The following is a 112,019-nucleotide window of genomic DNA, read 5'->3' as shown; positions in this document are numbered from 1 at the left end:
ACGTCGACCACCACGTCGGCGCCGGCGAGGGCCTCGGCGAGACCCTCACCGGTGATCGTGTCGACGCCCGTGTTCGGTGCCGCCGCCACGGCCTCGTGGCCGTGCTCGCCGAGCTTCGACACGACCTTCGACCCGATCAGGCCGGTGCCGCCGATGACCACGATCTTCATGACCTACCTCCTGTACGCGATGACGTCCGGGTACCCGCTATGACAGGACAGCCGGCGGGGCTGTGACAGCTCGTTGGGGAAAAAAGTCGGGCCGGTCGAACCACACGAGACACAGGAGGACCGCCGCGCTTCTCCTAGCTCACCGCCTCGGCTCCCGCGAGCCCGACGGTGTACTCCCAGAGCCGGGCGGCCTCCGCCTCGTCCCGGGCCGGTTTGTAGACGGCCAGCTCGGTCGGGGCGCCCTTGAACTCGCCGAAACCGTCCGGGCCGTAGAGCCGGCCGCCCTGCGCCTGCGGGCTCGTCGCCGCGTACACGACGGGAAGTGTGCCCTGCTCCACGCCGTGCACCAGCAGGCCCAGGCGGTTGAGCCGGCGCATGATCGCCTCGTGCGGCGCGGGGCGCTTTCGGCCCAGGTTCGGGCCGGCCTGGTAGAGGCCGGTCAGCGTCGTGCCGGGGTGCGCGGCGTTGCTGACGATGCCCCAACCGCCCGCCCGGCTGCGCCGGTCGAGTTCCAGCGCGAACATCAGATTCGCCAACTTCGACTGGTTGTACGCGCGTACAGGCGAATATTTCCGGTCGCTCTGCAGGTCAGCCCAGTTGAGCTTCGCGTGGCGGGCCGCGGCGCTGGTCACGGTCGTCACCCGGGCGTCGCCGGCGCGCAGCAGCGGCAGCAGCCCGAAGGTGAGCGCGGCGTGCCCGACGTAGTTGGTGCCGAACTGCAGCTCCAGGCCGTCCTGCGTGGTGTGCCGGGTGGCGGGCGCCAGCACGCCCGCGTTGTTGACGAGGATCCCGATCGGCCGGCCGTCCGCGTTGAGCTGGTCCGTCAGCGCGGTGACCGACGCCAGCGACGCCAGGTCCAGCGTGCGCACGGCGACCTGGGCGCCGGGAACCTCGTTTTTTATGCGGTCGAGCGCCGCCAGGCCTTTCGCGGCGTCGCGGACGCCGAGCAGCACCTCCGCGCCGCCGGCGGCCAGGTGGGTCGCCACGCCCAGGCCGATGCCGCCGCTCGCGCCGGTCACCAGCGCGTACGTATTCTCGTTCTTCATTACAGCTCTCCTCAGCGGCGATGCCAGCCGTGCAGCTTGGCCGGGCTGAGCACGATCCAGAGGAAGGCGATCCCGGTGTCGGCCGCCTTGACGGCGACCACCGCGACCGCTCTTCCCTCCTGGCGCAGTGCCAGCCCCGCGCGGCCGTTGACGGACTCGATCGTCAGCTCGTCGTGGTTACCGAACAGCTCCACGAGCAGGCCGGCGACGGCGGGCGCACCGACCCTTGTGGGTCTGGTGTCGCACACCGCCACCACGCCGGCGTCCAGGGCGGCGTGCAGCTCGGCGACGTCGCCCCGGCGGCAGGCCCCGACGAGCCTGCGGACGAGGTCGTCCTGCCGGTCGAGCATGCTCGCTGTCACGTCCTCGGTCTGCTGGTGGTTCGCAGCTATGACCGGGTGGCGGGCCGGTTTGTGACGCCTTGGGTCAGCCGACCGCGGCGTTCTTGTCGGGGTTGACCAGCCACAGCACCTGGTCGATGCCGTCGGTCGAGGCGCTGACCGTGAGCAGGCCGTACACGGTGCCGTCGTGCTGCCGGAGCAGCGCGGAGGTCTGCCCGTTCGTGGTCGCCCACTCGACCCGGACGCCGCCCCAGAACCAGGACATCGCGTGCAGGAACGTCGCCACGCGGGCCGCGCCGGTGACCACCCGGCGGGCGACCTGCTTGCGGCCGTTGCCGTCGGACCAACTGGTCACGTCGGGCGCGAAGAGCTTCTCCAGCGCGGCCATGTCGCCGGTGCGGGCGGCCGCGATGAACGAGGTGAGCAGCTCCCGCTGGGCGTCGGCGCTGACCGGGGTGCGTTTGTCGCTGGTGACCGCCTTGCGGGCCCGGCTGACGAGCTGGCGCACCGCTGGCTCGGTCGAGTGCAGGATGTCGGCGATCTGCCCGTACGGGTAGTCGAAGGCCTCCCGGAGCACATAGGCGGCGCGCTCGTTCGGGGTGAGCTTCTCCATCAGCATCAGCGCCGCGAACTCCAGGGCCTCGCCGCGCTCGGCGCCGAGGTAGGGGTCGTTGCTGGTGTCGACGGGCTCGGGCAGCCACGGCCCGACGTAGGTCTCGCGCCTCACCCGGGCCGACTGGAGCGCGTTGATCGCCAGGCGGGTCGTGGTCGTCGCGAGGAAGGCGCCCGGGTTCTCGACCTTGGTGCGGTCAGTGGTCTGCCAGCGCAGCCACACCTCCTGCACCAGGTCCTCGGCCTCGGCGGCACTGCTGAGCATGCGGTACGCGATGCCGAAGAGGCGGGGGCGGACGCTCGTGAAAACCGTGGCGGCCTCGTCGAGGTCGTCCGTGCGAACCGGCTCCACCATCGCTCCCCCGTCCGCTCGTGCCGCCGACAGGCCCATCCTTCGCCGAACGGCGCCGGAATACCAACGACCAGTGATGTTGGCGACCACCGGTTCGCTGTCACAGATCCGGCGCCTGTCCTGTCTCGGCTGGGTGAGGCCCGCTCCCCCCGCGGGCCTCACCCCCCTCTCTTGACGAAAGGCGGTGCGTCCGGTGCGGACCACGCGGCTGGAAGCGTTCAGTGACGGCGTTCTCGCGATCATCATCACGATCATGGTGTTGGAGCTGGCCGTGCCGGAGGGTCACGACCTTTCCGCGCTGCTGCACACCGCCGGCGTCGGGCTGCTGAGCTACCTGCTCAGCTTCGCGTTCGTCGGGATCTACTGGAACAACCACCACCACATGTTCCACCTGGTGAAGCGGGTCAACGGCGGTGTGTTGTGGGCGAACCTGGCGCTGCTGTTCTGCCTGTCGCTGTTTCCGTTCACGACGGCGTGGATGGACGAGACGCGGTTCGCGCGTACACCTGTCGTGGTGTATGGGCTCAACCTGTTGGCCGCGTCGTTCGCCTATCTCGTGCTGCAGTTGGTGATCATCCGTCAGGAGGGGCCCTCGTCGCCGTTGCGCGCCGCGATCGGTGCCGACGTCAAGGGGAAGGTCTCCACCGCGCTCTACCTGGTGGGTGTCCTTTGTGCTCTGTCGATCGGGTCCGTCGTGGCGCTGGGCTGTTTCGTGGCCGCGGCGGTGCTCTGGATCGTGCCCGACCGGCGGATCGACCGGGCCGTCCAACAGCTTGACGGGGCGCCGCACGCTTCGCCCTAGTGGTAACGTCCAGCGCCGTAGCGGGCTGGGGGGAGCGCTGTGGGCACATCCGTCGAGACGCAGACCCTGCGGGGTGCGGCACGGGCCTATGTGGAGTTCGGCCGGCAGTTGCACGACGACGTCTCCACCGCGTTGCCGAAGTGCTCGATCCCGGGCACCGCGATCCCGACTCCTGACTCCGGCTTCGCGGCGACGTACGGTGCCGCGTACACGGCCGCCGATCTCGGTGTCCGGGCGTGCGCCGACGTGTTCACGGCGGTGGGCAACGCGCTGACCCGGGTGGCCAACCACTACGAGGACCAGGAGTCCGAGAACGCGAAGATGTTCGGCGGGCGGCCGATCCCGGCACCGGCGTTCCCGGCGCCGCGGGAGATGTCGACCTCCGCGAGTGCGGGTGAGACCACGCGGTTCCTGGTCGCCGAGGGCGCGATCATCGCCACCCTGGAGGTGGCGACCATCCGCCTGATGATCGCGGCGTCCGCGATCCCGGCGCTCTTCGTGCACTTCGCCGGCATCGCCGCCCTGGCGTTGCTCAAGGACCCGATCCCCTACTTCAACGCCGCCGCCGGCTGGGGCGAGCTGGAGAAAAACCTGGCGCTGGCCGGCGCGCAGGTCCTGCCGCTGGCGGAGCGGGTGGTCAACGAGGCGAAGTGGGAGGGCGACGGCGCCGACGCGTTCCTCAACTTCGTCTCCAACCAGTTCGACCCGGCCGTCAACCAGCTCCTGTCGCTGGTGAGCGAGCTCAAGAACCAGTGCGTCACCATGGGCGTGGTGATGTCGGCGGCGGACCTGAGCTACCTGATCGGCACGGCGCTGATCACGACGGGCCTGATCGCCGCGGCGGCCAACCCGGAGCCGGCGACGCGCACGGCGCTGGGTTGGGGTTTCGCGACGCAGTACGTGCTGGAGGTGAGCGGCCTGATCGTCGAGGTCGCCGGCACCGCGGCGGCGGTGGCGTTGACCAACGGGGGCATCACCACGGAGACGGCGAAGCTCAACGGCTACTTCGGCACGGAGAGCAAGGAACTGACCGTCAACTCGGCGGCGCTGACACCGCAGCGGATGACCGAGATCCAGACCTGGGAGCAGGGCGGATGGACCAACAAGAAGGTCCCGGAGCCGGTGGCATGAGCGATCTCGCGGGCGCGCGCCGACAGGCGCTGACGCGGGTCTTCACGCTGCTGGGTGCTTCGTTCGTCCTGTCGTGCGTGTCCGCCTACCTGCTGGTCGGCCCGTCCGTCGCAGCCGGCTGGGTCGTGGGGTTGCTGGCGTTGGCGCTGGCCGTCGTCGGGGTGGTGGGCTTCCATCGGTTCCCGGGCCCGTCGCCGTCGCACCGTTCGCGCTATGGGCCGGGCGAGCTGGGCAGCACGCGGGCCCTGGCGTGGTCCCTGGCGCTGCTCGCCCAACTGCCGTGGGTGATCGCGCTGACCGTCCTGATGGACCGGCCGTGATGCACGATTTCATCGAGCGGTTCCTGGAGACGAGCGAGCAGCACTACCGCAGCGATGTCGGCCCGGAGCGGTTGCGGGCGGCGGCCGTCGAGTTCCAGGCGGGCCTGCAGGAGCTGATGAACCGCACGGTGACGGCGACGGACGCGTCGGGTTACGTCGAGGCGACGGTGTCGCTGGGCGGCAAGCTCGTGCGCACGTACGTCTCGCCGCACGCGCTGCGCGACCTGACGGCCGTCGACCTGGCGGCGGTCTGCGTGGAGGCGATCGCCGCCGCCCGCGCGTCGGCCGCGGAGACGTTCCAGGCTTCGGTCGGGGATTTCCCGTCGCGCTTCGCCGACCTGGACCCCGCCGACCTGATCCGCCGGAGCAAGGTATGACTGTCCCTGATCCCTTCGCCCTGGCGGAGGCGGTCCGCGGCCTGGCCGCCGACCCGACGGCCCTGCAGGACCACCTCGGCACGGTCGTGTCGGGTGTGGCGGCGGAGTCCTTCACCGGGTCAGCCCTGTCCGGGGGCGTGGTGGCCACGGTGGACGGGCTGGGTGCGCTGCGCGGCATCGAGATCACCGAGACGGCCAGGCGCCGCACTGACAACCTGACCCTGGGCGACGCGATCACGGAAGCGGTAGCGGCCGCGGAACGCACGGCCCGCACGACGCTGGTGTCCCGGGCGGCGGCGGTCGCCTTGAACCACCGCTACGGCGCGGTCCTCACCGAGGAGCAACTCCGCCGCTTCATCCCGGAGTAGCCCGTCGGCACCCATCGCCTGACGATCGCCGGCGGGTCTGTGACCAAGCGATACACGTCGTGGCAGCGCGGCGAGCATCTGCGGGAGTGGGCGGCGTTGCGGCACATCCATCGTCACGCACCCGATCTCGTGCCCCGACCGCTCTCGGCGAAGTTGGCCGCGCGGCCGCCCACGGTCACCATGGCGCTGGTTCCTGGTGAGCCGCTCGCCGGGTCGCCGACGCCGGAGCAGATGACCGCCGTGGTAGCGGCCGTGCGGACGCTGTGGCGGGTGCCGCCCGTCTGCAGTGGGATCGGCCCGTGGTCGGACGACCTCGAGTTCGGGCGCCGGCTGACCACCGGCCCGCGCCCCGCCGGCGGCATCGCGGCCGAGGCCTTCGATGCGGCACTGGCCTGGTGGAACGGCCCGGACCCGGCGCTGCTGGCCGGCCCGCCGACCGTGACCGTCCTGGGTCACCGGGACCCCAACGCGGCCAACTACCTGTGGGACGGCCGCCGGGTGCGGATCGTCGACTTCGAGGACTGCGCGGTGTCCGACCCGGCCACCGAGGTCGCGATCATGGCCGAACACCTGTCCTGGCGGGGCGTCGACGCTCTGTGTGCTCTCTTCGACGTCGATCAACCACGCCTGCTCGCGGCCCGGCGGCTATGGGCCATGTTCTGGTTGTCGCTGCTGCTCCCCGGCGGACCCGCCATCGCCCGCAACCCGCCGGGGACGACGGAGACGCAAGCCGCGCGCTTGCTGGATCTCCTGGACCACTGACCGACTGTCGCTGCCGCCCGCACCCACCGAAGACGACGAAGACGTAATCCGCTCGCTCACTAGGTCCGCCAGGCCGTTGTTGCCGCACTCCAGCTGACCCGACCACCGCCCGCAAGCCACCGGAGACGGCGGACGCGCCCGGGTTGCTACGTCTCCTCGACCTCTGAGGTGCCGGGCTCGGGGTCGAGGTAGAACCAGACGACCGCCTCCGGGAGTTCCGCGGCGACGCGGATGGCCAGGCGGCGGCCTTCCGCGTTGAGGGCCGAGTCTTCGGACGCCGTGACCGGCCGGCTGTCGTTCGGGTCGGCGATGTTGACCATCGACTCGTACCACTGGCGCCACGCGGCGAGGCGGCCCACGAGGGTCCGGGTCAGGCCCAGCTCGGCCGGGTCTTGCGGCTCGAAGACCTCGTCGCCCTCGGCGCGGACCCACAGCGGGTCGCAGCCGTAGTCGTCCATCACCTTGATCTGCATCGCAACCTCACGGAGTGAGCAGGGCGCGCATGCGGGTGGCCTGGGTCTGCCACTGCCAGTCGCGTTCGACCCAGGCGCGGCCCGCGCGGCCCATGCGCTCGGCCAGCGCCGGGTCTGCCAGCAGCGTCGCCACGCGGTCGGCGATCTGGTCGATGTCGCGGCCGTCGACCACGTAGCCCGTCTCGCCCTCGCGGACCGCGTCCGGGGCGCCGCCCGAGTCGCCCGCGACGACCGGGAGGCCCGTCGCCGACGCCTCCAGGTAGACGATGCCCAGGCCCTCGACGTCCAGGCCGCGGCCGCGGGTGCGGCACGGCATCGCGAAGACGTCGCCCGCCGCGTAGTGGGCCGGCAGCTCCTCCCACGGGACGCCGCGCGTGAAGACGACGTGGTCGGCGACACCGACCGACGCCGCCAGGCGGCGTAGTCGCTCGTAGTTGGGGCCGCCGCTGACCAGCAGCAGCAGGGCGTCGGGCACCGCGGCCCGGATCGCGGGCATGGCGCGGATCAGGGCGTCCTGGCCCTTGCGCGGGACCAGGCGCGACACGCAGACCACGACCGGGCGGTCGCCGATGCCGTAGCGCTCCCGGACCGCGCCGCCGTCGACGCCCGGGTGGAACGCGTCGACGTCGACACCCGGGGCGAGCCGACGCAGGTCGGTCAGGCCGTGCAGGGCCCGCTCCAGGCGGGTGCGCTGGTAGTCGGTCAGGTAGGTCACCACGTCGGCGCCGCGGGCGATGCGGCGCAGCAGCGCGCGGGCGCCGGGCAGCGCCGCCCAGCCGACCTCGTGCCCGTGGGTCAGGGCGACCACCCGCGAGACGCCCGCCCGGCGGCGCAGGCCCTCGGCGAGCAGGCCCAGCGGCGCGGCCGCGCCGAACCAGACCGTGTCGCACTCGTGCGCCCGGGCCAGCTCGGCGGCCCGGCGGGCGACCTTCGGCGTCGGCAACAGGATCCCGGTCGACTCGCGGACCACCTCGAAGGGCTGGTCGGCGTCGAACTTCTCGGCGCCCCGCCAGGTCGACGCGTAGACCACCACCGAGCCCGCCGGCTGCCGCACAGCCAACTGGTGCACGAACTTCTGGATGCCGCCCGGCCGCGGCGGGAAGTCGTTGGTGACGAGCAGCGTGCGGCTCATCGGCCTGCCCTTTCGCCGCGGGCGTAGGCGCGGGCGGCGGCCATGCGCTCCACGGTGGACGGGTGTGACGCGCCGTAGAGGTATTCCCACCGTGGCGGGTCGGGATCGCCGAGGTTGACGGAAGAGAGCCGGGCCTGCATCGCCTCGAACGTACCGGGGTCGTTGGTCAGCGCCAGCGCATGGGCGTCGGCCCGCGCCTCGGTGTGTCGCGACAGCAGCGCCTGGGCCGGCGACGACACCACACCGGCCACCGCCACCACGGCGACCAGCAGCGCGAACGCCCGCGGCTCGGCGATCGACGTCACGCCCGCCGTGCGGAGCAGGCCCGTCCAGCCACCGAGCAGGAACAGCGTGACCACCGCGAGCGCCGCGCCCAGCGCGCCGATCAGCGTGCCGGTGAACACGTCGCGGTCCTTCGCGTGGCCCAGCTCGTGCGCCACCACGCTGACCACCTCGGCCGGCGGCGCCTCGCGCAGCAGCGTGTCGTAGACCACGATGCGCCGGGTCGGGCCGAGGCCGGACACGTAGGCGTTGACCTGCCGGGTGCGCCGGGACGCGTCGGCGACCAGCACGTCACGCACCGGGACCCCGTCGTCGCGGGCGAGCTGGACCAGCTCGGTGCGCAGCGGGCCGTCGGCCATCGGGGTGAACTTGTTGAAGACCGGCTCGACCAGCACGGGCAGCACGAACGAGAGCAGCACGACCAGCGCCGCGGCGCCGGCCGCACCCCACGCCCACCACCAGCGGGGCGCGAAGTGGGTGATCGTGTAGAAGCCGAGCAGCGCGACCACGCCGATCACGGCCGAGACCGCCCAGCCCTTGAGCAGGTCGACCGTCCAGCCGCCCCAACCCTGGGTGGACAGCCCGTAGCGGGACACGATCGAGTGCCGCCAGGCGGCGAACGGCCGGGTGACCAGGTCGGCGACCAGGACGACCGCGAGGCCGCCGAGGACCGCCTGCGCGACCCAGTTGCCGCCGAACGGCCGGCCGATCGCCTCGATCAACCGTGCACCCAGCGGGCTCAGGCCCAGGGCGAGGGCGACCACCAGGCCGACGAGCATGCTGCCGTAGCCGGCGGGCCGCAGCGCCGCACGGAACGCCTTGCCCGCGGTGACCTGGTCAGCCGGCAGCGAGCGCAGCGCCGCCAACTGGTCGGCCCTGGGTGCCGGCGGGCGGTGCCAGGGCACGAGCACGAGCACGGCCACCGCCAGCGAGACCGCGAGCACGCCGAACGCGACCACAGCCCACGTGCGTGGCGTCATCCGGCCCACCTCCCGCTGACAATCGGATCATCTTAAGGGTCAGGCGACCCGGAAGCCGGAGTGCGACCGTCGCACCATCCGCAGGGCGGCTGGCTGCGCGCTGACCACCTCGACCTCGAAGCCGGCCCGCGCGAACACCTCGATCGCGCGTAGCTCGTCGGCGTCGAGGCTCTCGATCTCGGAAGGAGTGTCGAGCAACGCCGTCACCAGGCACCCCCGGCACGCCGCACCTCGCACCGTGCAGCTGGAGCAGTCGATGAGCATCACAGGCTCCTGTCTAGGAAGACACCGTCCGTGATGCTGACGCTAGCGAGCGGGTCCGACAAAACTTGTGGATCAGCTCCGCGACAGCCGTCTGACCAGGGCATCCGCGCCCAGCGGGTAGGCGCCGTGGCGGCGTACCCCGTCGGCGACCTCACGGTCCGAACTCACGACGACCACCGGGCGCCCGGCCGGCTCGGCCCGGACCAAGCGGCGGATCAGCTCGTCGGCGGTCTCGCCCTTGCGGGAGAACAGCACCCGGACCCCGCGGGGCGCCGGCGGCAGCCCGTGCACGCGCTCCGCGCCGTCGAAGACCACGGTCACCTCGTCACCGGTCTGCGCCGCGATGCCGCCCAAGCCGGTGATCAGCCGCTTGCGCTGCTGTTCGAGCGACATGTCGCCGTACCCCCGCTTGGTGACGTTGTATCCGTCGACCACCAGGTGGGCGCGTGGCAGGGCGAGCAGCTGGTCGAGGCGGGCCGGGTCGTCGGTGTCGAGGGCGCGCGCGCTGGACGCGGCACCGGGCTCCTCGCCGTGCGCCTCGGCGACGTAGTCGGCCGGGCGCCGGTCGGTGGGCTCGAGGGCCAGCTCACGGCGCAGGCCGACCGCCGCCTGCCCGATCGTCTCCAGCAGCAGCCACAGCCGGGCGTCGTCGACCGAGCGGGCCTCCTTGGCGCTCTGCCGCGCGCTGCCGGCGACGGTCTCGGCCTCGGCCAGCCGGGCGCGCACCCGGCGCAGCTCGGCGTCGTGGTCGGCCGCGGCGCGGGTGGCCCGGCCCTTCTCGGTGGCCAGCATCTCGGTCGCCTTGCGCTCACGGCCCAGCAGGTCACGCAGCTGCCGCGACTGCAACCGCAGCTCCTCGCGGAGCTGGCCGAGCTCGGCGCTGACCCGGGCCAGCTCGTCGCGGAGCTTGTCGGCCTCGCTGCGGGCCACGGCCCGGTCGTGCTCGGCCCGGGCGGTGCGCTGCTCGGCGTCGCGGACAAGCCCGGCGATAGCGGCGCTGTCGGCCTCGGCCCGCACGGCCTCGCCGGCGGCCTCGACCAGCTCACGCCAGCCGGCGGGCCGGGCCAGGTAGGCCAGCGCGGCCACCTCGACCGGGTCGGCCGCGGCCGGGCAGATGCCGTCGACCACGGCGGCGCCCAGGTCACCGACCTCGGCGATGACCCGGCTGGATATCCGCTGGCGGAACAGCGAGTCGCCGGCGAGCTGCGCGGCGATGGCGGGGCCGCCGAGCCGGGCCCGGCGGTTGGGCGCGAACTTGGCCACCCGGCGCAACGGCACCGGCTGCTCGTCGAACGGCAGACCGGGCAGGGCGGAGGCGGCGAGGGCGACGACGCGCTGCCGAACCGGCTCCGGGAGCAGGGGCTCGGCCTCCGGCTCCGGACCGGCTGACGACGGCGTGACCGCTTCCTCGGGAAGGCGGCCGTCGCGCGGTTCGGGCTCGGACATGGAGCAAGTCTCCCACCGTCGGCCACTCCGGCGCCCATTGATGTAGTCGATCTTTTTGCGACGCGTACGCGAAACGCCTGTTGCCCGTGCGACGGAAGTGTCGTACCGCTGTTCTAACGTCCTGTCCGTGGTGGAACAGCTCTTCGTCCAGGGCACGCTCGACGGCCTCCTGTCGGCCGGCGACGCGACCGACCTGCGCGACACGACCTTCGTCGTGGTCGACCTGGAGACCACCGGCGGTGCTCCCGACGGCGGCGGGATCACCGAGGTCGGCGCGGTCAAGGTGCGCGGCGGCGAGGAGCTGGGCGTGCTGGCCACGCTGGTCAACCCCGGCCAGCCGATCCCGCCGTTCATCACGGTCCTGACCGGCATCACGCAGGCGATGGTGCTGCCGGCCCCACCGATCGAGGAGGTGCTGCCACCGCTGCTCGAGTTCGTCAAGGGCGCCGTGCTGGTCGCGCACAACGCTCCCTATGACGTCGGCTTCCTCAAGGCGGCATGTGCCAAGTTCGGCTACACCTGGCCCAACCCGCGGGTCCTCGACACGGCGGCGCTCGCCCGGCGGGTGCTGATCCGCGACGAGGTGCCCAACCGCAAGCTCGGCACGCTGGCGCAGCACTTCCGCACCGCGCGCCGGCCGACCCACCGGGCGCTCGACGACGCGCTGGCCACCGTCGACGTGCTGCACGCCATGATCGGCCGGCTGGGCAGCCACAACGTCAACACGGTCGGTGACGCGATCGAGTTCGCCAAGGCGGTCACCCCGACCCAGCGCCGCAAGCGGCACCTGGCCGAGGGGCTGCCGCACGCGCCGGGGGTCTACATCTTCCGCGCCGCCGACGGCCGCCCGCTCTACGTCGGCACGTCGGTCGACATCGCGACCCGGGTACGCAGCTATTTCACGGCGGCCGAGAAGCGCGCCCGGATCTCCGAGATGCTCGCCGCCGCGGAAAAGGTCGACGCCGTCGAGTGCGCGCACGGCCTCGAGGCCGAGATCCGCGAGCTACGGCTGATCGCGGCGCACGCGCCGCCCTACAACCGCCGCTCGAAGTTCCCGGAGCGGGTGGTGTGGCTCAAGCTGACCGACGAGCCCTATCCCCGGCTGTCGGTGGTCCGCGCGCTGGCCGAGGACGACACCGCCTACCTCGGGCCGTTCACCTCCAAGCGGTCCGCCGACCTCGCCGCCGCGGCGGTGCACGACGCGATCCCGCTGCGGCAGTGCACGCTGCGCCTGTCGACCAAGACCAAGACACCCGCCTGCGCACTGGCTGAGCTGGGCAAATGCGCGGCGCCGTGCGAGCACAGGATCAGCAGGGAGGCCTACGAGGAGAGCGCGGCGGCGCCGTTCCGCACGGCCACGAGCGGCGACCCGAGACGCGTCATCGAGCCACTGCTGGGCCGGATCAACGTGCTCTCCGACGCGCAGCGCTACGAGGACGCCGCGGTGGTCCGCGGCCGGCTGGCGGCCGTGCTCCGGGCGACGGTCCGGATGCAGCGGCTCGCCGGGCTGACCACGATCGCCGAGCTGGTCGCGGCCAGGCGGGGCGGCGACGGCGGCTGGGAGCTGGCGATCGTGCGGCAGGGTCGGCTGGCGGCGGCCGGCAACTCGCCACCGCGAGTCCATCCACGCGCGACGATCGAGGTGCTCCGCGCGACGGCCGAGACCGTGCTGCCCGGTCACGGCCCGGTGCCGAGCGCGACCGCCGAGGAGACCGAGCGGATCCTGTCGTGGTTGGAACGACCCGACACCCGCCTGGTGGAGGCGTCCGCCGGGTGGGCGTCGCCCGTCCGTGGAGCGGCCCGCTACCGGGAGTTGCTCCGAAAGGCGGAAGCCCAGGGTTAATCGCCGGACAACATCGCCTACCGCCGAGCGCCACGACGAGACTCACCCGTTCGCCCAGAAGCAACTGACCATTTGGACTACGGTGCGTGACTTAGTCTGGTAGAGAAATGCACTCGTGACTGTCTCGCCCGATTTCCCGGGCGAAGGCACGATTCGCGGGTGCTGGCCTCGTCAGGAGGTGTGCGGGCGTGGATGTCGACGCCGGTCACGGCGCCGCGCTGGGTCGTGTGGTGCCTGTCCAACCTAACGACCTGCCCATCTCCCGCCGGCTACGGACATTCCTGTCCTGGCCTGGTTCCGACGACGATCCGGTCACCCGGCTGGTCCGCACCCACCGGGAGGTGCACGCCGGCGACCCCGGGATGCTCCGCCGGGCATACGGGATCGCCGAGAGCATGCACCGGGGGCAGTTCCGCAAGAGCGGCGAGCCGTTCATCACGCACCCGCTCGCGGTCGCCCAGATCCTCGCCGAGCTGGGCATGGACACCACCACGCTGGTCGCGGCCCTGCTGCACGACACGGTCGAGGACACCCGATACACGCTGCAGGCGCTGCACGGTGACTTCGGGCCCGAGGTGGCCCACCTGGTCGACGGCGTGACCAAGTTCGACAAGGCGTTCTACGGCAAGGCGGCCGAGGCCGAGACGATCCGCAAGATGCTGGTCGCGGCCGGCAAGGACGTCCGGGTGCTGATCATCAAGCTGGCCGACCGGCTGCACAACATGCGCACGCTGGACGCCCGCTCCCCCGCCTCCCGGGCCCGGATCGCCAAGGCCACCCTCGACGTCCTGGTGCCGCTCTGCGACCGACTCGGCATCCAGCTGCTCAAGCGGGAGCTCGACGACGTGGTGCTCTACCACCTCGAGCCCGACGGCTACACCGCCGTCGACGAGCACGTGCAGGCCCGCACGGGTTGGGACGAATACGTCACCGAGGTGGCCCTGCGGGCCAAGAGCACGCTGCGTCGCAACCGGGTGACCGCCAACGTGACGGCCAGGCCGAGGCACTACTACTCGATCTGGAAGGACACGGTCGAGGCCGGCTACGCGGTGCCGCACGACCTGCCCCGGATCGCGGTCGTCGTCGACGGCGCCGACACCGACTGCTACGCGGCGCTGGGTGCGATCCACGGCTGTTGGCGGCCGGTCCCGGGCCGGTTCAAAGACTTCATCGCGTCACCGAAGAACAACCTCTACCGCTCCCTCCACACGACCGTGATCGGCCCTGACGACCGCTCGGTCGAGGTGCTGATCCGCACCGAGGCGATGCACCAACTCGCCGAATACGGGATCGCCGCCCACTTCCGCTACCCCAAGACCCCGGCCGCGATGGCCGAGGCCCGGGTCGAGCAGCTCGCCTGGCTGCGCCGCGTGCTCGACTGGGAGCAGGCCACGTCCGACGCGGCCCAGTTCCTCGAGTCGCTGCGCTGCGACCTCGCGGAGTCGCAGATCCAGGTGTTCGCCGAGGGCCGGCAGGTCGTGCTGCCGTCAGGCTCGACCCCGGTCGACCTGGCCTACGAGCTGGCCACGGAGCGCGGCGACCACTGCCTCGCGGCCACGATCAACGGCCGCCTGGCGCCGCTGTCCTCCGAGCTCAGCGAGGGCGACGTCGTCGAGATCTTCACGGAGGCCGAGTCGACCGAGGGCGCGGCCGTGCTGCCGGCTGGCCCGCGCAAGGAGTGGCTGGGCTTCGTCAAGTCGCCGCAGGCCCAGATGCAGATCAACCGCTGGTTCGCCGACCACGACGAGCCGGGCATCAGCATCCCCGACAAGGTCCGCCTGGGCCGCGCCACGATCGGCCTGGCCCTGCGCCGCCACGACCGCGGCCTGGCCAACGACCGCCCGCTGCGCCAGTTGGCCGACGAGATGGGCTACCCGGACCTGGAAACCCTGCTGGTCGCGGTCTTCGACCGCGCCATCACCCCGGAGTCGGTAGTCGACCGCCTGGTCGCCCTGGTCGACCGCCGCGAATAGCCACCGGGCCGCGCTGAACCGGCCCGGGTCGGCGGTACGTGCGGGGCGGGTGGGGCGCGGCTACTAGCCTTGCTCTGTGGATCCCCGCCGCCGCGCGTTGCGCGCCATCGTCTACGGAGTCTTCTATCGACTGCCGCATCCGGTGCGCCGGCGGTTGGTGCGGGCCGTGGTGCCCAAATACATCGTCGGTGGGGTGACGCTCGTCCGTGACTCCGAGGCCGCGGCGCCCGGGCGGTTGTTGCTGCTGCGCCAGCCACCTGGGCGCGGCTGGGGGCTGCCGGCGGGGCTGCTGCGGCGCGGCGAGGCGCCGATCGTCGGCGCCGCGCGGGAGCTCGGCGAGGAGTCCGGCATCCACCTCGACCCGCACGAGCTGACCCCGGCCGTGCCCAACGCGGTCGTACACGCCAAGGGTTGGGTCGACATGGTCTTCGAGGTGTCGGTGCCCGCGTCGACCACCGTGCTCGAGGTCGACGGTGCCGAGGTCTACGAGGCCGCCTTCCACCCCATCGACGATCTCCCCCGGCTGACCGTGGCGACCGCTCGGCTGCTGGCCTACTACGGCCTCGGTCCGCTGGTGGCGCCCGACGATCCGACCAGCATGGAGCGCCCGAAACTGCCGCAGCACGATGGCTGACCTCTGCGCGGTGGTCCTCGCGGCCGGCGAGGGGCAACGGCTGCGGCCGCTGACCGAGCTGCTGCCCAAGGCGCTCTGCCCCGTCGGCAACGTACCCCTGCTTGATCGTGCTCTTGACCTGGTCTGCGGGTTCGGCCTCGACGGGCCCGCCGACGTCGCCGTCAACGCCAGCTACCTCGGCGACCAGGTGGTCGCGCACACCGGCGAGCGGGCGCACCTCTCGGTCGAGCCCGACCACCCGCTCGGCACCTCCGGCGGGCTCGGCAACCTGCGCGAGTGGGTCGGCGGGCGCGGGGTGCTGGTCGCCAACGCCGACGCCTACCTCGCCGGCGGCGACCCCCGCGCGCTGCTGGACGGCTGGGACGGCGAGACCGTGCGGCTGCTCGGCCAGGCGGTGCGGGACACGAGCCGGCCGGGGCTGTTCAGCGGTCACCGGTTCGCCGGCCTGTCGCTGCTGCCCTGGCGGCGGGTCCGCGACCTCGACGCGGCGCCGGCGGAGCTGGTGCGCACCGTCTGGCGGCCCGCGGAGGCGGCCGGCGAGCTCGAGGTGGTCGCGTTCGACGGCGTCTTTTTCGACACGGGTACGCCGCGCGACTACCTGGCCGCCAACCTGCACGCCGCGGGCGGCGACAACCTCGTCGCGGGTACGGTCACCGGGCGCTGCGTGCGCTCCGTGGTCGGTGCCGGCGCCACCGTGGCCGGCGACGTGGTCGACAGCGTGGTCTGGCCCGGCGCGGTCGTCGCGGCCGGCGAGCACCTCGACCACGCGATCCGGGCGGGCCGTCAGCTGACGGTCGCGGGCCGCTAGCATTCGTCCAGGCACGACGAGAGGAGCCCATCGGTGATCACCGCGATCGTCCTGATCGACTGCGCCGCCGACTCGATCCCCGAGGTGGCCGAGAAGCTGGCCGATCTCGACGGGGTCAGCGAGGTCTACTCCGTCGCCGGCGGCGTCGACCTGATCGCGATCGTCCGGGTCCGCGAGTTCGACCAGATCGCCGACGTGATCGCCGGCGGCATCTCCAAGGTCGACGGCGTGATCAACACGGACACGCACATCGCCTTCCGGTCCTACTCGCAGCACGACCTCGAAGAGGCGTTCGCGATCGGGCTTCGTGAGTCCGACTGATCTGGAGTACGTCGACCGGGGCACCGACCGGCTCGCGCTGCGCCACTACCCGGCGCCGTCGCCGAGCGCCCCGGTCGCCGTCGTGCTGCCCGCGATGGGCGTCGCGGGCCGGTTCTACCGCCCGCTGGCGGAGTCGCTCGGCGCCGCGGGCTTCGCGGTGGTGGTGGCCGACCTGCGGGGCACGGGCGACAGCACGCCACGACCGAGCCGGTCGTCGGGTTACGGCTACGCGGACCTGGCCGACGACGTGGGCGCGGTGCTCGACTCGCTGAAGACCGACTACGCCGACCGCCGCACGGTGCTGGTCGGCCACTCGCTCGGCGGCCAGGCGGCGCTGATGCATCTGGCGACCGCGCCGGGCGAGGTCCAGGTGGACGGCCTGGCCCTGGTCGCGGCGGCCATACCGTACTGGCGGGCATACCCGAGACACGGTCTCGTCGTCGGCGGTTACATGCAGGCGATCGGCCTGACGGCGACGGCGCTGGGCGTCTGGCCCGGATGGACGTTCGGCGGCCGCCAGGCCCGGGGCGTGATCCAGGACTGGGCGGGTTCGGGCCGCACGGGTCGCTTCCCGCGGATCCAGGGTCTCGACACGGACGCCGCGGTCGGCACGGTCACGACACCGGTGCTGGCGATCAGCATCGACGGCGACATCTACACGCCGCACGAGACGCTCGACCACACGACCGCGAAACTGCGCCGGGCGCCCGTGCGCCGCGAGCGCCTCGCGCGGATCGAGGCCGAGGGTCGCCCGGCCCATTTCGCCTGGGTACGCGCACCGGGCCCGGTCACCGCCCTGATCGCCGACTGGCACGCCACCCTGCCTCCACGCCCCTAACGACCCGAGCCAACCCTCAGGCGCGCGGTCCACCGCGTTCCAGCTCGCCGGGCCGGGTGTGACGAGGGCCCGCGATGGCAACGTCCGCAGGCCCCAAACGCCCAGGACCTGCACAAGACGTTCCACACCGGCCGAGGCGGGCTGCGCCGGGCCCGGGTGAGCGCCGTCGACGGCGACGCCGAGCAAAGAGCAACTCGCCGCCGGCGGACCGGCCAGATGGTCGCCCCAGCTGCCGTCGCTTTGGGCACGGCCCGTCGCGGAGGTGGCGGCCAAGTGTTATCCGGCAGGAGCGATAGTCCGGACCACCGCGGACCCGGGGACAGAAATCAACGCCCCAACCGACCGGCACGGCAGCCAACCGCGACCAGCAGCGGTCCCGGGGACTGCGTCAGCCAGCCCCGGGCAGCGCGGCTGGAGACGGCGGCGCGTCAGGCCGCGCGGCGTTGTTCCGGGGCCACCCAGCCCTTGCGGCTCGAGCGGAGCCAGACCGTGACCGGTGCGATGACCAAGGCGGCCCCGCAGCCTTCACAGATCAACTCCGGGCAGTCGCCGCCCTCGTGGTCGTCGCAGGGTGGGGGTGCGAACGGCATGTCCGTATTACACACGGCACAGGTGAGTTCCTCCTCGCCACGCATGGCGGCTCCTTTCGAAAGAGCGGAAGAACGCGAGCGGCCGTCATCACCACTCATGGCTCACGCTGCCACGCGGGCCGGGCCCACCGTGGGAAGTGGGTCCGGGTCGGCGTGTCGCCGAGCATGCGAAAGGCGAGGATCCCGGCCGGGATCCTCGCCTTTTCGACAGCTAACTCAGTGCTTCGACTCGATTTCCCGTCGTTCCGGGGCCGGCTCGATCGGCGGGTGGCCGGGCGAGACCGGGGCCTCGGCCGGGCGTTCGATCGGGCGGAAGAAGCCCTTCAGGGCCGGGCCGAGGGCGCCCAGGCGGTTCATCTTCTTCGGGACGACCCAGCCCGCGTACTCCAGTTCCTCGTGGTCGTGGCCGAGCGGCTGGTGGACCTCGTAGAACCGGCCGTCGGGAGCCCGGCGGATGATGCCGGTTTCCACACCGTGTGCGAGCACCTCGCGGTCGTGCTGCTGGAGGCCCAGGCAGATCCGGTAGGTGACGTAGTAGGCGATCGGCGGCAGGAGCAGCAAGCCGATCCGGCCCGCCCAGGTCATCGCGTTCAGGCTGATGTTGAACTTGTCGGCGATCACGTCGTTGCCGCCGGAGAGCACCAGGACCAGGAAGAACGCGACGGCCATCATGCCGAGCGCCGTGCGCTGCGGCACGTCGCGCGGACGCTGCAGCAGGTTGTGGATCTTGTTGTCCCGGTTGAGGCGTGCCTCGATGAACGGATAGAGCATCGGCAGCATCGTTAGGAAGCCGGGCAGCACCACCGTCGGCCAGAAGATCGGCGGGATGACGTAGCCGTTGCCTATGCCGATGTTGATCTGCCAGGCGGGCATCAACCGGGTCGAGCCGTCGAGGAACATGACGTACCAGTCGGGCTGGGACGCCGCTGACACGACGCCGGCCTCGTAGGGGCCGAACAGCCAGATCGGGTTGATCTGCATGGCGCCCGCGAGGAGCGCGATCACGCCGGCCACGGCCATGAAGAAGCCGGCCTGCTTGATCGTGTAGCGCGGGAAGAACCGCTCGCCGACCACGTTGTTGTTGGTCCGGCCGGGGCCGGGCCACTGGGTGTGCTTCTGCTTGAAGACCAGCGCCAGGTGGACGCTGATCAGCGCGACCAGCAGGGCCGGGATCAGCAGCACGTGTGCGATGAAGAACCGGCTGATGATGATCTCGCCCGGGAACTCGCCGTTGAAGATCGACGAGGTGAGCCACGTGCCGATCAGCGGGATGGACAGCATGATCGCCGAGGCGATCCGCAGGCCCGTGCCCGAGAGGCCGTCGTCCGGGAGCGAGTAGCCGGTGAAGCCGGCCAGGAAGCCGATCCAGAACAGCAGCGAGCCGATGATCCAGTTGACCTCGCGCGGCTTGCGGAACGCACCGGTGAAGAAGATGCGCAGCATGTGGACGACGATCGCGCCCATGAAGACCAGCGCCGCCCAGTGGTGCATCTGGCGCATGATCAGACCGCCGCGGACGTCGAACGACAGGTCCAGCGACGACGCGTACGCGGCCGACATGTGCACGCCGCGCAGCGGTGCGTAGCTGCCGTCGTAGGTGACCTCCTTCATCGAGGGCTCGAAGAAGAGGGTCAGGAACGTGCCGGTCAGCAGCAGGACGATGAACGAGAACAGCGCGATCTCGCCCAGCAGGAACGACCAGTGGTCGGGGAAGACCTTGTTGATGATGCCGCGCAGCGGGGTGGCTACGCCGAGCCGGTCCTCGACCTCGTTGCCGGCCTTGGCCGGCAGGGTCCGGACGTCAATCTTTCGGCGCTTCACGGCCGCTCCCAGAAGTCAGGTCCGACGGTGGCCTGGTAGTCCGACTTCGCCACGAAGTATCCCTCGTCGTCCACCGCGAGCGGAAGCTGCGGAAGGCTCCGGCTCGCCGGGCCGAACACGGGCTTGGCGTTGTCGGTGATGAGGAACTGCGACTGGTGGCAGGGGCAGAGCAGCCGGTTGGTCTGCTGCTCGTAGAGGCTGGCCGGGCAGCCCGCGTGGGTGCAGATCTTCGAGTAGGCGATGAAGTCGCCGTACATGAAGTCGGCGGTCGAGAACTTGTTGTGGCCGGTGCCCTTGACGTTGTTGGCCCGCGCCACCGCCCCGTCGTCGGGCCGCAGGTGGATCAGCAGCGTCGGCGAGTCGGCGTGCGCGTTGCTGGCGCCGCCGGGGATGCCCGGGAACACCGTCATCTGGCCGCCGGCGCTCACGTCGCCCGGGCGGATCGGCGTGCCGTCCTCGCGGGTCAGCCGGATCAGCCGCGTGCCGCCGTTGGCCTCCTTGATCGGGGCCCAGCCGGTGGTGAACATCTGGTTGTCGGCGTGCGGGTTCTTGATGAGCCCGCCGACGATCGGCGCCGCGAACACCACGGCGACCGGTGCGAGGCCCGCCGCGGCCGCCAGGCCGAGCAGCGGCCGCCGCTTCACGCCCAGCTCCTCGACCATGTAGGCCAGGGTCTGGCCGACGGCCCGGCGGTCGCCCTCGGGGCTGCCGCCGTCGTGCCGTTCCTGGATCGAGACCTCGCGGGGAAGCAGCTTCTTGCCCCAGGTGAGGATCGCGAAGCCGATGAACAGGGCGGTCAGGCCGAGCGTGATGCCGAGCAGCGGGGTGTACCACTTCATCAGCACGTTGCCCTGCTCCCACCGCCACGGCCAGGCGATGTAGAGCACGACGAAGGCCGTGCCGAAGAGGCCGACGAGCAGGAACATCAGCGAGACCGTGCGGGTCATCCGCTTCTCGGTCTTCGAGCCGCGCTCGGGGAACTGCGGCTCGTAGTGGACGATCTCGACGCCGTCCTGGCGGGCGGCGGCCTTGACCTTCTCGAAGCGGGTCGTACGCGGGTCGTCGTAGTCGATCTCCGCCGGAACCGACGACTTGTGGTCGTTGCCGTTCGACCCGGTGGTCTGGAGCGTCATGACTTCCCCGCAATCCACAGTGCCGTGAAGATCAGCGCCGTAATGCCGACCACGAAGACCGCGAGACCCTCGGTCGTCGGGCCGAGCCGGCCGAGGTTGAAGCCGCCCGGGTCACGGTCCTTCAGCGTCTCCTGGATGTACGCGATCACGTCGCGCTTCTGGTCCGGGGTGAGCTGGTTGTCACCGAAGACCGGCATGTTCTGCGGGCCGGACAGCATGGCACCCCAGATGACGCGGTCGTCGGTGTTGCTGATCCGCGGCGCGAACTTGCCCGAGGACAGCGCGCCACCACCACCGCCGAACGCGTGGCACGACGAGCAGTTGAGCCGGAAGATCTGACCGCCGGCCGCGACGTCACCGCCCGAGTGCAGGTTGTCGCCCTCGGGGATCTGCGGGCCGCCGCCGAGCTCCTGCACGTACTGCGCGAGCTGGCGCGTCTGCTCCTCGTTGAAGACCGGGGGCTTCTCGACCGCCTGGGCGCCCTGCGAGCCGAGCGGCATGCGGCCGGTGCTCACCTGGAAGTCCACCGAGGCACCGCCGACGCCGATCAGGCTCGGGCCGCGGCCCTCGATGCCCTGGGCGTTCATGCCATGGCAGCTGATGCAGCTCGTGTCGAAGAGCGCCTTGCCCTCCATGGCGGCCGGCGACAGCGGCGCGTCCTGCGCGGAGATGGCGGGCGCGAACGCGGTGTAGAGGCCGCCGGCGAGCACGAGGGCCGCGAGCAGCCGCGTCGCCGAGGCGATGCGGCGGCGGGCCTTGCTCCGCGGCACGGCGCGCCGCCTGCGCATCCGGGCGAGCAGACCGCCGGACCGGTGCGGAGATGTCATCAGGCTTTGTCCTTCACGGGTGTGCGACCTTGTCCCTTTGACGACGTGGGGGTCGGAAACGTGACTCTCATGATCACTGCAGACCGTAGATCATGAGGAAGAGGCCGATCCACACGACGTCGACGAAGTGCCAGTAGTAAGACACCACGATCGCCGAGGTCGCCTGCGCTGGGGTGAAGCGCCCCATCGTCGTCCGGATCATGTAGATGATGAAGGCGATGAGACCGCCGGTCACGTGCAGGCCGTGGAAGCCGGTGGTCAGGTAGAACATCGAGCCGTAGCCGTCAGCGTTGATCTTGATGCCCTCGCCGACCAGCGTGTGGTACTCGAACAGCTGGCCGCAGAGGAACGTCAGGCCCATCAGGAACGTGATGGTGAACCAACGCCGCAGCCCGAACACGTCACCGCGCTCCGCGGCGAACACGCCCATCTGGCAGGTGATCGACGAGAGCACCAGGATGACCGTGAACGTCGTCGCGTACGGCAGGTTGAGATGGGGCGTGTGCTCGGCCCACAGCTCCGGCGCCGCGGCGCGGATCGAGAAGTACATCGCGAACAGCGCCGCGAAGAACATCAGTTCGCTGGAGAGCCAGACGATGGTCCCGACGGAGACCATGTTGGGTCTCGTCAGGGAATGGATCCGGCTCTTGTCGATCGCTGGGGCCGCAGTCACGCGGTCATTATTGCGCCCGACCACCGAAGACGATCGCGGGGGTGCGTCCGGCGCGTCGTGGCCCGGCAAATGCCATCAACCTACGCGGTACTAACCTGGCTGCGTGGTCCTGGCAGAAACGACGCCTCCGCCGTTCACCGTCGCGAGCATCTTCACCGAGATCCGGCTCGACAGCTGGCTGACGGTGCTGCTCGTCGTCGCGGCCGGCCTCTACCTGTACGGCGTGCACCGGCTGCGGTTACGCGGTGACCGCTGGCCCGTCTCGCGCACCGTGTTCTTCCTGGTGCCGGGCCTCGGCGGTATCGCCTCGGTCACGGTGAGTGGCCTCCACGCGTACGACACGACGTTGCTCTCCGTCCACATGGTGCAACACATGGTGCTCTCCATGGTCGCGCCGATCTTCCTGGCCCTGGGCGCGCCGATGACGCTGGCCCTGCGCACGCTGCACGGCGCGCCGCGGCGGCGGCTGCTCGCGGTCGTGCACAGCCGGGTCGCCAAGGTGTTCACCTTCCCGCTGGTGGCGTTCGGGCTGTTCGTGGCCACCCCGTTCGCCCTCTACTTCACCGGGCTCTACGAGCAGACCCTGCGGCACGAGTGGCTGCACGAACTGACCCACGCGCACTTCATCGCGGTCGGCTGCCTGTTCTTCTGGCCGCTGCTCGGCCTCGACCCGCTGCCCGGCCGCTGGCCCTACCCGGCGCGGGCCCTGCTGATGCTGCTGTCCGTGCCGTTCCACACCGTGCTGGGCCTGACCATCATGCAGAGCAAGACGCTGCTGGGCGGCGACTGGTACCCGGCCCTGCAGCTCGCCTGGTCCAACCCGTTCGACGACCAGCGGGTGGCCGGCGGGATCCTCTGGGCGGGCGGCGAGTTCGTCAGTGTGACGATGATCGCGGTGCTGGTGGTGCAGTGGATCAAGGCCTCCGAACGGGAGGCGCGGCGGATCGACCGCGAGCTGGATCGGCAGGAGGCCCGGGAGCGGGCTCAAGATCAAAACGACGCGACGGTACGATCGGCGGCGCGCGACTAACCACGTGGGAGCCTTTCGATGACCGACCGCACGTACACCGTCCTGCTCTACAGCGACGACCCGAAGGTGCGCGACCGGATGCGCCTGGCCGTGGGCACGCGCCCGGCCGCCGACCTCGAGGTCGAGTTCGTCGAGGCCGACGACTACGACGCCTGCGTACGCCTGGTCGACGACTACGAGATCGACCTGATGCTGCTCGACGGTGAGGCCCAGCCCGCCGGCGGCCTCGGCCTGGCCCGGCAGATCAAGGACGACCGCCCCAACGCCGCACCGCCGGTCTGCGTGGTGCTGGCCCGGGCCGCCGATCGCTGGCTCGCCGCCTACGCGCAGGTCGAGGGCACGCTGATGTACCCACTCGACCCGATCGAGACCGGCCGCACCGTCGCGGCCATGCTCCGCTCCTACGCGTCCGGCGGCCCCGTCACCACCGCCTGACCCACTCCCCTTTTCCTCTGCCCGCCACGGGAGGCCCGGCATGGGCGATCGGACCTGGCCCCACCTGCTCACCGCGCTGCTGCGCGCCGAGGAGCTAGCGACACCCGACACCGCGTGGGCGATGGGCGAGATCATGGCCGGGTCGGCCACGCCGGCCCAGATCGCGGCGTTCATGATGGCGCTGCGGGCCAAGGGCGAGACGCCCGCGGAGCTCGCGGGCCTGGTCGAAGCGATGCTCGCGGCGGCGGTCACGGTCGACCTGCCCGAGGAGGTCCGGGCCGACGCGGTCGACGTGGTCGGCACCGGCGGCGACCGGGCGCACACGGTGAACATCTCGACGATGGCGGCCATGGTGGTGGCCGGCTGCGGCGTGCGGGTCGTCAAGCACGGCAACCGCGCCGCGTCGTCCCTGTGCGGCACCGCCGACCTGCTGGAGCACTTCGGCATCCCGCTCGAGCTGGGCCCGGCCGGGGTCGCCCGCACGGTCTCCGAGGCGGGCATCGGCTTCTGCTTCGCGGCCCGGTTCCACCCGGGCATGCGGCACGCCGGCCCGACCCGGCGCGAGATCGGCGTGCCGACCGCGTTCAACTTCCTCGGCCCGCTGAGCAACCCGGCCCGCCCCCGCTCCGGCCTGGTCGGCTGCTTCGACGAGCGGATGGCACCCGTGATGGCGGCGGTGTTCGCCGGCCGCGGCGACTCGGTGCTCGTGGTCCGCGGCGAGGACGGGCTCGACGAGATCAGCACGGCCGCGCCGACCCGCGTCTGGATGGCCCGCGGTGGCACGGTCACGGAGACCCGCGTCGACACGGTCGACCTGGGCCTCCCCCGCTCCCAGCCCGGCGACCTGCGCGGCGGCGACGCGACCTTCAACGCCGACGCCGCCCGCCGCGTCCTGGCCGGCGAGCCGGGCCCGGTCCGCGACGCCACCCTGATCAACGCCGCGGCCGCCCTGGTCGCCCACGCGGGCGGCGCGGACGACCTCGACGCCGCCCTGCGGGCCGGCCTGGCCCGTGCCGCCACAGCGGTCGACAGCGGCGCCGCCGCGACCCTCCTGGACCGCTGGGTGACGTCCGCCCAGTCGGCCAAGGCCGACGGCCTCTAGGCCGAGAGCCACCCTCACCCGAACACGTCGCGTGGTGCCCGCTCCACGCACCGCGCGCGGATCTAGGGCATTCATCGCGGCCCTGACCGCAACAAACGACCTAGATCCGCCGCACACCAAGCACGCAGCGCGGATCGACCGCGTCGGCTGCGGTCCGCAACCCCGACCAAAGACGGCCGCGCTCCGCGCACCGCGCCGATCTAGGGCGTTTGTTGCGGTCAGGGCCGCAACAATCGACCTAGATCTGCCGCACGCCAAGCACGCAGCGCGGATCGACCGCGTCGATTGGAGTCCGCAACCGCGACCAACGACGGCCCCGCTCCGCGCACCGCGCGCGGATCTAGGGCATTCATTGCGGTCAGGGCCGCAACAAACGACCTAGATCTGGCGCACGCCAAGCGCGCAGCGCGGATCGACAGCGTCGGTTGCGGTCCGCAACCGCGACCAATGACGGCCGCCGTTGGCGCGGCCCACCGCGGATCTGGCAGCGGAGCGAAGCGGAGCGGTGTCCGGCGGGAGCGACGGTCCGGACCACCACGAACCTGGGCAAAAGGGTTCGTCCGATGCCGCAGGCAAAACGAAAAGGCCGACCCGGTCGGGTCGGCCTTTCGCGTCAGCGGGAAAGCTCAGTGTTCCGCCGTGCGGCGGGTGCCGCTGTAGTACTCGAAGAGCAGGCCGCAGGTGGCCAGGATGACCGCGACGATGCCGATGACCAGCAGCCAGACCTGCCAGAACACCAGGCCGAGGCCGGCGATCGTGGCGGCCAGGGCCAGGCCGAACGGCCAGTAGCTGCCCGGGCTGAAGAAGCCGATCTCGCCGGCGCCGTCGGCGATCTCACCGTCGGCGCGGTCCTCCGGGCGCGGCTCGATGCGGCGGCTGACGAACCAGAAGAACCCGCCGCACATCGCGGTGAGCAGGAAGCTCAGCGCGAGCGCGACCGTGCCGACCCAGTCGATGCCCTGGGTCTGCCCGTTGGTCCAGAACGCGTAGACGAACGTGGCGGCGAACAGGAACCCGGAGATGACGCTGAACAGTTTCCATTCGGTGCGCATGGCCGGCCTCTCAGTTGCCCGTGCCGGCGGCCGTGCCGGCCGGGTTGAAGTTCGACTCGTCCCGTCGCGTCGGGAACGGCGACGTGGTCGACGCCAGCGGGTCCTCGCCGATCGTCTGCAGCGCCTGCTGGGTCGTCTGCCCACTGAGCTTGGCGGCGATGAACTGGTCGTACTTGGCACCCGAGACCGAGCGCAGCTCGAAGTTCATCATCGAGTGGTACGTGCCGCACAGCTCGGCGCAGCGGCCGACGTACGCGCCCTCCTGGTCGATCGTGACCTCGAAGACGTTGCGCACGTTGCCGGGGAACACGTCGCGCTTGAAGAGCAGCTCCGGCACCCAGAACGAGTGGATGACGTCGCGGCTGGTCTCCTCGAAGCGGATCGTGCGGCCGGTCGGCAGCACGAGGATCGGGATGATCTCCGTGGTGCCCAGCGTCGAGGTGACGGTCTTGCCGACGCGGCCGTCCTCGGTCGGGCCGTCCTGGTAGTTGAACTGCCAGTTCCACTTGAACGCCTCGACCTCGACGGTCACCGCCGGGTTGGTCGTGGTCCTGTTCACGTCGGTCTGCACGATCGCCGTGTAGTAGAAGAGCACGGAGACGACCAGGACCGGCGCGATGGTGTAGAGGAACTCCATCGGCATGTTGAACCGGGTCTGCACCGGCAGCTTGTCGCCCCGCTTGCGGTAGCGGATGACGCACCAGAAGATCAGCGCCCAGACGAAGATGCCGACGATCAGGGCGGCGACGGTCGACCCGATCCAGAGGTCGTACATCCGCTTGGACTGCTCGGTGATGCCGTTCTGCGGCCAACCGAAGCCGTCGACCGCGCTGCCGACGTCACAACCGGAGAGCAGCAACAGCGCCGCACCGGCGACGCCGACACCGGCCAACCGGACGGCTGTCGACCGCGCTTTCGAACGCTCTGCGGACACGTTGTGGTCCTGCCCCTCTCGCACCTGCCGTCACCGACGGTCGCAGATTACTCGACCAAGGTCGTCACACCGCTCCGGGGGTCGGCGTGCCGGCGGGGATACCGTTTGATCGTGGGGGTTTCCGAGGCCTATTTCGACGCCGCGAGCGCCGCTCCGCTGCACCCGGCGGCCCGGCAGGCGCTGGCCGCGGCACTGGACGACGGCTGGGCCGACCCGGCCCGGCTCTACTCGCGCGCCCGCCGCGCCCGCCAACTGCTCGACGCGGCCCGCGGTGCGACCGCCGAGGTGCTGGGCGTACGCGCGGACGAGTTGTCGTTCACGGCCGGCGGCACGGCGGCGGCGCACGCGGCCGTGCTCGGCGGCCTGGCCGGCCGGCAACGGGTCGGCCGCCGGTTCGTGCACTCCGCGATCGAGCACTCGGCGGTGCTGCACGCCGCGGAACGGCACGTCGCGGACGGCGGCACCGCGCACGAGGTCGGCGTGGACCGGCTCGGCCGGGTCGACCTCGACGCGTTCGCCGCCGCGGTCGCCGCGGACGGCACCGCGCTGGCCGCGCTGATCAGCGCCAGCCACGAGGTCGGCACCGTGCAGCCGGTGGACGCGGCCGCCGCCGCGTGCGCGGAGCACGGCGTGCCGCTCTATGTGGACGCCGCGCAGTCGGTGGGTCGGGTGCCGCTGCCGGCGGGCTGGTCGGCGCTGACCGCGAGTGCCCACAAATGGGGTGGACCGCCAGGAGTCGGACTGCTGGTCGTGCGCAAGGGCACGCGTTTCCTGCCGCCCGGCCCCGCCGACGAGCGCACCGACCGCACGGCCGACCTGCCGGCGGTGGTGGCGGCCGCGGCGTCGTTGCGCGCGGCGGCGGCCGAGGCGGCGGCGCTCGCTTCGCGGCACCACGCGCTGGTGGAGCGGATCCGCGCCACCGTGCCCGCGACCGTGCCGGACGTCGAGGTGGTCGGCGACCCGGAGCGGCGGCTGCCGCACCTGGTCACGTTCTCGTGCCTCTACGTCGACGGCGAGGCGCTGCTGCACGCGCTGGACCGGCGCGGGTTCGCGGTCTCGTCCGGCTCGTCGTGCACGTCCTCGACGCTGACGCCGAGCCACGTGCTGGTCGCGATGGGTGTGCTCTCGCACGGCAACGTGCGGGTCTCGCTGCACCGGGACACGACCGACGCCGAGGTCGACCGGTTCCTGGCCGAGCTGCCCGGTGTCGTGGCCGACCTGCGCGCCGAGGCCGGGGTGGTGAACCTGTGACCGAGCCGGCCTGGCCGGCGAAGCCGGCGGAGGTGCTCGACTGCCTGGGCCAGCGCTGCCCGCTGCCGGTCATCGCGCTGGCCCGCCGCCTCCCGGAGCTGCCCGTGGGAGCGACGCTCCGGGTGCTCGCCGACGACCCGGCCGCGGCGACCGACATCCCGGCCTGGTGCCGGATGCGCGGCCAGCACTACCTCGGGTCGCCGGAGCCGCACTCGTTCGACGTGCGCAGGGCCTAGTCCCGGATCCAGGACAGCGTGCCCTGCAACGGGTCGCCGGGCGCCGACGAGTCGACGACCAGGCGCCGGCCGACGTACGGCTCGTACTCGGCCATCCGCAGCACGACCTGCTCCCAGTCGGGGTTGACCGGGGCGGCGGCGTGCCGGCTCTCGACCCGCCGCCGGTGCTCGGCCATGTCGGCGCACCAGACCTCGACGATCCGCAACGCGGCGCCCGTGCGCTCGCTGAGCACCGGCCAGGTGGCCCGGGCGGCCGCGACCGGGTTGACCGCGTCGACGATGACGCTCTGTCCCATGCCGAGCTGGGCCTCGGCGAGGGCCGCGACCACGCCGTACGCGGCGACGCCCGGCCGAGGCTCGACCAGCTCGTGCGCGCGCAGGACGCGGTCGATCGTGTCGACCGCGAGCACGGGCGCGGGCAGCGCCGTGCCCACCCGCGCCGCCAGGGTGCTCTTGCCGGCCCCGGGCAGGCCGGCGAAGACGACCAGCCGGGGAGTCACCCCTGCAGGTGCGGGCGGACGTCGTCGGCGGCGTCTTGCCCGTACGAGTCGCCGAGTCGCTTGAGGAAGGTGTCGACGCGCAGGTCGTACTCCTGGCCGCCGGCGCCCTCGAGGACCAGCCCGGCGAGCAGCGAGCCGATCTGCGCCGACCGCTCCAGGCCCAGGTCCCAGGACAGGCCCGCGAAGAAGCCGGCCCGGAAGCCGTCGCCGACGCCGGTCGGGTCGACCGGGCGCACGTCCTGCGCTATCGGCACGTGGATCCGCTCGATGCCCTTGCCGGTGATCTCCACACCGTTCTTGCCGAGCGTGGTGACCCGCACCTCGACCCGGTCGAGCACCTCCGCGTCGGACAGGCCGGTCTTGCTCTCCAGCAGCGACTTCTCGTAGTCGTTGGTGAGCAGGTAGGCGGCGCCGTCGATGAGCTGGATGATGTCGTCGCCGCCCATCCGGGCGAGCTGCTGCGACGGGTCGGCGGCGAACCGGTAGCCGCGCTCCCGGCATTCCTGCGAGTGGCGCACCATGCCCTGCGGGTCGTCGGCGCTGATCAGCACGAGGTCGAAGCCGCCCACCCGGTCGTTGGCCGGTGCGAGCTCGATGTTGCGGGCCTCGCTCATCGCGCCCGCGTAGAACGAGGCGATCTGGCACATGTCCTCGTCGGTGGTGCAGACGAACCGGGCCGTGTGCAGCACCTCGGAGACGTGGATGGAGTCGCAGTCGACGCCGTGCCGCTCCAACCAGGACCGGTAGTCGTCGAAGTCCGCACCGACGGCACCGACCAGCACCGGACGCAGGCCGAGCCGGGCCATCCCGAAGGCGATGTTGGCGGCCACCCCGCCGCGGCGTACGACCAGGTCGTCGATCAGGAACGAGAGCGAGACCTTGTGGAGCTGGTCGGCCAGGAGCTGGTCGGCGAACCGGCCCGGGAAGTGCATCAGGTGGTCGGTGGCGATCGAGCCGCTAACGGCGATCTTCATGTGGGCCCTCGGAGTCAGTGGACGAATGGCGCCGGGAAGCTTACCGGCCGGTCAGACACGACGAGCGGGACCGCCCGAAGAGGCGGCCCCGCTCGTGAAACGGTCGTGTCGCGGCTTAGTGGAACGAGTCGCCACACGCGCAGGAGTTCTGCGCGTTGGGGTTGTCGATCGTGAAGCCCTGTGCGTCGATGCGGTCGGCGAAGTCGATGGTCGCGCCGCTCAGGTAGGGGGCGCTCATCCGGTCGACGACGACCTCGACACCGCCGAAGTCGTTGACGATGTCACCGTCGAGCGAACGCTCGTCGAAGAAGAGCTGGTAGCGCAGGCCGGAGCAGCCACCGGGCTGCACGGCCACGCGGAGCCGCAGGTCGTCGCGGCCTTCCTGCTCGATCAGGGCCTTCACCTTCACCGCGGCGACATCGGTGAGGACGACGGTGGTAGCCGCGGTCTCTGCCGACCCGGTCTGCGCTGAAGTGGTCACGTGGGATCTCCCTGCTCGCTGCGATCGCCGGCCCCTCGGACCAACGTTGTCCCTCGGGGCAACGCTAGCCCGTCAGCCGGGCATTCCCCATCATGGTCGCGGCTCAAATCTTACCCCCGCCGCCATTTCGGGGCCCGGTGAGGCGAATGTCACTGCCGGGACCACTGGCCGGCGAGCCGTGAGGCGAGTTCGCGCAGGCCATCGGCCGGACGCTCCATCGCCTCCGCCTCGCTGCCGAAGTGGTCCACCAGGCTGTAGGTCTCGGTCACGCCCGCGTTGGCGGCCTCGCGGCGGCCGGTGCTGACCCGGCCGGCCAGCACCACGCAGGGCACGCCGCGGTCGCGCGCTCCCCCGGCCACGCCCGCGACCACCTTGCCGCGCAGCGACTGGTGGTCGAACGAGCCCTCGCCGGTGATCACCAAGTCGGCGGCGTCGAGGGCCGATTCCAGCCCGATCATCCGGGTAACCAGCCCGATGCCCGATTCGCAGCGCCCGCCGAGCGCGAGGACGGCCGCGCCGAGACCACCGGCGGCACCCGCGCCCGGGAGGGTCGCCACGTCCGGCGGGCAGGACGGCAAATCCTTCACGAGTACGCCGGCGAACCGCTCGAGCGCGGCGTCGAGCAGCAGCACGTCGGCGCGGTCGGCGCCCTTCTGCGGGCCGTAGACGCTGGACGCGCCGTGCAGGCCGGTCAGCGGGTTGTCGACGTCGGTGGCCGCGACCAGCGTGGCGCCGCGGGTCATCGGGACGCCGCCGAGCCCGGCCGCGTGTGCCAGCGCGGCACCGCCGTAGGGCAGCGCGGCGCCGTGCTCGTCGAGCGGCGCGGCACCCAGGGCGGCCAGCATCCCCGCGCCCGCGTCGTTGGTCGCCGAGCCGCCGAGGCCGATCACCACGGTGCGGGCGCCGGCCTCGACCGCGGCTAGCACCAGCAGGCCCAGCCCGTACGAGGTGGTCGCCTTGGGGTTCCGTTCGTCCGGGGACAGCAGGTGCAGGCCGCAGGCCTGCGCGCTCTCCACGTACGCCGTGGTCCGGTCGGGGGTGAGCAGCACCTCGGCGTCGACCGGACGGCCGAGCGGGTCGGTGGTGCGCACCGGCATCCGCTGCCCGCCGACCGGCGCGGCGAGCACCTCGACGAAGCCCGGACCGCCGTCCGAGAGCGGGCGGAGGCTCAGCTCGTCGCCGGGCGCCCGCTCCCGCCAGCCCTCGGCGACCGCGTCCGCGACCGCGGGTGCGGACAGCGTGCCGGCGAACTTGTCAGGGCAGACCAGAATCCGCATAGCGGCAGTGTGACAGCCCACAGGTGCCGAGCCGGTGGGGTGGGGCGCCCGGGTGGGAAGATTGACCGGTGACGTCGACCTGGACCGAACCCGCCAACACGGCGACCGCCCTGCTGCTGCTGGGGCGGGGCGCCGACCCGTCGTCGGAGAAGGGTGTCGACTGCCCGGGCGAGCTGCCCGCGCCGAGCGACCCCGATCTCGTGGCCCGTGCCGCCGCCGCCAAGGCGAAGCTCGGGTCCAAGGTGTTCGTGCTCGGCCATCACTACCAGCGCGACGAGGTCATCCAGTTCGCCGACGTGACCGGCGACTCGTTCAAGCTGGCCCGCGAGGCGGCCGCCCGCCCCGACGCCGAATACATCGTGTTCTGCGGCGTGCACTTCATGGCCGAGTCCGCCGACATCCTCACCACCGACGCGCAGAAGGTCGTGCTCCCCGACCTCGCCGCCGGCTGCTCGATGGCCGACATGGCCCAGCTCCAGCAGGTCGAGGCGGCCTGGGAGGCGCTCACCGACGCGGGCGTGGCGCAGTCGACGGTCCCGGTGACCTACATGAACTCGTCGGCCGACATCAAGGGCTTCGTCGGGCGCAACGGTGGCGTCGTGTGCACCTCGTCCAACGCCAAGCGGGCGCTGACCTGGGCGTTCGAGCGCGGCCAGCGGGTGCTCTTCCTGCCCGACCAGCACCTGGGCCGCAACACGGCCGTGCTGGAGATGGGCTTCGACGCCGACGACTGCGTGCTCTACGACCCGCACAAGCCCAACGGCGGGCTGACCCAGCAGCAGCTCGGCGAGGCCAAGATGGTCCTCTGGCGCGGGCACTGCTCGGTGCACGGCCGGTTCACCAAGTCCTCCGTCGACGAGGTGCGGATGCGGGTGCCGGGCGTCAACGTGCTCGTCCACCCCGAGTGCCGCTACGACGTCGTGACGTCGGCCGACTACGTCGGTTCGACCGAATACATCATCAAGACCATCGAGAACGCGCCTGCCGGTTCGGCGTGGGCCGTCGGCACCGAGCTCAACCTCGTCCGCCGGCTCGCCCTGGCGCACCCCGACAAGCAGGTCATGTTCCTCGACCGCTCGGTCTGCTACTGCTCGACGATGAACCGGATCGATCTGCCGCACCTCGTGTGGGCGCTCGAGGAGCTGGCCGAGGGTCGCCTCGTGAACCAGATCACGGTCGATCCGAAGACGGCGGCCGAGGCCCGGTCCGCGTTGGACCAGATGCTCGCCCTGCCGTGACCTCGCGGCGGTGACTGATCGTGGCGTCCGGCATTACCGGGCGCCACAGTCGTCCTGATTTCGTGCCAGAGAGACCGGTGTGTGTGGCCCCGCGCCCATCACCGAGCGCTATGCTGCCCGGGCGCCACTCCCGATCAACCCGCGATCCCGCAACCGGGTTACGGCCCGATGCCGGATCGCTGCCCGCCCCGGAGGTTGCCTTGCCCGATGACGTCCTGGTCGTACACGGCGGCACGCCACTGCACGGTCAGATCCGGGTACGCGGAGCCAAGAACCTCGTCTCCAAGGCGATGGTCGCGGCACTGCTCGGTGACGAACCCAGCCGGCTGTTCGACGTGCCCCGGATCCGCGACGTCGAGGTGGTCCGCGGCCTGCTCGGCCTGCACGGCGTCAAGGTGACCGACGGGGCCGAGGACGGCGAGCTGATCCTCGACCCGGCCAACGTCGAGCGGGCGTCGACCGACGAGATCAACGTGCACGCGGGCTCCAGCCGGATCCCGATCCTGCTCTGCGGTCCGCTGCTGCACCGGCTCGGCCACGCGTTCATCCCCGACCTGGGCGGCTGCCACATCGGCCCGCGCCCGATCGACTTCCACATCCAGGCGCTGCGCGAGTTCGGCGCGGTGGTCGACAAGACCCCCGAGGGCATGCACCTGACGGCGCCCGCGGGCCTGCACGGCACCAAGTTCGAGCTGCCGTACCCGAGCGTCGGCGCGACCGAGCAGGTGCTGCTGACGGCGGTGCTGGCCAACGGCGTGACCGAGCTGCGCAACGCGGCGGTCGAGCCGGAGATCATCGACCTCATCTGCGTGCTGCAGAAGATGGGCGCGATCATCACCGTCCACACCGACCGGGTGATCGAGATCGAGGGCGTGCCGCGGCTCGGCGGCTACACCCACCGGCCGATCCCCGACCGGATCGAGGCGGCCTCCTGGGCGGCGGCGGCGCTGGCCACCCGCGGTGAGATCGAGGTGCTGGGCGCACAGCAGGTCGACATGATGACGTTCCTCAACGTCTTCCGCTCGATCGGCGGCGAATACAAGGTGACCGACACCCAGCCGCCGCGCGCCGGTTCGCTGGGCGTCGAGGGCGGCATCCGGTTCTGGCACCCGGGCGGCGAGCTGCGCGCGGTGGCGCTGGAGACCGACGTGCACCCGGGCTTCATGACCGACTGGCAGCAGCCGCTGGTGGTCGCGCTGACCCAGGCCCGCGGCCTGTCGATCGTCCACGAGACCGTCTACGAGCAGCGGCTCGGCTACACCGAGGCGCTCAACACGATGGGCGCGACGATCCAGGTCTACCGGGACTGCCTGGGCGGCACGCCGTGCCGGTTCGGGCGCCGCAACTTCAAGCACTCCGCGGTGATCGCCGGCCCGTCCAAGCTGCACGCGGCCGACCTGGTGATCCCCGACCTGCGGGCCGGGTTCAGCCACCTGATCGCCGCGCTGGCCGCCGAGGGCACCTCGCGGGTCTACGGCGTCGACCTGATCAATCGTGGTTACGAGGACTTCGAGAGCAAGCTCTCCGCGCTGGGCGCGCACGTCGAGCGCCCCTGAGCACATCGAGCCGAGGCGAGTCGATCTTGGGGTCGGCTCGTCTCGCCGTGTCCGGGCCAGTTAACCTCGTGGTAAGCGTCGCGCCGCAGAAGGGCTTCCCGTGCAGTCGCTGTTTCGTCGCAAGTCCAACGATGTGGTCGAGGAGCCTGAGGCTCCCGAGACGACCGAGGCTGCCCGCCCCAGGGGCTACACCCCGGGCAAGGGCAAGGAGACCCCGAAGCGTCCCGGCGCGTCCCGCCAGCCGGCCGGCACCGCCAAGGCGCTGAGCAAGGAGGAGGCCCGGGAGCGCAAGCGCCAGCTGCGCCAGGAGGCCGCCGCCGAGTACCGCCGCGAGGGCGGCCCGCGCGACCGGGGTCCGGAGCGTGAGCTGGCCCGCAACGTGGTCGACTCCCGCCGCACCGCCGGCACCTTCTTCTTCGGCGGCGCGATCATCGTGCTGGTCGGCTCCAACGGCGCCATGCCCGACCTGATCCGCACGGTCGCCACCTCGCTCTGGGGCGTCCTGCTGCTGGCCGTGGTCGTCGACGCCGTGCTGATCTCGCGCAAGATCAAGCGCCTGGTCAAGGAGCGTTACCCCAAGAGCGAGCAGCGGATGGGCTCGCTCTACATGTACGCGATCATGCGCTCGCTCACGTTCCGCCGCATGCGCGTCCCCCACCCCGCGGTCAAGATCGGCGAGAAAATCTAACGCCCACAGCGCAAGCAACGGTCCGTTGTTAACGGTTTCCGCATAGGAACGGTCCGTTCTCAACACTCCGCCCCCAGTGGTGTTAAGAACGGACCGTTGCTTACTCCAGGCCGGCCAGGCGGAGCAGGGCGGCAGTGGCTGCCGCCGCGACGACCACCACGACGAACGGGGCGCGGCGCCAGGCCAGGAGGGCGCCGACCGCGACGCCGGCCGGGCGGGAGATGCCGGCGAAGACGCCCGCGTCCCAGAACGTGGCCGTGGCCGCCAGGGCCGCGAGCAACGCGGCCGCGGCCATCGGGAGCAGCGCCTGGACCCGGGTCGGGAGGGCGACCCGCTCGCGCAGGACGACGCCGGCCAGGCGGAACGCGTAGGTGCCGATGGCCAGGCCGACGATCACCGCGAGGATCATGACGAGGCCGCCTTCCGGGGGCGGGCCAGCAGCGCCAGCAGGCCGGTGAGTGCCAGCAGGACCGGCAGGCCGGCGGGCAGGAACGGGGTGGTGAGGACCGCGACCAGCGCGCCGGTCAGGGCCACGAGTCGGGTGGTCGGGTCCTTGAGGGTGGGCAGCAGCAGGGCGAACAGGCCGGCCGGGAAGGCGGCGTCGAGGCCCAGCCGGTCGGGGTCGCCCGCGTTGCCGAGCAGCACGCCGAGGACGGCGCCGACGTTCCACACGACGAACAGCGTGCAGCCGGTGGCCCAGTAGGCGCGGCGGCGGCGTTCCAGGTCCGGCTGCGCCAGCGCGAACGCGACCGACTCGTCGATCAGCAGGTGCGCGCCGATCAGCCGCTGCCAGCGGCGGGTGCCCATCACGTCGCCGATCGCCAGGCCGAACGGCAGGTGGCGGGCGTTGAGCAGCAGGCCGGCGAAGATCGCGGCGAACGGGTTGCCCGCGGCGATCAGGCCGACCGCGAGGAACTGGGATCCGCCGGCGAACACGACCAGCGACATCAGCACGATGAGCCCGGCCGGGATGCCGGCGGCGACGGCGATGGCCCCGAACGAGATGCTCACCGCGAAGACCGCGAGCCCGAGCGCACCGACGTCGCGCACCAGGGAACGATCGCTCAGGATGGACCGCGCGGCGACAATCACGGCTACCGATCGTGCCGGGCGCTGCTAGCGTTCGTCAAGTCGAACACTTAGACCGATGGAGCGAACAGTGCCCGAGCCGACCATCGCCGCCACCATCGCCGCCGCGCTGCGCCACGAGCGTGAGCGGGCCGGGCTGTCGCTGACCGAGCTGGCCCGGCGGGCCGGCGTCGCGAAGTCGACGCTCTCCCAGCTCGAGAACGGCGTCGGCAACCCGAGCGTGGAGACCCTCTGGTCGCTCGGCGTCGCCCTCGACGTGCCGTTCAGCGCGCTGGTCGAGCCGCCCACGCCGCCGCTGCGGGTGATCCGGGCCGGCGAGGGCCCGCGGATCAGCTCGGACCAGCTCGACTACACGGGCACGCTGGTCGCCGCCGGCCCCCGGTCGGTGCGGCGGGACATCTACGTGCTGACCATCGAGCCGGGCGCGATCCGGCGCGCCGAGGCGCACACGCCGCGCAGCGTCGAGCACATCGTGGTCGGCCGGGGCCGGTTGCGGGTGGGGCCGGCCGGCGGGACCGTCGACCTCGACCCCGGCGACTACGCGACCTTCGCCGGCGACGTGCCGCACAGCTACGAGGCGCTGGAGCCGCAGACCTTCGCGGTGCTCGTCATGGAGCATCCGTGACGGGCGCGCCGGTGTAGAGCCGGGCCACCACGTCCTCGATGTCCGGCTCCACGATGGACAAGTCGCGGAACGCCAGCCCGGCCAGGCGGGCCAGCAGCTCGCCGGCGGTCGCACCGGTCAGGTCATATTCGAGGCGCAGTGGGCCGGCCGTGACCAGCGTCGCGCCCGGCACCTCGGGCGGCGCGGCGAGCGGCTCCTCCAGCTCGACCACCACCCGGCGGCGCGAGCCGTAGCGGGCGTGCAGCGCCTCGATCGTGCCGTCGTGCACCACCCGGCCGTGGTCGATGACCAGCAGCCGGCGGCAGAGCTTCTCGATGTCGGCCAGGTCGTGGGTGGTGAGCATGAGCGTCACGTCGCCGCCGGCGCCCAGTTCGGCCAGGAACCCGCGGACCGCCTGCTTGCTGACCACGTCGAGGCCGATCGTCGGCTCGTCGAGGAAGAGCACCTCGGGGCCGTGCAGCAGCGCCGCGGTCAGCTCGCCGCGCATCCGCTGGCCCAGCGAGAGCTGCCGCACCGGGATGTCGAGGAACTCGTCGAGGTCGAGCAGCGAGCGGCAGCGGCGCAGCCGGGCGGCGTGCTCGGCGGCCGGCACGCGGTAGATGTGCCGCAGCAGGTCGTACGAGTCGCGCAACGGCAGGTCCCACCAGAGCTGGGTGCGCTGGCCGAAGACGACCCCGATCCGCCGGGCGAGCCGGGTGCGCTGGCGCACCGGCGAGAGCCCGCAGACGCTGACCTCTCCCCCGCTGGGCGTCAGCACCCCGGTGAGCATCTTCAGCGTGGTCGACTTCCCGGCGCCGTTGGGGCCGATGTAGCCGACCATCTCGCCGCGCGCGATCGCGAGGTCGACGCCGTCGACGGCGGCCACCGTGCGCCGCGCGCGGCGCAGCCGGCCCTGCCTGACCCGGACCGTGAACTCCTTGCGCAGCTCCCGCGCCGCGATGACCGTCATCATGACCCCGTGCTCGTGTAGTGCCGCAACCCCTGGCGCCAGATCAGCGCGGCGACGGCGGCGGCCGGCAGGGCGACCGCGGGCGCCAGCCAACCCACCCAGCCGGGCAGACCGATCGGGTCGGCCTTGCCGAGCAGCGCCAGGGCCGGGTAGTAGGAGACGAAGGCGAAGCCCAGCGCGTACGCGAACGCGTTCCGAAACCATCCACTGTAGACGCTGATCGGATAGCTGGTGAAGTCGCGGCCGCCGTAGGTGAAGGCGTTGCCGAACTCGCCGGACTCCGTCCACCAGAAGGCCACCGAGGCCGTCACCACGAAGACCGCGCCGAAGAACACGACGGCGGCGGCCGGTGCCACGACCGCGAGCAGCGCCCGGCCGGGCGTCCAGGCGATGCCCGCGGCGGCCAGCGCGACCGCGTAGACCGCGGTGCCGAAGGCGGCCCGGGACAACTTGTGCAGCGGCAGGTCCAGCAGGACGAGTTGCGGCAGGGCGCGCAGCGGGCGCACGAGCACCGCGTCGAAGCGGCCGGTCCGCACGTACAGGCTGATCCGCTCGATGTTGCCGACCAGCATGTCGGCGGTGGCGAACGCACAGGCGGTCAGGCCGGTGACCACCAGTGCCTCGCGCAGGTCGAGGCCGCCGAGCACGCGGGTGACGCCGAAGAGCACGAACACGGTGAACACGTCGAGGGCCGTGGCACCGACGTTGGAGACCAGGTCGATGCCGAAGGACAGCCGGTACGCGGTCTGGCTGCGGGCCTGGCCGCGCAGCATGGCCCAGTACGCGCGCAGGGCGCCGGGCTCAGCCACCCTGCACCACCAACCGGCGCTCCGCCGACCGTTGCACCAGGTGGCACAGCACCAGGATCGCCACCACCCAGACGGCCTGCAGGACCACCAGCCAGAGCTGGCGCGGGGTCGGATCGACCTCGACCAGCACGTCCAGCGGCGTCTGGAAGAGGCTGGGCAGCGGGGTGAGCAGCCAGAGCGGCACGGCGACCCAGTCGGGCAGGAACCGCAACGGGAAGTAGAGCCCGGCCAGCACGCCGGAACCCAGGGCCCAGAGGACCATCGGGCCGCGGACGTCGAGCAGCCAGTAGCCCGTCGCGTTGACCAGGAAGCGGCAACCGAAGCAGAGCACCGTGGCCAGGACGACCGAGACGACGAACAGCGGAACGGTCGACCAGCGGTGCGGCACGTAGAACGGGAAGAACAGCGGGCCGACGAGTACGGGCGGCACCAGCCGGGTGAGCGCCGCGTGGCCGGCCCGGCCGAGGTCGGTGGCCAGGTAGCGGGTCACCGGGTGGACCGGGCGCAGCAGGTCGGCGACGACGTCGCCGGTGCGGATCCGGTCGGCGAGCTCGGTCCAGCCCCAAAGCAGGACCACCGCCAACAGACCCTGCCCGAACCATACGAACGTGGCGAGCCGGGCGGCGTCGTAGCCGCCGACGGTCGCGGTGCCCGCGCCGGCCGCGACGGCCAGCAGGACGTAGCAGCGGAGGAAGCCGAAGACGGTGTTGGTGAACGCGCCCGCGACGGTGGCCTGCCGATAGGTCGAGTATCGGCGGAATCCAGCGCCCATTAACGCCGTGAATGTCCTGGTATCTGCGACGACATTCGCATAACGCGTGCGAGGGACAGTGGCGGTGACCAAGTCCACGCCGTTACCCTCCATCCGCGACATACGCCGTATCGGGCCGCATGACAGTATCGGATGCCGGCGGAAGCCGGGCCAGACACATTCCGACGAGGTGACCCGCCGTGATCGATCGACGCGCACCGCGCTCCAGCGGCGCGTGCGCGAAGACACGACGGATCGGCGTGCCCGGATGAGCAACGAGCACTCCGACCGCCGGCGGCGGGACGGCGGCCGCGGTCGCGGTCGCAGGGCCGAGGAGGCCCGACCCGACAGCGGCTGGGGCGACGAGGACGGCTGGCTCCGGGAGCTCGGCCGCAGCAGCGACTCCGGCGGCGGAAGCGGTTACAAAGACCCCAACGACCCGTGGGCGTGGGCCAAGGACCGGCCGCCCGCACCCGGGTGGGCGCCGACCGGCGTGCCGGCGGGGCCCGGCGGGCCCGGCTGGATCGACGGTCCGGGCGAGCAGTCCGGCGACGCGAGTCCCGGGCCCAAGCGGAACCCGACCGGCGAGCCGTCCTGGGTCAGTGAGCGCACCGACGAGTGGGCGGCCTCCAGCGGCGAGCGGTACCCGGGCGACCAGCCGCCGCGATCCCCCGGGCGGTCGGTCCGCTCGGCCGGGCGCGCCGTGGTGCGCGGCCGGGCCGACGCGGCGCCGGAGCCCGACTCCTACAACGCGGACCCGCGGCTGGCCGACCCCAGCGCCACCGACCCGCACATGCCCGACCCCCGCGCCCCGCATCCGATCTCGCCGGTCGACGGTGTCGGGCGGGCGGCGCCGGCGCGCGGCCGCGGCTACGACGACGCCCCGCCCCCGCGGCGTGCGGGGCGCGAGGCCGCGTTCCACGACGAGCGCGGGCGTGGTTACGACGACGGGCCGGTCTCGCCCGCCGGGCCCGGCCGCGGCCGTCCCGGGCCGGACTGGGACGAGCGCCGGCGGCCCCGGCCCGACTGGGACGACCGGCCGCAGTCGCCTGCCGGTTCGCCCGGCTGGGACGACCGGCGGCGGTCGCGGCCCGACTGGGACGAGCGCCCGCAGTCCCCGGCCGGTCCGCCGGCGTGGGAGGACGACCGGTCGAGGTCACGGCCCCGGCGCGGCGCGCAGCCCGGTCGCGAGGCGGCGTTCCACGACGAGCGCGGTCGCGGCTACGACGACCGTCCCGGTCCGGTGTCGCCCGCCTACCCGCGCGAGCCTGAGCCGCGTTACCGCCCGGACGAGCGGCATCGTCCGGACGAGCGGCACCGCCCCGACGAGTGGCAGCGTCCCGAGGAGCGGCACGGTCCCGACGAGCGCCGGCGTCCGGCGGGTCCGCCCCGCCAGGTGGACCGGCCCGCCGCGCTCCACGACGAGACGCGCCGCGGTCGGCCCTACGACGAGCGACCCTTCGACGACCGCGACGCGCCTCGGCGCGCGGACCGCCCGGGTGGTTGGGAAGACCGCCGCGGCACGCCCGCCGGGCCGGTGTCGCCCGCCTACCAGGACGAGCGCGGCCGGCGGGGCGAGCAACCGTTCCGGGAGCCGGAGCGCCGGCCCTACCGCGACGAGCGGCCGGCCGCGTTCCGTGCGCCCGGGCCGCCGCCGTCGCACGAGGCGCCCGAGCCGGCGCGGCGCGACGAACGGCCCGCCGCGTTCCGCGACCAGGGTCCGCCGCGGCGCGACGAGCGCGCGGTGCCGTTCCGCGAGCCGGTGCCCCCGCCGGACCGGCGTCCGGTCGACGACCTGCCGACCGCGCCGCTGTCCCCGCCCGCGCCACGGCGCGCCGAGCGCGACGAGTCGTGGCTCGTCGCACCGCCACCGCCGGCCGTGCCGGAGCTGGGCGAGTCCCGCCCGGCCGAGGACGACCTGCCCGTGGCCGGTGCCTCCGGGCCACCGCCGGTGGCCGAGGCCGCCACTGGTGTCCGCGTGCCCGCGCCGCGGACCGGCGACGACGGGCCCGCCTATCCCCGCCGGATCTCCAGCGAGGAACTGCACGTCGCTCCCGAGGTGGCCGAGCCGGCGCCGGCGCCCGTGCCGCCGCGCGAGGACGTCGGCTGGTTCGGCGGCGCCGCGAGCGAGCCTGAGCCCGAGCCCGCCGCCGAGCCGGTGGAGCCGACGCCCGAGCCGGCCGTTGCCGCCGTCGAGACGGACGCACCTGTCGAGACGGCCGAGGAGGCCGTGCCCGAGCCGGTCGAACCGGTCGTCGCCGAGCCCGTTGCCGAACCCGTTGCCGAGGCCGAGCCGGCGCGACCCGCCGAGCCGGTCCAGAAGCCCACGCCGAAGCCGCCCGCGTTCGAGGGGCTCCGGCTGGACCTGCACGAGGCCACCCGGCCCGTCTCCACCCCGCCCGCCGCACCGGCTCCCGAGGCCGCGCCGGTGGAGGCCGCGCGGCCAGAAGCCGCGCCGGCCGAGGCCCCGGCGGAGCCAGAGGTGCCGGAGCCGGCCGAGGAGGCAGCACCGGTCGAGGCGGCAGCAGAGCCGGAGCCCGCGGCGGCGGCACCGGAAGCACCAGACGCCGCGCCCGCGGATCGCGGCGGCGACACCATCGAAACGGCGACCCCGGCGGACGCGGGCACGGACGAACCGACCGCGGTGGAGGACGCCCAGAACGAGGCCGACAGCGTGCACACCACCACCACGGCGGAGAAGCCCGCCGCGCCGGTCGAGGCGGAGAGCGCCCCGGACGACAGTGCGTCCGACGAGACCGGTTCCGCCCCGTCGCGCGTATCCGAGGACGACCCGGAGCCGGCCGCGGAAGCGGAAGCCGCCCCCGCACCGGAACCCGCCGCGGAGCCGGAGACCACCCCGGAGCCGGAGCCCGAAGGCGGCGAGAAAGCCTCCGCGGACACCGTCCTGCCGGTGCCGGAAGGCACCGCGGCCGGTGCCGCCACCGCGTTGCGGGCGCCGACGATGCTGCACCCCGTCGTCACGCCCAAGGACGAGGACGCGCCGGAGCCGAAGGACCCGGAGCAGGTGCTGGCCAACTACCAGTGGCGGTTCCACCACGAGACGCTGCGCGAGCTCGTCGAGGACCCGGAAGAGTTGCGGTCGATCCGCGACCAGCTCACCACGAAGGTCGACGCGGCCAGCGACAACGCCTCGCGCGCCCGGCTGCTCAGCCTGCGCGCGGTGGTCTCGCGGATCCTCGGCGACCTCGGCAAGGCGATGGCCGACGGCAAGCTGGCGCTGGCGCACGCCGAGGCGACCGGTGAGCTGCGCCGGATCGCGATCGCGCAGGCCCGGCTCGCGCACGTGCTGCAGTGGCGCGGTGACTACGCGGAGGCGGACCGGCTCAACGCGCTGGCCAACTCCCCCGAGCTGCCCGACCGGCTGCGCGCCACGATGCACGAGCACGCGGGGCGGTCCTGCTACGACCAGGGCCGCTACATCGAGGCCTGCAACCACTTCGAGAAGGCGCTCGACCTGCGCAAGGTGGACGACCCGGAGCTGATCTCCCGAACCGAGCAGGCGCTCGACGCGGTGCTCGCCAAGGTGGAGAAGCACGGGCTGGGCCCCTACCCGCGCGACGAGGACGAGATCCTCCAGATCCACAAGCCGCCGAAACCGATGTTCAGCGAGAAGGTGCAGCGCTGGGGGTACGTGGACACGGAAGGTGACTGGGCCATCGCGCCGAGCTACGCCGAGGTGCAGCCGTTCAAGGAAGGCGTCGCCTGGGTGCGCCGGCCCGAGACCGAGCCGTGGGAGCTGATCGACGAGTCCGGCGAGGTGCTCCTCTTCGCGTCGCTGGGCTTCCTCGGCGTCGGCTCGTTCCACGACGGGCTGGCCTGGGTCTCGCACAACGGCCGGAGCAACTGGCTGGCCATCGAGAAGTCGGGCGACGTCGTCATCAACATCGGCTTCGAGGACGTACGGCCGTTCCGCGGCGGGGTCGCGGCGGTCAAGCGGGGTGCGTGGGGCGCGATCGACAAGAGCGGTCGCACCGTGTTGCCGCCGCAGTACACCGGGTTCGCGACCGCGCTGACCGACGGCCGTTACGTGGACGGCTTCTCGGACGAGGGACTGGCCGTCGTGGACTCCGGCGGGCGCAAGGGCGTGGTCGACCGCAACGGCCGGGTGATCGTGCCGCCGCGGTTCCCGGCGCTGGTCATCCACCCGGTCGCGTTCCTGGTCGGTGGCGGCCAGGGACTGTGGGGCGCGCTGGACCGCAAGGGCGAGCCGCTGATCGACGTCGTGCACGGCAGCCGGGCCGCGGTGACCGAGGAGATAGATCGGTTGTTGGCGGACACCAAGCCTGTCTTGTAGCAAGATCATCCGAAAACGGAACGGGCTTCGGGCGGGGTTAATGTGTCCCACATGGAATTCCGTCACCTAGGCCGATCGGGCCTTCAGGTCAGCGCGATCTCGTACGGGAACTGGATCACCCACGGTTCCCAGGTCGAGGAGGACGCCGCCGTCGCATGTGTCCGTGCCGCCCTCGAGGCCGGCATCACCACGTTCGACACCGCCGACGTCTACGCGGGCACCCGCGCGGAGGCCGTGCTCGGCCGCGCGCTCAAGGGCCAGCGTCGCGAGGGCCTCGAGATCTTCACCAAGGTGTACTGGCCGGCCGTCCCCACCGGCCCGGACGACACCGCCACCCCCGGGCGCAACGACCGCGGTCTGTCGCGCAAGCACATCATGGCCTCCATCGACGGCTCGCTGCGCCGGCTGCAGACCGACTACGTCGACCTCTACCAGGCGCACCGGTACGACTACGGCACGCCGCTCGAGGAGACGATGGAGGCGTTCGCCGACGTCGTCCGCGCCGGCAAGGCCCACTACATCGGCGTCTCCGAGTGGCGGGCCGAGGAGATCCGCGCGGCGCACAAGCTGGCCCGCGAGCTGCACATCCCGCTGGTGTCGAACCAGCCTCAGTACTCGATGCTGTGGCGGGTCATCGAGGCCGAGGTCGTGCCGACGTCGGAGGAGCTCGGCGTCAGCCAGATCGTCTGGTCGCCGATCGCACAGGGCGTGCTGACCGGCAAGTACCTGCCGGGCCAGCCGGCGCCGGCCGGCTCGCGCGGCAACGACGAGCCCGAGGTGATCGCCCGGTTCATGTCGGACCCGGTGCTGACCGCGGTGCAGCAGCTCAAGCCGTTGGCCGCCGACGCGGGGCTGACGATGGCCCAGCTCGCGGTCGCGTGGGTGCTGCAGAACCCCAACGTGGCGTCGGCGATCGTCGGAGCGACCAGGCCGGAGCAGGTGCACGACAACGCCAAGGCGGCGGGCGTGAAGCTCGAGGAGAGCCTCCTCAAGCAGATCGACGAGGTGCTCGGCGGGCTGGTCGAGCGCGACCCGGCCCGCACCCAGTCGCCGCGGGACATCCGCTCCTGACGACGAGGCGGCGGCGCGGCTCGCTTGGATTCTCCATGCCGACTGATAGTCCAGGCATCGGAAGCCAGCAGAGCCGCGCCGTCGGTCATTGCCAGAAGCGGATGATCTCGAAGCCCAGGGCGTAGAGCTGACGGTCGAGGCCGAGCACGTCGCCGATCGCGTAGACGACGTCGAAGAAGTAGCGGTTGACCGTCGGCTCCCAGAGCAGCACGAACAGCAGGATGAAGCCGAACGGCGCCAGCACGCTGTACATCCGCTGGGTGTTGGGCTTGAGCCACGGCTGGAGCGCGTTGCCGCCGTCGAGCCCGGGCACCGGGAGCAGGTTGAGCACGGTCGCGGTGAGCTGGAGGAACGCCAGCAGGGCGACGCCGGACCAGAACTCCCAGTGCACGTAGATGTCCGGGTCGAAGGCGAACGGGATCACCAGCAGGATCGTGAACAGCAGGTTGGTCGCCGGGCCGGCCAGGCTGATCAGCGACTTGCGCAGCCGGCCCCGGATCGCCGCGTGGTCGACCCAGACCGCGCCGCCGGGCAGGCCGATGCCGCCGAGCACCACCACGATCAGCGGCAGGATGATCGACAACAGCACGTTGCTGTACTTGAGCGGGTTGAGCGTCAGGTAGCCCCGGTGCGCCACGTCGGTGTCGCCGGCGCGGTAGGCGACGACGGCGTGCGCGTACTCGTGGAGGCACAGCGAGACCAGCCAACCCGAGATGACGAACACGAAGACCGCCAGCCGCGGGGTGACCTGGTGCCAGGCCATCACCCCGCTCAGGGCGAAAACCGCCACCAGGGCCAGGAAGATCCCGCTCGGCCGGAACGCCGCGCGGGGCAACCCCAGCACGGGCGGGTCCCAGCGCCGCCAGTCGCTCATTCGCCCGCGGGTGCCAGCGGCATGCGGTATTCGACCCGGTCGTCCTCGGCGAGGACCACGGTCGCCACGCCGGCGCCGGCGAGGTCGCGCCAGGTCTGACCGATCCAGGATTCGGCATCGGCCTGGCTACCGAACGTCTCGGCGGGGCCGGTCACCGGCTTGCCGTCCGCTCCCTCGTACCGCCAGCTCCACGGCATTGGTTCGACTCCCCTCGCGATGTAAACCTCACACAGCCTAGTCGGGTGACCACCGCTACCCCGAGGCACAGCGCCCGGCCGTAAGGTACGGGGCATGTCCGTAGACGGCTGGCGCTCCGTTCTCGTCCTCGGCGGGATCCGGTCTGGTAAGTCCGAGTTCGCCGAGTCATTGGTTGGCGAGGGCGGCCCTGTCCGTTATGTCGCCACCGGCTCACCCGCCGGCCCGCGCGGCGACACCGGCGACGATCCCGACTGGGACGCCCGGATCGCCGCGCACCGCGAGCGCCGCCCGGCGGCCTGGCCGACCGAGGAGACGGGCGCCGACCCGACCCGGCTGCTGGAGATCATCTCCGGTGCCAAGGAGGGCGAGACGCTGCTCGTCGACGACCTCGGCGGCTGGGTGACCGCGCTGATCGACCCCGAGCGGCAGCCCGCCGACGACGTGGCGACGATCACGGACCTGGCCACGGCGGTACGCGACAGCGAGGCGCGACTGATCCTGGTCAGCTCCGAGGTCGGCCTGTCGCTGGTGCCGCTGACGGCGGTCGGGCGGGCCTACACCGACGCGCTGGGCACCACCAACCGCGCGGTCGCGGACGCCGCCGACGCGGTGGCGCTGGTCGTGGCCGGGCAGGTCTCGTGGCTCAAGCAGGCTGTCGCGGCACCTGCGGCGGAGCCAGCAGCTGTGGTGGAGCCGGCATCTGTCGCGGAGCCGGCATCTGTCGCGGAGCCGGTGACCCCCGTCGTGCCGGCGACCTCGCCTGAGGTGCTGACGCCCACGCCGACGCCGGCCGCCGACGACACGGCGGCGGCGGACGGGCAGCCGGCCTGGTCGGCGCCGACCATGACGCTCCCCGCGCTGGCCAACGGCATGCTCATCCAGCAGGGCATGTCGCTGCCGATGCCCGACGAGTTCACTCCCCCGCAGGTGCAGGACCGCCTGCCCACACTCGACCTCGGCGGCGCCGGCTTCGGCAAGCTGCAGAAGGTCGTCGAGTTCGCCGCCGCGACCCAGGGCCGGCCTGACCCGCGGCCGTGGCGCTCGCCGCGCGTGGTGCTGATCCGCGGCGACCACAACGGCGGTGCGGCCGCCGGCACGCTCCCCGGCGAGTCCCGGCGGCTGGCCGACCAGGCCCGCGCCGGTGAGGGACCGCTGGCCCGCCTGGCCGCGGCCGCCGGCGCGACCCTCCAGGTCGTCGACGCGCCCGCCTGCGGTGCCATGGAGGAGCGCGAGGTGCTCAGCCTCGAAGAGGTCGAGTCGGCGCTGCGCTACGGCTGGCGTCTGGCCGAGGAGGCCTCCGACGCCGGCGTCGACGTGCTGGTGGTGGGCGCCTGCGGCAGCGGCTCCGGAGCGGCCGCCGCGGCCGTGCTGGCCGCGACCACCGGCGCCGAGCCGGCCGCGGTGCTGGGCCGGGTCGTGGTGCCCGGCGCCGAGATCGACGACGACGCCTGGATGATCCGCTGCGCGGCGGTCCGGGACGCGATGCACCGGGTGCGCCGCAGCTCCCGCAGCGCCAAGCAGGTCCTGATGGACCTCGGCGGCGGCGACATCGCGGTGGCCACCGGCCTGATCCTCGGCGCCACCGCGCGCCGCGTGCCGGTGCTGCTCGACGGCCCCGTCGGCGTCGCCGCGGCCCTGGTCACCCGCGACCTGGCCGGCCAGGCCCGGCACTGGTGCCTGCTGCCCGACCACGGCGAGCACCCGGCGGTGAAGCTCGGCGCCGACGTGCTCGGCCTGACGCCGCTGCTCGACCTGCGGATCGGGCTCGGCGAGGGCTCCACGGCGCTGGCCGCGCTGCCGCTGCTGCGCACGGCGCTCACGCTGGCCGCGGCACTGCCGGTGCACCCGGCGCTGGCGCCCGACGACGAGACCCTGGCCGCGCAGGATTCCATCGACGAGCCCGCCGACCCCGAGGCAGTGCCACCGTCGGCGTGGTCGGCGGATCCGGACCCGGCCGACCCAGCCGACCCGGTCGCCGCCGAAGCGGTGCCGGCGCAGCGGGACGCCGCCGGTGACGACGCCGGCACGACTGAGCCCGCGCCGTCCGCCCTGGAGAGCTGGTTCGAGTCGGCCGAAACGGACAAGCCCGCCCGCGGTGCCTGACGGCCTGCGGCTCGCGCTGACCACCTTCACCGTCCTGCCGGTCCGCGCCGGCCGGGTTGACCGCGCCGCGGCCGCCCGGGCGATGACGCTGGCACCGTGGGTCGGCGCGGGCCTGGGCGCCGCCGTCGGAGGCGCGGTGGCCCTGCTGCACGCCGTCGGCGCGCCCGACCTGGTCGCCGGTGCGGCGGGCGTCGCGCTGGCCGCCCTGCTGACCCGCGGCCTGCATCTGGACGGGCTCGCCGACACGGTCGACGGCCTGGGCTCCTACAAGTCCGGCCCGGCCGCACTGGAGATCATGAAGCGGCCGGACATCGGCCCGTTCGGCGTGGCCGCGCTGGTGGTCGCGGTGCTGCTGCAGGCCGCGGCGCTGGGGTCCCTGTCCGGGACGGCCGCGTTGCTCGCCGGCATCACCGCCTTCGCCACCGGTCGGCTGGCGGTGACCTGGGCCTGCCGGAGCGCCGTGCCGGCGGCCCGGCCCGAGGGCCTGGGCGCGCTGGTGGCCGGCACGGTCGGCACCGCCGAACTGGTCGGTGCCACCGTGCCGACCGTGACGCTCGCGGTGTTCGCGGTGCCGGGCCGGCCGTGGCAGGGCCCGCTCGCGCTGGCCGTCGGGCTGGCCGCGAGCCTGTTGCTCGTGCGGCACGCGGTGCGCCGGTTCGGCGGCATCACTGGCGACGTGCTCGGCGCGACCGTCGAGCTGGCGACCGGCCTGGCGCTGCTCGTACTCGTGCTCGGTTAGCGCACCGAAGGGGTCACGAACGGCGGTTTGACGACCTTCATCTCGGCCCGGCGGCCGCGGATGTCGACCTCGACGGTGTCGCCGTCCTTGAGACCGGCGGCCGTGTCCAGCAGCGCGAGCGCGATGCCGACCTTCTTCGTCGGCGAGAACGTGCCGCTGGTGATCTCGCCGATCGCCTGGTCGCCCACGTAGACCGTCATGTGCGGGCGGGGGATCGCCCGGCCGACCGCCTCCAGGCCGCGCAGCGTGCGCCGCGGACCCTCGGCCTTCTCGGCGAGCAGCGGCTCGCGGCCCCAGAACTCCGGCTTGTTCCAGCCGACCGCCCAGCCGACCCGGCCCTGCACCGGCGTGATGTCGGGGCCGAGGTCCTGGCCGTGCAGCGCGTACCCCATCTCGGTGCGCAGCGTGTCGCGGGCGCCGAGGCCGCACGGCAGGATGCCGAACGAGTCGCCGGCGGCGAGCACCGCGTCCCACACCGCGCCGGCACCGGCGGCCGGCACGACCAGTTCGTAGCCGTGCTCGCCGGTGTAGCCGGTGCGGCAGACCACGAGGTCGACACCGTCGAGGGTGGCCGGCTCGAAGCTCATGTAGTCGTGGTCGGTCGGCAGGCCCAGCGCCGCGAGCACGGACGCCGAGGACGGGCCCTGCACCGCGAAGATCGCGTGCTCGGTGTGCTCGTTCGTCACGGTGAGCCCGGCCGGCGCCGCCGCTTCGAGGCGGCGGACGACCTCGGCGGTGTTGGCCGCGTTGGGGATCAGGAAGACGTGGTCGTCGGCGTAGCGGTAGGCGATGATGTCGTCGACCACGCCGCCGGTCGCCGGCTCGCAGCACAGCGTGTACTGGGCCTGGCCCGCGGCGATCCGGTCGAGGTCGTTGGCGAGGCACGCGTTGACGAACGCGGCGGCGCCGGCACCGCGCACCCGGGCCTTGCCGAGGTGGGAGACGTCGAAGATGCCAACGCCGGTGCGGACCGCCGTGTGCTCGCGGATCACTCCGCCCCCGGGATATTCCAGCGGCATCTCCCAACCGCCGAACGGTGCGAACTTCGCACCGAGCGCGACGTGCCGGTCGTGGACGGGAGAGAGCTTCGGGCGCAGCTCGTGGCTGGGCCGCGATGATCCCGGTACGGCGTCGGTCATGGGTGGCAACTTACCGGGATCGGTCCTGATGGTTAGCATCGGCGGGACAAGACGGCTCGTGGTCGTTAATTTCGTCCGAGAGACCGTCCCCGCCCTGACCGGGCGGCCGTCATGAGCGGCCGACCCCAAGCCCAGCCCGGAGCCGCCGCGTGACCGCGCCCTTGTCTACCGCTCTTCGCCTCGTCGACACCGACCCCGCCGAGCTGACCACCGACGCCATCGTGATCGGTGTGCACAGCGTCGCGGGTGGGGACGGTCCGCCGGGGCTGGCCGGTGCCCTGCTGCTGGCCAGCGGTGCTGAGAGCATCGCCGCGGCGTTCGACGGCAAGCTGACCGAGACGCTCGCCCGACTAGGCGCCTCCGGCTCGGCCGGCGAGGTGACCAAGATCGCCACCCTGGGCACCGTGGCCGCTCCCGTCGTGGCGGTCGTCGGCCTCGGCCCGGAGCCGACCGGCGCCGCACCCGTGCCGGAGATCCTGCGCCGCGGCGCCGCCGCCGCGATCCGCTCGCTGGCCGGCAACGAGTCGGTGACCGTGGCCCTGCCGCTGCCGGACGACGAGGACGGGCCGGCCGCCCTGCGCGCGGTCGCCGAGGGCGCGCTGCTCGGCTCCTACAAGTTCGCCGGCTACAAGACCAAGCCCGCGCCCCGGCAGCCGGTCGCGGACATCGCCGTGCACGTGCCGGACGCCGCCGACAAGACCGCGCAGGACGAGGTGACCCGCGCGCTGACCGTGGCCCGCGTGGTCGCGCTCTGCCGCGACTGGGTCAACACCGCGCCCAACGACCTGCGCCCGCCGGCGTTCGCCGACGCGGTCGTCGCGGCCGCCGGTGCGGCCGGCCTCGAGGTCGAGGTGCTCGACGAGGAGCAGCTCAAGGCGGGCGGCTACGGCGGCATCCTGGCCGTCGGCCTCGGCTCGGCCGCGCCGCCGCGCCTGGTGAAGCTCACCTACAAGCCGGGCGGCGCGGGCGACCGCAAGCGGGTCGCCCTGGTCGGCAAGGGCATCACGTTCGACACCGGCGGCGTCTCCATCAAGCCGGCGCAGGGCATGTGGGAGATGAAGAGCGACATGGCCGGCGCGGCCGCGGTCGCCGCGACGTTGCTCGCGGTCGCCGAGCTCAAGCCCGACGTCGAGGTCAGCGGCTACCTGCCGATGGCGGAGAACATGCCCTCGGCCACCGCGTACCGGCCGGGCGACGTGGTCACGATGTTCAACGGCAAGAAGGTCGAGGTGCTCAACACCGACGCCGAGGGCCGGATGATCCTCGGTGACGCGATGGCCCGCGCCTGCGCCGACGGCTGCGACTTCCTGTTCGAGACCTCCACGCTGACCGGCGGCCAGGTGATCGCGCTGGGCAAGCGGGTGGCCGGCGTGATGGGCACACCGGAGATGTGCGACCGGGTACGCGACGCGGGTGACGCGGTCGGCGAGGCGGCCTGGCCGATGCCGCTGCCCGACGACGTGCGCACCGGCATGGACTCCGACGTGGCCGACATCTCACAGGTCAACGCGTCGATGGACCGGGCCGGGCACATGCTGCAGGGCGGCGTGTTCCTGCGCGAGTTCGTCGGCGACGGCGTGCCGTGGGCACACATCGACATCGCCGGGCCGAGCTACCACTCGGGCGAGCCGACCGGGCACTGGTCCAAGGGCGGCACGGGTGTGCCGGTCCGGACCCTGCTGGAGCTGGTCGACCGGATCGCGGCCGAATAAGCGATTGGCCCCATCGCGTGCGCGGTGGGGCCTTTCTCTTTCTAGTTGGCGGCGCGTTTGCGGCGCTCGTTGTAGTCGCGCATGCGCTGCGGGTATCCGACCAGACGCACGTCGTAGATCGGGATGGCCAGCCGGTGCGCGAACCGGCGGGCGCCGTCGGGCCCGTCGATCCGGCGGCGGGTCCACTCGCCGTCGTGTGCGATCAGCATCACTGTGGTCTCCGTGACCGTCGTCCTCGGCTCGATGAACGCCTCGACGCCGCGGCGCGAGCGGACAAAGTTCTCAAGATGGTCGAGGTCGGCCTTTGCCGCCGGCCTTTCCGTCTGCCGACCTGGTGTTCCCTTCCGGCGCCGGAACCAGGACACCGACCCTCCCCTACGAAACGGACATCGAAGACTGCGGCAAGCGTACGTCTTGGCGCAAGCTCGGCGGGTACCTCGTTACGCGGGCAGGCTCCACAAGTGACAAGATGGCCGAGGTAGCCCGCGCGACCTGGGAGATGACTGTGAGCCAGCCGAACGACGCAACCTTCGACGTCGTGATCCTCGGAGGTGGCAGCGGCGGCTACGCGGCCGCGCTGCGCGCCGCACAACTCGACCTGTCCGTCGCTCTGATCGAGCGGGACAAGCTCGGCGGCACCTGCCTGCACCGGGGCTGCATCCCGACCAAGGCGCTGCTGCACGCCGGCGAGATCGCCGACCAGACCCGCGAGTCCGAGTCCTTCGGCGTCAAGGCCGAGCTGCTCGGCGTCGACATGGTGGGCGTCAACACCTACAAGGACGGCGTCGTCGGCCGCCTCTACAAGGGCCTGCAGGGCCTGGTCAAGAGCGCCAAGCTGATCACGTACGTCGAGGGCCACGGCACGCTGGTCGCGCCGAACGCCGTCGAGGTCGACGGCACCCGCTACACCGGGCGCAACATCATCCTCGCGACGGGTTCCTACTCGCGCAGCCTGCCGGGCCTCGAGGTCGACGGCGAGCGGGTCATTGCCAGCGAGCACGCGCTGACCCTCGACCGGGTGCCCACCTCCGCGATCGTGCTCGGCGGTGGCGTGATCGGCGTCGAGTTCGCGAGCGCCTGGAAGTCGTTCGGCGCCGACGTGACCGTCCTGGAGGCGCTGCCCCGACTGGTCGCCGCCGAGGACGAGGACCTGTCGAAGGCGCTGGAGCGGGCCTACCGCAAGCGCGGCATCAACTTCAAGGTCGGCAAGCCGTTCGAGAAGGTCGAGCGCACCGAGAACGGCGTACGCGCGACCATCGCCGGCGGCGAGACCGTCGAGGCCGAGATCATGCTCGTCGCCGTCGGTCGCGGGCCGACCACCGCCAACCTTGGCTACGAGGAGCAGGGCATCAAGCTCGACCGTGGCTTCGTCGTCACCGACGAGCGGCTGCGCACCGGCGTGGGCAACGTCTACGCGGTCGGCGACATCGTGCCCGGCCTGCAGCTCGCCCACCGCGGCTTCCAGCAGGGCATCTTCGTCGCCGAGGAGATCGCGGGCCTCAACCCCCCGGTCATCGACGAGGCGGGCATCCCGCGGGTCACCTACTCCGACCCGGAGCTCGCGTCGGTCGGCCTCACGGAGGCCAAGGCCAAGGAGAAGCACGGCGCCGAAAAGGTGACCGCCTACAACTACAACCTCGGTGGCAACGGCCGGAGCTCGATCCTCAAGACGCAGGGCTTCATCAAGGTCGTCCGGGTCGACGACGGGCCGGTCGTCGGGATTCACATGGTCGGCGCACGGGTCGGCGAGTTGATCGCCGAGGCGCAGCTGATCTACAACTGGGAGGCGTACCCGGCCGAGGTCGCCCAGCTCATCCATCCGCACCCGACGCAGTCGGAGGCGCTCGGCGAGGCTCACCTGGCCCTGGCCGGCAAGCCGTTGCACGCGCACGCCTGATCGACCCGTCCCGGTCGCATTTGATCTAAGGAGTCCTGAGAGAGATGCCGGTATCGGTCACCATGCCTCGCCTCGGCGAGAGCGTCACCGAGGGCACGGTCACCCGCTGGTTGAAGCAGGAGGGTGACACCGTCGAGGTCGACGAGCCGTTGCTGGAGGTCTCCACCGACAAGGTCGACACGGAGATCCCGTCGCCGGCCGCCGGTGTGCTCAGCCGGATCGTGGTCCGCGAGGACGAGACCGCGGAGGTCGGCAGCGAGCTCGCGGTGATCGACGGTGCGGGTTCGGGCGGTGCGGCGGCTCCCGCTGCCGAGGCCCCGGCCGCTGAGGCCCCGGCCGCGGCCGCGCCGGCCGCCGAGGAGCCCGCGCCCGCCGAGGAGGCCGCGCCGGTCGAGGAGCCCGAGCCGGCTCCGGTCGCGCAGGCCGCGGACTCCGGTTCCGGTGGCGAGTCCACTGTGGTCGCCATGCCGGCGCTCGGCGAGAGCGTCACCGAGGGCACCGTGACCCGGTGGCTCAAGGAGGTCGGCGACAGCGTCGACGTCGACGAGCCGCTGCTCGAGGTCTCCACCGACAAGGTCGACACCGAGATCCCGTCGCCCGTCGCCGGCACGCTGCTCGAGATCAAGGTGCCGCAGGACGAGACGGCCGACGTCGGTGCGGCGCTCGCCGTGATCGGCGCCGCCGGTGGCGCGGCCCCGGCTGCTTCCGCGCCCGCCCCTGCGCCCGCTCCCGCGGAGACCAAGCCCGCACCGGCCCCCGAGCCGGTGGCGCCGGCCGCGGCCGAGCCGGCCGCAGCTGAGCCGGCCGCGCAGCAGCCGGTGAAGGCCCCGGCCCAGCGCCCCGCACCGGCCCGCGAACCGGCTCCGGCGGCGGCCGCGCCGGCGCCGAGCGGCGACGAGAGCAACGGCTACGTGACCCCGCTGGTCCGCAAGCTCGCCAGCGACCAGGGCGTCAACCTGTCGACGGTGACCGGCACCGGCGTCGGTGGCCGCATCCGCAAGCAGGACGTGCTCGACGCGGCCGCCAAGGCGAAGGCCGAGGCCGAGGCCCGCGCCGCCGCACCGGCCGCACCCGCCAAGCCCGCCGCGGCTCCGAAGGCCCCGGCGGCACCCAGCCCGCTGCGCGGCCGGGTCGAGAAGCTCAGCCGGATCCGCCGGACGATCGCCAACCGGATGGTCGAGTCGCTGCAGGTCTCGGCGCAGCTCACCACGGTGGTCGAGGTCGACGTGACCCGCATCGCGCAACTGCGCCAGCGGGCCAAGAACGACTTCGTGCAGCAGCACGGCGTGAAGCTGTCGTTCCTGCCGTTCTTCGCCCTCGCCTCGGTGGAGGCCCTGCGCACCCACCCGTCGGTCAACTCGAAGATCGACATGGAGGCGGGCGAGGTCACCTACTACGACGCCGAGCACCTGGCGATCGCGGTGGACACGGAGAAGGGCCTGGTGGTCCCGGTCATCAAGGACGCCGGCGACCTCAACCTGGCCGGCCTGGCCCGCCGCATCGCCGACGTGGCCGAGCGCACCCGGGCCAACAAGATCAGCCCGGACGAACTCTCCGGCGGCACGTTCACCATCACCAACACGGGCAGCCGGGGCGCGCTGATCGACACCCCGATCATCAACCAGCCCCAGGTCGCCATCCTGGGCACGGGCGCGGTGGTCAAGCGCGCGGTCGTCATCGACGACCCGACCCTGGGCGAGGTCATCGTGCCGCGCTCGATGGTCTACCTGTCGCTGTCGTACGACCACCGCATCGTCGACGGCGCCGACGCGGCCCGCTTCCTGACCGCGATCAAGGAGCGCCTGGAGGCCGGCAACTTCGAGGCGGAGCTCGGCCTCGCCTGATTTCTGCACGGAAAGGCCCGGCTTCGGCCGGGCCTTTCGCTTTCCCGGGCGGCACGCGAGCATGTGCGAGTGCAGTCGCCGCAGCCGCCGCTGATGGACCGGCGGCTGACCTTCCTGTTCGCGGTAACCGCCGGCGTCGCGGTCGGGAACCTCTACTGGGCGCAGCCCCTCCTCGACCTCATCGCCGACGACCTGCACGCGTCCGCGGCCGGCGCGGGTTGGTTGGTCACCACGACGCAGATCGGGTACGCGGTCGGCGTCCTGCTGATCGTGCCCCTCGGCGACGTCCGCGACCGCCGGCGCCTGCTGCCCGGCCTGCTGCTCTGCTGCGCGGCGGCCCTGCTCTGGTGCGCACTGGCCCCGACCGTCCCAATGTTGCTCGCCGCGACCACCGCACTCGGTCTGACCACGGTGGCGGGCCCGATCCTGATGCCGTTGGCCAGCGACCTGGCCGACGACGCCACCCGCGGCCGGGTCGTCGGCACGGTGGCCGCTGGCCTGCTCACCGGCATCCTGGCCACCCGCACGATCAGCGGCCTGCTGGCCGACGCGGCGGGCTGGCGTGCGGTCTTCGCGTTCGCTGCGCTTCTGACGTCGGTCCTGGCCGTGGTCCTGCACCGCGCGCTGCCGCCGTTGCCGGCGAAGACCGCCATCCCGTACCCCCGGCTGATCGGCTCCATTCCGGCCGTGGCGCTCGGCGACCGCACGGTCCGCTGGACCCTCGCCCTGACCGCCCTCGGCTTCGCGGTCTTCACGATGTTCTGGACGGCGCTCACGTTCCTGCTGAGCGCGCCACCCTTCGGCTACCCGGTCTCGGTCATCGGCCTCTTCGGCCTGGCCGGCCTGGCCGGCGCCGTCGCCGCCCGCCGCGCAGGCCGCCTCCACGACACGGGCCACTCGATCCCCGCCACGGGCGCGGCGTGGCTGCTCATCCTGATCGCGTACGTGGTGGCCGCGTTCGCCGCGCACTCGGTGGTCCTCGTGCTGGTCGCGATCGTCACGCTGGACGTGGCCTTCCAGACGACCGCGATCCTCAACCAGACCCGCATCCTCGCCACCTCCCCCACGGCCCGCAGCCGCCTCAACACGGCCTTCGTGGTGGCCACCTTCACGGGCGGCGCCGCCGGCTCCGCCGCCGCCACAACCCTGTGGTCCACGGGCGGCTGGCCGGCGATCACGACGGCCGGCGTGGTGACGAGCTGCGCGGCACTGACCATCTGGGCGGTCGGCCGCCCGGTCCCGGCGCCCCGCCAGGGTTAGCTATCCGACCGGGGGCTTATCCACCCGCGCCGCCTGGTCCATAGTCGACGGATGGCGGCGAAGCTGGGCTACGCGGACGCGGCCCGCCTCCTCGGCGGCGGCGAAAGCACCCTGATCAAAACCCTCGACAAGCTGACCGGCGGCCTGATGCTGGGCGCGTCCATCGCCCTGCCCGGGGTGCTGAGCTGGTTCGACGCCAAGGCCGAGTTCATCCGCCTGTCCCACGACCTGGTCCGGAAGGCCTCGGAGAAGCGCAGCGGCCTGTCCCGCTACGACCGCACCCAACGCTTCGAGGCCGCACACACGGTCATCGTGATCGTCTCCTTCTTCGAAGCCCTGGCGGAGGCCGACCTCCCGTTCCGGTTCGCCGACCTCGAACTGACCCCGCCCGAGCAGGTCACCATCGCCAGCGGCACCGCCACGACCGAGCCCATCCACGACCTGCTGAGGTCCGAGCCGCCGATCCCACTGGCCCACTGCGGCCACGACATCAACCTGGCGGCGTTGGACGGGTTCTATCGCGACATGTCCCAGAACCTCATGCGGTTCGTCGATCGACTGGCCGTCTGGGAGCGGTTGTCCGAGGGCGACCGGGCAGATTTCGCCGATCGGCTCGATGTGCTGCCGGACTCGGCCTGCCGCCGCTACTCCGAGCTGCTGGGCCGGCTGGGTGTGGAGTTCCCCGAGGTCGGCTTCTGGATCGACCTGGGCGAGCACGCGGCAACCCGCACCGAGCTGCGGGCCCTGCGAGCGGGCCTGTCCCGGCTCGAGGAGGCGTTGGCACAGGGTTCCGTCGGAAACGCACCCGACGCCCGCCGCGCGAGCCTGGCCCGCGCCTACCGGGCGGAGTTGGACCTTCCCGTGGTGAGCGGGGGCGAGGTGCCCGCCGGGCTGCGGGTGCCCACCCTCGGCGCCGCCTACCTCGCCCAACGCTTCCGGGTCGGTGCCGCGGAGCCGTCGGACAAGCCGAACGACGAGTACTGGTGGGAGCAGCACGAGGTCCGCGACGACCTCGACGAGTTCCTGGTCGGCCACCTGACGTCCAGCGTCGCCCTCACCGCCCCGCTGCTCGTGCTCGGCCAACCCGGCTCAGGGAAGTCGGTGCTCACCAAAGTGCTCGCGGCCCGGCTGCCACCGGCCGACTTCATGCCGGTGCGCGTGTCGCTGCGCGACGTGCCCGCCGCGGCCGACCTGCACGAGCAACTGGAGCTGGCGATCCGCAAGGCGACGGGCGAGCGCCTGGAATGGCCGACCCTGGTCGCCTCGGCCCGCGACGCCCTGCCGGTCGTGCTGCTCGACGGCTTCGACGAGCTCCTACAGGCGGTCGGCGTGAGCCACACCGACTACCTGCGGAGGGTGGCCGACTTCCAGCGTCGCGAGGCGGTGCAGGGCCGACCGGTCGCGGTGCTGGTCACCAGCCGCACCGCGGTCGCCGACCGGGCGCACGTGCCGTCCGGGACCATCGTGCTCCGCCTCGAGCCGTTCGACGAGCCCCGGATCGATGCGTGGTTGCGGGTCTGGAACGACACGAACGCGGAGTCCTTCCGGGCCGCGGGGGTCGCGCCGCTGTCGCCCACAGCGGTGCTGGCCCAGCGCGCCCTCGCCGAACAGCCGCTGCTCCTGCTGATGCTCGCCATCTACGACGCCGACGGCAACGCGCTGCAGAAGCTCGGCGCCGACATCGGTGAGTACGAGCTCTACGAACGCCTGCTCACCACCTTCGCGCGCCGCGAGATCGAGAAACACCAGCAGGGTCTGTCGGACGCGGCCATGGCCCGCGCCGTCGAGGAGGAACTGCGGACGCTGTCGGTCGTGGCCTTCGCGATGCACAACCGCGGCAACCTCTGGATCACCGAGGACGAGCTCCAGGCGGACCTTCCGGCGTTGTTCGGTATCCCCCGGACTCCACCGCCCGGCACAGACCTCCGGGTGCCACTGCGCGCCGCGGAGCTGATGATCGGCCGCTTCTTCTTCGTGCACCGCGCCCGTGCGGATACCGGCGTCGACGATCGCCGGGAGACCTACGAGTTCCTCCACGCGACGTTCGGCGAGTTCCTGATCGCCCGCTTCACCTGTCAGGTCCTCGACGACATGGCAGCCCGGGAACGGGTCACGACGATGTCGCTCGCCGCGACTCCGGTCGACGACGACCTTCTGCACTCCCTGCTCTCCTTCACACCGCTGACCTTCTCGACCGCCATCCCTGGCTTCGTCGAGGAGCGGATGGCCACGTTGGACAGACACGCGCTGGCCGACCTCACGACCCGCCTCTACCGCGCGGCCGCGGAGTCCCCCGCCGCGCGGCGTTACGGCGACTATCGGCCCCGTCGCCTGCCCGACGCGGCCCGCTACGCCGCCTACAGCGCCAACCTCCTGCTGTTGACCCTGTGCGCCGCCGGCCACGTGTCGTACGCCGACCTGAACTCGACCGGGGAACACGCCGTCTCGGCCTGGTGCCGCCAGGCATTGTTGTGGCGGTCGCAGCTGGACGTCGACGCGTGGGGAACCCTGGTCAACGCGATCCGGGTGCAACGCCTCTGGGACCGTCGCGTCCGCGTGGTCCACCTCAGCTTCTTCGGCGACGAGCCGCGGGACGCCGAGCCCGTCGATCCTTATTGGACATACGACCTCCCGCCCGGCCACGCCGACCGCGGCACCACCGGCTTAACCAACTACGATGAATCGCCGGAGTTCTTCCTGCGGCGGGCGCAGTTCGAGTGCGAGATGGTCGACGACGTCGTCGGCCACACGCTCGAACCATTGGCCCGCACGCTCGACACGAGCGTGCACACCTTCGCCGCCTGGTTGCCCGACGCCGCACCGTCCGCCGCACACGCGCTTCTGGATGCCTGGCTGTCGCCGCTGCGCGAAGAGACCGCCGACGAGCGACGGAAGAGCTACGCGCGGGCCGCCGGCATCGCGACCCACGACTGGCCACCGTGGAGCCGCGAGCAGCGGCTCGGCTTCGCCAGCCTCGTCCTTGACCGGCTGGCGACCGACGATCACGTGCAGCCACGGGTGGTGGCCGAGGTCCTGCACCGCCTGGTCGGCGAGGGTGACCTCGATCTCGCGAAGGAAAGACCGAACCATCTGCTCAGATGCGTGCTGGCGTTCTTCGGAAGAGACCGGGAATGCGATCCTCTCCTCTGGGCGATCATCGATGCCACCTGGGAGAGGATCGTCGACGCGGATGCCGCCGACCACCTGGCGATCGAGGTGCTTCTGCGCGTTCACGAGCTGGGGCTCGTGCCGGAAGGCGGCATGATCGGCGGCGCGGTCTGGATGGTGCGGGGAGGATGGCCGGGTGCCCTGGAGCTGCGCCCCGACCTCGAGCGACGGTTGGCGGCGTTGGACGCGACTGAGGCCGCGACCCTAACGCCCGACCACCTCAGCGACCTGGGTGCGGGACGTGACACCGAGCTTGTGCAGGATGTTGCTCACATGGACCGCGGCCGTCTTGGGTGAGATGTAGAGGCGGCGCGCCAGCTCCGCGTTGGTCAGGCCGTCGGCGATCAGGAACGCGACCTCGCGTTCGCGCGGGGTCAAGGCCGCGGCGCCCGTCACCGCGCGGTCGCCGGTGCGCGGCACCAGGCCCAGTTGGTCGCGGACCCGGTCGAGGGCCGCCAGGCGCCAGCCGCCCCAACGGGATAGCAGCTCGGTGGCCCGGGCCGCCTCGACCTCCGCTTCGTCGGCGCGGTCCAACGCGAGCGCGCACCGGGCCGCGCCCACCGCGGCCGTGCCGCGCACCGACGGCGGCAGGATCTGCGACCCGCAGACCGCCTGATAACCCGTCATCGCCTCCGCGGCTCGGCCGGCCACCTCGGCCAGTTGCGCGTCGACCAACGTGCGGTAGTCGTCCCAGACGTTCTCGTCGACCAGCGCGCTCACCAGTTGCCGCAACCGCGGCTCCGGTAGGCCCGCCTCGATCGCTGCCGAGAGCAGGTCGTGGGCCTGGGAGCCGCTGCGCCAGCTCTGGTCGGCCACCGCGGCCAAGACCTCGTCGAGCAGCGTCGTGACGTCGCCGTTGCCCGGGCGGCGGCAGGCCAGGTGGAACGCCAGGCCCGGCACCGTCAGCGGCTCCACGTTGGGCACCTCGCGGAGCTGGTCGATGATCTCGGCGACGCGGTCCCAGGCGCCGGACTCCAGATAGAGGCCCGCCAGGAAGACGGCGTGGTAATCCGCCCATCGCCCGCGGCGCAGATAGCTGCGGTCGCGTTCGCGGCCCTGCTCCAGGGCCGCGATGCCCACCGACAGGGCGCCCTCGCGGACCGCGATCCGGGCCTGGCCCTGGAAGTAGGCCGCGACGGCGAGGGACTCGAAGCCCGCTCGCTCCGCGTCGACCCGCATCCGTTCCAGCAGCTCGGCGTGCTCGGCCGGTGAGTTGGGCGGCACGCCCTGGACCAGCTCGTTGAGGGCCCGCGCCGCGAGGACCCACTCGCCCGCCTTTTCCGCTTCGTCGATCAGGCCCGCCAGGATCGCCTGGCCCTCGGCGGCCGTCGACGGCCACTCGGTCATCGCCAGGCCCTTCTCGACCAGCGCGGCCAGCCGGATCCGCGGCAGGTCGAGGTCGGAGGCGATGGCCAGTGCGCGGTCGGCCCAGGCGATCGCCGAGGCGATCTCGTCGCGGAGCATCGACGACTGGGCCACCGCCGTCATCGCCAGCGCCTGGTCGGCGCTCGGTGGCAGCTCGGCGATCAGCAGCTCGACCTCGTGGGTCAGCTCGTCCATCTCGGCCAGCTCGTCGGCCTCCCAGGCGAGCCGGATCATCAGGTAGAGCGCCTCGTTGCGGTCGGGGGCCGAGACCGCGCGGTCGCGCCAGCGGCGGGCGTAGCCGATCGCGTCGGTCAGCAGGCCCGCCAGCCAGGCGGAACGTGCGGCACCGGCCAGCAGGGACGGGTCTTCGCCGTCCTCGGCCAGGCCCATCTCCGCCAGCTCCAGCGCCTGGTAGGCCGACCCGATCGACAGGTAGAGGGCGACACCGCGCCGGGCCGCGGCCAGCATGTCGTCATAACGGCCCGCCGCCTGCGCGTGGTGCGCCACCATCGCCGGATCGTGCGGCAGCCGGCCGTCGGTGTCGGCCAGCAGGGCCTCGAGCGCCGCCTCGTGCAGGCGGCGCCGCTGGCGGCCGATCAGGTGCCCGGCGATCGCCTCGCGCAGCAGCGCGTGCCGGAAGCTGAACTCGTCTTCGCCGGTCTCGACCAGCACGTCGCGGGCGACCAGCGCGCCCAGCGCGCGGATCAGCTCGTCTTCGCCCGCGCCCGTGACCGCGGCCAGCAGGTCGAAGTGGACCCGGTGGCCGAGCACCGACGCCGCCTCGACGATGCGGCGCTGCTCGGGCTCGAGGTCGTCGACCTGGCGGCGGAGCACCTCGGCCAGGCTCCACGGCAGCGGCTGCTCGTGGACCGCCTCGAGGTCGTCGCGCTCGTGGCCGCGGAGCAGCTCCTCGAGGAAGAACGGGTTGCCGCCCGTGCGCTGGTGCAGGGCGGCGATCGCGCGCGGCGGCGCGGGGCGGCCCGTGATCGCGGCCAGCAGGGTCGCGGTGTCGGACACGTCGAACGGGTGCAGGTCGAGCCGGGTCAGCGAGTGGCGGCGGCCCAGCCGGGAGAGCAGCGCGGTGACCGGGTCGCGGCCCGTCACCTCGGCCGGCCGGTAGGAGCCGATCAGCACCTGCGCGCCCTCGATGTCGGCGATGCGCTCGAACAGCGCCGCGCTCTCGGAGTCGGCCCAGTGCAGGTCTTCGAAGACGATCACGGCGGGCCGGCCGGCGATCAGCTCGCTCACCAGGCGCACGCCGCTGTGCAGGCGCTCGACCGGGCTGCGCGCCGAGTCGCCCAGCTCGGCCAGCAGCGCGGGGTCGACGCCCTCGCGCCCGTCGAGGGCGTCCATCAGCACCTCGTAGGGCCGGGACAGCGAGCCCGGCTCCGCCTGGCCGACGAGCACCACCGTGTCGGCGTCGAGGGTGGACAGCAGCTCGCGGACGAGCCGCGTCTTGCCCACCCCGGGCTCGCCGGCGATCATGCCCACGCCGGACCGGCGGGCCGCGACCAGCTTGCGTAGCTGGCGCAGCTCGCGATCGCGCCCGATCATCACCGGGCTGGCGCCTCCCCGCGTCGTCCGCACGCCAAGGAGGTTACCCGCGACCACCGACAACTCCGGTCCCCGCGAAACACGCGACAATGACAGACATGCGGATCCTCATGGCAGGCGCGTCCGGCTTCCTCGGCAACCGGCTCATCACCGGCCCGCTCCGCGGTCACGACATCGTGCGGCTGGTGCGGCGGGCACCGAAAACCCCCGACGAGATCCGCTGGACGCCCGCGTCCGGCCAGCTCGACCCGGCCGCGCTGGACGGTGTCGACGCGGTGATCAACCTGTCCGGCGCCAACATCGGCGACCAGCGCTGGACACCGGCCTACCGCCGGCTGCTCCGGGACAGCCGCGTCGAGCCGACCCGTACCCTCGCCGAAGCCATCGCGAAGCGCAGCGAGCGCCCGGCCACCTTCATCAGCGCCAGCGGCATCAACGTCTACGGCGACACCGGCGACCGGGTGGTCGACGAGACCGCCGCGCCCGGCGAGGGCTTCTTTCCCGACCTGTGCCGGGTCTGGGAGGCGTCGACCCGGCCGGCTGAGGAGGCCGGCGTCCGCGTGGTCCTGCTCCGCAGCGGCGTACCCCTGGAAAGGGACGAGGGTTTTCTCAAGCCGCAGATGCTCCCCTTCCGGTTGGGCATCGGCGGCCCGATCGCCGGCGGCCGCCAGTGGGTCCCGTGGATCTCGCTGGACGACTGGCTGCGCGCGGTCGCCTTCCTGCTCACCGAGCGCACCGACATCGCGGGCCCGGTCAACGTCAGCTCCCCCGTGCCGGTGACCAACGCCGAGTTCACCAAGGCGTTCGGCACGGCGCTGCGGCGCCCTGCGTTCCTGCCGATCCCGGAGTTCGGGGTGCGGCTGGTCGTCGGCGGCGTGGCCGAGCTGGCCGTGATGAGCACGCGCGCCGTGCCCGGGGTGCTGAGCCGCGCCGGCTTTCCGTTCCGCCACCAGGACGTCCGCGCCGCGCTCACGGAGGCCCTCCGGGATCGGTGACTGCCTATTCGGCAGACGCCGGAACCGCCCGCGCATAGCCTCACAGCATGTCGGCGGCATCGGGCGACAACAACGCACTGTCGCTGTTGGCGTGCGTGTTGTTCGTCCTGGGAGTGGTGGTGGTCGTGCTGGCGGTCGCGCGCCGCCGCGGGACCGACCGCGCCACGCCCAAACACCGCGTCGACAACGCCCGTCGCAGGAGCCTCCTGCGCCGCGGCCGGCACCAGAACACCGGGCGCCCGCCGGAGCCGGCGCGACCGACCGAACCACCGCATCCCGAGGAGCCACCCGCGTCCGTCTGGGCGCCACCGGACCAGGCGGGCCCACCACCGCCGGCCGAGGCCGGCACCGGCGCCACGACCCGCACCGCGGGCCCGGCGGGGCCGGCCGAACGCGCGGGCCCGGCCGACGAACCACCACCGAACACCGACGCCGACACCCTCGACCTCGGCGGCGACCTGCCCACCGCCCGCCTGCTCGCGCAGGCGGACGCGGCGTTGGTCGCCGCCGACAACGCCCTCTGCACGAGCGAGCAGGAGCTGTCGTTCGCGCAGGCCCAGCACGGCCGGGACGCCACCGTCGGCTTCGTCGAGGCGGTCACGGCCGCCCGCGCGGACCTGGCGGAGGCCTTCCGGGTCCGGCAGCACCTCGACGACCACGAGCCGGAGGACGAGCTCAGCCGGCGCCGCGCGCTGCGCGCGATCGTCGGGCACTGCGCCGCCGCCAACCAGCGCCTGGACGCCCGGGCCGAGCCGTTCGAGCTGCTCCGCGCCAGCGAGGAGGCCCGCCTGGCCAGCCGGCTCACGGTCCGCCGCGACGAGATCCGCGGCCGGCTCGCGGTCGCCGGCACGACCTGGAAGGAGCTGACCGCGGCGTACGCGGACAGCGCGCTGCGCCCGATCGCCGACAACCTCCCGCAGGCCGGCGCCCGGGTCGAGTTCGCCAGCGCCGAGTTGGAGCAGGACGGCCGCCGGACGGGCCTGCGCACGGCGCAACAGGCGCTCGGCCAGGCCGAGGCGCTGCTCGACGCCCTGGACGCGTTCGCGGCCGACCTGGCCACCGCCGAGGACGCGGCCGCCGAGCTGCTGGCCGACCTGCACGCCGAGGTCGCCGCCGGCAAGGCGGTGCTGGCGATGGCCGGCCGCCCGCCCGGCAACGCCCGGGGCGACAAGGTCGGGCTGGCGGCCGACGTGTCGCGGGCCGACGAGGCCGCCACGGAGCTGGCCACCGAACTGGCGGAGACCCGACCGGACCCGGTGGCGGGGCTGCGCCGGCTGGAGGCGGTCTCCGGGCCGCTCGGCGAGTCGCTGGGCGCCGTGCGCGACCCCTCGTCCCGGGTGGCGCACGCCCGCGAGCAGCTCGACCAGGCCATGTTCGCGGCCCGCGCCTCGATCGACGCGGCGGCCGCCTTCCTGGTCACCCGGCGCGGCGCGGTCGGCGCCCGGGCGCGCACGCGGCTGTTCGCGGCCCGCGGCGAGCTCGGCCAGGCGGCCGCGGCCACCGAGGCCGAGCCGGTGGAGGCGCTGGTCGCGGCCCGGGCCGCGGAGTCCCTGGCCAACCAGTCACTGGCCGCGGCGCGGGCCGACGTGGAGCGGTGGTCGCCGCCCCAGATCGACGGCTATGACGGCGCGCTGCTCGGTGGTTTCGTGCACGCCCCGGACGCCTCGGGCCGGCCCTACGGCAGCCGCTTCGGCGGCCCCGGCACCAGGGACCGGGACCGCGCGGCGTGAAGCGGGCGGCTCAGCAGCCGACCACCCAGTAGTCCGGGCCGGTCTGGCGCAGCGCGTTGGTCTGGAACACGTTGTAGAGGCCCATCGCCTGGTTGGAGCCGCGGGCGTACACGTACCCGAGCTGGTGGTAAGCCCGTCCGGCGGAGACGTGCGCGTAGTTGCTCGCGGTCACGCACGGCCCGGACGTCGGCGGCGGCGTCGTGGGCGGTGAGGTGGTCGGCGGCGTGGTCGGCCCGCCGGTGTTCAGCCCGAAGAACGTCGCATCGTGGTACGCCGAGCAGATGGTGTCCAGGAAGTACGCGGCCGCCGTGCCGCACTGGTCGGCGGCGGTGCCGGCGTCGACCGGCGTGCCGTGCCCCATCCCGGAGACCCGGTAGACCCGCACCTGGTCGCTGCCGTAGCGCTCCAGCGTGGTCCCGCCGGTCAGCGAGGCGGTGCTGGTCGGCGAGGCCGAGATGCCCAGCACGTTGGTCCACTGGTCGCGCGACTCGTTGGCGTTGGCGGTCGCGACCGTGAAGTCCGAGGTCCCGTGCCAGACGGCCACCTTCGGCCGGGCGCCGGTGTAACCGGGGAACGCTCCCCGCACGAGGTCGCCCCACTGCGCCGGCGTCTTGTCGACGCCCGGGTTCATGCAGCTGAACGCGTTGACCATGCTGGTGGCGCAGCGGTACGGGATCCCGGCCACCACCGAGCCGGCGGCGAACACGTCCGGGTACGTGGCCAGCATGACCGCGCTCATCGCGCCGCCGGCGGACAGCCCGCTCACGTAGACCCGGCCGGCCGCGGTGCCGTAGTTGGCGACGGCGTACCCGACCATGTTGCGGATCGACGCCGCCTCGCCCTGGCCCCGGCTGATGTCGCCGGTCTCGAACCAGTTGAAGCACGACGACGCGTTGTTGCCACTGTTCTGCTGGGGCACGATCAGGGCGAACCGCCACCGGTCGGCGAACGTGCGCCAGCCGCTGTTGGTGAAGTAGGTGCTGGCGTCCTGGCCGCAGCCGTGCAGCAGCACCACGGCCGGTGCGCCGCCGGGCAGGCCGTCGGGGCGGTACGCGTACATGGCCAGGTTTCCGGGATTGGACCCGAAGCCGCTGACCGCGGTGAGCTGTGCCGCCTGCGCGGGCGCGGCCAGCGCGAGCACAGCCGCGACGGCCAGCGCCGCGCCGGCGGCACAGAGGGACAGGATTCGTCTGGTCACGACGACCTCCTAGGGGACGGTTCCCGGAAGGTTACGATTCGCGACCATCGATCTGACATGGTCGACGATCACACAGATCGCCGACCGTGGATGTGGTGTGGCTAACAGTCCCGGAGCTCGGGGGTCTGGTTGCGGATCTGCGCCCGCGGCGACACGAACTCGCGGTAGCCGGCGCCGTCGACGGCCGCGGGCGGGAACGCGGCGACCCGGTGGCAGTTCTGGAACGCCAGCTTGACGCCGAAGTGGCGCTCCAGGGCACCGCGGATCGCGTCACTGGCCAGGGCGCGCAGCAACTGCCCGCGCTCGGTCTCGCTGGGCGGCGGCACGGCGTGCTCGGCGACCCCGTCGCCGGACCGGGCGGCGACGTCGGAGACGACCTCCCACGCGTACGGGAGTGAGGTGCGCACGCAGTCGACGAACTCGGCGTCGCCGATCGGGCCTTCCTGCGCGCGGGTGATCAGGTCGGCGGGAACGGTCAGGGACATGCTCTCTCCTCAGTGGACGAGCTGGACGAGCGAAAGGAACGGTCCGTTGTTAACGCATTGCGTTAACAACGGACCGTTCCTTTCGCTGTTGGGCACCCAGGACGAAGTCCGGGTCGATCTGGTCGGCGAGGTTCTCGCCGGTGCGGGCGTCGGCCCAGGCGGCGGCGTTGCGGCGGTGGAACTCGGCGGCCTGGCGCGCGTACCTCGGCCAGTCCTTCTCCGCCGCGTCGGCGGCGGCCCGAATCCGGTCGAGGGCCGCCCGGTTGGCGGGCTCGAGGGCGTCCAGCGGGAGCGTCCGGCCACGCTCGGCGGCCCGCACCCAGTCGGACCGGCCGATCCAGGTCAGCAGGTCGGCGCCGACGTGCGCGCGGAGGAACTCCACGTCGGTCTCGTCGCAGACCTTGTTGCCGACCACGTGCACCCGGACGCCGTGGTCGGCCGCGTAGCCCAGGTACTGCCGGTAGACGCCGACGCTGCGCAGGGTCGGCTCGCAGACCAGGAACGTCGCGTCGAAGCGGGTGAACAGGCCGGAGGCGAACGAGTCGGCGCCCGCGGTCATGTCGACGAGCGCGTACTCCCCCGGGCCGTCGACCAGGTGGTTGAGCAGCAACTCCACCGCGCCGACCTTGCTGTGGTAGCAGGCGACGCCCAGGTCCCGCTCGGCGAACGGGCCGGTCACGGCCAGCCGGACGCCGCCGACGGTGCGCACGGTCGCCTCGTACACCGGATTGGTCCCGGCGATCGTCAGCAGCCGCGAGCCGCGACCCGGCGGGGTGGTCTTGACCATCGCCGCGGCGGACGAGATCCGCGGGTTGTCGCCGCGCAGGTACTCCTTGATCTCGGTGAGGTGGTCGCCGAGGGCCGGGAGCGCGACGTCCGCGTCGAGCGCCGCGGCGAGGTGCTGGTTGATGTCCGCGTCGATGGCGAGCAGCGGCGGGCGGTCCGGCGCGGCGGCCAGGTGGCGGGCGAGCAGCGCGGCGAGTGTCGTCTTGCCGCTGCCGCCCTTTCCGACGAAGGCGATTTTCATGCTTGGTATTGGATGTCATTTTCAATAAGACTTCAACCAGCGGGCGCTTTCTGGGCGTGTCGTCCCCATTGGTAGCCTCCGCCCGTGTCCATCGCGTCCCCCGCCTCCGTCGACGTCGCGCCCGCGGCGCCACCGCGCGCCCGTCGCTGGCGGGCGGATCTGCTGGTCACGGGCATCGCGCTGGTGGTCGCGGTCTGGGTGACCAGCGGGCTGTGGATCGACCCGAACGGGCGGGCGATCAAGGTCAACTCCAGCGACCAGGCCCTGTTCGAGTGGTTGCTCTCCTACGGCGCGCGGGCGATCACCCACGGGGAGAACCCGTTCTTCACCCACCTGATCGGCTTCCCGGACGGTGCGAACCTCGCCGTCAACACCTCGATCACCGTGTACGCGGTGCTGTTCGCGCCGCTCACCTTCCTGGTCGGCGCCCCGGTCACGTTCCTCGTGATCCTGACGCTCAACCTGGTCGCCACCGCGTACGCCTGGTTCTGGCTGCTCTCCCGGCACCTGGTGCGCTCGCCGCTGGCCGCGGCCACGGGCGCGCTGTTCGTCGCGTTCGCGCCGAGCATGGTCTCGCACGCCAACGCGCACCTGAACTGGACCGCGGGCTGGCTCGTGCCGATCGTGGTCTGGCGGGTGCTGCGCCTGCGCGACGGGCGCTGGCTGCGCGACGGGTTGCTGCTCGGCGTGCTGGTCGCGGTCGCCTTCTCGATCGCCGCCGAGGGCCTGTTCTTCATCGCCCTGGCCTGCGCGGTCTTCCTCGGCACGTGGTCGCTGTCCCGCGCGACCAGGGCGGAGGCCCGGGCGGCCCTGCCCGGCGTGCTGCGCGGCCTCGGTGTCACGGCGGTCGTCGCGTTCGCGCTGCTCGCGTACCCCATCTGGATGCATTTCCTGGGTCCGCAGCGGTTCCACGGCACGGGCTTCGACGCGCGGGTGCACAGCGAGGACGTCGCGGGTTACTTCGCGTTCCCGCAGCGCTCGCTGGCCGGCATCGCCGGCCTCGACACCCGGCTGGCGCCCAACGAGACCGAGGAGAACTCGTTCTTCGGCCTGCCGCTGGTGCTGCTGACGATCGCGGCGTTCTGGTATCTGTGGCGGCTCGCGGCGCCCGGCCGGCGGGCCACGCTGCGGGCGCTCGGGGTGACCGCGCTGGTGTTCGCGGTGCTGTCCTGGGGACCGGCGGTCAAGATCTTCAAGAACTACACCGACATTCCGCTGCCGTACGCTCTGCTGAACCCGTTGCCGGTGTTCAACGCGGCGTTGCCGCAACGGCTGGCCCTGGTGGTCACCCCGATCGTCGGGATCCTGCTGGCGCTGCTGGTCGACGCCCGGCCGCGGGGTCGGGTGTGGCCGGCGGCGTTCGCGGTCGCACTGGTGCCGCTGCTGCCGGTCAACCTGCTGACAGTGGCCCGGGAGCCGATCCCGGTCTTCATCACCTCGGGCGCGTGGACCTCGGTGGTGCCCGCGGGCGGGGTGGTGGCGACGGTGCCGTTCACCCTCGACACCGTGCCCGACGGTCAGCGTTGGCAGGCTTACGCCTGGACCCACGGGCAGGGCGAGTTCCACCTGGTGTCGGGCTTCTATCTCGGCCCCGGCGGGCCGGACGGGCGCGGCCGGATCGGGCCGGTGCCCCGCTACATGGACGGGACGCTCTACGAGGTGGCGCGGACCGGCGTGATCCCGCCGATCGGGCCGGACGAGCAGGCGGCGGCCCGGGCCGACCTCGCCTACTGGCGGGTCGACGCGGTGGTGCTGGCCGACCGGATCCACGGCGCCAAGTGGCCGGTGCAGCACGACGCGCTGCTGACGGCGACCAGGCAACTGCTCGGCCCGGGTGAGCGGATCGACGACGTCTGGGTGTGGCGGGTCACCTGAGGCCCGAGCATGAAGGTCGGCACCGGGTCCGAGGGCTACAGTTCGGGTGTGACCAGCGTGCTTCCCAAGCTCCACGCCCGCCGCCTCGGCACCGTCGACTACCTGGCGGCCTGGGACGAGCAGCGCCGCCTCCACGAGGAGGTGGCCAACGGCGTCACCCCCGACACCGTGCTGCTCCTGGACCACCCGTTCGTCTACACCGCCGGCAAGCGCACCGAACCCTGGGACCGCCCGACCGACGGCAGCCCGGTGATCGACGTCGACCGCGGTGGCAAGATCACCTGGCACGGTCCGGGTCAGCTCGTCGGTTACCCGATCCTGCGCCTGCCGGCCCCGATCGACGTGGTCGCCTACGTGCGCCGCACCGAGCAGCTGCTCATCGACACCTGCGCCGAGCTGGGCCTGGCCACCGACCGCATCGAAGGGCGCAGCGGCGTCTGGGTGCCCGAGGACGACCGCGGGCCGGCCCGCAAGGTCGCCGCGATCGGCATCCGGGTGTCCCGGGGCGTCACCCAGCACGGGTTCTCGATCAACGCCGACTGCGACCTGGCCGCCTACGACCACATCGTGGCCTGCGGCATCCGCGACGCGACGACCACCTCGCTGACGGCGGAACTGGGCCGGCAGGTCACCGTCGACGACGTGTTGCCGATCGTCGAGCGGCGCCTGCCGACCCTCCTGGCCTGACTCCGTTCTACGGGGTCAGGCGGTGCAGGTCCCGTGGGAACACGGCGACCTCACGCACGTTGGTGGCGCCGAGCAGGCGGGCCACGAAGCGCTCCAGGCCGATGGCGAAGCCGCCGTGCGGCGGCATGCCGTGCCGGAACGCCTCGACGTAGGTCTCGACGCCGGTCAGGTCGCCGTTCAACGCGGCCACGTAGTCGGCGTACTCGTGCAGCCGCTGCCCGCCGGTGACCATCTCCAGGCCGCGGAACAGCAGGTCGAACGAGTTCGAGTGGGTCGGGCGGCCCGGCTCGGGATGCGTGTAGAAGGGTCTCTTGCGCATCGGGTAGCCGGTCACGAAGACGAAGTCCGACCCGTGCTCACGCACCGCCCACTCGCCCAACGCCCGCTCGTGCGCGGGGGCCAGGTCGGGCTCGTCGTCCGGCGCGCCGGCGATCTCCAGCGCGGTGGTGAAGTGGACCGCCGGGATCTCCGCGGGCACCTCCGGCACCTTGACGCCCGTCAGCCGGTCGGCGACCGCGTCGGTCATGCCGGCCACGACGTCCCGCAGCACCGCCATCACGTCGCGGTGGTCGTCGATGAAGCCCAGCTCGACGTCGAGGGACGTGTACTGGGCCAGGTGCCGGGCGGTGTCGTGCGGCTCGGCGCGGAAGACCGGGCCGACCTCGTAGACCTGCTCGAAGACCCCGACCATGAGCTGCTTGTAGAACTGCGGGCTCTGGGCCAGGTAGGCAGGGCTGCCGAAGTAGTCGATGCCGAAGACGTTGGCGCCGCTCTCGGTGGCCGAGGCGACGATCTTGGGCGTGAAGATCTCGGTGAAGCCGCGCGCGTCGAGGGTGGCGCGGAACCCCTGTGCGGCGGCCGCCGCGGCCGTGACCGCCCGGCGCCGGGTCGCGTGCCGCAGGGCCACCGACGCGTGGTCGAGCTGGGTGGGCAGGTTGGCCGTGAGCAGCGGCCGGTAGAGGTCGAAGGGTGGCGGGGCGGCGGCGGCGCTCAGCGCGCGTACCGACGGATCGGTGATCTCCACGCCCAACGGCGCGGCGCTGTTGATGGTCACCCGGCCGGTGACCTCGACGACCGTCTCCTCGGTCAGCTGCTCGAGCTGCTGGCGCAGGTCGGGGTCGGTGACGACGATCTGGACCAGGCCGGCCCGGTCACGCAGGATCAGGAACGCGACCGCCTTGAGCACCCGGCGGCGATGGACCCAGCCCGCGACCGTCACGGTGCTGCAGGGGTGGGCGGGCAGCTCGCTGGACAGGATGCGTTGCATGGGTGGTGGCCTCCTCGTTCGTCGCAACGCGATCCCCGGGAGGTGTGGGCGAGCGGGATCCTCGCGGTGCCACCACACCTTCACCTCGCCCGTTTTGCCCGGATGAGGCCTCATTTGTCGAGCTCGGCTCGGGAGTGTCTTCGCGATCGGCGCCGGGCCACCGTCACAGCAACTGGTGGCTCTCTCGGCCGGCGTGGTCGATCGCTACTCGGTTCCGTCGTCACCGTTGGCGTCGAGGTTACCGCGCGACGCAAGCGATATGACCGGCCTCACAGCCGCGGGACACATGTGAACCGTGTCGCCCCGTATGTAGGAAGGATGAACACCGGGATACGCTCGGATTCGTGACGATCGCTCCAGAAGGCCGCCGGCTCCTGCGCATCGAGGCGCGGAACGCCGAGACGCCGATCGAGCGCAAGCCGCCGTGGATCAAGGTGCGGGCCAAGATGGGTCCCGAGTTCACCTCGCTACACGGTCTGGTGCAGCGCGAAGGCTTGCACACCGTCTGCCAGGAGGCCGGCTGTCCCAACATCTACGAATGTTGGGAAGACCGCGAGGCCACCTTCCTGATCGGCGGCGACCAGTGCACCCGGCGCTGCGACTTCTGCCAGATCGACACGGGCAAGCCGGCCGAGTTCGACGCCGACGAGCCGCGCCGCGTCGCCGAGTCGGTCGCCACGATGGGCCTGCGCTACGCGACGGTCACGGGCGTCGCCCGCGACGACCTTCCGGACGGCGGCGCCTGGCTCTACGCGGAGACGGTCCGCCAGATCCACGCCCTCCAGGAGGGCTGCGGCGTCGAGCTGCTGATCCCGGACTTCAACGGCACGCCCGCGCTGCTGCGCGAGGTCTTCGAGTCGCGGCCCGAGGTGCTGGCGCACAACCTGGAGACGGTCCCGCGGATCTTCAAGCGGATCCGGCCCGGTTTCCGGTACGAGCGGTCGCTCGACGTGCTGACCCAGGCGCGCGCCTTCGGCCTGGTGACGAAGTCCAACCTGATCCTGGGCATGGGCGAGGAGCGGTCGGAGATCTCCCAGGCGCTGCGCGACCTTTTCGAGGCGGGTTGCGAGCTGGTGACGATCACGCAGTACCTGCGCCCGTCGACGCGGCACCACCCGGTCGAGCGCTGGGTCAAGCCGGAGGAGTTCGTCGAGCTGGCCCAGGAGGCCGAGCAGATCGGCTTCGCGGGCGTGATGAGCGGCCCCCTGGTGCGCTCCAGCTACCGGGCGGGTCGCCTCTACCAGCAGGCCCTGGCCGCGCGTACGCCTGCCGCCTGATCTCGTCGTTGTTCGACTAGGAGAGCTTGGCTCGAGCCGGCTCGTGCCCCCGGTCCGCCGCGCTCTGGAACCACTGCCGCGCCCCGGCCGGGTCGCCACGCTCCTCGGCGTCCAGGCCGAGCGTGTACAGGTGATCGGCGGTGGCCTTGCGCTGGGCCAGCCGGTGCCAGCGCTTCGCCTCGGACTGGTCGCCGCGCCCGGCGGCCAGGATGCCGAGGCCGTTCATCGCGAGCGGGTCACCGGCGTCGGCCGCTTCCCGGTACCGCCGCTCGGCAGCCGCCAGGTCGCCGGCCTTCTCCTGCAACAAGCCAAGGTTGTAGATGGCCATGGTCTGGCCGGCGGTGGCGGCGCGCTCGTACCAGAGCAGCGCCTCGGCGACGTCGCCGTCATCCTCGTAGTACGTGCCAATGTTGTTCATGGCCTGGGCGTGACCATTCTCGGCCGCGCTCAGGAACAGCCTCCGGGCCTCGGCGTCGTCCCCACGGAGGTGGAGCAGGATGGCCAGGTCGCACGTCGCGGACACGTGGCCGGCGTCGACGGCAAGCCGGAACCACGGCTCCGCCTCGGCCCGCTCGCCCTTCTCGGCGTGCGCGAGGCCCAGGTTGTACATCGCGTCGGCGGCCAGCCGGTACCACCGCGTGGCCTCCGCCTCGTCGCCGCGCTGCGAGGCCAGGTTGCCGAGCGTGGTCATCGCCGCGGGGTGCCCGGCCTCGGCGGCCCGGCGTGACCAGCGCTCGCCCTTCCTGGCGGCGCCTCGCGCCCGGCAGATCTCGGCGAGGTGCTCCATCGCCTCGGCGTTGCCGTCCTCCGCCGCCTTCCGGAACCAGGGCTCGGCCTCGGCGTCCCGGTCGTCGTTGTAGAGCAGGCCGGCGAGGTTCGACACGCCTTGGGGGTTGCCGCCGTCAGCCGCGAGCCGGAACAGCCGCTCGGCCTCGGCGTGCTCGCCACGCTTGTAGGCGACCACGCCGAGGCTGACCGCCGCCGCCGTGCTGCCACCGTCCAGGGCGGCACGGAACCACCCGTCGGCGGGCTCGCCGCGGCCGCGGACGATCAGGCCGACCTCGAACATGGCGTCCGGGTCGCCGGCGTCGGCCGCCTGCCGGTACCAGCGCTCGGCCTCGCCCAGGTCGTCCCGTTCCTCGGCGCTGGCACCGAGGTTGAACATGGCCATGGCGTTGCCCGCGGCAGCGGCCCGCCGGAACCACTGCTCGGCCTCGGCCGGATCGCGTTCCAGCAGCGCGCCGACCTTGAACATCGCGTCGGCGTCGCCCGCCTCGGCACCGCGCCGGAACCACTGCTCCGCCTCCGCCAGCTCGTCACGGATTTCGAGCGCGATGCCGAGGTTGTACGTCCCGACGTCGTCGCCCGCCTCGGCGGCGGCCCGGAACCACCGTTCCGCGTCGGCCGGCTCCCCGCGGCCGTCCAGGAGGTTCCCGAGGTCGACCATGGCATCGACGTCGCCGGCCTCCGCGGCCCGGCACAGCCAGTGTTCGGACCGACGGCGGTCGGAGTCCGCCAAGGCGAGGCTGAGCAGGTGCATCGCGCCCTCGTCGCCGGCCCGCGCGGCCCGCTCGTACCAGTGCAGTGCCTCGTCGGTCCGGCCCTGGTCGGCGTAGAGCCAGCCGAGGAAGCGCATGGACTGCGCGTCGTCCTGTTCGACGCCGCGCCGGTACCACCGCTCGGCCTCGGCCAGCTCCCCACGCTTCTCGTGCAGGAGCCCGAGCGCCGCCATCGAGTCCTCGTCGCCGGCCTCCGCGGCTCGCCGGTGCCATCGCTCGGCCTCGCCGAGGTCGCCCTGCTTCTCGCGGAGCATGCCGAGGTAGAACATGGCGGCCACGTCGTCGTGTTCGGCCGCTTCCTGTAACCACCGCTCGGCTCCCGCGTCGTCGCCGCTCTCCTCCAGGAGCACGCCGAGCCGGCGCATCGCCACCCTGTTGCCGAGGCCGGCGGCCCGGCGGAACCAGAGCTCGGCCTCGTCCCGCTCGCCGCGCCCGTCGAGGAGCCGGCCGAGCCGCACCATCGCGCGATCGTGCCCGGCCTGCCCGGCCCGCCTCAGCCACTCCGCCGCGGCCGCCGGATCGGCGTCGTCGTGCGCGAGCTGGCGCCCGACGTCGTACATGGCGCCGACGTCACCGGCTCGGGCAGCCGCCAGCCGTTGCTTGTCGACGGCCGGCCGCCGGTCCGGCCAGGCCAACGCGGCGATCAGGCCGGCAAGGGCCAGCAGCCCGCCCACCGCACCGACCCGGGCGTCACCACCGCCGCGCAGGTCCTGGACGAGATAGACCACCACGACGGCGAACCCACCGGCGGCGACCACCCACATCAGCCTTCGTCGAACCACGGGCCCATGGTGATCCAGCGACGCCACCCGCGTCGGCCACCGAGCGGCTCGACTTGCCGACCGCTCCAGTCAGCTCGGTTCGCTCGCGTGCTCCCAGAGCGCGGTCCGGGCCTCTTTGGTGTCGAGCAGGCGCAGGCCGTGCTCCGCCCAGGAGCGCAACGACTCGTCGCCGCCGCGGAGTTGACCGACCAGCAGGTCGTGGGCCCGCGGTGAGCGCGCTTCCGCGATCAGCTCCAGCAACCAGCAGCGGATGCCGTGGTCGGGTTCGTTGCGGAACTCGTCGATGAGCCGGTCGACGTGCTCGCCGGCCGTGGCGCGTAGCCGTTGGAAGCCGTCCTCGGCCAGCTGCGGGTCGCGGCGACGCATCAGCCGCAGGGCCCGCGCGAACTCGTCCGCCATCGTCGCAGGCTAGACCTTGCAAGGGCGGTGGGCCAGATGTGTCACCGCGGGAGTCGGCTCACTCCCTGCCGCACGTCGTCCGGTGACATGGCCGGCGCGAAGTCGATCTTCGCCTTCAGGCCCATGAAGAGCGGCTCGGCGATCTCGATCATGCGCGCCGGCTCATCGAGGTCGAAGACCACGTACATGGTCCGCCGGCCGGCGAAGGTGCTGAAGTAGATGGACTCCGGCTTGAACCGCTCCACCGTCGAGTCCATCAACTGCGCCAGACTGCCGTCCTGGATGGCGCGGTTGGCGGCCTCGGTGTCCATCTGGACGGTCATCAGCATGCGCATTCGCGGTTCCCCCGTCGTTGACCCGAGCAGCGTCCACAGTCTCCCTCCGGAGACAGCCGTTTTGACCCTTTCAGGAGTCGTCGCGGCGGGCGCGCAGGTTGCCGAGGTTCATCCTTGCGTGGTGGTCACCGGCGTCGGCGGCGCGCTGGTACCACTCCTCCGCCGCGATCACGTCGCCCTGCTGCTCGGCCAGGAGGCCGAGGTTGAGCATGCCGCCGGGGTTGCCGGCGTCGGCGGCCAGCCGGAACCACCGCCGGGCCTCGTCGCCACCCGCCAGCAGGCCGAGATTGACCATGGCGTCGCTCTCGCCGGCCTCCGCCGCCCGGCGCAGCCAGTGCTCCGCACCGGCCCGGTCCTCGCGGTCGGCCAGCAGCCCGGCAAGGTTGATCATGGCGTCGGTGTCCGCGGCCTCGGCGGACCGGAGATACCAACGCTCGGCCTCCGCCACCTCGCCCCGCATGGTGAGCAGCACCCCGAGGTTGACCATCGCACCGACGTGCCCGGCGTCGGCGGCGCGCCGGTACCACTCCTCGGCCTCGTCCAGATCCCAGCGATCCTGCAGGATCTGCCCGACAGCGGCCATCGCGTCGCTGTCACCGGCCTCGGCCGCGCGCCGCACCCACCGTTCCGCACCGCCTGCCATGCACACACCCCGATCTGACCGCAACCAACGACGGACCTGGCAGCGGAGCGTAGCGGAGCGCTCCCCGGCGGGAGCAACGGTCGCGCCCCCGACGGACCCGGGCAACAGAATGGTCTGGTGAATCTGATCATGCCCGGGGTAACGTCGCTACCTTCGGCCGCGGCCGGAGTCCTCGAAGGCGCCTCATGACCAGCGACCTGACCCGTGCGCTCGCCCGACTCGCCCGCACTTTTCGCGGCGCCACCGCGCACCCCGATGAGTACAACTGCGACTGCCACTGGGGTGGCGCCGAGGAGTTGGCGCTGCTCAAGGCGCCCGACGTCGAGCTGAATCCCGATCTCCTGAGGCGCACCTGGCACGCATGGGACTGGGACTATCCGGACCTCGTGCTCCGCCGGATCCTGCCGCAGCTCGCCGCCGCTCTGGCCGCAGGCGAGATCGATGTGGACGGTTCCGATTTTGGGATCGGGCCCACCATCGGGCGCTGCGGCTGGCAGGAGTGGCCGGCCGAGGAAGCTACCGCTGTGCGGGATTTCCTCGACGCCTGGTGGGTCCACGCGCTGACGGATCCGGACGCGCCGCAGCCCGCCCACGATGTGCTCGCTGTGTGCACCGAGGCGCTGGACGCGTTGGGCCCGTGGCTCGACGTGTGGGCCGGGCTGGCACATCCCCTGGCCAACCAGCGGCTGGCCGAGGCCGTGGAACAGTGGGAGTTCGACCTGCTGTGGGGTGAGCAGCTCCCATGGGCGACCTGGTCCGACGAAGACGCGCGGCGCGAGGACCTCGGCGCGTGGCTCGTGCGGCACGCACCGGGCCGCCTTCGCGCGCACGGCGCGCCGGACGCGCATGCGGTCCGGCTGCTCGGGTTGCCCGCTGGTCCGGCGAGGTGGGATGACCCTCACTTCCCCTGGCCGCGGAAAAGCGGCGAGCCGCCGACCGTTCCCTGAGGACGGTCGGCGGCTCGCTTGAAGCCGCAGATATCAGACGTCGTAGTACATCGCGAACTCGTGCGGGGTCGGGCGCAGGCGGACCGGGTCGACCTCGTTCTCGCGCTTGTAGTCGATCCACGTCGAGATCAGGTCCGGCGTGAAGACGCCGCCCTCGAGCAGGAAGTCGTGGTCGGCCTCGAGCGAGTTGAGCACCTCCGGCAGCGAACCCGGCACCTGCTTGACGGAGCTGAACTCCTCCGGCGGCAGGTCGTAGAGGTCCTTGTCGATCGGCTCCGGCGGCTCGATCTTGCTCTTGATGCCGTCGAGGCCGGCCATCAGCATCGCCGAGAAGGCGAGGTAGACGTTGGCCGACGGGTCCGGCACGCGGAACTCGACGCGCTTGGCCTTCGCGTTGCTGCCGGTCACCGGGATGCGGGTGCAGGCGGAGCGGTTGCGCTGCGAGTAGACCAGGTTGACCGGGGCCTCGAAGCCGGGCACGAGACGGCGGTACGAGTTGACCGTCGGGTTCGTGAACGCCAGCAGGCTCGGGGCGTGGTGCAGCAGGCCGCCGATGTACCAGCGGGCCGTGTCGGACAGGCCGGCGTAGCCGGTCTCGTCGTAGAACAGCGGCTCGCCGTTGAGCCAGAGGCTCTGGTGGGTGTGCATGCCGGAGCCGTTGTCACCGAACAGCGGCTTGGGCATGAACGTCGCGGTCTTGCCGGCGGCCCAGGCGGTGTTCTTGACGATGTACTTGAACAGCTGCAGCTGGTCACCCGCGTGCAGCAGCGTCGAGAACTTGTAGTTGATCTCGGCCTGGCCCGCGGTGCCGACCTCGTGGTGCGAACGCTCCACGGTGAAGCCACTGTCGACCAGGTTGCGCACGATCGAGTCGCGCAGGTCGGCGTAGTGGTCGACCGGCGGCACCGGGAAGTACCCACCCTTGTAGGCGGTCTTGTAGCCGCGGTTGCCACCCGGCTCGTCGCGACCGGTGTTCCACCAGCCCTCGACCGAGTCGATGTAGTAGTAGGCCTGCTGCGCGCTGGTCTCGTGGCGGATCGAGTCGAAGATGTAGAACTCGGCCTCGGGACCGAAGTAGGCGGTGTCGGCGATGCCGCTGGCCGCCAGGTAGGCCTCGGCCTTCTTCGCCACGTTGCGCGGGTCACGCGAGTAGGCCTCGCGGGTGAACGGGTCGTGGATGAAGAAGTTCAACGCCAGCGTCTTCTGCGCCCGGAACGGGTCGATGAACGCGGAAGCCACGTCCGGCAGCAGCAGCATGTCGGACTCGTGGATCTGCTGGAAACCACGGATCGACGAACCGTCGAACGCGAGGCCGGTGGTGAAGATATCGTCGTCGATAGACTCGACCGGGGCGTTGAAGTGCTGCATCACGCCGGGCAGGTCGCAGAACCGGACGTCGACGAACTTCACGTCCTCGTCCTTGAGGTATCGCAGGAGTTCCTCGGGATTGGCGAACAACACGTCCTCCTGGCACGTCGCGCTCTCAAGCGGCTTCTCTTCGGCCGTCTGTCTTCGGCAAGGCTGGCAGCGACGGTATGGCGAAGCCGTTGCCCGAGCGTGTCGCAAAAGTTTCTGCCGTGTTACGTCACCCGCGAGCCGCCAGGAATGCCCGTTTAGCCGGCGCTACAACCGACCAAACACGAATATATACCCACAGATCGGCCGGGCCGGCGGACTCGCCGACGCTGTGATGGTAGCCATCTTCTTGAGATCAAAACCTGGTAGCGGGCTCGGGTCCGCGGTGGGTCCGGACCGTCGCTCCCGCCAGACATCGGGTCCGCGTCGGGCCGTCCCATGACCGGTCACCCGTGTCTGTTGGGATCTTGCTGAGTCTGTTGGTTGCCCTCTAGGTCGGGGGAGAATGTTGTGAGTACCGACAGGTCGCAAAGGGCGCGCCCCTTATAGTCGGCACTCACAACATCCTCCCCCGCCCTGACCCAGTTCGGCCTTGGTCGAAATCGATGCCGGGTCGTGGGACACAGTCCCTTGGCTGATCTCCGCGTCGCGTTGAACCGTCTCGGCTGGGCTTGGTGGGCAACGAGCAAGCCGCGAGCCGACGAGCCACGATCAGCTGGACCGGATCACCCGCAGCTGGCGATGCCGGACGGGTTCACCGGCGACCCCGACTACGGCCGGGGCGTCGTGGAGCGTGCAGTCGGTGGCCGACGATCAGAATGCCCGGGTCGGGCTCGCGGGGCCCGGTAGGCGGCCTGTCCCGCAGGCTCGTCGCGACGCTGCCGGTCCCGCGACGTTGATGGGCGCAGCGGCGGGCGACCTTGCCCGGGCGGCGCTTGGCTCCAAGATCGCCAGTCGGCGAATGCCGGGAGGGGCGTGAGCCGGTCAGTCGACGGTGTCTCCCGGCCGGGTAGGCGGAGCGTGGCTCCTCGACGGCCCTTCTTGCGGCGTTAGCCCGGGGGTAGACGAAACCCGCGCCGCGCTCTTTGAGCGGGGCGCGGGTTCGGGGTGTTTAGCGGCCGCGGGTTTGGCGGAAGGCGCCCTTGGGCGGGCGCATGTTCTTTGGGATCGCGCCCTTCGGGATTTGGGGGCGGGCGGCCGACAAGGCCGTGAGGCGCTTGTCCAGGGAGTTGACGTCCTTGCCGCTCAGGGCGCGCGGGAGCTTGGTCAGGGTGATCCGGAGCTTGCGGATCGGGATCTCGTCCTCGCCGTTGCCGATCACGTAGTCGTGCAGCGGCGCGTTGCCGATGACCTTGGCCAGGCGGCGCTTCTCCTGGCCCAGCATGCTGCGGACGCGCTGCGGGTTGCCTTCGGCCAGGAGGATCACGCCGGGCTTGCCGACGACCAGGTGGACCATGTCCATCTGGGTCGTGGAGCTGACCGCCGGGCGGACGCGCCAGTCGCCGCGCATGTTCTCGATGATCGAGGCGGCGGCGCCGGGTTGGCCCTCGGCCGCGTTCATCATCGCGCGGTTGGAGCGCAGGTTGAGGACGATGAGCAGGGCGAGCAGGGCGACCAGGATGCCGAGTGGGATGAAGATCAGGCCCCAGCCGAGCACCACCGCGAGGGCGGCGAGCAGCAATGGGATCAGCACCGCGCCTACCGCCAACGGGACGAACATCTTGTCCTGTTTGGCGGTGAACGAGAAAACCATCCCGATCTGCTTCAGGCGTCCGCCGAACGACACCTTCTCTTCTGCCCTGGCCATGCGACGCAGTCTAGTGTCCGGATGCCGTCGTCTGTCCGCCGGCAATCATCTCCGGGCCGAGCAACCCCAGCCGATGCGCGACGGCGGCCGCTTCGATCCGGTTCGTCACTTCCAGCTTGGCGATAATGCGTGATACGTGCACGCTGACCGTTTTCGGCGATAGATAGAGTTCCGCGCCGATCCGGCTGTTGCTGTGCCCGACCGCGACCAACCGCAGCACCTCGCGCTCCCGTGCGGTCAGCACGTCGGGACCGGCACCCACCGCGCCCCGCAGCCCGACCCGACGGGCCAGCCGCGCCACCTCGTCGCGCAACGGCCGGGCATCGAGATCGGCCGCGATCGCCCCGGCCTCTTCGAGCGCATCGCCGGCCGCGGCCCGGTCACCCGCCGCGGCGGCCGCCTCGGCGAGCCCCACCAGCGCCCTGGCGAGCGCGTAGCGCTGCCCATCGGCCCGCCACGCTTCCACCGCGACCACCCACCGCTCGCGCGCCTCGGCCGCGCTCACACCACCCTGCACCGGGATCCTGCCCGAAGCCGAACGACCAGCCGCGGCGCTTTCCGAGGCCGCGGCGACAAGACGATCGGCCTCGGCGGGGCCAGCGGAGCCGGACGCGCGGACCGGACCCGGGGGTTGGGCCGCGCGCCCGCTGAGCGACGCGGCTATCTGAGCCGCATATGCGCGGTCTGCCGGGTAGAGGCACTCGATCCCGGGCACGACGCTTTGGATCATTGATCGCAGGGTCGCGTCGTCGGCCGCGGCGGAGGCGCGGGCGGCGGCCGCGAGCAGGGGCCAGGCATAGCGTGGGTTCGCTACCAGGTCGCTGGCGCCCGGCGGCGCCGTCCAGTCGGTCTCGGTGGTCGGCTCTGCGCCGGCCGTGAGGGCGGCGGAGGCCGCTTCGGCCGCGGCGGCCGGGTCGCCCGCGGACAACGCCGCCTCGATCTTGAGTGTCAGCAGCGGCATCCGGTGTTGCGCGCTGACGTAAGGCCGCGCCAGGAAGGCGAGTGCGCGGCCGATCAGCTCAGGGGCCGACGCGTCGCCGCGCGCCAGGCGCAGGCCCGCGCGTAGCTGGAGCCAGTGCAGACCCAGGTGGCCCGGTGGGTCGAAGCGGGCCGACTCCGCGCAGATCGCGTCTGCCTCGTCCCAGCGGCCCAGCGCCACCAGCGCCTCGGCGTGGTTGGACCGCAGGAACGCGCCGCTCGAGCGGTCGACGCCTGCCTTGCCCGCGTCCTTGGTGCCCAGGGCCGCCGCTTCCGCGGAGCCCGCGTAGTCGCCGATCTCGAACAGGGCGTCGGAGATGTTGACGCGGGCGTGCACCAGGCCCTCCAGGTCGCCGGCCGATTTGGCCCGTGCCTCTGCCAGGCGTAGCTCCGTCAGGCCCTCCTGCGCCGCCACGTGCCGCGCGCACACGCGGCCCAGTGTCAGCGTCGCGTGGACCACCGCCGCCTCGTGGCCGAGGGACTCGGCCGACGCCCGGGCCACCGAAGCGATGCGAGCGCCTTCGTCACGGTCGACCCGGGAGATCTGGTAGGCGATGTCGGCCAGCAGCATCGCCCGCGCCGCGTCGTCGGGAGCCGCCTCGGCCAGGGCGACCGCTTCGCGCAGCGACGGGGAGCCGTCGCTCTTGCCCAGCGCGCTCAGCAGCTTGCCGCGCCGGGTGAGCAGCCGCGCGGCGCGCAACGGCTGGTCGGAGCGGTCGATCGCGCTCAGTGCCGCCCGGTTGAGGCTCAGCGCCCGCTTGAAGTCGCCCGCCGTGTAGGTGGCGACCATCGTCTCCTCGAGCAGCGTCAGGTGGTCGACGCCCAGGCGGTCGGCGGCGTCGGGGACCTGCTCCCACAGCTCGAGCACCCGCTCCAGCAGGCGCGCCTGCTCGGCATGGGCATAGCGCTCCCCCGCCGCCACGCCCGCCGCGTGCGAGGTGACCAGGGCGCGCGGGTGGTCGTGTGCCGCGTACCAGTGGTGTGCGACCTCCGCCGGCGCCCGGCCCGCGCCGACCAGCGTCGGGTCGGCCTCGATCGCCGCCGCGTAGCGGGCGTGCAGCCGCGCGTGCTCGCCCGGCAGCAGGTCGTCGTGCACGGCCTCGCGGACCAGCGCGTGCCGGAACTCGTAGCCACCGTCGGGGTCGGCGACCAGCAGCTGGGCCGTCACCGCCGCGCGCAGCGCCGCGTCGAGCTCGGCCTCGGGCAGGGCGGCGACGGTGGTGAGCAGGTCGTGGCCGATCCGGCTGCCGCCGGCGGCGGCGATGCGCAGGACCGGTTGCGCCGACTCGGGCAGCCGGTCGACCCGGGCCAGCAGCAGGTCGCGCAGGCTCTCCGGGATGTCGGCGCAGGCGGCCGGGTCGCCCGAGGCGGCGAGCTCCTCGACGAAGAACGGGTTGCCCTGTGCCCGCTGGTGCACCTTGTCGATCGAGCGCTGGGTGGGCTCGCCGCCGAAGATGCTGGCCAGGATCTCGGCGGTGCCGTCGCGGTCGAAGCGGCCGACGTCGAGCCGCTCGACGCCGCGGGCCCGGTCGAGCTCGGCGACGAAACCCCGCAGCGGATGGCCGCGGTGCAGCTCGTCGGTGCGGTAAGTGCAGATCAGCAGCACCCGGGCCGTGCGGGCGGCGCGGACCAGGAACTCGACCAGGTCGCGGGTGGACCGGTCGGCCCAGTGCAGGTCTTCGAGGACGACGACCAGCGGCCGCCCGGTGGCCAGCCGGGAGAGCAGCGCGGCCACCTGGTCGAAGAGCACCCCGCGGTTGGCGTCGGGCGCCACCGGGCCCAGCTCGGGCAGGAGCCGGGCGAACTCGGGCTCGTGCCCGTCGAGCACCGCCACGCCCTCGGCGCGAATCAGGTCGCGCAGGATGGCGCAGAACGGCGCGTAGGGCAGGCCCTCCTCGCCCAGCTCCAGACACTGACCGACCACGAAGCGCGCGTCGCCCCCGTGCCGGGCGAACTCCTCGATCAGTCGGGTCTTGCCCACCCCCGCCTCGCCACCGACCAGCACCATGGCCGGCTCGTCGGTGCGGGCCCGCTTGAGCGCGTCGCGCAGCACCGCGATCTCGGCGTCACGGCCGACGAACGCGGTGCTGCGGGCACGAACGGTCACGGCATCGAGGATGCCATGCGGGTACGACATGTCGCCGCCGAGAATTCGCGCGCTCAGGCCGACCTGCGGCGCAACGCCCATCGGGCCGGAGCCCGGGACGTCGCGTCCGTCGACGACGCGTGCCTGCGCAGTGCGCGGGCCAAGCGGCTGACCCGGGCGTCGCCGGTCAGCGAGTCGACGCGGGCGCGGTGCAGATCGAGGGTCACGTACGGGTCGTTGATCATCACTGGCTCCCCCACCATGCGGATTGATGTCGACGTTGACGATCCGCGCGCAGGTACCCCCGGCACACCCGGCGCCGGCCCTAATCCGCGCTGCCTTACCCGCTAAGTCGGCCCAGGTAAGACGGGTAAGGTACTTAGTGTCAACAAGATGTTGACACGGCCGGCTACGCTGACGGAGTGGAAGACGACCTCCGCACGCTCCTCGCCGCGGCCCGCGCCGACGACCCGGACGCGGCCCTCGCCGCCCTGACCCTGTTAGGCCCGCTCCGCGACCGCCTCGACACCACCGAACGCCTGCTGATCGAGTCAGCCCGCGCGGGCGGCGCAAGCTGGGCCACGATCGCCACCGCCCTGGCCCTGACCAGCCGCCAGGCCGCCGAACAGCGCTTCCTCCGCCTGACCGCGACAGGGACCGACACCGACACAGCCCGCGCCACCAGAAGACGTCAACAATCCGTTGACACCCATCACGGCTCAAAGATCAAAGCGATCCGCACGGCCGCCCGCACCCTCCTCCGCCGCATAGAGGCGGACGACGCCTGGACCAAACGATTCACCCGCGCCGAACTCGCCAGATCAACCCTGAGAATGGCCGCCGACGCACCACCAGGAGCGCTGTTCGCGCTGACCACCACCGCCCTGGCCGACCTGCCACCACCAGCCGAACTGCCAGAGACGATCGCCGACGCCGCCACCACCCTCAGCCAGACCCTGAGCCACAAAGACTCAACCAAGGATTGACAGGCTCCATCGCACACCTCCAGGATCTGAGTCGCAGAGACTCAAGGAGGACCCGTGCGCCCATCCCTCGCCGAACGCTTCGCGGTGCTACGCCTACGCGACTTCCGCATCTTCGTCGTCGGCTACGCCTCCTCGAACCTCGGCACACTGATGGCCGGCGTGGCCCTGGCGTTCGCCGTGCTCGACAGCGGCGGCTCCCCCGCCACCCTCAGCTACGTACTCGCCGCCCGAATTGTCCCAATGGTTGCCGTCCTGCCCTTTGCCGGTTGGCTCGGCGACCGCTTCCCGCGCCGCCTGGTCATGCTCTGGTCCGACGTCCTCCGCGCCGCCACGCAGGCCACGATCGCCGCACTCTTCTTCGTCGGCACCCCCGACCTTGGACTGCTGCTCGTCCTCGCCGCACTCGGCGGCCTGGGCGAGGCCGTCTTCCGACCGTCCTTCGACGGCATCGTCCCCCAACTCGTGCCGGCCGGCCGCCGCCACGAGGCCAACACCTTCGTCGGCCTGGTCCAGTCGAGCGCCAGCGTCGCCGGCCCCGCCCTGGCCGGCGTCCTGGTCGTCCTCACCGACCCGGCGACGGTGCTCCTGATCGACGCGCTCACCTACGTACCCAGCATCCTGGCCCTGCTCTGGCTCCGCGTCCCGGATCCGGACCCGGCCGACCGCACCTCGATGCTCCGTGACATGCGCGAAGGCTGGCGCCTGTTCGCGTCGCTGCCCTGGCTGTGGACGATCACGCTGCAGTTCACGCTCTTCAACCTGCTGCTCTGGGCGCCGTACCTCGTGCTCGGCCCGGTCTCCGCGGACCGCTGGTACGGCGGCGCCGGCGCCTGGGGAGCGATCGCCGCGGCGTACGGCGCGGGCGCCATCCTCGGCGGCTTCGTGGTCCTGGGGTGGAAACCAGCGAGACCACTGCTCGTCGCCACCGCCGCCACGATCCTCTGGGCGGCGCCGTCCGCGGCCCTCGCCGCCCGCGCCCCACTGCTCGTCGTGTGCGCCGGCGGCCTCGTCGCCGGCCTCGTCAGCGCCATCTTCGGCGCCCTCTGGATGACCGCGATCCACCGACGTGTCCCCGCGGAAGCGATGTCCCGCGTCAACTCCTACGTCGTCTTCGGCTCGTTCTCCGTCGGCCCCATCGGCCTCGCCCTCGCCGGCCCCGCCGCCACCGCGACGAGCATCCCCCTCGTCCTGTCCATCGGCGTCGCCTGGCAGATCGTCTCCGGACTCGCGCTGCTGTCCCTTCCGGCGATCCGCGGCTTCCGCCACCCGACCGAGATCGCCGCAGAAAGAGCGACAGCGAGCGCATGGCGTCCCGGGTCCGCCGGCGGCGCGACCGTCGCTCCCGCCGGACACCGCTCCGCTTCGCTGCGCTGCCAGGTCCGCGGCCGGTCACGCTCAAACCGGAACGGCCGCGACCCGAACGACGTCTACTGAGACATGGCCGGAAAGAAGCTCCTGGCAGCCACCATGGTCGCGGCGATGGCACTGGCCGGCTGCGGGAAGCCGTTCGGCGGCCGGGTGGTCTACGAGGGCGACTACCCCTCCTACGAAACCGTCGCGGACCTGATGGCGAAGGCCGACCTGGTCATCGAGGCGACGGTGGCCGAACCCCGCGTGGACGTCCTCTACCCGAGCGGCGACGGCGGCACCGACCCCCGGGCCGACCCGCAGGCCGGCGCGCCCGAAGCGGCACCACCGGCCGACTCGGGCATCGTCATCACGGTCTGGTCGGCCGCCGTCACCAGAGTCCACAAAGGAACGCCGGGCCTGCTCGTCGACGTCCAGCAGATGGGCGGCGAACGCGACGGCGTCGTCTACGAGCAACCCAGCGCGGTCCATTTCGAGGACGGCGCGACCTACCTCCTCTTCCTCGCGACCTTCCCGGACGCCCCGGCCGCCCTGCTCAACCCGTACCAGGCGGTGTACCTGGTCGAACAACACGGCTACCGCACCCTCGGCGACAACAGGCTGCGCGTCTCCATCGCCGACCTAGAGGGCCGATGACGCCGCCAGCTCCCGGACCACGGAGACGAAGAGCCGGATGTCGCGCGAGGTCGTGCGCCAGTTGACGATCGCCGGTCTCAGGGCCACCTTCCCGTCCCAGACCGTCGTGCCGGCGAACACCCGCCCGTCCTCCAGCAGGGCCTCGCCCACCCGGCGGTTCAGGTCGTCGAGGTCCGACTCCGGCACGCCCGGCGGAGCGACCCGGAAGCAGACCACGCACAGCGGCACCTCGGCCAGCCGTTCCAACTCCGGGGCCGCGTCCACCAGCTCCGCCAGCTCCTGCGCCAGGTCCAGGTGGCGCTCGACCATCGCCTGGTAGCCCGACCGCCCGTACGCGGCCAGCGTCGCCCAGATCGGCACCGACCGCGCCCGCCGCGACGACTCCGGCCCGAGCAGCCCGTAGCCGCCGCGCGGTGAGTCCGCACCCGGCAGGTACGGCGCGCCCGGCATCCCGAACGCCGCGCCCAGCCGGGCCGGCTCCCGCAGGAACGCGAACCCGCTCTCGTAGGGCACGTTGAGCCACTTGTGCCCGTCGCACGCGATCGAGTCGGCCCGCTCGAGCCCCGCCACCAGATGGGAAGTGCGCGGCGACACGGCCGCGAACAACCCGAACGCCCCGTCCACGTGCAGCCACGCGTCATGCCGGGCGACCACGTCGGCCAGGTCGGCCAACGGATCGAAGTCGCCGGTGTTCACCTCGCCCGCGTTGGCGATCACCACGGAAGGCCCGGACGACGCCAACGCACGGTCCAACGAGGACAGATCCACCCGCCCGGCACCGTGCACCGCCACCGAGTCCCGCCCATGGCCCAGCATCTGCAGCGCCTTGCGCGCGCTCGCGTGCACGTACCCGCCGGAGAACACCGGCATCCGCGGCAACCCGGCCAGACCGGCGGACGTCACGTCCACGCCGTGCCGCGCACCCCACCAGTGCGTGGCCGCACCGAGCGCGGTGAAGTTCGCGAAGGTGGCGCTGCCGACCAGCGCACCCCCGAACGACGCCGGCAGCCCGAACAACGACCGCAACCAGTCCAGCGCCACCGTCTCCACCGAGGTGGCGAACTCCGACGCCGCCCGCGAGAACGCGTTCTGGTCCAGCAGCGACACCGTCCAGTCCGCCGCGAGCGCCGCCGGCGTCACGCCGCCGGTGACGAAGTGGAAGAACCTCGGCCCGGCCGAGTGCGTGGCCGACTCCGTGCCCACGGACAGGAGCCGTTCCGCGACCGCGGCCGCGCCCTCGCCCGACGCGGGCAAGGCACCCGCGAGCTCTTCGACGCGGGACGATCCCGCGTAGACCGGCCGCTCCGCCAGCGACGACAGGTAAGGCCCGGCCGTCTCGAACACCGCCCGCAGCGCGGCTTCCGTGCCCTGATCGTGCAAGGGGTCCAACTCAGCCCTCCAACACGTGCTCCAATGCCGCCCGCGCCCGGCGCGCGGTGCGCAGGTAGTCGTCGAGGAACTCACCGGCGTCGTCGCGCCCGAGCAGCCGCACCACGCCGGCCAGCTCGACGCCGTGCCGGGGCAGCTGGTCGCCCGGCTTCCCCCGCACCAGGGTCAGCGCGTTGCGCACCCGTGCCGCCTGCTGCCACCCGGCGGCGAGCGCCGCGGCATCGGACGGGTCGACCAGCCCCTCGGCCTCCGCGGCGGCGATCGCGTCGACCGTCCGCGTGGTCCGCAACGGCGCGTGGGCACCCGCGTGCCGGAGCTGGAGCACCTGCGCCGCCCACTCCACGTCCGCGAGCCCGCCCCGGCCGAGCTTCACGTGCGTGGCCGGGTCGGCGCCGCGCGGCAGCCGCTCGTTCTCCACCCGGGCCTTGATCCGCCGGATCTCGATGTGCTGCTCGCGGGTCAGCCCGGCGGCCGGATAGCGCACCCGGTCGGCCATCGCCACGAACCGCTCCCCGAGCCCGACGTCGCCCGCCACCGGCCGGGCCCGCAGCAACGCCTGCGCCTCCCAGACCTGGGACCAGCGGGCGTAGTACTGCGCGTACGCGGCCAGGCTCCGCACCAACGGACCCTGCCGCCCCTCCGGCCGCAGGTCGGCGTCGACGCCCAGCGGCGGATCGGGCGCCGGCATGCCGAGCAGCCGGCGCAGCTCCTCCGCGACCGCGTGCGCCGCCGCGCTCGCGGCGTCGTCGGGCACACCGGGCGGAGGCTCGTACACGAAGAGCACGTCGGCGTCCGAGGAGAAGCTCATCTCCTCGCCGCCGAGCCGGCCCATCCCGATGATCGCGAAGGTGAGCCCTTCGGGCAGCGGATAGGCGCGCGCCGCCGCCCGCAGCGCCGCACCGAGCGTGGCATCGGCCACATCGGACAGTGCGGTGCCCACGCCGCGGACGTCCAGCACCGGCGAGGGCGCCAGCGAGCCGTGGCTGAGCGCGTCGGCGCAGGCGATCCGGAACAGCTCGCGCCGGCGCAGGCCGCGCACGGCGCGGATCGCGCCGGCCGGGTCGTCGTGCCGGTCGGACGCGGCGCCGAACCCGTCGCGGACCACCTCGGCCGGCCGGGGCGCCAGCTCCGCGTCCTCGGCCAGCAGCCGCAGCGCCTCCGGGTCGCGGGAGAGCAGGTCGGCCGCGTACCGGGACAGGCCCAGCACCCGGGCCAACCGCGTGGCCACCGGGCCCTCGTCGCGCAGCAGCCGCAGATACCAGGGCGTCGAGCCGAGGGTGTCGGACACCTGGCGGTAGCTGAGCAGCCCCCGGTCGGGCTCCGCCGCGTCGGCGAACTCCTGCAGCAGCACCGGCAGCAAGGTGCGCTGGATGGCCGCGGTGCGGGTCACGCCGCCGGTCAGCGCCTCCAGATGGCGCAGCGCGCCGCTCGGGTCGGCGAAACCGAGCACCTCGAGCTGGCGCCGCGCGGCCTCGGGGGTCAGCCGCAGCGCCTCGGCCGGCACCCGGGCGACCGCCTCGAGCAGCGGGCGGTAGAGCAGCTTGACGTGCAGCCGGCGGACCTCGCTGGCGTGGGCCACCCAGTCGGCCCGGAACTGCTCGACCGAGTCCTTCCCGGGCAGCGCGGTGTAGCCGAGCGACGAGGCCAGCCAGCGCAACCCCGCCGGGTCCGCCGGCACGGTGTGCGTACGCCGAAGTCCTTGCAGTTGCAGGCGGTGCTCGACGGTCCGCAGGAAGCGGTAACCACGCAGCAGCGCCTCGCCGTCGGCCCGCCCGACGTAGCCGCCGCTCACCAGTGCCCGCAGCGCCGGCATCGTCCCGGTGACCCGCAGCGTCTCGTCGGCCCGGCCGTGCACGAGCTGCAGGAGCTGCACCGCGAACTCGATGTCGCGCAGCCCGCCGGGCCCGCGCTTGATCTCCCGCTCGACGTCCCGCGGCGGCACGTTCTCGACGATCTTCCGGCGCATCGCGCGCACGTCCTCGACCGCCTCGGGCCGTTCGGCCGCGTGCCACACCAGCGGCGCGAGCGCGTCGATCCACTCCTGGGCCACGGCCGTGTCGCCAGCCGCCGGGCGCGCCTTGAGCAGCGCCTGGAACTCCCAGGTGCGGGCCCAGCGCTGGTAGTAGGCCTGGTGGCTGGCCAGCGTGCGGACCAGCGGGCCGCGGCTGCCCTCGGGCCGCAGCGCGGCGTCGACCGGCCAGGCGACCAGGCCGCAGATCTCGATCAACCGGGTCGCGATCGTCGTGCCGGCGACCAGGTCGTCGTCGGTCGCGGCCACGAAGATCACGTCGACGTCGGAGACGTAGTTGAGCTCGTTGCCGCCGCACTTCCCGAGCGCGACCACGCCCATCCGCGGCTGGGCACCGACCTCCTCGGCGGCGATCGCGTACGCGGCCCGCAGCGTCGCGTCGGCCAGCGCCGAGAGGGCCGCCATCGTCTGCTCCAGGCCGCGCCCGGCGGTCAGGTCCGCGGCGGCGATCTTCAGCAGTGCCAGCCGGTACGCGAGCCGTAGCGCGGCCACCGGGTTCCGCGCCTCGACGGGCTCGAGCTGCCCGGTCGCCTCCGGTGCGTGCCCGTTCTCGTTGCGCAGCGCCGTCCACTGTGCGGGGTTGGCGACCAGGTGGTCGCCGAGCGCGGACGACGCGCCCAGCACGGCGACGAGCCGGCGCCGCACGCCGTTGTCGACCAGCAGCGCGTCGACGAGCTCACCCCGGCCCCCGTCGGTCCGGTCCAGGGCCTCGGCCAGCCGGTGCAGCTGCCGCAGCGCGAGGTCGGGATCGGCGGCGCGGGAGAGCGCGGCGATCAGCCCGGCGGCCGGCTCACCGGACGGCTCCTGCGTGGCCGGATCCCAGAGCTGGAGCCCGCCGGGCCCGAGCAGCTCGCCGGCCCGGTCCCCGAACCCGAACCGGGCAAGCCGGTTCCGCTCGCTCGTCGGCCGGCTCATCGGTCACCGCCCGAGCAGTGGAAGCGTGGTCCGGGGCAGGTCCAGGTCGCCCTGCGCGAGTGAGGCGAACCGGATCGCGAACGGCTGCCAGACGTCCTCGAGGTCGGGCAGCACGGAGGCGCAGGCGCCGACCACCGCCTCCTCGGACAGGCCGAGCTCGGCGAGCTCGGTGGAACCGGCGGCCCAGTCGGCGATCATCTCGGAGTCGCACTCGATGTGGAACTGGAGGCCCCAGGCCCGCTCGCCCATCCGGAACGCCTGGTTGGGGTAGTACGTCGAGGCGGCGAGCAGCACCGCGCCCCGGGGCAGCTCGGTGATCTCGTCCTGGTGCCACTGCAGGACGTCGGGCGCGAGCGGCACCCAGCGGAACAGCGGGTCGGCCTCGGCGGCGTCCCGCTTGGCGACCAGGGCCGGGCCGATCTCGGGACCGGACGAGCTGCGCTCGACGGTGCCGGCGTGCGCGGTGGCGAGCAGCTGGGCGCCGAGGCAGATGGCCAGCGTCGGCAGGTTGGTGCGGACCGCCTTGCGCAGCAGGCCTTCGACCTTGGGCAGCCACCAGCCGTCGTACACCCCGTCGTCGTCGGGGTAGGCGCGCTGCTCGCCACCGAGCACCACGAACGCGTCGTACCCGCTCAGGTCGTCGGGCAGCTGGTCGTCGTCGTAGGGGCGGAGCACGTGCTGCTCGAGGCCACCCTCGGTCAACCAGTCACCCAACCGGCGCAGGTCGTCGGTGGGGTCGTTTTCGATCACGAGCGCGGTAGCCACGAGGTCGAGCCTATATGGGGGTTAGTCTTCGGTCGTGCACGCGATCAAGGCCCCGGCTCTGCGGCCCGGGGATGCCGTGATGCTGGTCTCACCGTCCGGGCCGACCCGGCCCGAGCGGCTGGTGCGGGGGCTCGAGTTGCTGGAGTCCTGGGGGCTGCGGGCGGTGCTGGGGCCCAACGCGTACGCGCGGGCCGGTTATCTGGCCGGCGCCGACGCGGCCCGCGCCGACGACCTCAACGCCGCGTTCGCGGACCCGGCGATCCGGGGTGTGCTCTGCACCCGCGGGGGCTACGGCGCGCAGCGGATGGTCGACGCGATCGACATGGCCGCGGTCCGCCACGACCCCAAGGTGGTCGCCGGCTTCTCGGACATCACGGCGTTGCAGTTCGCGCTCTGGCGCGGCGCGCGGCTGGCCGCGGTGCACGGCCCGGGCGTGGCCTGGAACGACGAGCGGACGCCGGCCGCCTCGGCGGAGTCGCTGCGGTCCGCGCTGATGACGACGGACCCGGTGACGATCGAGGCGGTCGAGACCGAGGACACCGCGGGGGTACGCGTGCCCGGCATCGCCGCCGGCCCCCTGCTCGGCGGCAACCTGTGCCTGATCACGGCCTCGATCGGCACCGCGGACATGCCCGACCTGTCGGGCGCGATCCTGCTGGTCGAGGAGGTGCAGGAGCCGCTGTACAAGATCGACCGGATGCTCACCCACCTCCGCCGCGCGGGCGCGCTGGACGGGCTGGCCGGGGTGGCGCTGGGCCAGTTCACGGACTGCTCCGACGACTGGGAAACGGGCCTGACCGCGATGCTCCTGGACCGCCTGGGCGACCTGGGCATCCCGGTCCTCGACGGCCTCCCGATCGGCCACGGCCCAGGCCAACTCAGCGTCCCGGTCGGCGCCCTGGCCACACTGGACGCCACAGAGGGCATCCTGTCGGTCGAAGCCGCCGTCGCCTGACTCCGCGCACGGCGGAAAGGAACGGTCCGTTGTCAACGCTTTCCGCATAAGAACGGTCCGTTCCAAACACCGGGCCGGTAGCCCGCCGGCAGCCCCGCGCGGTGGCGGCAGGCCGGGAGGTCAGGCGATGCAGGCCGCGACGATCAGGGCCACGCCGAAGTGGCTCGCGGCGCTGACGCGGGCCGCCGGGTGGGGCTGGTCCTCGCAGATGATCTCGCCGAGCTTGCCCGGTGTCAGCATGTCGAGCACCAGGAACGCCAGGCCCATCAGGACGATGCCGAGCAGTCCGAAGAGGACCGTCGAGGCCAGGCCCTTGCCGAACTCGTCATAGCTCGTCAGGATCGCCGTGAAGACGATGATCGCGATGCCGAGTTGGTTGGCCGACAGCAGCAGCGCGGCGTTGCTGTTGCGCTGCACCCAGATCAGCTCACGCAGGCGGCCCGGTGTCAGCATGTCGATCAGCACGAAGCCGGCGGCCATCAGGCCGATCCCGACCGCGCCGTAGACGATGCTGTGCCAGGCGCCGACGAACAGGTCCTCCAACATCGCGCACGTCCTCCAAGCAAGCCGAGCCTGGCTCGTCGATGCCACCCTGCGTGGCGTCGAAGGGACGATAGCGCGATCATGCAAACCGGGCTATGCCCGATCGGCTCGACCATCCGGCCGAGCCCAGCCCGATCGGCCGACACTCGTGTCACAGCCAGCCGTTCTGCTCCGCGATCCGCACGGCCTCGGCCCTGGTCCGGGAGCCGGTCTTGCCGATCGCGGCCGAGAGGTGGTTACGGACCGTGCCTTCCGAGAGGTGCACGGAGGCCGCCAGGTCCGCGACCGTGCCGCCGTCGCGGGCCGCGCGCAGCACGTCCGTCTCCCGAGCCGTGAGCGGGCTGCGGCCCGCCACCAGCGTCTCCGCCGCCAGCGACGGGTCGACCACCCGCAGCCCGGCGTGCACCCGCCGGACCGCCTCGGCCAACTGCCGCGCCGGCGTGTCCTTGACGACGAACCCGCTGGCACCGGCCTCCATCGCCCGCCGCAGATAGCCGGGTCGCCCGAACGTGGTCACCACCAGCACCCGGCAGTCGGGCACCGCCGACGCCAACGCCGCGGTCGCCTCGATCCCGTCGGCGCCGGGCATCTCCACGTCGAGCAGGGCGACATCCGGAACGGACCGCAGCGCCGCCTCGACCACCTCGTCGCCGCGGCCGACCTCGGCGACGACCTCCAGGTCGGGCTCCAGCGACAGCAGAGCGGCCAACGCGCCCCGCACCAGGGCCTGGTCGTCGGCGAGCAGCACCCGGATGGACGTCACGCGGGCACGCTGACCCGCAGCACGAAGCCGGACCCCTCGGCCCGGCCGACCGAGAGCTGCGCACCGTGCGCCGAGGCCCGCTCCCGCAGGCCGCGCAACCCCGAGCCACCACCTTCGGAGGCCACCGGCCCGCGCCCGTTGTCGGCGATCTCGACCTGGTCCGGGCGCACGGTGATCACGCAGCGGGTCGCGCCGCTGTGCCGGACCACGTTGGTCACGCCCTCGCGGATCGCCCAGCCGAACAGCGTGCCGCGCGGCTCCGGGATGTCGGCGACCGAGACCGGCAGCCGGGCCTCGATGCCCGCCGCCGACAGCGCGGACCGGGCGCTGGCCAACTCCTCGTCGAGGCACACCTCGCGATAGGCGCCGACCGTGCGCCGGATGTCCGCCAGCGCCTGCCGGGCCAGCTTCTCCAGGTCGTTGACCTCGGCCTCGGCCCGCTCCGGCGCGACCGGCAGCAGCCGGCCGGCCAGCTCGGCCTTGATGGCGATCACGGTCAGCGAGTGGCCGAGGATGTCGTGCAGGTCGCGGGCGGCGCGGGCGCGCTCCTCGGCGACCGCGAGCCGGGCGATCTCCTTGTTGGCGGCGGTCAGCCGCATGTTGTGGTCGATCATCCGGGTCACGCCGAACATCGCGAACGCGGCCAGCACGATCGAGAAGAACAGCCCGCTCTCGTGCCGCCACGACGGCACGAACATCGGCAGCAGCAACGGCTGGGCGGCGACCACCGCGACCACCGGCACCGCGGCCCGCGGCGGCAGCACCATGATCGCCGAGGCCGCGATGTAGACCAGGCCGACCATCCAGTCGCCGCCGGCGCCGGGGATCATCGCCAGGCCCAGCGCCAGGGTCGCGCCGAGCCAGGCCAGCCCCTCGCGCAACGGCGGCTGCCGCTGCTGCATGTGCACCCGGCGGGTCCAGAGGAACACCAGGATGTACGAGAGCCCGAACGCGACCAGCGCCGCGAGGCTGAACCACTTGGCGAAGCCGTTCGGCCGGTCGAGGATCGTGCCGAGCGGCTGGCCGAGGTAGAAGAGCCAGACCGCGCCCAGCAGCCAGCCGAACCCGCGCTGGAAGAACCGGCTCGGCCGCGGCATCCCCGGCCCGTACGTGTGCATCCCCGGCACGTTGGTCTGCCGCAGCCCCGCACGCGCCGACGCCGGCCCGGCCGGAGCCGGGCCGGTCGTCGGGGACGTGGCCGTCATGCCAGACACGCTAGCCGGGCTTCAGACCCGGGCGGTATCGCGGCGGAACAGCAGCGCGGCGCCGAGGCCGAAGACGGCCGTCCAGCCCACCACGTTGAGCACGGCCACCCAGCTGAAGTCGTGCGTGAGCGGGCTGCGGGCGATCGAGCCGACGCCGTACACCGGCGTGAACTTCGCGATCGTCTGCATCACGTGCGGCAGCACCTCCAGCGGCACGAACAGCCCGCCGAACAGCGCGAGCAGGGCCAGGATCGGGCCCATGAACTGCATCACGTTCTCCGCGGGCGCCAGGTAGCCGACGAACAGCCCGAGGGCGGCGAAGACCAGGGAGCCGAGCCAGGCGCCGAGGCCGGCCAGCAGCCAGACGTGGGCCGGCATCCGCACGCCGCCGATCCCGCCCACCACGAACTCCACGATCACCGATAGCAGGCTCAGCGAGAGCGCGGAGAGGACCTTGGTGGCCACGTACGCCGGTGGGCGCAGCGGGGTCAGCCGGAGCTGGCGGCTCCAGCCCTGTGCCCGCTCCACCGCGACCGCGCCACCCGTCGCCGTCGAGGCGGTCATGGCGCCGTACACGGCCAAACTGATCATGATGTACGCGATGGCCGCCGCGCTGTTGGCCTGGTCGATGTTCTGGCCCTTCTGGGGCAGGCCGAAGAGCAGGAAGAACACCGCCGGCATGACCAGGATGAAGAACAGGCTGCGGCGGTTGCGCAGCACGCGGCGGATCTCCAGGCTCAGGTAGGTCAGCGAGAAGCCGCCGAACGCGGGGCGCCGGTCGGTGCTCGGCAAGGTGGCGGCGGTCATCGCTGCGTCGTCCCTTCCAGGTCCAGGTCCTCGCCGCTGGTCAGCGCCAGGAAGGCGTCCTCGAGGTTCCGCGAGGTGATCTCCAGGTCGCGGGCGGGCGTCTGGGTGAGCAGGTAGCGGGCGATCGCGTCGGAGTCGTTCGTGTGCAGGAGCACGGTGTCGCCGCGCACCTCGGCCCGGTCGACGCCGGGCAGCGCGGCCAGCCGCACCTCGTCGGCGCCGGGCAGCGTCGCCCGCACCTGGCGGCCGGCGGCCAGGGCCTTGACCTCGCTGGCGGTGCCGTCCGCGACCACCTGGCCCTTGCGGATGAGGACGATGCGGTCCGCGTACGCGTCCGCCTCCTCCAGGTAATGGGTCGCGAACAGCACCGTGCGGCCGGCCTGGGCGTCGGCGCGGATGGCGTTCCAGAAGTCCCGCCGCCCCTCGACGTCCATCCCCGTGGTCGGCTCGTCCAGCACCATGAGGTCCGGATCGGGCAGCAGCGCCAGCGCGAACCGGAGTCGCTGCTGCTGGCCGCCGGAGCACTTGGCCACCCGGCGGTCGGCGATGTCGGTGATGCCGGCCCGCTCCAGCACCTCGGCCACCGGCCGCGTGCGGCTGAAGAACGAGGCGGTCATGCGTACCGTCTCGGCGACCGTCACGTCCTTGAGCAGGCCGCCGGTCTGCATCACGGCCGCGATCCGGCCACGGGCGATCGCGTCGGTGGGCGTGTGCCCGTACACCTCGACCGAACCCGCCGTGGGGCGGGCGAGGCCGAGCATCATGTCGATGGTCGTGGTCTTCCCGGCGCCGTTCGGGCCGAGGAACGCGACCACCTCACCTTGCTCGATCCGCAGGTCGAGCTGGTCCACCGCGGTCACCGCGCCGAACCGCTTGGTCAGACCCCGCATGAGTACGGCCGGAGTGCGGGTCCCCGTCTGCCCGCGCGCGGCGAGCACTGAGTTTGAAGGTGATGCGGCCGTTTGCATGCGTTCACTGTCTGGCGCGGCCCGCTCTTGATCGCGGGCCGCGCGTCACGAGGTCACCGTGACAAATGTCAGGGATGATCTAGAGGGCGCCGAGGTAGCGCTCGCGCTCGTAAGGGGTGACCTCGCGCCGGTACTGCTCCCACTCGGCCCGCTTGTTGCGCAGGAAGTAGTCGAAGACGTGCTCGCCCAGCACCTCGGCGACCAGCTCCGAGCCGGCCATCACGTCGATCGCCTCGGCCAGGTTCTCCGGCAGCGTCTCGTAGCCGGCGGCCTTGCGCTCGGCGTTGGACAGCGCCCAGACGTCGTCCTCGGCACCCGGCGGCAGCTCGTAGCCCTCCTCGATGCCCTTGAGGCCGGCACCGAGCATGACCGCGAAGGCCAGGTAGGGGTTGGCCGCGGAGTCGATCGAACGGACCTCGACCCGGGCGGAGTTGGGCTTGCCGTAGGCGGGCACCCGCACCAGGGCCGAGCGGTTGAGGTGACCCCAGCACACGTACGCCGGCGACTCGGTGATCCGGTCCGGCAGTGCCTGTGGGAACAGCCGCTTGTAGGAGTTGACCCACTGGTTGGTCACCGCGGTGTATTCGCGGGCGTGCACGAGCAGGCCGGCGATGAACGCGCGGGCGACCTTGGACAGCTTCATCGGGTCACTGGCGTCGTGGAACGCGTTGCGCTCGCCCTCGAACAGCGACAGGTGGGTGTGCATCCCGCTGCCCGGCTGGTCGGTGAACGGCTTGGGCATGAACGTCGCCTGGACGCCGTGGCTGAGCGCGACCTCCTTGACCACGTGCCGGAACGTCATCACGTTGTCGGCGGTGGTCAGCGCGTCCGCGTACCGCAGGTCGATCTCCTGCTGACCGGGCGCGACCTCGTGGTGGCTGAACTCGACCGAGATGCCGATCCGCTCCAGGGCGAGCACCGCCTGGCGGCGGAAGTCGCGGGCCACGGCGTGGGTGGTGTGGTCGAAGTAACCGCCGGCGTCGACCGGGACCGGCACCGAGCCGTCGTTGGGGCCGTCCTCGAGCAGGAAGAACTCGATCTCGGGGTGGGTGTAGAAGGTGAAGCCCTTCTCGGCCGCCCGGGACAGGGCCCGGCGCAGGACGTGCCGGGGGTCGGCCCAGGACGGGGTGCGGTCGGGCAGCAGGACGTCGCAGAACATCCGGGCGCTCTCGCCGCTGACGCCGCCCTCGAAGGGGAAGACCTGGAACGTCGTCGGGTCGGGCATGGCGATCATGTCGGACTCGAAGACCCGGGCGAAGCCCTCGATCGCGGAGCCGTCGAACCCGATGCCCTCGTCGAAGGCGGCCTCGAGCTCGGCCGGCGCGACCGAGACGCTCTTGAGCGTGCCGAGGACGTCGGTGAACCACAACCGGACAAACCGGATGTCACGCTCTTCCAGCGTACGGAGCACGAACTCCTGCTGACGATCCACGGCCAACCCCTTTGAGCTGCATGTGTGCTAGCCGACCAGTGTTGCTCGGTCTCGTTACGCCAACGTTACGGTAGGACGATGCCCGCCGATGCTCCGGGTTGGCGGTGCCCCGTGCCTTCTGGCGGTGGGTGGGAGGATTGGACCATGCCCACGTTGCGCATTGCGCTCGCACAGGTGAACCCGACCGTCGGCGACCTCACCGGGAACTCCGGGATCGTCCGGTCGACCACGCGCGCCGCCGTCGACGCGGGTTCCCGGCTCGTGGTCTTTCCCGAGATGATGCTCACCGGCTACCCGGTCGAGGACCTGGTCTTCCGGCAGTCGTTCCTGACCGCCTCCCGGGACGCCATCGAGCGGCTGGCCGCCGACCTCGACTCCGACGGCCTCGGCGACACCCCGGTGGTGGTCGGCTACCTCGACGCCGACGGCCCGCCGGCGGTCAACTCCGCCACCGACCCGAGCGCCGGCCCGCGCAACGCGCTGGCCGTGCTGCACCAGGGCCGGGTCGCGGCGCGCTACTTCAAGCACCACCTTCCCAACTACGGCGTCTTCGACGAGAACCGTTACTTCGTCCCTGGTGACACCTTCGTCGTGGTCCGCGTCGACGGCATCGACGTCGGCCTGACCATCTGCGAGGACATGTGGCAGACCGGCGGCCCGTTCGTGGCCGCCCGCCGGGCCGGTGTGAGCCTGGTGCTGACCGTCAACGGCTCGCCGTACGAGCTGCACAAGGACGACACCCGGCTGGCTCTGGTACGCAAGCGGGCCGCCGAGGCCGGCGCCACGGTCGCCTACCTCAACATGGTCGGCGGCCAGGACGAGCTGGTCTTCGACGGCGACTCGGTGATCGTCGAAGCCGACGGCGAGGTGCTGGCCCGCGGGCCGCAGATGGCCGAGCACCTGCTGGTCCACGACCTCGACCTGCCGCTTGGCCTGCTGCCCCCGCCGCCGTCGGTCCCGCCGGTCACCCCGCCGCTCCAGGGCGAGATGGGCGGCGAGGAGATGGGCATCGAGCGGGTGCACATCTCGGACCCGCGTCCTTTCCTGGCCGACGCGCCGGTGCTCGGTGGCCACGCCCCGCGGCTCTCCGACGAGGCGGAGGTCTGGCAGGCGCTGGTGCTGGGCCTGCGCGACTACGTCCGCAAGAACGGCTTCGGCAAGGTGGTCCTCGGCCTGTCGGGCGGCATCGACTCGGCGGTGGTCGCCGCGATCGCCGTCGACGCGCTCGGGCCGCACGACGTGATCGGCGTGTCGATGCCGAGCCACCACTCGTCGGCACACTCGCGCGACGACGCCGCCGAGATGGCCAAGCGCACGGGCCTCGAGCTGCGGCTCCACGAGATCCAGCCGATGGTCGACAGCTTCCTGGCGACGATGTCGCTGTCGGGCCTCGCCCTGGAGAACCTCCAGGCCCGGGTCCGCGGCGTGATCCTGATGTCGATCTCCAACCAGGAGGGCCCGCTGGTCCTGACCACGGGCAACAAGAGCGAGCTGTCGGTCGGCTACTCCACGCTGTACGGCGACTCGGTGGGCGGCTTCAACCCGCTCAAGGACGTCCCGAAGACACTGGTCTGGAAACTGGCGCGCTGGCGCAACGACGAGGCGCTGCGCACGGGCGAGGAGCCGCCGATCCCGGAGAACTCGATCTCCAAGCCACCGAGCGCGGAGCTGCGCCCGGGCCAGCTCGACAGCGACTCCCTGCCGGACTACCCGGAGCTGGACGCGATCCTGCTGTCCTACGTCGACGGCGACAAGGGCCGCGCGGACCTGGTCGCCGAGGGCCACGACCCGGCCCTGGTCGACCGGGTGCTACGCCTGGTCGACCTGGCGGAATACAAACGCCGCCAGGCAGCCCCCGGCACCAAGATCTCCATCAAGGCCTTCGGCCGCGACCGCCGCCTCCCGATCACCAACCGCTGGCGCGAAACAAGTCCGTCACAAGGGTAGAAACTCTTGCGCTCGTCAGCTCAGCAGGTCGAGTGGAAAAGGCCACCCACCGGCGTGGTCGCCACCAACTCGTTGTAGGTGGCCACGGCCTCCCGCGTCTGCGCCACGTGCACGGCCACTCCCTGCTCTGCCAGCCAGGCAAGCGCCTCCGGCGTCACCTCGAGCACCATGTCCATCCCGCGAGACAGCACCACCGTGGTGGCACCCGCGGCCACCAACTCAGCCACATCGGCCGTCTGTATCCCCGGACGGTGCCGGGTGCCCGTCTCGTTCCAGTCCCAGGCCCTGCCGCCACCGGGGTAAAGCTTCGCGTCCTTCAGCGTGCCGAGGCCTTCCACTTCGATGCGTCCCCACTCGATGTTCAGAATCCGCGGCGCCTTGCTCATATCTCTCAATCACCCACCTGGCGCAGAACGGCTTCGGTCGTGCCAACAGCTCGCGTGTCTAACGGTATTCAGTTCGTCAGAGCCGAGCGAATTCCCGCGAAGACGGACTATCCCTCATCCAGACCTCTCGCCGCGTGGCCGCGGCAGGGCGCGGGCGCCAGCCCGTCCCGCCGCCCAGTCGGTCTGTAGCCCCTTCGTGCTGCGTGCTTCCGCTCGGCGGCGCGCAAAGTTGATCCGGGTGTGAAAGATTCCACGCTCGTCTCTCCCCCGGCCGGGTCCGGTGGGACCATCGGAGGGTGCCCAGGGACCGCATCGGTGCGGCCTTGAGGCGAGAGGAGAGCTGCGATGTCGGAGCAACCGTCCCTCTACGGCGGGCCCCCCACCCGCCGCGTTCGCACCCGGGAGCTGATCGCCGCCAAGGAGCGCGGTGAGAAGTGGCCCATGCTGACCGCGTACGACCAGTACACGGCCGCCATTTTCGACGAGGCCGGCATTCCCGTGCTGCTCGTCGGTGACTCGGCCGCCAACAACGTCTTCGGCTACGAGACCACCCTGTCCGTGACCGCCGACGAGCTGCTGCCGCTCGTGCGGGCCGTCGTCCGGGCCACCAAGCGCGCCCTGGTCGTCGGTGACCTGCCGTTCGGGTCCTACGAGGAAGGGCCCACCCAGGCTCTGCGGACGGCCGTGCGGTTCATGAAGGAGGGCGGCTGCCACGCCGTCAAGTTGGAGGGTGGGCGGCGGACCGCCGCGCAGATCGAGGCGATCACGGCGGCCGGGATCCCGGTCATGGCGCACGTCGGGTTCACGCCGCAGAGTGAGCACACGCTCGGCGGCTACCGGGTGCAGGGCCGGGGCGACGCCGCCGAGGAGGTGATCGCCGACGCGCACGCGGTGGCCGAGGCCGGTGCCTTCGCCGTGGTGCTGGAGATGGTGCCCGCGCACGTCGCCAAGCGGATCACCAACGAGATCGCGGTGCCGACCATCGGCATCGGTGCCGGGCCCGAGACCGACGCCCAGGTGCTGGTCTGGCAGGACATGGTGGGCCTGCGCACGGGCAAGCTGCCGAGGTTCGTCAAGCGGTACGCCGACCTGCACGGCACCCTGCTGGAGGCCGCGACGCAATTCGGCGACGAGGTCCGCGGCGGGCAGTTCCCCAGCTCAGAGCACAGCTTCTAGCCGCGCCCGGGCGTCCGCCAGCGACGGGCCGTACCAGGTCAGGTGCCGCCCGCTGACCAGCGCGTACGGCAGCCCGGGGAATGCCTCCGGTCCGTCGTCCGCGGTGAACGCGTACGGCTCGTCCGGCAGCACGACCAGGTCCGCGCCCGCCGCTCGCAGCTCCGCGAGCGGCGGGCGCGGATACCGTTCCGCCGCGGTCGCGTAGACGTTGTCCACGCCGAGCCGGGCGAGCAGGTCGCCGGCGAACGTGTCCGCGCCGAGCACCACCCAGGGGCGCCGCCAGACCGGGATCACCGCGCGGCGGCGTACCCCCGTGAAAGGCTCTGACCAGGACGCGCGCGCGGACCGCAACCATGGTGGTTCCGCGCTGCCGAGCGCCGCCAGCAGGCGTTCCAGCGACGTGAACGCCGACTCCAAGGTCCGCGGATAGGTCACCCAGACCGGCACGCCCGCCGCCCGCAGCGCCGCGACGTCCTCCCGGCGGTTCTCCTCGGCATTGGCCAGCACGAGATCGGGTACGGCCGCCCGCACCCTGTCCAGATCGGGATACTTCGTCCCACCGACCCGCAGCACGTCGAGCCCGGCCGGCTCCACGCACCAGTCCGTGGCGCCGACCAGCGCGTCCGGCACGGTCAGGGCGACCGCCTCGGTCAGCGACGGCACCAGCGAGACGACCCGGCGCGGCGGGCCGGGCAGCGGGACGGGCGTGCCGAGGTCGTCGTTCAGACGTCGGTCACCCGGAGCCCGGCGTGCGCCTTGTAGCGGCGGTTGATCGCGATCAGGTTGGCGGTCAGCGCCTCGACCTGGTGTGCGTTGCGCAGCCGGCCGGCGTAGATGCCGCGCATGCCGGGGATCCGCGCCGCCAGCGCCGCCACGACGCCGGCGAGGTGACGGTCCTCGGCGCAGATCAGCACGTCGAGCTCCATCTTCTCGACGGCCGGGTCGGCCAGCAGCGGCGCGCTCACGTGGTTGAACGCGGCGGCCACCGTCGACTCGGGCAGCAGCGCCGCCGCCTGCTGCGCGGCGCTGCCCTCCTCGACGTGCAGCGGGAACGGGCCGTGGCTGTCGAAGCCCAGCGGGTTGACGCAGTCGACGACCAGCTTGCCGGCCAGCGGGTGGCGCAGCGCGGTCACGGTGTCGCGGTGGCCGGCCCACGGCACCGCGATGATCGTCAGGTCGGCGGCCGCGGCCACGTCGGCGTTGGCGCCGCCCTCGACCGGGCGGGTGACGCCGGGCAGTGCGGAGATCTCGGCCGCCGAGGCGGTCGCGCGGGCCTCCTGGCGCGACCCGATCAGCACCGGCTGGCCGGCTCGGGCGAGCCGGTAGGCCAGGCCGCGGCCCTGGTCACCGGTGCCGCCGATGATGGCGACGGTCAGGCCGGACACGTCCGGGAGCGCGCTGGGGTCGTAGGCCATGCACGCATCGTCGCAAAAGATCGCCCGCGGCGTCACTTCCGCTGGAACTGGACCGTCCGTTTGACCGGGTCGGCGGTGACCAGGGTCACCCGGACCCGCTCGCCGAGCGGCAGCTCACCCGTGCAGCGGGCGCGGACCGGCGGGTCGTCGAGGGCGACGGTGCCGCCCGCCTGGCGACCGTCGGCCGGGTTGGCCGGCGCCGGGGCCGTGCGGCGGGGCGAGTCGACGTCGACCACCGCCGCGTCGAACTCCTCGCCGATGCGGTCCTGGAGCAGCACGGCCTCGGTGAGGTCGACGGCGCCGCGGGCGGCCGCGCCGGCCACCCGGTCGGTCCCGCTCATCACCTTGGGCAGCTTCGGCAGGCTCGCCCGGGCCCACTCCGGGGCCTCCTGGCCGCTCGTGAGGGCCAGGCACACCTCGGTGGCGTACCGGTCCGCCAGACGCCGCAGCGGCGCCGTCACGTGGGCGTACGGTGCCGCCACGCCACCGTGCCCCGGCTGCTCCGGCAGGTCGCCGTCGAAGGCCGTGTAGCCGGCGCCGCGCATGAGCTCGGCGGCCTGGTCGAGGAAGGCGGCGCCGCGCGGGTCGGCCGCGTCGACGGCGGCGATCACCCTCCCCACGGGCTCGCCGGCCGGCCAGGCGATGCCGAGCGCGTGCGCGGCGGCGCGCAGCCGCTCGACCGCGGCCTCCTCGGGCGCCGGCATCGTGCGCAGCAGGCCGACCCGGCCAGCGAGCATGATCCCGGCGGCGGCCACGCCGGTCAGCAGCGAGATCTGCGCGTTGTGCTCCTCGGCCGGCAGCGGCGCCCGCAGCACCAGGCGGTAGCCGGCGCCGTCGCGTTCGATCTCCTGTTCGGGCAGCGGCAGGTTGATCGCGCCGCGGTCGAGGCCGCGCTCGGTGAGCAGCGTGCCGATCTCGGGCAGCAGGGCGACCGGCTCGGCCGCGGTGCCGGCGGCGAACTGGGCCTGCACGGTGTCGTAGTCGAGTTGCGCGCGGCTGCGTACCAACGCCCGTTCGAGACTGACCTCGGTGGTTTCGCCGGTCGCGTCGAGGTCGATGGTCCAGAGCACGGCGGCTCTGGTGCGGTCCGGGAGGAGGCTGGCGGCGCCCTCGCTGAGCGCGACAGGGTGCAGCGGGACATTGCCGTCCGGCAGGTAGATCGTCTGGCCGCGGCGCCAGGTCTCGGCCTCCAGCGCGCCGCCCGGGCGCACGAAAGCCGCCACATCGGCGATCGCGTAGTGGACGCGGTAGCCAGTTGGGCGGCGGGACAGGCACATCGCCTGGTCGAGGTCGCGGGAACCGATCGGGTCGATCGTGACGAACGGGATGTCGGTGCGGTCCGGCCGGTCCGTCAGCTCTGTTTTCGCGGCCTCGTCCGCCTCGCGCTGCGCCTCGGGCGGGAACCTGCCGGGCAGGTCCAGCTCGCGGCGCAGCGCGGCGAAGTCGAAGTGGGGCGCTCGGATGCGTCGGGTCACCACCGGTACTTCATACCAGCATCCGAGCGCCCCGCTTCGGGTCGTACTTTCTGCTTATATTTCGGACTGCTATCGCGCGGACCGGCGTGCGGTCGACTTGCGCGGGCTCGCTGCCTTGCGGACCGTGCTCTTGCGGGCCGTGGTGGTCCGCTTGGCCGCCGTCTTGCGGGCGGTCGTGGTCTTCTTGGCGGCGGTCCGCTTCGCGGGCGCCTTCTTGGCTGCGGCCCGCTTCGCCGGCGCGCGCTTCGCGGCCGTCTTGGCGGTGGTCGCCCGCTTGGTGGCCGTCTTCCGAGCCGCGGAGGTCTTCTTCGCGGTGGTCTTCTTGGCCGCGGTCTTCTTGGCGGTGGCCCGCTTCGCGGGAGCCTTGGTGGCCGCCTTACGCGCCGTGGGGCGCGTCGTGGTCTTCTTGGCCGCGGTCTTGCGGGCCGTGGTGGTCTTGCGCGCGGTGGCCTTCTTGGCCGTGGTGCGCTTCGCGGTGGTCCGCTTGGCCACTGTCCGCTTGGTGGCGGTCGTCCGCTTCGCGGTGGTCCGCTTGGCGGCCGTCGCCCGCTTGGCGGTCGTGGTGCGCTTGGCGGCGGTGGTCTTCCGAGCGGTGGTCTTCTTCGCCGTCGCCCGTTTCGCGGGCGCCTTCTTGGCGGTGGCCTTGCTGGTGACCGTCCTGCGCGCCGGCGTCTGAGCCGAAACGGTCTTCCGGGCCGTGGACGATGCGCGGGAAGCCGCGCTCGTGCGCTTAGCCGTGGTGGTCCTGGCCGCCGCCGCGCGTTTCGCGGTCGCGGCCCTGGGTGTCTTGGCCTTCGACGCTTCGGCCATGGTGGTTTCCTCCTTGCGAGACGTGCGTCGGGTCCGGCTCCGTCGCGGAGACCGCGGAGCTGCTCGCCGTGACGGTTGCCGCGGCGCCTACCTCTCCTCCCCTGCCCAGCGGCGGTCCTCCTCGTCCCACACCTGGTTGCGCTCCTGCACGGTTTGCAGGGCGTTCTCGGCGTCGGACCTGGACCGGTAGGGACCGAGGACGTACCTGGCGGGGCACACGTCAGCTTCGGTCTCGACCCTGTGGTGACGGGTGCACCAGAAGTACTCCGTCCCACGTCCGCTGTCGCTCATGGGATCACTGTGCACCGCAAAACGGCCAAGCGCCACCGTTTCACACAAAAAGAGGGGTCGCATCCACTGTAGACCCGCTTCGCCGGGTGCGGACTGAATCGCCGTGGCGTGTCCCCGGACGCGTGACGGGGCGCGATTTCGGCTCGCGCAGCGCCTGTAACATACAGTCATGAACGCGGACGAGTCCGTAATCGGCCGGATCGAGACCGAGGTCGCGCTGCTGATGCGCTTCGGCGAAGCGACCCGCCGGGCCATCCCGGTCGAGGCACACCGGTCCCTCGACCGGGCCGCGTACGTGATCCTGCGGCACCTCGACGAGGCCGGCCCGCAGAACGTCTCCGCGCTCGCCGCCCGCCTCAACCTCGACGGCTCGACCGTGACGCGGCAGGTCGGTGCCATGGAGCGCGACGGGCTGATCGCCCGCGAGGCGGACCCGAGCGACGGCCGGGGCACGGTCGTCTCGGCCACCGAGGCGGGCCTGCGCCGGATGTCGGTGGTACGCGGTGCGCGTGCCGAGGTCTACGAAGAGATGCTGGCGGACTGGTCCGACCACGACCGGGCGGAGCTGGCGACCCTGCTGGCGCGGCTCAACGAGGCCTTGTCGGCACGCAGCCGGGCGCGCCGCCGGTCCTGACGCACTGTGGACGGTTTTGCTCAGCGGGGCATACTGCCACGCATGACTGCCTCGCTGACGCTGATCGCCGCGGACGGTTCGGAGACCGCCGACCCGGAACCCGCCCAGATCGCGGCCGCCGTGCGCGCGCTGACCATCGACAACTGGTTCGTCATCCTCGAGCGCTTCGAGGACACCTTCCTACAGGTGGCGGTCAAGGCCGACCATTTCGCCCTGGAGCGGCGTGCGGGCGGTGACGAGACTCAGGAGGGTACGTCGGTCGGCACTCTCGACGAGGTGGTTACGACATTTCAGGCGTACGCCCGGCAGGACCCGGCGTGGGCGTCGCCGTTCACCTGGGCCCGCGTCAAGCTGTAGGTATGCGGGAGATCCAGATCGCGCCCGGCGTGGCGATGCCGATGATCGGCCTGGGCACGGCGGGCCTGCACGGATCGGGCGGCGAGCGGGCGGTGCGCGGCGCGCTGGACCTCGGATATCGCCTGATCGACACGGCGACGGCCTACGGGAACGAGCAGGAGGTCGGCGCCGCGCTGCGATCGTCTGGGGTCCGCGCCTTCGTGACCACGAAGCTGCGCCCGGAGGACGCGGGCCGCGAGCCGGCCGTGCTGGCGGCGAGCCTGCGCGCGCTGGGCGTGGACCGGATCGACCTGTGGCTCATCCACTGGCCCGTCGCGGGCGGCGCGGGAGTGCCGTCGTGGCAGGCGATGTTGGCGGCGCGGGACGAGGGCCTGGTGCGGGCGGTCGGGGTGTCCAACTATTCGCCGTCACAGGTTGATTCGCTCATCGCGGCGACCGGCGAGGCGCCGGCGGTCAACCAGATCCCGTGGAGCCCGGCGCTGCACTCCCCTTCGTTGCTGGCGGCGTTCGCCTCCCGGGGCGTCGTGGTCGAGGGCTACAGCCCGTTGCGGCGCACGGCGCTCGACCATCCTGCTCTGCGCGCGGTGGCCGCCGCGCACGGCGTACCCGTGTCGGAAGTGGTCATCGCCTGGCACCTGGCCCATGACGTGGTCGCGATCCCGCGCTCGGCGGACCCGTCCCGGCAGCGCAGCAACCTGGCCGCGGCGTCGCTGAACCTCTCCCCCGACGAAATCGCGGCCATCGACGCGATCGGCCCCTGAGTTTCTTGTCGAAGACTGTCCGGCGGCTCCGACGTTCCCCGCGACGGACATTCTCTGCTTGGAACGAGGGAGGCCCTTGATGGGCAAGGTTGTTCTCGACGTGTCGATGTCTCTGGACGGCTTCGCCACCGGGCCGCGGGTCCGGCCCGAGTCGCCGATGGGTGATGGCGGTGAACGCCTGCACGACTGGATGTCGACCGACGTCGAGGTGCGGGAATCGGTCGACGCGCGCGTGGGTGCGGCGGTCGTCGGGCGGCGGACGTTCGATCTGGGCCTGGGCATGTGGGGTGGCACGCCGTGGCCGGGCGTGCCGACCTTCGTGGTCACGCACCGGCCCGAGGCGGACTTCGTGGGCTCCAACGGCGGGGCGTTCGCCTTCGACGGGCTGGCGCCGGCGGTCCAGCGGGCCCGGGAGGCCGCGGGCGACAAGGACGTCCTGGTGCTGGGCGTGGACGTGTCGCGGCAACTGCTGGGCTCGGGCCTGCTGGACGAGGTGCACCTGCACCTGGTGCCGGTGCTCCTGGGCGCGGGTGCTCCGCTGTTCGCCGGCGTGCGGGCGGAACTGCTGCCGCTGGGCGCGCCCGTCGGCGGCGCGGCCACGCACGTCCGCTACCGGGTTGCTCAGTAGTGTTCCGGCGGTGACAGCGGCCGCAGCGGCAGAACGTCGCGCTGGTCGTCCTCCGGGTCGCCGTAGCCGAACCAGGTGATGTGGCCGTGGTCGGGGTCGACGACCGTCAGGCGCTGCCAGTGCCCCGCGACGCTCCAGCTCGGCATGCCCCACGCGAGATTCCAGTCGCCGGCATGCACCGGGCCGTTGTCGGCGGCCTGCAGCAGGCCGAGGTACTCGTGGGTCCAGCGGGCGGCCCACGCATCGTCGTCCAGGCTGGTCTCCCGGACGCGCCGCGCATGGCCGGCGGTCAGCGGCGGCAACGGTGAGCGGTACCGGGCGGTGCGGGCGTAGTAGACGCCCTGATTCCTCGCCCGCTGCACCCCCAACAACACGACCTGGTCGGCTTGACGCAGCAGAAGCCGTCGGCCGGCCGTCACCTCCATGCGCAGCGCGGGCCGCGCCGGCCGCTTCGCGACGCAGGCCAAGCCCACCCAGTGGCCACCCAGCGACGCAGGCAACGGGGTGCGTGTCACGCCATCATCGTACGACCGGCGCCTCGCGTCTTGAAGTTCGTCAGGCTTAGGCTCCGGCGTGTGGAGGGGATCGGCTGGTTGGTGTTCTGTCCCTGCTTGTTCGCCGTGCTGATGGCGTTCCTCGCGACCGTGGTCATCCTCGTGCACACCAAGCCTCAGGATCGCCGCCGGCGGTAGCTGTCCCCGGATGCGACCGTCGAGAGCTCTGGTCGCGCCATGCGACACGTGACGTCGCCGCGATGGACCCGTTCCAGAAAGGCGAGCTCGCCCGCTTCAGAGAGCGGATATCGGATGGCGCGGCGTGCACCTTGTGGTCCATGGTTCGGGCGTGATCGTCATCCAGCGGGTACGCGTGCGGTGGAGCGCGGCGGAGCGAGGCGCGCCGGAGGCGGACGCCCGCCGAGGACTCAACCGGCCCGCGACGCTTCCCGCGCCGCTGCCCGCGGGCGAGGTCGTGGCCCATGACGTCCTGGCCGATGCGGCCGCCGCCTATGCACGCCGCGAAGACGTAGTGACCGGCGGCCCGACCATCGCCGAGAGCCTTGCCCTATCGCTCACCGTCGACGGGTCGGCGGTGACCGTCGAGCGCCTGCCCGGCAGGGCGGCGTTCCCTCGGAGCGAAATGTCGACCCGCCTGTTCACTCTCACTCACGGGCAGGTCGGCCGGTACAGGGCCAACTTCCGGTTCTGGTCCACCCACTGCGCGTGCGACCCGAGCTGGCATTACGAGGATTGGGTGATCCATGTCAGCAACGGCGATGTCGCACCCGACCGGTTCCTGCGAGGCGCACCGGACCGCGACGTCGACAACCGTGTCCATCTTTACGGCGGCTCCGGCCGCCGAGGGTGACGGGCGAGTCAGCCAGTACATCGGACTCTGATGACTCGCGGGTGAAGCCGGGATCGGCGTGGCCAAGTGGATCGACAACAAGAGGTGCAGGGAATGCACGAGCATGCCGGTAAGCCGGGCGGGCGGTCCGCAGAGGAAGTCGAGCGCCGCACCAGGTGGGCTGAGCAGTACATCGAGGCGTTGTGCCTGCGATCTGTTGTGGCCGAGACGGGCAGCGGACCGTACGCGTGTCCGTGCTGCCAGTATCCGACGCTTGACGGGCGAGGTCAGTTCCAGATGTGCTTCGTCTGCGGATGGGAAGACGACGGGCAGGATGACGAAGACGCTGACACGGTGCGGGGCGGTCCCAACGGTCCGATCAGTCTGACGGAGGCACGTCATGCCTATGCCAAGCGACAAGCCCGTTGGGAGCGCAGACGGCGCCGATCGAGACCAGAAACAGGTTGACGGGCTTGGCCACAGCCGGTCCCTTCCGCGCACTCATAGCGCGCATCGCGGGTCGTGAACACGATTTGTCACACAGGTCATGAGACCGGACGCGCTGGTAGCCCGCGTACGAATCTAGCGGCGGCACGGCGGAGGTCTGCGTTGGCGTCGTCGGATAGCGGCATCGTGCGAACTACGTCAGCGAGACGATCTCGGTGGCGTTCTGCGCCTCGCCAGTCCTCGGCGTCGAGCCGCAGCACGTTGTGCAGTAGATCGCCGGGGAAGTAGTCGCCCTCGGCCAGGGGATCGTCGAGCAGGACAGCGACGGCGATCGGTAGGAGGATCGGTACGCCGATGCGCTGACCGAGCATGACGCGCAGATCTTCAGTGGTGAACTGGTCCACCGGTTTCCGCCCGAGTTCCGTGCAGCGTCGAACGAGGTAGGAGGCGTCCGGACCAGGGTCCGCCTGTCGAACTCGTTCAAACTCCTCAACCGTTGTCGGGTGCGGGACGCCTGGGGGCGGTCGTCGCGGCGGTCGGGCCATGGTCGAAGTGTGCCTCAGGTAGGGGTTGAGCCGACGCGTCGCCGGAGTTCGGGCTTGTGGGCTTTGAATCGGGCGATGGGTCGGGTGGTGGTACGGGCGACCTCGGCGACCAGGCCGAGGTCGTAGTGGATGCGCCAGGTGGTCTTCGACGGTCAGGGTGCGGCCGGCGTGGTTGATACCGGCCTGGATGCGCTGGCTGGCGATCATGCGGGATCAGCGGCTGGACACGCGCCGTGACGCTGCAAGTCGGTCGCGCCGGTTGCCGCGACGTTTCTGGTCCATAGCCGGAGTGCGCGGTGCCGGACAGACTGCGGCTGGGTTCGGGAGTCTTTGAGGGTCGCGAGCGTGCTGGTCAGGGCGGTCGCGGGGTACCCGGTCTCGAGCCACCGTAGAGCCAGCCCTGCCCAGTAATCGCTCCGGGATTCAACGGCGAACCGCAACAGTGCGGGGACGAAAGACTCGTCCGCTTGAGCTTCGGCAAAAGCTCCGGTCACCTCGTCCGGCGGCCTCTCCAGCAGCGGCAACAGCCAGAGCAGGCGGTCCTCCGCAGGTTGGACGGGATGGTTGGGGCCCCACATGATCCATCCCCCGGCGGAGTCGAGGCCGAGTGTCAACCCTTGGTCGTTGACCAGGATGACCGGTCGGCGGTCGCCATGGCTCTCGAATCGGCCCGTCACCGCCACGCCTCAGGATCGCCGTCCGCGGTAGGTGTCACCGGGTGCGACCGTCGACAGCTCGCTACCCACACCGTCCCGCAACGACACCAGCGGTGGCCGGCGGGACGACCACACCACCACCAGGCGGCCGTGGTACGGGACCGGGCGGTGGCGACCGGCGATGACCGCCTCCGCGACCGACGGGCCGACCAGCAGCATCGACGAGCGGATCCACCGCGAGCCCAACGGTAGCCAGCTGCCCTTGTCGCGCACGACCGACGACCCGCCGGTTAGCTCGAAGCCGCCGGCCGGCAACCCGCCCCGCGCCCGGTCGAACTCGTCTGTCGACCATGGACCGCCCGAGCTGCCGCCACCGCCGCCGAGGAGGCGCCAGCCGACGGGCTCCCGTACCAGCAAG

At 72.3% G+C, this 112,019-nt stretch carries 108 protein-coding genes (1 of these 108 running past the window's edge); 48 read left to right on the top strand and 60 right to left on the bottom strand.

All coding sequences use genetic code 11. The annotated features are described in order from the left end of the window. The 4 genes from Air01nite_RS05920 to sigJ all read right to left on the bottom strand — a co-directional run. Positions 1 to 170, bottom strand: the start of a protein-coding gene (locus Air01nite_RS05920; protein ID WP_203700798.1) for an SDR family oxidoreductase. It extends 586 nt beyond the left edge of the window; only the first 170 of its 756 coding nucleotides appear in the window; it begins with the start codon at positions 168 to 170; the stop codon falls past the left edge of the window. A gap of 134 nt (positions 171 to 304) precedes the next feature. After that, complete coding sequence (locus Air01nite_RS05915; RefSeq protein ID WP_203700797.1) at positions 305 to 1,216, bottom strand: SDR family oxidoreductase; 912 nt, start codon at positions 1,214 to 1,216, stop codon at positions 305 to 307. Between the two features lie 11 nt (positions 1,217 to 1,227). Beyond that, positions 1,228 to 1,578, bottom strand: coding sequence for a sigma-70 family RNA polymerase sigma factor family protein (locus Air01nite_RS05910; protein ID WP_239090518.1), 351 nt, complete (start codon positions 1,576 to 1,578; stop codon positions 1,228 to 1,230). 64 nt (positions 1,579 to 1,642) lie between these two features. Beyond that, on the bottom strand, positions 1,643 to 2,524 hold the full coding sequence (gene sigJ / locus Air01nite_RS05905; protein ID WP_203700796.1) for an RNA polymerase sigma factor SigJ: 882 nt from the start codon (positions 2,522 to 2,524) through the stop codon (positions 1,643 to 1,645). A 190-nt stretch (positions 2,525 to 2,714) separates the two neighbouring features. Between sigJ and Air01nite_RS05900 the strand changes: the two genes are divergently transcribed. The 6 genes from Air01nite_RS05900 to Air01nite_RS05875 are packed head-to-tail and all read left to right on the top strand — an operon-like array spanning position 2,715 to position 6,281. Further along, on the top strand, positions 2,715 to 3,323 hold the full coding sequence (locus tag Air01nite_RS05900; RefSeq protein WP_203700795.1) for a TMEM175 family protein: 609 nt from the start codon (positions 2,715 to 2,717) through the stop codon (positions 3,321 to 3,323). Between the two features lie 39 nt (positions 3,324 to 3,362). Further along, positions 3,363 to 4,454, top strand: a complete 1,092-nt coding sequence (locus Air01nite_RS05895) for a hypothetical protein (protein WP_203700794.1) — start codon at positions 3,363 to 3,365, stop codon at positions 4,452 to 4,454. Further along, complete coding sequence (locus Air01nite_RS05890) at positions 4,451 to 4,774, top strand: hypothetical protein (RefSeq protein ID WP_203700793.1); 324 nt, start codon at positions 4,451 to 4,453, stop codon at positions 4,772 to 4,774. Before Air01nite_RS05895 ends, Air01nite_RS05890 begins: the two co-directional genes overlap by 4 nt. Further along, positions 4,774 to 5,151: a YbaB/EbfC family nucleoid-associated protein gene (locus Air01nite_RS05885; protein WP_203700791.1), complete on the top strand. Its 378-nt coding sequence runs from the start codon at positions 4,774 to 4,776 to the stop codon at positions 5,149 to 5,151. Before Air01nite_RS05890 ends, Air01nite_RS05885 begins: the two co-directional genes overlap by 1 nt. After that, positions 5,148 to 5,519 carry a YbaB/EbfC family nucleoid-associated protein gene (locus tag Air01nite_RS05880; protein WP_203700789.1) on the top strand — a complete coding sequence of 124 codons (372 nt, stop codon included), beginning with the start codon at positions 5,148 to 5,150 and terminating at the stop codon, positions 5,517 to 5,519. The genes Air01nite_RS05885 and Air01nite_RS05880 overlap by 4 nt, the downstream gene beginning before the upstream one ends. A 39-nt stretch (positions 5,520 to 5,558) precedes the next feature. Beyond that, positions 5,559 to 6,281 carry a phosphotransferase gene (locus tag Air01nite_RS05875; protein WP_203700788.1) on the top strand — a complete coding sequence of 241 codons (723 nt, stop codon included), beginning with the start codon at positions 5,559 to 5,561 and terminating at the stop codon, positions 6,279 to 6,281. 146 nt (positions 6,282 to 6,427) lie between these two features. Here Air01nite_RS05875 and Air01nite_RS05870 read toward each other — a convergent pair whose 3' ends face one another. From Air01nite_RS05870 to Air01nite_RS05850, 5 genes are all read right to left on the bottom strand, one after another. Next, positions 6,428 to 6,754, bottom strand: coding sequence for an immunity protein CdiI family protein (locus Air01nite_RS05870; protein ID WP_203700787.1), 327 nt, complete (start codon positions 6,752 to 6,754; stop codon positions 6,428 to 6,430). A gap of 7 nt (positions 6,755 to 6,761) precedes the next feature. Then, positions 6,762 to 7,886, bottom strand: coding sequence for a glycosyltransferase family 4 protein (locus Air01nite_RS05865; RefSeq protein ID WP_203700786.1), 1,125 nt, complete (start codon positions 7,884 to 7,886; stop codon positions 6,762 to 6,764). Next, positions 7,883 to 9,148 carry a M48 family metallopeptidase gene (locus tag Air01nite_RS05860; RefSeq protein ID WP_203700785.1) on the bottom strand — a complete coding sequence of 422 codons (1,266 nt, stop codon included), beginning with the start codon at positions 9,146 to 9,148 and terminating at the stop codon, positions 7,883 to 7,885. Before Air01nite_RS05860 ends, Air01nite_RS05865 begins: the two co-directional genes overlap by 4 nt. A gap of 39 nt (positions 9,149 to 9,187) precedes the next feature. Then, on the bottom strand, positions 9,188 to 9,412 hold the full coding sequence (locus tag Air01nite_RS05855; protein ID WP_203700784.1) for a hypothetical protein: 225 nt from the start codon (positions 9,410 to 9,412) through the stop codon (positions 9,188 to 9,190). Positions 9,413 to 9,484: 72 nt separating this feature from the next. Then, positions 9,485 to 10,858 carry an NYN domain-containing protein gene (locus Air01nite_RS05850; protein ID WP_203700783.1) on the bottom strand — a complete coding sequence of 458 codons (1,374 nt, stop codon included), beginning with the start codon at positions 10,856 to 10,858 and terminating at the stop codon, positions 9,485 to 9,487. 127 nt (positions 10,859 to 10,985) lie between these two features. On the opposite strand from Air01nite_RS05850, the gene Air01nite_RS05845 reads away from it, so the two are divergent. The 6 genes from Air01nite_RS05845 (at position 10,986) to Air01nite_RS05820 (ending at position 17,275) form a co-directional block, all read left to right on the top strand. Then, the gene (locus Air01nite_RS05845; RefSeq protein ID WP_203700782.1) at positions 10,986 to 12,701 is read left to right on the top strand and encodes a DEDD exonuclease domain-containing protein; all 1,716 of its coding nucleotides are present in this window, start codon (positions 10,986 to 10,988) and stop codon (positions 12,699 to 12,701) included. A gap of 188 nt (positions 12,702 to 12,889) precedes the next feature. Then, positions 12,890 to 14,674, top strand: coding sequence for a RelA/SpoT family protein (locus Air01nite_RS05840; RefSeq protein WP_203700781.1), 1,785 nt, complete (start codon positions 12,890 to 12,892; stop codon positions 14,672 to 14,674). Between the two features lie 76 nt (positions 14,675 to 14,750). Continuing rightward, positions 14,751 to 15,308, top strand: coding sequence for an NUDIX hydrolase (locus Air01nite_RS05835; protein ID WP_203700779.1), 558 nt, complete (start codon positions 14,751 to 14,753; stop codon positions 15,306 to 15,308). Further along, positions 15,301 to 16,116 carry a nucleotidyltransferase family protein gene (locus Air01nite_RS05830; protein WP_203700777.1) on the top strand — a complete coding sequence of 272 codons (816 nt, stop codon included), beginning with the start codon at positions 15,301 to 15,303 and terminating at the stop codon, positions 16,114 to 16,116. The genes Air01nite_RS05835 and Air01nite_RS05830 overlap by 8 nt, the downstream gene beginning before the upstream one ends. 33 nt (positions 16,117 to 16,149) lie before the next feature. Then, on the top strand, positions 16,150 to 16,437 hold the full coding sequence (locus Air01nite_RS05825; protein WP_203700776.1) for an Lrp/AsnC family transcriptional regulator: 288 nt from the start codon (positions 16,150 to 16,152) through the stop codon (positions 16,435 to 16,437). Then, complete coding sequence (locus tag Air01nite_RS05820) at positions 16,424 to 17,275, top strand: alpha/beta hydrolase family protein (protein WP_239090517.1); 852 nt, start codon at positions 16,424 to 16,426, stop codon at positions 17,273 to 17,275. Before Air01nite_RS05825 ends, Air01nite_RS05820 begins: the two co-directional genes overlap by 14 nt. A 428-nt stretch (positions 17,276 to 17,703) precedes the next feature. On the opposite strand, the gene Air01nite_RS05815 is transcribed toward Air01nite_RS05820, so the two are convergent. The 5 genes from Air01nite_RS05815 to ctaE all read right to left on the bottom strand — a co-directional run bounded on the left by Air01nite_RS05815 (position 17,704) and on the right by ctaE (position 22,319). Further along, positions 17,704 to 17,910, bottom strand: coding sequence for a hypothetical protein (locus Air01nite_RS05815; RefSeq protein WP_203700774.1), 207 nt, complete (start codon positions 17,908 to 17,910; stop codon positions 17,704 to 17,706). 171 nt (positions 17,911 to 18,081) lie between these two features. Next, on the bottom strand, positions 18,082 to 19,686 hold the full coding sequence (qcrB, locus tag Air01nite_RS05810; protein WP_203700772.1) for a cytochrome bc1 complex cytochrome b subunit: 1,605 nt from the start codon (positions 19,684 to 19,686) through the stop codon (positions 18,082 to 18,084). Continuing rightward, positions 19,683 to 20,819 (bottom strand): cytochrome bc1 complex Rieske iron-sulfur subunit, encoded by a 1,137-nt coding sequence (gene qcrA / locus Air01nite_RS05805; protein WP_203700770.1) that lies wholly within the window; start codon positions 20,817 to 20,819, stop codon positions 19,683 to 19,685. Before qcrA ends, qcrB begins: the two co-directional genes overlap by 4 nt. Further along, a complete protein-coding gene (gene qcrC, locus Air01nite_RS05800) occupies positions 20,816 to 21,646 on the bottom strand; it encodes a cytochrome bc1 complex diheme cytochrome c subunit (RefSeq protein WP_203700769.1) in 831 nt (276 codons plus the stop codon). Before qcrC ends, qcrA begins: the two co-directional genes overlap by 4 nt. A 73-nt stretch (positions 21,647 to 21,719) precedes the next feature. After that, the gene (gene ctaE, locus Air01nite_RS05795; RefSeq protein ID WP_203700768.1) at positions 21,720 to 22,319 is read right to left on the bottom strand and encodes an aa3-type cytochrome oxidase subunit III; all 600 of its coding nucleotides are present in this window, start codon (positions 22,317 to 22,319) and stop codon (positions 21,720 to 21,722) included. 103 nt (positions 22,320 to 22,422) lie between these two features. Between ctaE and Air01nite_RS05790 the strand changes: the two genes are divergently transcribed. Genes Air01nite_RS05790 through trpD form a run of 3 tightly spaced genes read left to right on the top strand, consistent with a single transcriptional unit; the run spans position 22,423 to position 24,886 of the window. Continuing rightward, complete coding sequence (locus tag Air01nite_RS05790; protein ID WP_203700767.1) at positions 22,423 to 23,349, top strand: cytochrome c oxidase assembly protein; 927 nt, start codon at positions 22,423 to 22,425, stop codon at positions 23,347 to 23,349. 18 nt (positions 23,350 to 23,367) lie between these two features. After that, positions 23,368 to 23,784 (top strand): response regulator, encoded by a 417-nt coding sequence (locus Air01nite_RS05785; protein WP_203700766.1) that lies wholly within the window; start codon positions 23,368 to 23,370, stop codon positions 23,782 to 23,784. Positions 23,785 to 23,824: 40 nt separating this feature from the next. After that, on the top strand, positions 23,825 to 24,886 hold the full coding sequence (gene trpD / locus Air01nite_RS05780; RefSeq protein ID WP_203700765.1) for an anthranilate phosphoribosyltransferase: 1,062 nt from the start codon (positions 23,825 to 23,827) through the stop codon (positions 24,884 to 24,886). Positions 24,887 to 25,512: 626 nt separating this feature from the next. Here trpD and Air01nite_RS05775 read toward each other — a convergent pair. Next, complete coding sequence (locus Air01nite_RS05775) at positions 25,513 to 25,938, bottom strand: cytochrome c oxidase subunit 4 (protein ID WP_203700764.1); 426 nt, start codon at positions 25,936 to 25,938, stop codon at positions 25,513 to 25,515. A gap of 10 nt (positions 25,939 to 25,948) precedes the next feature. Continuing rightward, a complete protein-coding gene (gene ctaC / locus Air01nite_RS05770) occupies positions 25,949 to 26,872 on the bottom strand; it encodes an aa3-type cytochrome oxidase subunit II (protein ID WP_203700762.1) in 924 nt (307 codons plus the stop codon). 111 nt (positions 26,873 to 26,983) lie between these two features. Between ctaC and Air01nite_RS05765 the strand changes: the two genes are divergently transcribed. Together Air01nite_RS05765 and Air01nite_RS05760 are read left to right on the top strand one after the other, a co-directional pair. Then, positions 26,984 to 28,123 (top strand): cysteine desulfurase family protein, encoded by a 1,140-nt coding sequence (locus Air01nite_RS05765; protein ID WP_203700761.1) that lies wholly within the window; start codon positions 26,984 to 26,986, stop codon positions 28,121 to 28,123. Next, entirely contained in the window at positions 28,120 to 28,359 is a 240-nt protein-coding gene (locus tag Air01nite_RS05760) for a sulfurtransferase TusA family protein (protein WP_203700759.1), read from the top strand. The genes Air01nite_RS05765 and Air01nite_RS05760 overlap by 4 nt, the downstream gene beginning before the upstream one ends. Here the strand turns inward: Air01nite_RS05760 and Air01nite_RS05755 are convergent. The 4 genes from Air01nite_RS05755 to Air01nite_RS05740 all read right to left on the bottom strand — a co-directional run bounded on the left by Air01nite_RS05755 (position 28,356) and on the right by Air01nite_RS05740 (position 31,591). After that, positions 28,356 to 28,859 (bottom strand): P-loop nucleotide/nucleoside kinase family protein, encoded by a 504-nt coding sequence (locus tag Air01nite_RS05755; RefSeq protein WP_239090516.1) that lies wholly within the window; start codon positions 28,857 to 28,859, stop codon positions 28,356 to 28,358. The genes Air01nite_RS05760 and Air01nite_RS05755 overlap by 4 nt on opposite strands. Further along, on the bottom strand, positions 28,856 to 29,833 hold the full coding sequence (locus Air01nite_RS05750) for a carbohydrate kinase family protein (RefSeq protein ID WP_203700758.1): 978 nt from the start codon (positions 29,831 to 29,833) through the stop codon (positions 28,856 to 28,858). Before Air01nite_RS05750 ends, Air01nite_RS05755 begins: the two co-directional genes overlap by 4 nt. A gap of 115 nt (positions 29,834 to 29,948) precedes the next feature. Further along, complete coding sequence (erpA, locus tag Air01nite_RS05745) at positions 29,949 to 30,314, bottom strand: iron-sulfur cluster insertion protein ErpA (RefSeq protein ID WP_203700756.1); 366 nt, start codon at positions 30,312 to 30,314, stop codon at positions 29,949 to 29,951. A 149-nt stretch (positions 30,315 to 30,463) separates the two neighbouring features. Next, positions 30,464 to 31,591 (bottom strand): glycerate kinase family protein, encoded by a 1,128-nt coding sequence (locus Air01nite_RS05740; RefSeq protein ID WP_203700755.1) that lies wholly within the window; start codon positions 31,589 to 31,591, stop codon positions 30,464 to 30,466. 68 nt (positions 31,592 to 31,659) lie between these two features. Between Air01nite_RS05740 and nadA the strand changes: the two genes are divergently transcribed. The 3 genes from nadA to Air01nite_RS05725 all read left to right on the top strand — a co-directional run bounded on the left by nadA (position 31,660) and on the right by Air01nite_RS05725 (position 35,073). Next, positions 31,660 to 32,829: a quinolinate synthase NadA gene (gene nadA / locus Air01nite_RS05735; protein ID WP_203700754.1), complete on the top strand. Its 1,170-nt coding sequence runs from the start codon at positions 31,660 to 31,662 to the stop codon at positions 32,827 to 32,829. A gap of 200 nt (positions 32,830 to 33,029) precedes the next feature. Beyond that, positions 33,030 to 34,385, top strand: a complete 1,356-nt coding sequence (gene murA / locus Air01nite_RS05730) for a UDP-N-acetylglucosamine 1-carboxyvinyltransferase (protein WP_203700753.1) — start codon at positions 33,030 to 33,032, stop codon at positions 34,383 to 34,385. Between the two features lie 100 nt (positions 34,386 to 34,485). Beyond that, on the top strand, positions 34,486 to 35,073 hold the full coding sequence (locus Air01nite_RS05725; RefSeq protein WP_203700752.1) for a DUF3043 domain-containing protein: 588 nt from the start codon (positions 34,486 to 34,488) through the stop codon (positions 35,071 to 35,073). A gap of 100 nt (positions 35,074 to 35,173) precedes the next feature. Here the strand turns inward: Air01nite_RS05725 and Air01nite_RS05720 are convergent, their stop codons facing one another. Both Air01nite_RS05720 and Air01nite_RS05715 read right to left on the bottom strand, forming a co-directional pair. Next, positions 35,174 to 35,482 (bottom strand): AzlD domain-containing protein, encoded by a 309-nt coding sequence (locus Air01nite_RS05720; RefSeq protein ID WP_203700751.1) that lies wholly within the window; start codon positions 35,480 to 35,482, stop codon positions 35,174 to 35,176. Then, positions 35,479 to 36,123 (bottom strand): AzlC family ABC transporter permease, encoded by a 645-nt coding sequence (locus Air01nite_RS05715; RefSeq protein WP_239090515.1) that lies wholly within the window; start codon positions 36,121 to 36,123, stop codon positions 35,479 to 35,481. Before Air01nite_RS05715 ends, Air01nite_RS05720 begins: the two co-directional genes overlap by 4 nt. Before the next feature lie 97 nt (positions 36,124 to 36,220). Between Air01nite_RS05715 and Air01nite_RS05710 the strand changes: the two genes are divergently transcribed. Then, positions 36,221 to 36,787: a helix-turn-helix domain-containing protein gene (locus Air01nite_RS05710; protein ID WP_203700750.1), complete on the top strand. Its 567-nt coding sequence runs from the start codon at positions 36,221 to 36,223 to the stop codon at positions 36,785 to 36,787. Here the strand turns inward: Air01nite_RS05710 and Air01nite_RS05705 are convergent. From Air01nite_RS05705 to Air01nite_RS05695, 3 genes are read right to left on the bottom strand one after another with little or no spacing between them, the layout of a single operon-like run. Then, complete coding sequence (locus Air01nite_RS05705; RefSeq protein WP_203700910.1) at positions 36,771 to 37,736, bottom strand: ABC transporter ATP-binding protein; 966 nt, start codon at positions 37,734 to 37,736, stop codon at positions 36,771 to 36,773. The genes Air01nite_RS05710 and Air01nite_RS05705 overlap by 17 nt on opposite strands. After that, entirely contained in the window at positions 37,736 to 38,509 is a 774-nt protein-coding gene (locus Air01nite_RS05700; RefSeq protein WP_203700909.1) for an ABC transporter permease, read from the bottom strand. Before Air01nite_RS05700 ends, Air01nite_RS05705 begins: the two co-directional genes overlap by 1 nt. Positions 38,510 to 38,537: 28 nt before the next feature. Continuing rightward, positions 38,538 to 39,317 carry an ABC transporter permease gene (locus tag Air01nite_RS05695; protein WP_203700748.1) on the bottom strand — a complete coding sequence of 260 codons (780 nt, stop codon included), beginning with the start codon at positions 39,315 to 39,317 and terminating at the stop codon, positions 38,538 to 38,540. Between the two features lie 247 nt (positions 39,318 to 39,564). On the opposite strand from Air01nite_RS05695, the gene Air01nite_RS40975 reads away from it, so the two are divergent. Together Air01nite_RS40975 and Air01nite_RS05685 are read left to right on the top strand one after the other, a co-directional pair. Next, entirely contained in the window at positions 39,565 to 43,611 is a 4,047-nt protein-coding gene (locus Air01nite_RS40975) for a WG repeat-containing protein (RefSeq protein ID WP_239090514.1), read from the top strand. Positions 43,612 to 43,662: 51 nt separating this feature from the next. Then, entirely contained in the window at positions 43,663 to 44,682 is a 1,020-nt protein-coding gene (locus Air01nite_RS05685; RefSeq protein WP_203700746.1) for an aldo/keto reductase family protein, read from the top strand. An 85-nt stretch (positions 44,683 to 44,767) separates the two neighbouring features. On the opposite strand, the gene Air01nite_RS05680 is transcribed toward Air01nite_RS05685, so the two are convergent. Both Air01nite_RS05680 and Air01nite_RS05675 read right to left on the bottom strand, forming a co-directional pair. Next, positions 44,768 to 45,556 carry a site-2 protease family protein gene (locus tag Air01nite_RS05680; RefSeq protein WP_203700744.1) on the bottom strand — a complete coding sequence of 263 codons (789 nt, stop codon included), beginning with the start codon at positions 45,554 to 45,556 and terminating at the stop codon, positions 44,768 to 44,770. Then, a complete protein-coding gene (locus tag Air01nite_RS05675) occupies positions 45,553 to 45,753 on the bottom strand; it encodes a hypothetical protein (protein ID WP_203700742.1) in 201 nt (66 codons plus the stop codon). Before Air01nite_RS05675 ends, Air01nite_RS05680 begins: the two co-directional genes overlap by 4 nt. A gap of 94 nt (positions 45,754 to 45,847) precedes the next feature. Here Air01nite_RS05675 and Air01nite_RS05670 point away from each other — a divergent pair, with 94 nt between their 5' ends. Both Air01nite_RS05670 and cobS read left to right on the top strand, forming a co-directional pair. Further along, on the top strand, positions 45,848 to 47,857 hold the full coding sequence (locus Air01nite_RS05670; protein WP_203700740.1) for a bifunctional adenosylcobinamide kinase/adenosylcobinamide-phosphate guanylyltransferase: 2,010 nt from the start codon (positions 45,848 to 45,850) through the stop codon (positions 47,855 to 47,857). Continuing rightward, positions 47,850 to 48,596, top strand: coding sequence for an adenosylcobinamide-GDP ribazoletransferase (gene cobS / locus Air01nite_RS05665; RefSeq protein WP_203700739.1), 747 nt, complete (start codon positions 47,850 to 47,852; stop codon positions 48,594 to 48,596). The genes Air01nite_RS05670 and cobS overlap by 8 nt, the downstream gene beginning before the upstream one ends. Here cobS and gcvT read toward each other — a convergent pair. Beyond that, complete coding sequence (gene gcvT, locus Air01nite_RS05660) at positions 48,593 to 49,735, bottom strand: glycine cleavage system aminomethyltransferase GcvT (protein WP_203700738.1); 1,143 nt, start codon at positions 49,733 to 49,735, stop codon at positions 48,593 to 48,595. The genes cobS and gcvT overlap by 4 nt on opposite strands. Positions 49,736 to 49,884: 149 nt before the next feature. On the opposite strand from gcvT, the gene Air01nite_RS05655 reads away from it, so the two are divergent. Then, a complete protein-coding gene (locus Air01nite_RS05655) occupies positions 49,885 to 51,447 on the top strand; it encodes a leucyl aminopeptidase (RefSeq protein WP_203700737.1) in 1,563 nt (520 codons plus the stop codon). A gap of 41 nt (positions 51,448 to 51,488) precedes the next feature. Here Air01nite_RS05655 and Air01nite_RS05650 read toward each other — a convergent pair whose 3' ends face one another. Beyond that, positions 51,489 to 51,812, bottom strand: a complete 324-nt coding sequence (locus tag Air01nite_RS05650) for a hypothetical protein (RefSeq protein WP_203700736.1) — start codon at positions 51,810 to 51,812, stop codon at positions 51,489 to 51,491. A 104-nt stretch (positions 51,813 to 51,916) separates the two neighbouring features. Between Air01nite_RS05650 and lpdA the strand changes: the two genes are divergently transcribed. The 4 genes from lpdA to Air01nite_RS05630 all read left to right on the top strand — a co-directional run bounded on the left by lpdA (position 51,917) and on the right by Air01nite_RS05630 (position 59,913). Then, on the top strand, positions 51,917 to 53,344 hold the full coding sequence (gene lpdA / locus Air01nite_RS05645) for a dihydrolipoyl dehydrogenase (RefSeq protein WP_203700735.1): 1,428 nt from the start codon (positions 51,917 to 51,919) through the stop codon (positions 53,342 to 53,344). Between the two features lie 44 nt (positions 53,345 to 53,388). Next, a complete protein-coding gene (sucB, locus tag Air01nite_RS05640; protein ID WP_203700734.1) occupies positions 53,389 to 55,188 on the top strand; it encodes a 2-oxoglutarate dehydrogenase, E2 component, dihydrolipoamide succinyltransferase in 1,800 nt (599 codons plus the stop codon). A 69-nt stretch (positions 55,189 to 55,257) separates the two neighbouring features. Next, a complete protein-coding gene (locus tag Air01nite_RS05635; RefSeq protein ID WP_239090513.1) occupies positions 55,258 to 56,448 on the top strand; it encodes an MFS transporter in 1,191 nt (396 codons plus the stop codon). A gap of 51 nt (positions 56,449 to 56,499) precedes the next feature. Further along, on the top strand, positions 56,500 to 59,913 hold the full coding sequence (locus Air01nite_RS05630; protein ID WP_203700733.1) for an NACHT domain-containing protein: 3,414 nt from the start codon (positions 56,500 to 56,502) through the stop codon (positions 59,911 to 59,913). On the opposite strand, the gene Air01nite_RS05625 is transcribed toward Air01nite_RS05630, so the two are convergent. Next, positions 59,821 to 62,568, bottom strand: a complete 2,748-nt coding sequence (locus Air01nite_RS05625; RefSeq protein ID WP_239090512.1) for an AAA family ATPase — start codon at positions 62,566 to 62,568, stop codon at positions 59,821 to 59,823. The two genes, Air01nite_RS05630 and Air01nite_RS05625, sit on opposite strands and share 93 nt — an antisense overlap. A gap of 65 nt (positions 62,569 to 62,633) precedes the next feature. Between Air01nite_RS05625 and Air01nite_RS05620 the strand changes: the two genes are divergently transcribed. After that, entirely contained in the window at positions 62,634 to 63,530 is an 897-nt protein-coding gene (locus Air01nite_RS05620; protein WP_203700731.1) for a TIGR01777 family oxidoreductase, read from the top strand. Between the two features lie 47 nt (positions 63,531 to 63,577). Then, positions 63,578 to 65,260 (top strand): hypothetical protein, encoded by a 1,683-nt coding sequence (locus tag Air01nite_RS05615; RefSeq protein ID WP_203700729.1) that lies wholly within the window; start codon positions 63,578 to 63,580, stop codon positions 65,258 to 65,260. A 10-nt stretch (positions 65,261 to 65,270) separates the two neighbouring features. Here the strand turns inward: Air01nite_RS05615 and Air01nite_RS05610 are convergent, their stop codons facing one another. From Air01nite_RS05610 to Air01nite_RS05600, 3 genes are all read right to left on the bottom strand, one after another. Beyond that, positions 65,271 to 66,458: an extracellular catalytic domain type 1 short-chain-length polyhydroxyalkanoate depolymerase gene (locus Air01nite_RS05610; protein ID WP_373310327.1), complete on the bottom strand. Its 1,188-nt coding sequence runs from the start codon at positions 66,456 to 66,458 to the stop codon at positions 65,271 to 65,273. A 101-nt stretch (positions 66,459 to 66,559) separates the two neighbouring features. Then, positions 66,560 to 66,943 (bottom strand): SCO5389 family protein, encoded by a 384-nt coding sequence (locus tag Air01nite_RS05605; RefSeq protein ID WP_203700728.1) that lies wholly within the window; start codon positions 66,941 to 66,943, stop codon positions 66,560 to 66,562. 49 nt (positions 66,944 to 66,992) lie between these two features. Further along, positions 66,993 to 67,970, bottom strand: a complete 978-nt coding sequence (locus Air01nite_RS05600) for an ATP-binding protein (protein ID WP_203700727.1) — start codon at positions 67,968 to 67,970, stop codon at positions 66,993 to 66,995. A 90-nt stretch (positions 67,971 to 68,060) separates the two neighbouring features. On the opposite strand from Air01nite_RS05600, the gene Air01nite_RS05595 reads away from it, so the two are divergent. Further along, positions 68,061 to 69,845 (top strand): DUF6311 domain-containing protein, encoded by a 1,785-nt coding sequence (locus tag Air01nite_RS05595; protein WP_203700904.1) that lies wholly within the window; start codon positions 68,061 to 68,063, stop codon positions 69,843 to 69,845. Positions 69,846 to 69,893: 48 nt separating this feature from the next. Continuing rightward, positions 69,894 to 70,532, top strand: coding sequence for a lipoyl(octanoyl) transferase LipB (lipB, locus tag Air01nite_RS05590; RefSeq protein WP_373310326.1), 639 nt, complete (start codon positions 69,894 to 69,896; stop codon positions 70,530 to 70,532). Positions 70,533 to 70,539: 7 nt separating this feature from the next. On the opposite strand, the gene aspS is transcribed toward lipB, so the two are convergent. Beyond that, complete coding sequence (gene aspS, locus Air01nite_RS05585) at positions 70,540 to 71,799, bottom strand: aspartate--tRNA(Asn) ligase (protein ID WP_203700725.1); 1,260 nt, start codon at positions 71,797 to 71,799, stop codon at positions 70,540 to 70,542. Between the two features lie 344 nt (positions 71,800 to 72,143). Between aspS and lipA the strand changes: the two genes are divergently transcribed. After that, on the top strand, positions 72,144 to 73,076 hold the full coding sequence (lipA, locus tag Air01nite_RS05580) for a lipoyl synthase (protein ID WP_203700724.1): 933 nt from the start codon (positions 72,144 to 72,146) through the stop codon (positions 73,074 to 73,076). Positions 73,077 to 73,092: 16 nt separating this feature from the next. On the opposite strand, the gene Air01nite_RS05575 is transcribed toward lipA, so the two are convergent. The 4 genes from Air01nite_RS05575 to Air01nite_RS05560 all read right to left on the bottom strand — a co-directional run bounded on the left by Air01nite_RS05575 (position 73,093) and on the right by Air01nite_RS05560 (position 76,794). Next, positions 73,093 to 75,417 carry a tetratricopeptide repeat protein gene (locus tag Air01nite_RS05575; protein ID WP_203700723.1) on the bottom strand — a complete coding sequence of 775 codons (2,325 nt, stop codon included), beginning with the start codon at positions 75,415 to 75,417 and terminating at the stop codon, positions 73,093 to 73,095. A 69-nt stretch (positions 75,418 to 75,486) separates the two neighbouring features. Beyond that, the gene (locus Air01nite_RS05570) at positions 75,487 to 75,816 is read right to left on the bottom strand and encodes a HEAT repeat domain-containing protein (RefSeq protein ID WP_203700722.1); all 330 of its coding nucleotides are present in this window, start codon (positions 75,814 to 75,816) and stop codon (positions 75,487 to 75,489) included. Positions 75,817 to 75,857: 41 nt separating this feature from the next. Then, a complete protein-coding gene (locus Air01nite_RS05565) occupies positions 75,858 to 76,151 on the bottom strand; it encodes a hypothetical protein (protein ID WP_203700721.1) in 294 nt (97 codons plus the stop codon). Positions 76,152 to 76,221: 70 nt separating this feature from the next. Beyond that, positions 76,222 to 76,794: a tetratricopeptide repeat protein gene (locus Air01nite_RS05560; RefSeq protein ID WP_203700720.1), complete on the bottom strand. Its 573-nt coding sequence runs from the start codon at positions 76,792 to 76,794 to the stop codon at positions 76,222 to 76,224. A gap of 185 nt (positions 76,795 to 76,979) precedes the next feature. Here Air01nite_RS05560 and Air01nite_RS05555 point away from each other — a divergent pair, with 185 nt between their 5' ends. Beyond that, complete coding sequence (locus Air01nite_RS05555) at positions 76,980 to 77,741, top strand: hypothetical protein (protein WP_203700719.1); 762 nt, start codon at positions 76,980 to 76,982, stop codon at positions 77,739 to 77,741. 33 nt (positions 77,742 to 77,774) lie between these two features. Here the strand turns inward: Air01nite_RS05555 and glnA (Air01nite_RS05550) are convergent, their stop codons facing one another. The 4 genes from glnA (Air01nite_RS05550) to Air01nite_RS05535 all read right to left on the bottom strand — a co-directional run bounded on the left by glnA (Air01nite_RS05550) (position 77,775) and on the right by Air01nite_RS05535 (position 84,213). Continuing rightward, positions 77,775 to 79,199, bottom strand: coding sequence for a type I glutamate--ammonia ligase (gene glnA, locus Air01nite_RS05550; protein ID WP_203700718.1), 1,425 nt, complete (start codon positions 79,197 to 79,199; stop codon positions 77,775 to 77,777). Positions 79,200 to 80,208: 1,009 nt separating this feature from the next. After that, complete coding sequence (locus tag Air01nite_RS05545) at positions 80,209 to 80,904, bottom strand: DUF4191 domain-containing protein (RefSeq protein ID WP_203700717.1); 696 nt, start codon at positions 80,902 to 80,904, stop codon at positions 80,209 to 80,211. A 10-nt stretch (positions 80,905 to 80,914) separates the two neighbouring features. Further along, positions 80,915 to 83,989, bottom strand: coding sequence for a helix-turn-helix transcriptional regulator (locus Air01nite_RS05540; protein WP_239090511.1), 3,075 nt, complete (start codon positions 83,987 to 83,989; stop codon positions 80,915 to 80,917). Between the two features lie 53 nt (positions 83,990 to 84,042). Further along, the gene (locus Air01nite_RS05535) at positions 84,043 to 84,213 is read right to left on the bottom strand and encodes a hypothetical protein (protein WP_203700716.1); all 171 of its coding nucleotides are present in this window, start codon (positions 84,211 to 84,213) and stop codon (positions 84,043 to 84,045) included. A gap of 177 nt (positions 84,214 to 84,390) precedes the next feature. Here Air01nite_RS05535 and Air01nite_RS05530 point away from each other — a divergent pair, with 177 nt between their 5' ends. From Air01nite_RS05530 to Air01nite_RS05520, 3 genes are read left to right on the top strand one after another with little or no spacing between them, the layout of a single operon-like run. Then, the gene (locus Air01nite_RS05530; RefSeq protein ID WP_203700715.1) at positions 84,391 to 84,954 is read left to right on the top strand and encodes a hypothetical protein; all 564 of its coding nucleotides are present in this window, start codon (positions 84,391 to 84,393) and stop codon (positions 84,952 to 84,954) included. 54 nt (positions 84,955 to 85,008) lie between these two features. After that, complete coding sequence (locus Air01nite_RS05525) at positions 85,009 to 86,388, top strand: MFS transporter (RefSeq protein WP_203700714.1); 1,380 nt, start codon at positions 85,009 to 85,011, stop codon at positions 86,386 to 86,388. A 3-nt stretch (positions 86,389 to 86,391) separates the two neighbouring features. Then, positions 86,392 to 86,958, top strand: a complete 567-nt coding sequence (locus tag Air01nite_RS05520) for a hypothetical protein (RefSeq protein WP_203700713.1) — start codon at positions 86,392 to 86,394, stop codon at positions 86,956 to 86,958. Here the strand turns inward: Air01nite_RS05520 and Air01nite_RS05515 are convergent. Genes Air01nite_RS05515 through Air01nite_RS05505 form a run of 3 tightly spaced genes read right to left on the bottom strand, consistent with a single transcriptional unit; the run spans position 86,944 to position 92,056 of the window. Further along, the gene (locus Air01nite_RS05515) at positions 86,944 to 88,347 is read right to left on the bottom strand and encodes a pyridoxal phosphate-dependent decarboxylase family protein (RefSeq protein WP_203700712.1); all 1,404 of its coding nucleotides are present in this window, start codon (positions 88,345 to 88,347) and stop codon (positions 86,944 to 86,946) included. The genes Air01nite_RS05520 and Air01nite_RS05515 overlap by 15 nt on opposite strands. Position 88,348: 1 nt before the next feature. Continuing rightward, positions 88,349 to 91,291, bottom strand: a complete 2,943-nt coding sequence (locus tag Air01nite_RS05510; RefSeq protein ID WP_203700711.1) for a bifunctional [glutamine synthetase] adenylyltransferase/[glutamine synthetase]-adenylyl-L-tyrosine phosphorylase — start codon at positions 91,289 to 91,291, stop codon at positions 88,349 to 88,351. Positions 91,292 to 91,294: 3 nt separating this feature from the next. After that, positions 91,295 to 92,056, bottom strand: a complete 762-nt coding sequence (locus Air01nite_RS05505) for a type 1 glutamine amidotransferase (protein WP_203700710.1) — start codon at positions 92,054 to 92,056, stop codon at positions 91,295 to 91,297. A 79-nt stretch (positions 92,057 to 92,135) separates the two neighbouring features. Between Air01nite_RS05505 and Air01nite_RS05500 the strand changes: the two genes are divergently transcribed. After that, positions 92,136 to 93,011, top strand: a complete 876-nt coding sequence (locus tag Air01nite_RS05500; RefSeq protein WP_203700901.1) for a S66 peptidase family protein — start codon at positions 92,136 to 92,138, stop codon at positions 93,009 to 93,011. Between the two features lie 120 nt (positions 93,012 to 93,131). Here the strand turns inward: Air01nite_RS05500 and Air01nite_RS05495 are convergent, their stop codons facing one another. The 6 genes from Air01nite_RS05495 to glnA (Air01nite_RS05470) all read right to left on the bottom strand — a co-directional run bounded on the left by Air01nite_RS05495 (position 93,132) and on the right by glnA (Air01nite_RS05470) (position 98,729). Next, positions 93,132 to 93,557: a DUF350 domain-containing protein gene (locus tag Air01nite_RS05495; RefSeq protein ID WP_203700709.1), complete on the bottom strand. Its 426-nt coding sequence runs from the start codon at positions 93,555 to 93,557 to the stop codon at positions 93,132 to 93,134. A gap of 148 nt (positions 93,558 to 93,705) precedes the next feature. Next, positions 93,706 to 94,317 (bottom strand): response regulator transcription factor, encoded by a 612-nt coding sequence (locus Air01nite_RS05490; protein ID WP_203700708.1) that lies wholly within the window; start codon positions 94,315 to 94,317, stop codon positions 93,706 to 93,708. Further along, positions 94,314 to 95,522, bottom strand: a complete 1,209-nt coding sequence (locus tag Air01nite_RS05485) for a sensor histidine kinase (protein ID WP_203700707.1) — start codon at positions 95,520 to 95,522, stop codon at positions 94,314 to 94,316. Before Air01nite_RS05485 ends, Air01nite_RS05490 begins: the two co-directional genes overlap by 4 nt. 21 nt (positions 95,523 to 95,543) lie before the next feature. Beyond that, the gene (locus Air01nite_RS05480) at positions 95,544 to 96,329 is read right to left on the bottom strand and encodes an ABC transporter permease (RefSeq protein WP_203700706.1); all 786 of its coding nucleotides are present in this window, start codon (positions 96,327 to 96,329) and stop codon (positions 95,544 to 95,546) included. After that, entirely contained in the window at positions 96,326 to 97,267 is a 942-nt protein-coding gene (locus Air01nite_RS05475; protein WP_425546824.1) for an ABC transporter ATP-binding protein, read from the bottom strand. The genes Air01nite_RS05480 and Air01nite_RS05475 overlap by 4 nt, the downstream gene beginning before the upstream one ends. Before the next feature lie 109 nt (positions 97,268 to 97,376). Continuing rightward, positions 97,377 to 98,729 carry a type I glutamate--ammonia ligase gene (glnA, locus tag Air01nite_RS05470; RefSeq protein WP_203700704.1) on the bottom strand — a complete coding sequence of 451 codons (1,353 nt, stop codon included), beginning with the start codon at positions 98,727 to 98,729 and terminating at the stop codon, positions 97,377 to 97,379. Between the two features lie 78 nt (positions 98,730 to 98,807). Between glnA (Air01nite_RS05470) and Air01nite_RS05465 the strand changes: the two genes are divergently transcribed. Then, positions 98,808 to 100,676: an NAD+ synthase gene (locus Air01nite_RS05465; protein ID WP_373310325.1), complete on the top strand. Its 1,869-nt coding sequence runs from the start codon at positions 98,808 to 98,810 to the stop codon at positions 100,674 to 100,676. 20 nt (positions 100,677 to 100,696) lie between these two features. On the opposite strand, the gene Air01nite_RS05460 is transcribed toward Air01nite_RS05465, so the two are convergent. Then, positions 100,697 to 101,062 (bottom strand): Mth938-like domain-containing protein, encoded by a 366-nt coding sequence (locus Air01nite_RS05460; protein ID WP_203700702.1) that lies wholly within the window; start codon positions 101,060 to 101,062, stop codon positions 100,697 to 100,699. Between the two features lie 345 nt (positions 101,063 to 101,407). Here Air01nite_RS05460 and panB point away from each other — a divergent pair, with 345 nt between their 5' ends. After that, positions 101,408 to 102,238: a 3-methyl-2-oxobutanoate hydroxymethyltransferase gene (gene panB / locus Air01nite_RS05455; RefSeq protein ID WP_203700701.1), complete on the top strand. Its 831-nt coding sequence runs from the start codon at positions 101,408 to 101,410 to the stop codon at positions 102,236 to 102,238. Here the strand turns inward: panB and Air01nite_RS05450 are convergent. The 5 genes from Air01nite_RS05450 to Air01nite_RS05430 all read right to left on the bottom strand — a co-directional run bounded on the left by Air01nite_RS05450 (position 102,221) and on the right by Air01nite_RS05430 (position 106,229). Next, complete coding sequence (locus tag Air01nite_RS05450; protein WP_203700900.1) at positions 102,221 to 102,934, bottom strand: helical backbone metal receptor; 714 nt, start codon at positions 102,932 to 102,934, stop codon at positions 102,221 to 102,223. The two genes, panB and Air01nite_RS05450, sit on opposite strands and share 18 nt — an antisense overlap. Before the next feature lie 26 nt (positions 102,935 to 102,960). Then, complete coding sequence (npdG, locus tag Air01nite_RS05445) at positions 102,961 to 103,653, bottom strand: NADPH-dependent F420 reductase (RefSeq protein WP_203700700.1); 693 nt, start codon at positions 103,651 to 103,653, stop codon at positions 102,961 to 102,963. A gap of 32 nt (positions 103,654 to 103,685) precedes the next feature. After that, positions 103,686 to 105,131 carry an RNB domain-containing ribonuclease gene (locus Air01nite_RS05440; protein WP_203700699.1) on the bottom strand — a complete coding sequence of 482 codons (1,446 nt, stop codon included), beginning with the start codon at positions 105,129 to 105,131 and terminating at the stop codon, positions 103,686 to 103,688. 66 nt (positions 105,132 to 105,197) lie between these two features. Then, positions 105,198 to 105,938: a histone H1-like repetitive region-containing protein gene (locus Air01nite_RS05435; RefSeq protein WP_203700698.1), complete on the bottom strand. Its 741-nt coding sequence runs from the start codon at positions 105,936 to 105,938 to the stop codon at positions 105,198 to 105,200. Positions 105,939 to 106,025: 87 nt separating this feature from the next. After that, the gene (locus Air01nite_RS05430; RefSeq protein ID WP_203700697.1) at positions 106,026 to 106,229 is read right to left on the bottom strand and encodes a hypothetical protein; all 204 of its coding nucleotides are present in this window, start codon (positions 106,227 to 106,229) and stop codon (positions 106,026 to 106,028) included. A gap of 169 nt (positions 106,230 to 106,398) precedes the next feature. Between Air01nite_RS05430 and Air01nite_RS05425 the strand changes: the two genes are divergently transcribed. The 4 genes from Air01nite_RS05425 to Air01nite_RS05410 all read left to right on the top strand — a co-directional run bounded on the left by Air01nite_RS05425 (position 106,399) and on the right by Air01nite_RS05410 (position 108,609). Beyond that, positions 106,399 to 106,863: a MarR family winged helix-turn-helix transcriptional regulator gene (locus tag Air01nite_RS05425; protein ID WP_203700696.1), complete on the top strand. Its 465-nt coding sequence runs from the start codon at positions 106,399 to 106,401 to the stop codon at positions 106,861 to 106,863. 42 nt (positions 106,864 to 106,905) lie between these two features. Then, positions 106,906 to 107,220: a hypothetical protein gene (locus Air01nite_RS05420; protein WP_203700695.1), complete on the top strand. Its 315-nt coding sequence runs from the start codon at positions 106,906 to 106,908 to the stop codon at positions 107,218 to 107,220. Between the two features lie 2 nt (positions 107,221 to 107,222). Then, positions 107,223 to 107,981, top strand: coding sequence for an aldo/keto reductase (locus tag Air01nite_RS05415; protein WP_239090510.1), 759 nt, complete (start codon positions 107,223 to 107,225; stop codon positions 107,979 to 107,981). A gap of 79 nt (positions 107,982 to 108,060) precedes the next feature. Further along, positions 108,061 to 108,609 (top strand): dihydrofolate reductase family protein, encoded by a 549-nt coding sequence (locus Air01nite_RS05410; RefSeq protein WP_203700694.1) that lies wholly within the window; start codon positions 108,061 to 108,063, stop codon positions 108,607 to 108,609. Here the strand turns inward: Air01nite_RS05410 and Air01nite_RS05405 are convergent. Further along, positions 108,603 to 109,124 carry a hypothetical protein gene (locus tag Air01nite_RS05405; RefSeq protein ID WP_203700693.1) on the bottom strand — a complete coding sequence of 174 codons (522 nt, stop codon included), beginning with the start codon at positions 109,122 to 109,124 and terminating at the stop codon, positions 108,603 to 108,605. The two genes, Air01nite_RS05410 and Air01nite_RS05405, sit on opposite strands and share 7 nt — an antisense overlap. Before the next feature lie 328 nt (positions 109,125 to 109,452). On the opposite strand from Air01nite_RS05405, the gene Air01nite_RS05400 reads away from it, so the two are divergent. Then, positions 109,453 to 109,974, top strand: a complete 522-nt coding sequence (locus Air01nite_RS05400) for a hypothetical protein (RefSeq protein WP_239090509.1) — start codon at positions 109,453 to 109,455, stop codon at positions 109,972 to 109,974. 93 nt (positions 109,975 to 110,067) lie between these two features. After that, positions 110,068 to 110,421 (top strand): CPCC family cysteine-rich protein, encoded by a 354-nt coding sequence (locus Air01nite_RS41515; protein WP_203700692.1) that lies wholly within the window; start codon positions 110,068 to 110,070, stop codon positions 110,419 to 110,421. A gap of 77 nt (positions 110,422 to 110,498) precedes the next feature. On the opposite strand, the gene Air01nite_RS05390 is transcribed toward Air01nite_RS41515, so the two are convergent. Then, a complete protein-coding gene (locus Air01nite_RS05390; RefSeq protein WP_203700691.1) occupies positions 110,499 to 110,945 on the bottom strand; it encodes a contact-dependent growth inhibition system immunity protein in 447 nt (148 codons plus the stop codon). A 686-nt stretch (positions 110,946 to 111,631) separates the two neighbouring features. Beyond that, positions 111,632 to 112,019: hypothetical protein (locus tag Air01nite_RS05385; RefSeq protein ID WP_203700690.1), on the bottom strand; the 388-nt coding region annotated here is incomplete at its 5' end.

It is taken from the genome of Asanoa iriomotensis, assembly GCF_016862515.1.
In the GTDB taxonomy this organism is placed as follows: domain Bacteria; phylum Actinomycetota; class Actinomycetes; order Mycobacteriales; family Micromonosporaceae; genus Asanoa; species Asanoa iriomotensis.
The sequence above is the reverse complement of the archived record's forward strand: the minus strand, read 5'-3'. Positions and strand labels throughout refer to the sequence as shown.

What these genes read in the sequence shown, in the direction of transcription:
- Air01nite_RS05915 (WP_203700797.1), bottom strand. Translation starts at nt 1,216, where the DNA reads ATGAAGAACGAGAATACGTACGCGCTGGTGACCGGCGCGAGCGGCGGC.
- Air01nite_RS05830 (WP_203700777.1), top strand. Translation starts at nt 15,301, where the DNA reads ATGGCTGACCTCTGCGCGGTGGTCCTCGCGGCCGGCGAGGGGCAACGG.
- Air01nite_RS05860 (WP_203700785.1), bottom strand. Translation starts at nt 9,148, where the DNA reads ATGACGCCACGCACGTGGGCTGTGGTCGCGTTCGGCGTGCTCGCGGTC.
- Air01nite_RS05615 (WP_203700729.1), top strand. Translation starts at nt 63,578, where the DNA reads ATGTCGGCGGCATCGGGCGACAACAACGCACTGTCGCTGTTGGCGTGC.
- Air01nite_RS05695 (WP_203700748.1), bottom strand. Translation starts at nt 39,317, where the DNA reads ATGGGCGCTGGATTCCGCCGATACTCGACCTATCGGCAGGCCACCGTC.
- aspS (WP_203700725.1), bottom strand. Translation starts at nt 71,799, where the DNA reads ATGCAACGCATCCTGTCCAGCGAGCTGCCCGCCCACCCCTGCAGCACC.
- sucB (WP_203700734.1), top strand. Translation starts at nt 53,389, where the DNA reads ATGCCGGTATCGGTCACCATGCCTCGCCTCGGCGAGAGCGTCACCGAG.
- Air01nite_RS05420 (WP_203700695.1), top strand. Translation starts at nt 106,906, where the DNA reads ATGACTGCCTCGCTGACGCTGATCGCCGCGGACGGTTCGGAGACCGCC.
- Air01nite_RS05465 (WP_373310325.1), top strand. Translation starts at nt 98,808, where the DNA reads ATGCCCGCCGATGCTCCGGGTTGGCGGTGCCCCGTGCCTTCTGGCGGT.
- Air01nite_RS05555 (WP_203700719.1), top strand. Translation starts at nt 76,980, where the DNA reads ATGACCAGCGACCTGACCCGTGCGCTCGCCCGACTCGCCCGCACTTTT.
- gcvT (WP_203700738.1), bottom strand. Translation starts at nt 49,735, where the DNA reads ATGACCGACGCCGTACCGGGATCATCGCGGCCCAGCCACGAGCTGCGC.
- Air01nite_RS05435 (WP_203700698.1), bottom strand. Translation starts at nt 105,938, where the DNA reads ATGGCCGAAGCGTCGAAGGCCAAGACACCCAGGGCCGCGACCGCGAAA.
- Air01nite_RS05680 (WP_203700744.1), bottom strand. Translation starts at nt 45,556, where the DNA reads ATGAGCGACTGGCGGCGCTGGGACCCGCCCGTGCTGGGGTTGCCCCGC.
- Air01nite_RS05630 (WP_203700733.1), top strand. Translation starts at nt 56,500, where the DNA reads ATGGCGGCGAAGCTGGGCTACGCGGACGCGGCCCGCCTCCTCGGCGGC.
- Air01nite_RS05705 (WP_203700910.1), bottom strand. Translation starts at nt 37,736, where the DNA reads ATGACGGTCATCGCGGCGCGGGAGCTGCGCAAGGAGTTCACGGTCCGG.
- Air01nite_RS05460 (WP_203700702.1), bottom strand. Translation starts at nt 101,062, where the DNA reads ATGAGCAAGGCGCCGCGGATTCTGAACATCGAGTGGGGACGCATCGAA.
- Air01nite_RS05495 (WP_203700709.1), bottom strand. Translation starts at nt 93,557, where the DNA reads ATGTTGGAGGACCTGTTCGTCGGCGCCTGGCACAGCATCGTCTACGGC.
- Air01nite_RS05670 (WP_203700740.1), top strand. Translation starts at nt 45,848, where the DNA reads ATGTCCGTAGACGGCTGGCGCTCCGTTCTCGTCCTCGGCGGGATCCGG.
- Air01nite_RS05880 (WP_203700789.1), top strand. Translation starts at nt 5,148, where the DNA reads ATGACTGTCCCTGATCCCTTCGCCCTGGCGGAGGCGGTCCGCGGCCTG.
- Air01nite_RS05890 (WP_203700793.1), top strand. Translation starts at nt 4,451, where the DNA reads ATGAGCGATCTCGCGGGCGCGCGCCGACAGGCGCTGACGCGGGTCTTC.
- trpD (WP_203700765.1), top strand. Translation starts at nt 23,825, where the DNA reads ATGGGCGATCGGACCTGGCCCCACCTGCTCACCGCGCTGCTGCGCGCC.
- Air01nite_RS05600 (WP_203700727.1), bottom strand. Translation starts at nt 67,970, where the DNA reads ATGAAAATCGCCTTCGTCGGAAAGGGCGGCAGCGGCAAGACGACACTC.
- Air01nite_RS05480 (WP_203700706.1), bottom strand. Translation starts at nt 96,329, where the DNA reads ATGACCGCCGCCACCTTGCCGAGCACCGACCGGCGCCCCGCGTTCGGC.
- Air01nite_RS05425 (WP_203700696.1), top strand. Translation starts at nt 106,399, where the DNA reads ATGAACGCGGACGAGTCCGTAATCGGCCGGATCGAGACCGAGGTCGCG.
- qcrA (WP_203700770.1), bottom strand. Translation starts at nt 20,819, where the DNA reads ATGACGCTCCAGACCACCGGGTCGAACGGCAACGACCACAAGTCGTCG.
- Air01nite_RS05620 (WP_203700731.1), top strand. Translation starts at nt 62,634, where the DNA reads ATGCGGATCCTCATGGCAGGCGCGTCCGGCTTCCTCGGCAACCGGCTC.
- Air01nite_RS05700 (WP_203700909.1), bottom strand. Translation starts at nt 38,509, where the DNA reads ATGCTGCGCGGCCAGGCCCGCAGCCAGACCGCGTACCGGCTGTCCTTC.
- Air01nite_RS05710 (WP_203700750.1), top strand. Translation starts at nt 36,221, where the DNA reads ATGGAGCGAACAGTGCCCGAGCCGACCATCGCCGCCACCATCGCCGCC.
- Air01nite_RS05865 (WP_203700786.1), bottom strand. Translation starts at nt 7,886, where the DNA reads ATGAGCCGCACGCTGCTCGTCACCAACGACTTCCCGCCGCGGCCGGGC.
- Air01nite_RS05535 (WP_203700716.1), bottom strand. Translation starts at nt 84,213, where the DNA reads ATGATCAACGACCCGTACGTGACCCTCGATCTGCACCGCGCCCGCGTC.
- Air01nite_RS05485 (WP_203700707.1), bottom strand. Translation starts at nt 95,522, where the DNA reads ATGACGGCCACGTCCCCGACGACCGGCCCGGCTCCGGCCGGGCCGGCG.
- Air01nite_RS05850 (WP_203700783.1), bottom strand. Translation starts at nt 10,858, where the DNA reads ATGTCCGAGCCCGAACCGCGCGACGGCCGCCTTCCCGAGGAAGCGGTC.
- Air01nite_RS05750 (WP_203700758.1), bottom strand. Translation starts at nt 29,833, where the DNA reads ATGAAGATCGCCGTTAGCGGCTCGATCGCCACCGACCACCTGATGCAC.
- qcrC (WP_203700769.1), bottom strand. Translation starts at nt 21,646, where the DNA reads ATGACATCTCCGCACCGGTCCGGCGGTCTGCTCGCCCGGATGCGCAGG.
- lpdA (WP_203700735.1), top strand. Translation starts at nt 51,917, where the DNA reads ATGGCCGAGGTAGCCCGCGCGACCTGGGAGATGACTGTGAGCCAGCCG.
- Air01nite_RS41515 (WP_203700692.1), top strand. Translation starts at nt 110,068, where the DNA reads ATGCACGAGCATGCCGGTAAGCCGGGCGGGCGGTCCGCAGAGGAAGTC.
- Air01nite_RS05675 (WP_203700742.1), bottom strand. Translation starts at nt 45,753, where the DNA reads ATGCCGTGGAGCTGGCGGTACGAGGGAGCGGACGGCAAGCCGGTGACC.
- Air01nite_RS05430 (WP_203700697.1), bottom strand. Translation starts at nt 106,229, where the DNA reads ATGAGCGACAGCGGACGTGGGACGGAGTACTTCTGGTGCACCCGTCAC.
- Air01nite_RS05510 (WP_203700711.1), bottom strand. Translation starts at nt 91,291, where the DNA reads ATGAGCCGGCCGACGAGCGAGCGGAACCGGCTTGCCCGGTTCGGGTTC.
- Air01nite_RS05605 (WP_203700728.1), bottom strand. Translation starts at nt 66,943, where the DNA reads ATGTCCCTGACCGTTCCCGCCGACCTGATCACCCGCGCGCAGGAAGGC.
- Air01nite_RS05815 (WP_203700774.1), bottom strand. Translation starts at nt 17,910, where the DNA reads ATGCGTGGCGAGGAGGAACTCACCTGTGCCGTGTGTAATACGGACATG.
- Air01nite_RS05720 (WP_203700751.1), bottom strand. Translation starts at nt 35,482, where the DNA reads ATGATCCTCGCGGTGATCGTCGGCCTGGCCATCGGCACCTACGCGTTC.
- Air01nite_RS05870 (WP_203700787.1), bottom strand. Translation starts at nt 6,754, where the DNA reads ATGCAGATCAAGGTGATGGACGACTACGGCTGCGACCCGCTGTGGGTC.
- Air01nite_RS05410 (WP_203700694.1), top strand. Translation starts at nt 108,061, where the DNA reads ATGGGCAAGGTTGTTCTCGACGTGTCGATGTCTCTGGACGGCTTCGCC.
- Air01nite_RS05520 (WP_203700713.1), top strand. Translation starts at nt 86,392, where the DNA reads ATGGCCGGAAAGAAGCTCCTGGCAGCCACCATGGTCGCGGCGATGGCA.
- Air01nite_RS05775 (WP_203700764.1), bottom strand. Translation starts at nt 25,938, where the DNA reads ATGCGCACCGAATGGAAACTGTTCAGCGTCATCTCCGGGTTCCTGTTC.
- Air01nite_RS05545 (WP_203700717.1), bottom strand. Translation starts at nt 80,904, where the DNA reads ATGGCCAGGGCAGAAGAGAAGGTGTCGTTCGGCGGACGCCTGAAGCAG.
- Air01nite_RS40975 (WP_239090514.1), top strand. Translation starts at nt 39,565, where the DNA reads ATGAGCAACGAGCACTCCGACCGCCGGCGGCGGGACGGCGGCCGCGGT.
- Air01nite_RS05500 (WP_203700901.1), top strand. Translation starts at nt 92,136, where the DNA reads ATGCTGGTCTCACCGTCCGGGCCGACCCGGCCCGAGCGGCTGGTGCGG.
- Air01nite_RS05560 (WP_203700720.1), bottom strand. Translation starts at nt 76,794, where the DNA reads ATGGCAGGCGGTGCGGAACGGTGGGTGCGGCGCGCGGCCGAGGCCGGT.
- Air01nite_RS05565 (WP_203700721.1), bottom strand. Translation starts at nt 76,151, where the DNA reads ATGCGCATGCTGATGACCGTCCAGATGGACACCGAGGCCGCCAACCGC.
- sigJ (WP_203700796.1), bottom strand. Translation starts at nt 2,524, where the DNA reads ATGGTGGAGCCGGTTCGCACGGACGACCTCGACGAGGCCGCCACGGTT.
- Air01nite_RS05390 (WP_203700691.1), bottom strand. Translation starts at nt 110,945, where the DNA reads ATGGCCCGACCGCCGCGACGACCGCCCCCAGGCGTCCCGCACCCGACA.
- Air01nite_RS05885 (WP_203700791.1), top strand. Translation starts at nt 4,774, where the DNA reads ATGCACGATTTCATCGAGCGGTTCCTGGAGACGAGCGAGCAGCACTAC.
- Air01nite_RS05740 (WP_203700755.1), bottom strand. Translation starts at nt 31,591, where the DNA reads ATGCGGATTCTGGTCTGCCCTGACAAGTTCGCCGGCACGCTGTCCGCA.
- Air01nite_RS05685 (WP_203700746.1), top strand. Translation starts at nt 43,663, where the DNA reads ATGGAATTCCGTCACCTAGGCCGATCGGGCCTTCAGGTCAGCGCGATC.
- Air01nite_RS05855 (WP_203700784.1), bottom strand. Translation starts at nt 9,412, where the DNA reads ATGCTCATCGACTGCTCCAGCTGCACGGTGCGAGGTGCGGCGTGCCGG.
- npdG (WP_203700700.1), bottom strand. Translation starts at nt 103,653, where the DNA reads ATGGCCTACGACCCCAGCGCGCTCCCGGACGTGTCCGGCCTGACCGTC.
- Air01nite_RS05570 (WP_203700722.1), bottom strand. Translation starts at nt 75,816, where the DNA reads ATGGCGGACGAGTTCGCGCGGGCCCTGCGGCTGATGCGTCGCCGCGAC.
- Air01nite_RS05415 (WP_239090510.1), top strand. Translation starts at nt 107,223, where the DNA reads ATGCGGGAGATCCAGATCGCGCCCGGCGTGGCGATGCCGATGATCGGC.
- panB (WP_203700701.1), top strand. Translation starts at nt 101,408, where the DNA reads ATGTCGGAGCAACCGTCCCTCTACGGCGGGCCCCCCACCCGCCGCGTT.
- Air01nite_RS05785 (WP_203700766.1), top strand. Translation starts at nt 23,368, where the DNA reads ATGACCGACCGCACGTACACCGTCCTGCTCTACAGCGACGACCCGAAG.